The sequence below is a fragment of the Rhodospirillales bacterium genome (assembly GCA_023898805.1).
Lineage (GTDB): Bacteria > Pseudomonadota > Alphaproteobacteria > Micavibrionales > UBA1664 > UBA6145.
This window is the reverse complement of the sequence record CP060260.1, coordinates 740719-853411: the sequence shown is the minus strand read 5'-3', so window position 1 is coordinate 853411 and position 112693 is coordinate 740719. Positions and strand designations below refer to the sequence as shown.

The window sequence follows — 112693 nt, the reverse complement described above, 5'->3', positions numbered from 1 at the left end:
CGGAGTCCAGCGTCTGGTCATTCTGGCGCCAATCAACGGAGCCTACAAAGCGCTGGTTATCCCAGTTGACGGCCTGACGGCCTACTTTAGCTTCAACGCCTGGGAGGCCAGACCATGCGAGCCAGAGCTGGTTGATTTCGGCGTTCTGCGGGTCGGATACCGTGGGGTATGTGGCTTTGCCGTTGACGCCGTCGTTAAAGTTGTCCTGAGAGAGGTGTTGAATAGCCTGTAGCTCAACCAGACCCTGAAAGTCATGGATCTTATCGGTTTTGAGGCCTGCGTTGATGCGGGCTGTCAGGGCGTCCGCGTCTTTGGTCAGTCCGTCCTGATCGACGTTCTCATAGCGAAGGCGTACTTGCCCGAAAGGGGTGATGCCTGTTTTTGCATCTTCGGCGTGCAGTGTGGACGGTATGGCTAAGAAAGCTGCGGTTAGAAGAAGAATTTTATTTTTCATGAAATATGCCTTTGCTCTGAATTAACCTGGGGGGAGTTTCCTCGGTAAAGGCATCCCTCAAATTGATTCAGATCAATAGAGCTGAAAAAGTTATCGTGATAAGGCTTGCCTTATGTTCTTAAAAAAGATGTTCCGATGATTTCCTATCTTGAAGCCCTTGAAATACTTAAAAAATCAGCCAAACCATTGTCGAGCTGTGACGTGCCCATTATCGGGGCTTGCGGTCGTGTCCTGGCCGAAGATGTGAGAGCGGGTGTCGATATCCAGCCTTTTGACAACAGTGCGATGGATGGTTTTGCCGTACGAATGGCAGATTTTGAGGGGCTGCCGGTTACTTTAGATGTAGCGCAAACCATCGCGGCCGGGGATGCGTCGCAAAAGCAGCTTCTTCAGAGTAAGACATGTATGGCCATCATGACGGGAGCGATGCTCCCTGATTGGGCGGAGGCGGTTGTTCCTGTCGAACAGGCGGCAAGAAACGGCAATAACGTCACGTTCCAGCAAGCACCGAAGGTGGGAGATCATATCCGTCGCCGAGGGCAGGATTTCAAGGCGGGTGATGTCGTTGTCCGAAAAGGTACGAAGCTTACGCCAGAGCATGTGATGGCATTGGCGGCTGTGGGTTGCGGCAAGGTTTTGGTAAATGAAAAGCCAAAGGTTTGTTTCATAGCCACGGGGCGGGAGTTGCAAGAAGCTGGTTCCGGTGCGCTGGAGGCAGGAAAAATCTATAACTCCAATTTGCCTTATGCGCTTTGCAAGCTTGCGGATATGGGGCTTGATTGCGTTTCCTTCCATGCCATTGGGGACGATCCCGCGCTGTATTCGCGCACGGTATCCAGTGCGCTGGATGCGGGTTGTGAAATCATCATTTCAAGCGGAGCTGTTTCGGCAGGTGATTTTGATTTTGTGAAAAAGGCACTGGAAGACATGGGCGCAAAAATCCTTTTTCACAAGGTGGCTATCAAGCCTGGCAAGCCTGTATTGTTCGCGCAATTTCCAAACGGCACTCTTTATTTTGGATTGCCCGGGAATCCGACATCAGCGGCTGTGGGGTTACGGTTTTTCGTGCAGCCATTTTTAGATGCATGTCTTGGTGTTGTTGATGAAGGTAAGGCTTGTGCCGTGCTTGATGCGTCGTTTCGGAAGAAAAATGATTTACGTCATTTTTTGAAGGCGCATGTTTCTGCCGATGTTAATGGGCAACAACGCGTGACGTTACTTGATGGTCAGGAATCTTTCAAGGTCAGTCCGTTTCTGAAAATGAATGCATGGGCCGTTATTCCCGAAGAGCTCAAAAGCCTTGAAGCTGGTTCCGTGATCGAAACCTACGCCTTGTGACGGTTTGTGTGTAGCGGGCACACGGGGCATTCGGCTGTTTCGTGTCTCGGGCAAAGATGCGCCATGTCGGCATCGCAGAACTGGCAGAGTACGAAGGCGTCGCTGAGATGGATTTTTTCACCATCGATATCAACGCCGATGTCGCGGATTTTGTTGAGCGCGCGAGAGAACGTTTCCGGCGTCATGCCGAGGTAATTGGCGATGATGGTTTTTTTGAATGGCAGGGTCAGGCCATCCGGTTTTCCTGCCTCAAGAAACTTCTCTAAAAAGAAATAGCCGATGCGCTGGAGGGGTGATTTGATCTGCATAGCGTCAATCTGATGCATCGCGTTTTTATAGTGATGTGTCACGATTTGCAGAAGGTTCGTGGCAAACTGCCCGTCGCGCAGCGCGTGGCTTTTTATAAAGCTTGCGGGGACAAGCAGCACTTTTGAATCCTCTATCGCTTGCACGGATATGGGCGATGGCCCCCCCATGAAGATGACGGCCTCCATGCATGTTTCGCCCGGGCGCAGCATGCGGATGGTTGCTTCGTCACCGTCCTCGCCGTTGCGTAGTGTGCGCAATGTACCCTCGATCACGACATAGACATGCGTTGGCATATCGCCCTGCTGGAAGATGGTACACCCGCTTTCGTATGTTTGCAGGACGGAATTTCCAAGCACCATCTGGAGGCTCGTTTCGTTGAGGCCATCGAACAACCCGGAATGGCCACCTGTTTTTGGCATTCTGAGCGTCGCGGCAATGTTCGGTGACTTGAGAGGCATTTTTACAAAATTTCCAACATCTTGATTTGAATCAAACTGTATCGATTTAACAGGTGTCAGGAAAGAGGGGCATTTAGCGAATCATTTTTTCGGAGAATTTTTATGCAGCAAAACAGTCAATCGCTTAGAGCGCTTGTGTTCAGTGCCTTTTCTTTTACCGTCTGTTTTGCTGTTTGGACCATCTTTTCCATCATTGGCCTCAAGATCAAAGAAAATCTTGGATTGTCCGATGCGCAGTTCGGGCTTTTGGCGGGGACCCCGATTTTAACGGGTTCTCTTATCCGCATCTTTCTTGGCATATGGACGGATCAATATGGTGGCCGGATCATTTTTGTCGCTGTCATGTTGGCTGCGGCAGTCGCCACGTGGCTTCTGACATTTGCAGGCACTTATCCGGAATTCCTGCTGGCCGCCCTTGGCGTTGGTATTGCCGGCGGCTCTTTTGCTGTCGGTATCGCCTATGTCTCGAAGTTCTATGAAACAAAAAAACAAGGCACGGCACTTGGAATTTTTGGGGCAGGAAACGTGGGTGCGGCAGTTACAAAGTTTATTGCGCCCTTCGTCATGGTGGCTTACGGGTGGGAAATGGTTGCCAATGTCTGGGCAGCGGCGCTGGTTGTGACGGCAATCGTTTTTTGGTTTGGCACCAGTGATGATCCTGCACTGATTGAGCGCAGGAGGAACAATATAAAAGCCAAAGGCGCATGGCTTCAAATGGAGCCGCTTAAAAATCTCCAAGTCTGGCGTTTTTCACTGTACTACTTTTTTGTATTTGGTGCCTTTGTCGCGCTAGCACTCTGGTTGCCGCGCTATCTTGTTGGTGCGTATGGTCTTGATATCAAAACAGCAGGCATGATCGCGGCTGCGTACTCCATTCCGGCAAGTCTGTTCCGTGTGGTCGGCGGCTGGCTGTCCGACAAGTATGGCGCGCGTTCGGTCATGTACCTGACATTTGCCGTGTCAGTTCTGTGTACGTTCCTGCTTTCCTATCCTTCTACGCATTATATTGTTGAGGGAATACGCGGCCCTGTCGAGTTCTCGTTACGCATGACGTTGCCGGCTTTTATTGCCCTTATTTTTGTGCTCGGCTTTTTTATGTCTCTTGGCAAGGCAGCGGTTTACAAGCACATCCCTGTCTATTATCCGCAACATGTCGGCTCGGTCGGTGGATTGGTCGGCATGATCGGCGGTTTAGGGGGGTTTGTTCTTCCTATAGTGTTCGGATTTCTTAATGACATAACTGGAATCTGGACCAGTTGTTTTATGGTTCTATTTGTTCTGGTTTCCATCGCTTTTGTATGGATGCACGTTTCCATCCTTGCGCTTGAAAGTAAGAGAAACCCTACCTTAAGCGAACCGAAATATTTCCCTGAACTTGACAAAGCAAAAGCCCATTAAGGAGGCATATCATGGCTCAAGATATCCATAACTGGGACCCCGAAAACGAAGCGGCATGGAATACGGGCGCAAGCTCGGTTGCTTATCGCAACCTCTGGATCTCCATCCCGTGCCTTTTGTGCGGTTTTGCCGTGTGGGTGTACTGGAGCGTCATTACGGTCCAGATGCTCAATCTGGGTTTTACCTTCAGTAAGGCCGAATTATTTACGCTCAATTCGATCGCGGGGCTTTCCGGTGCCACGTTGCGTATCCCTAGCTCTTTCTTCATCCGTATGGCGGGCGGGCGCAATACCATCTTCTTCACCACGATGCTTCTGATGATCCCTGCCTTTTTAACAGGCGTGGCGCTGCAGGATGTCAATACGCCACTTTGGGTGTTTCAGGCCCTTGCGCTGCTGTGCGGATTTGGCGGTGGTAACTTTGCGGCGTCTATGTCCAACATCAACTTCTTCTTCCCGAAAAAAATGCAGGGGCTTGCCTTGGGGCTAAACGCTGGTTTGGGTAACTTCGGCGTGACGTCTACACAAATTCTGATTCCGCTTGTCATGACATCGGCTGTGTTTGGCGGTAATTCGATGATCCTGAAGGCCGATTCCGGCACGCTGATCGGCAAAATTCCGGCTGGGGCCGAGACATGGATCCACAACTCCGGTTTCATCTGGTTTGCGATTCTCGTGCCGCTGGTTGTGGCTGCGTGGGTGGGGATGAACAACATCCGCACGCAGCAGGTGTCGCCGGAAATCGGCAATCCCGTTTCTTCCTTCTTCAAAATTGCCGTGATGCTGACCATCGGGTTGCTCACGACCGTTGGTGGGTTGTGGCTGATGTTGCCGGCTACTGCCAATGGCTCAGGCTACATGGTCAGCAAATGGATTGTGCTGCCGCTTGTCATTGCCGCAACGCTTGGAATTCTGGCGGTTTTTCCCGGGCTTTCGCAGCGTGTGCGCTCACAGTATAAAATCTTTGCGCATCCGCATACATGGATCATGACCGTCATTTATACGATGACCTTTGGTTCCTTTATCGGGTTTTCTGCCGCGTTGCCGTTGTCCATCAAGGTTATCTTCGGATTCCAGCATGTGCTGGGAGCGGACGGTACCTTCACGCATGACCTTGCCAACCCGAACGCACCATCGGCGCTGACTTATGCCTGGATCGGGCCCTTCATTGGCGCGGTTATACGCCCTGTTGGCGGCTGGCTTGCTGACAAACTGGGCGGCGCCCGCGTGACGCAATACTGCTCCGTTATCATGGTGGCGGCGGCCTTGGGCGCGGCACACTACATGCAGGCGGCCTATGCTTCGGCAACGCCAGAGGTCTTTTTCACGCCGTTCTTCCTGACCTTCATGGCGCTGTTTTTTGCAGCGGGGATCGGCAACGGTTCAACCTTCAGGACGGTGGCTGTGGTGTTCGATCGCCAGCAGGCTGGTCCCGTGCTGGGCTGGACATCGGCGGTGGCCGCTTATGGCGCGTTCATCATCCCCATCGTCTTTGGCGAACAGATTGAAAAAGGTTTGCCGCAGCAGGCGCTGTATGGCTTTGCGGCCTTCTATGTGCTGTGCCTTGTTTTGAACTGGTGGGCTTATCTGCGCCCGGGTTGCGCCCACAAGAATCCCTAGATCTGGAGAAAGTACCATGAGTTATCTGCTGGACCGTTTTTCCTTCTTCAAAAAAAATGACGACGAGACTTTTTCGGAAGGCCACGGCGTTACGACATCCGAAAATCGAGGATGGGAAGAAGCGTATCGTGATCGTTGGGCGCATGATAAAATCGTGCGCTCGACACACGGGGTCAACTGCACTGGCTCCTGCTCATGGAAAATCTATGTCAAAAACGGCCTGATTACGTGGGAAACACAGCAGACGGATTATCCGCGTACGCGGCCCGATCTGCCGAACCACGAGCCACGCGGCTGTGCGCGTGGTGCCAGTTATTCGTGGTACATCTATAGCGCCAATCGACTCAAATACCCAATGGTGCGAAAACGCCTGTTAAAATTATGGCGCGAAGTCAAACGCAAGGTTTGTAACCCTGTTGATGCGTGGGCGCATATTCAGGCCGATCCCGCTTTGCGCAAATCATATCAGGAAGTGCGTGGACGCGGCGGCTTTGTGCGTGCCGAGTGGGATGAAGTCAACGAGATTATCGCCGCTGCCAACATCCATACCATCAAAAAACATGGACCTGACCGCGTGATCGGTTTCTCGCCCATTCCTGCGATGTCGATGGTATCTTATGCGGCGGGATCGCGTTATCTATCGCTTATCGGCGGCGTGTGCATGAGCTTTTACGACTGGTATTGCGACTTGCCTCCTTCCAGTCCGCAAACATGGGGCGAGCAGACGGACGTGCCGGAAAGTGCCGATTGGTATAATGCCGGTTTTATCATGATGTGGGGTTCCAACGTGCCGCAAACGCGCACGCCGGACGCCCATTTTATGACCGAAGCGCGGTATAAAGGTACACAGATTGTCACCGTAACGCCTGATTATTCCGAGGCTTCAAAATTTGCCGATATCTGGCTTAACCCGAAGCAGGGCACGGATGCCGCGATGGGGATGGCCATGGGGCATGTGATTTTGAAGGAATTCCATCTTGATCGCGTTGATCCGTATTTTGACGAATATACACGTACCTATACCGATATGCCTTTTCTTGTACGCCTCGATAAACGCGATGGCCGCTATGTGCCAGGGCGTTTCCTGCGTGCTTCCGACTTTGCGGATGGTATGGGGGAAGCCAATAACCCGGAGTGGAAGACGCTGTGCTTTGATGAAAAAACAGGCGATGTGGTGGTGCCGAAGGGGTCCATCGGCTTCCGTTGGGGCGAGGAAGGCAAGTGGAACATCGTGCCGGCTGAATCCAGAACCGGACGTGCGTTTGTTATGCGCAAAACACTGAAGGGCGCGCAGGATGATATCGTTCCTGTTGGCTTCCCGTATTTTGCGGGGCAGGAACATGAGCATGGCTATTTTGAGCCAAACGCGCATGACGAGATTTTGGATCGCAACCTTCCTGTTAAATATTTGCAGTTAAAAGAAGGTCGTGTGCCTGTAGTTACGGTATTTGATTTGCTCTGTGCCCAGTATGGCATTGATCGTGGGTTTGGTGGCGGCAATGTAGCTTCCGGTTACGATCAAAACATCCCGTACACACCGGCCTGGCAAGAAAAAATTACGGGCGTGGATGCCGGGAAAGTCATTCGTGTTGCCCGCGCCTTTGCGGACAACGCATCCACGACCAAGGGTAAGTCGATGATCATCATCGGTGCGGCCATGAACCACTGGTACCACATGGACATGAACTACCGCGCCTGCATCAACATGCTGACCTTCTGCGGGTGTGTCGGGCAATCGGGTGGAGGCTGGTCACATTACGTGGGGCAGGAAAAACTGCGCCCGCAAACCGGCTGGGCACCCTTGGCCTTTGCACTTGATTGGGCGCGTCCGCCCCGCCAGCAGAACAGCACATCGTTTTTCTATGCGCATACCGACCAATGGCGCTATGAAACACTGGGCTTGCAGGAGATTTTATCACCTACGGCTGATAAAAAGGCATGGAAAGGGACGTTGATTGATTGCAACGTGCGCGCCGAGCGCATGGGATGGTTGCCATCAGCGCCGCAGCTTCAGGAAAACCCGATTGCGTTGGTTCGTGAAGCAGAAAAAGCAGGTAAAGACCCCATCGCGCATGTTGTCGAGCGTCTTAAATCCGGCAATTTGCGCATGTCGTGTGAAGATCCGGATGCGCCGGATAATTGGCCTCGCAACCTGTTTGTGTGGCGTTCAAACCTTTTGGGGTCGAGCGGCAAGGGGCACGAATATTTCCTGAAGCACCTGCTTGGTACGCAGCATGGTGTCCAGGGTAAGGATTTAGGCGCTGAAGGGCGTGGTTCTGTCAGCGATGTGACGTGGCATGATGCGGCGCCGGAGGGCAAGCTAGACTTGCTGGTGACACTCGATTTCCGCATGTCCACGACCTGTATGTATTCCGATATCGTTTTGCCGACGGCCAGTTGGTACGAGAAAAACGATCTCAATACATCTGATATGCATCCGTTCATCCACCCGCTTTCAGCGGCGATTGACCCTGTGTGGCAAAGCAAGTCGGACTGGGAGATTTATAAAGGAATTGCCAAAAAATTCTCGGAATTAACGGTAGGGCATTTAGGTGTTGAAAAAGACCTTGTGCTCAATCCGTTGATGCATGACAGCCCGTCCGAGCTCGCCCAGCCTGATGTGCGTGAATGGCGCCATAGCCAGTGTGATGCAATCCCCGGTAAAACTATGCCGACCATGAAAGTAGTGGAACGTGATTATCCAAACACTTATGCGCGGTTTACTTCTTTGGGGCCGCTCATGGAAAAGGCGGGCAACGGCGGAAAAGGGATTGCGTGGAACACCGAGCATGAAGTCGACTTCCTCAAAAAGCTTAACGGTACAAAGGAAGGCCGCGCGAAAATCGAAAGTGATATTGATGCGTGCGAAGTTATTCTGAGTCTTGCGCCGGAAACCAACGGCGAGGTGGCGGTCAAATCATGGGCCGCGCTTTCAAAAATAACGGGGCGTGACCATACGCACTTGGCTTTGCCGAAAGAGGAAGAAAAAATCCGCTTCCGCGATATTCAGGCGCAACCGCGCAAGATTATCTCGTCACCCACATGGAGCGGTATTGAATCCGAGCATGTCTGCTACAACGCAGGGTACACCAACGTGCATGAATTCATCCCGTGGCGTACGCTGACAGGACGCCAGCAGCTGTATCAGGATCATCCCTGGATGCTGGATTTCGGCGAAGGGTTGGTATCTTATCGCCCGCCCATTAATACCGGCACGGTTCAAAATATGCTCGATAAACACGGTAAAGAATCGCCGACGGTGCTGCTCAACTGGATTACACCGCACCAAAAATGGGGCATTCATTCCACGTATTCGGACAATCTGCATATGCTGACACTTTCGCGCGGCGGGCCGATTGTGTGGATGAGCGAGACCGATGCGCAGAAAATCGGCGCCAAGGATAACGATTGGCTGGAGGTGTTCAACACCAACGGTGCGATCGTCGCCCGTGCGGTTGTCAGCCAGCGTGTGAACGAAGGCATGATGATGATGTACCACGCGCAGGAGAAAATCGTGAACATGCCAGGGAGCCAGATAACAGGTGCACGCGGTGGCATCCATAACTCTGTAACCCGTGCAACGGTCAAGCCGACACACATGATTGGTGGTTATGCCCAGCAAAGTTACGGGTTTAACTATTACGGAACAGTCGGTTCCAACCGTGACGAATTCGTGATTGTACGCAAAATGGACAGGGTGGACTGGATGGATGGTTCCGTTCCGCAGGAGGCTGCACAATGAAGATACGCGCTCAAGTTGCCATGGTGTTGAATCTCGATAAATGTATCGGATGCCATACCTGTTCCGTGACCTGCAAGAACGTCTGGACGTCACGCGAAGGTGTTGAATACGCATGGTTCAACAACGTCGAAACCAAGCCTGGTGTTGGTTATCCCAAGGAATGGGAGAACCAAGATAAGTGGAATGGCGGCTGGAAACGACGTAAAGACGGCAAAATAGAGCCCAAGCAGGGCGGTCGCTGGCGCATTTTGGCGAATATTTTTGCCAATCCGAATTTGCCTGAAATTGATGATTATTACGAGCCGTTTACCTTCGATTACGACCATTTGCAAAAATCGCCTGAAAGTAAGGCGATGCCGACAGCGCGCCCACGCTCGCTTGTATCAGGGCAGCGTATGGAGAAAATCAAATGGGGGCCCAACTGGGAAGAGATTCTGGGTACGGAATTTGAACATCGTCGTAAAGATTATAACTTCAAAGACATTGAGGAAGAAATCTACGGCCAGTTTGAAAATACATTCATGATGTATTTGCCGCGTTTGTGCGAGCATTGCCTGAACCCTACTTGTGTTGCTTCTTGTCCGTCAGGGTCGATTTACAAACGCGAAGAAGACGGCATTGTTCTTGTTGATCAGGACAAATGCCGCGGCTGGCGTATGTGCATCTCCGGTTGCCCGTACAAGAAAATCTATTACAACTGGAAGTCCGGCAAGGCCGAGAAATGCACGTTCTGCTACCCGCGTATTGAAAACGGCGAACCGACCGTTTGTTCGGAAACCTGTGTTGGGCGTATCCGTTACCTTGGCGTGATGCTCTATGATGCCGACCGTATCGAGGGTGCGGCGTCGGTTGAAAGTACGGAAGACCTGTATAACTCGCAGTGCGGTATCTTCCTGAACCCCCATGATCCGAAGGTTATTGAGCAGGCCAAGCGTGATGGCATTCCCGATAACTGGATGGAAGCCGCGCGCAAATCGCCCGTCTATAAGATGGCAATGGAATGGAAAGTGGCCTTCCCGCTGCATCCTGAATACCGCACCTTGCCGATGGTCTGGTATATCCCACCACTCTCGCCCGTACAGGCGGCCGCCGAGGCGGGAAAAATCCCTCAAACGGGGATCATGCCGGATGTCGATCAACTGCGTATTCCTGTCAAATATCTGGCAAACCTTCTCACCGGCGGCAAGGAAGAGCCGGTGACATTGGCCTTAAAACGCATGATGGCCATGCGCCACTTCATGCGCGGCAAGCTGGTGGAAGGCAAGGATAATAGTGCCGTGTTGGGCAGTGTGGGGTTGACGCCTGATATGGTCGAGGACATGTATAAAATCATGGCGCTCGCCAATTACGAAGACCGCTATGTTATCCCGACCGGCCACCGCGAGGAAACTCTGGATGCCTACGGTGAAAGCGGTGGCTGCGGTTTTAGCTTCGGTAATGGATGCTCCGGCCATAGCAACAGCGAAACCGATTTGTTCGAAAACCCGAAACAATGGCGTGGGCGCAGTGCCTCAGGCAAGGATAACCGTGTGAATACCATTTTCAAACGCGATCACGGAGAACCGGAGATGCCACCGTCAAAGCCCGGCAGCAGTTGCTGTGGCAGTTGCGGCAGTTAGGGAGACAGGTCATGAAAACACCGAAAATCCTTGGGCTTTTAGTGTCTTATCCGAATGCAGCATTGGTTGAAGCCTTGCCGGAATGTGTGTCCGTTTTGAAAACGGAGGGATGGGTATCTGTCTCATGCATGAAGGCCGTTGAATCCTTTGTGCGGAGTTTACAAGCACAAGACCTGCTGGATGCGCAGGAAGAGTATGTGGGGTTGTTTGACCGTACACCGTCGCTATCTCTGCATCTGTTCGAGCATGTACACGGTGATTCCCGCGATCGTGGGCAGGCTTTGGTTGATCTTGGGAATTTATATACCGAAAAGGGGCTAAAAATCGCCTCCGATGAGATGCCGGATTATCTGCCGATTTTCATGGAGTATCTCTCGATCCTGCCGCCGGATGAAGCCAAGGAAGGCCTTGATGGCATCAGCCATATTTTGGCGGCGATGACAGAGCGCCTGAAGCAGCGCGAAAGTGCTTATGCTGGCGTTATGGATGCTGTCTTGTCCATCCTTACCTGCAAACCTGATGCCAAGGCTGTGCAAACGACACTGGCAAAAGGCAATGGTGCCGCGCCTGATTTTGAAGAGATGGATAAGGCGTGGGAGGAACAGTTTGCGTTAAAGACGCCTGACCCTACGGCTGCGCAGGATTGCCCAAAGGCATCTGCCATGTTGGCGCGTATGAATCAAATCGCCGGGAGGGCGTCATGAACTTCTTTCTATTCCAGATACTTCCCTATCTTTCCTTGGGTGTGTGCATTCTTGGATGCATGTTGCGCTTTGATCGTGACCCTTATAGCTGGCGCAGCAAATCGAGCCAACTTTTGCGTCGCAAGCAGTTGATGATGGGCAGCGTATTTTTTCATGTGGGCATCTTGATTGTGCTTGCCGGTCATGCCGTCGGACTTTTGACGCCTGTAGTCGTGTTCGATGCGCTGGGTATTGCCCACGGTACAAAGCAACTGCTGGCCATGGTTGTAGGCGGGGCAGCCGGCATGTTGTGCCTTATCGGGCTTTTGATGCTGTTGCACCGCAGGCTTTATGATCAGCGTATTCGCGCAACATCTTCGGTTGCAGATATTGCCGTCTTATTCCTGTTGCTCGCACAGCTTTTATTGGGGCTGTGCACCATCCCTGTTTCCATGGGGCATCTGGATGGGCACGAGATGGTCAAGTTCATGGAATGGGCGCAGCATATCGTGACTTTCCGTGCAGGGGCTTCTGATTTTATTGCGGATGTTCATCCTGTCTTCAAATTGCATCTCACGCTCGGGATGTTGCTGTTCATTGCCTTCCCATTCACACGGCTTGTGCATGCTCTGAGCGCACCGCTCGGGTTTGTTTTCAGGCCGTGGCAAATTGTACGTCGCCGCGAGGTGTAAGCCATGCATGCGTTGGCCCCTGGCATCACCGTCAATGGCGTATCCATTACGCCCGACCAGATCAGTGCCGAGGTGCAATATCATCCGGCCGAGTCTTTGCTTCAGGCCAAGTATGAGGCTATGCAGGCGCTCGTGATCCGTGAGCTATTGGTGCAGGAAGCTGTTGCAAAGGGTATTGCCAAGCGCGAGGAGATAAATATTTCACATGATGCCGCGATCGAAAAGCTTTTGAAACAGGAGATATCCCTGCCAGTGCCAACGGACGAGGAGTGCAGGCGCTATTACGAGAACAATCCTGTCAAATTTCATACATCGCCGCTTTTTGAAGTCTCGCATATTCTTTATCTTGCGCCTCCCGATAACAAAAAGGCGAGAGCCGAAGCGTTGAAGCGTGCTGAAAAAACGCTTGAGCGGATTTCAAAAAAAGCATCTTTGTTTAAATCGATAGCCAGGGAAGAATCCGGTTGCCCGTCTGCCAAAGATGGCGGGCGGCTGGGGCAGATCGGGAAAGGGCAGACCATGCCGGCCTTTGAGGCCGCTCTCATGAAGATGCAAGCCGGTGATATCAGTCTTGAACCCGTGGCCAGCGAAGTTGGGTATCATATCATCAAGGTGCATGAGCGGGCGGAGGGCAACCGGTTGCCATTCGAGGCCGTGGCTGAGTGGATCTCCAAAACCATCACCGAACAAAGCTGGCGCCGTGCATTTGGCCAGTATGTCCAAATATTGGCTGGTAAAGCCAAAATCAGCGGGTTTAAGCTAAAGGCATCCGATTCACCTTTGGTTCAGTGATATGCGCAAATTCTTGGATGCTCCTTTCTTGGGGCGTGGTTTCAGACCTTTTTTCTTTTTCGGTGCCCTTTATGCCGCTTTTGTGATGCCGCTTTGGGTATTAACTTTCTGCGGTGTTGCCATACCGCCTCCAAACGCATTGTTTTGGCATGCGCATGAAATGCTTTTCGGGTTTACGGTTTCTATTGTTGCAGGCTTTTTATTAACGGCTGTTGCCAACTGGACGGGCGGTGCGCCTGCACGGCAAATTCATCTGGCGGGTCTTGTTATTCTCTGGGTATTGGGGCGGGGTGTTGTGTTTTCACCTAATGTACCCCAATGGCTTGCGATAGGTGTTGAGGGGCTTTTTTTACCTGCACTGGCTTTGAGCCTTGCAATCCCCTTATGGCGCAGCCGCAATTTCAGGAACATGCTGTTTATTGGTCTCTTAACTGCGTTGTGGCTGTGCGACATGGCTTCCCTGGCAACAGGTGATGTGGGATATATCCATACGGCGGTTTTGATTGTGATGGTCAAAATCTCGACGATTGGCGGGCGCGTCATTCCTGCCTTTACTGTTGCATCCCTAAGGCGGCGCGGTATCAATGCTTTCCAACCAAATATGCCAAAGGCGGATATATTTGCGTTGGCTTGCGGCATAACATGCATTGTATTCCATGCTCTGTTGGGCGTAGACGTGTTCGCCACTGGCATGGCGTTTGTTTTGATGGCGCTTATCAACGGGTACAGGCTTTTTAAATTTAACCCGGCCAAGGCTTTTGCAGATCCGATGGTTTGGGTACTTCATGTTGGCTTTTTGTGGATGATCACCGGTTTTGCGCTGCTTGGAGCCGCATCGTTTGGCGTTTTGCCAATATCGACCGCACTTCACGCTATGACAGCGGGGGCCATTGGCACTATGTGCATTGGCATGATGTGCCGTGTGGCCCTTGGTCATACGGGGAGAGATATTTCGGCGGACACGCTGACAATCGTAATGTTTAGCTTGATACAGGTCGCAGCCATCATCAGGGTGTTTGGAAGTATGCTGATGCCTGATCATTATGACCGTATCATTGAGGCATCGGGCGGGTTGTGGGCGGTCGTCTTTTTGATATATGCGTTCCGGTATGCGCCAATATTGTTTAGCTCAAGACCGGATGGACAGACAGCCTAGCAAGGTTTATCACGGCCATCGAAATCACAAAATTCCGCCAGTTTCCGGGGTGTGGTTATATTCACGCGTCGCCCCTGCACTTCAACCCCGTAGGGGCGCAACTGCTGAAAGCACCGTGAAAACGTTTCAGGCTTGATGTTGAGGCGTTTGGCGATGATCGATTTATCGTAAGGAAGATCAAGGATGTGTGATCCGTCTTTTCGTTCTTCCAGTTTTTTGCAAAACCGCAATAAAAAAGCGCCGACACGCTGCGGAGCCGAGCGCGAGCTAACCTGTTCCAACTGCTGCACAAGATAATGCTGGCGCGAGGCAATGGCGGCTAGCATATGCAGGGCAAAACGGCTGTTTTCCTCGATTTTTCTATAGAAAAACAGGCGCGGGATTTCCAGCATCGTGCCGTCATCAACGGCCTGCGCGCTGACAGGGTATATATGACGTTCGTTAAATACGGCAGCCTCGGCGAATGTTTCGCCCGGGCCAAAGACATGGATAATGGTTTCAATACCCTCGCGTGAGATACGATACAGTTTGATCCAGCCGCTCAGGATTACAAAAAATCCTTTGGCATCATCCCCCATACTGAAAAGCTCGTTCCCCTTTTCAAAGTTATGCGGAATGGCATTTCGCGCTACATCCGTGAGATCGCTTTCCGAGAGAGCTTGGAAAATCGGGGTTTTGTGCAAGACAGCCAGAGTGTTCATGCTCCATAGTTAGCTGACGTATTTTTTGCTTTGCTTGATTCAAATCAAACCCTGTTTTTCTGGGGTGCGCAGACTATCAGTTGTGTCTCCGAAGTCGCGGATACCTAAGTCCTTTGCCGGATATGGTTTCGTGACCGGGGTTGTGGTGGAAACGCCACAGTCTCCACGATTTTTGGAAAGGAGCGTCATGGAACAGGCACACCCCCTACAGGATGCGTTTGGGCGCAGGTTTTCGTACCTAAGGCTGTCGCTTACGGATATCTGTAATTTTAAATGCTCATACTGCCTTCCGAACGGATACCAGAAATGTGGCGATGCTGCGCCGATGACGCGGGATGAGATTCTACGGCTTGTGCGTGCCTTTGCCGGTTTGGGTATCTGGAAGGTCAGGATCACGGGTGGTGAGCCGACTTTGCGTCCGGATTTTATCGAGATAGCCGAGAGTATTTCAAGAATTGAAGGCATCCGTAAGCTGGCACTGACGACAAACGGCTACAAACTGCCCGAACGGGCGTTAGGCTACAGGCTTGCCGGTATCAATGCCATCAATCTCAGCATTGATTCACTGGATAACAAAAGGTTTGCGCAAATTACAGGGCATGACCGTCTTGCGGAAGTCATGCACGGCCTTGATGTGTGTGAACATGCGGGTTTTTCCAGCATCAAAATCAATGCGGTTTTGCTGAAGGGATTGAATGACAAAGAGCTTTCCGGATTTCTGGAGCTTGTTAAGCATCGCCCTGTATCCGTGCGGTTTATCGAGTTGATGCGTACCAATGACAACGCTGATTATTTCAAAGAACATCATCTGAGCGCTGCGCTCATCGCGGAGAATTTGGAAGGGCTTGGCTGGAAGCGCAAAGACAGGGAACTTGGCGCAGGCCCCGCGCAGGAATTCTGGCATCCAGAGCATGCAGGCTGCATTGGTCTCATTGCGCCCTATTCCAAAGACTTTTGTAAGAGCTGCAACCGTCTTCGTGTCTCCAGCCGTGCCGAGATGCATCTTTGCTTGTTTGGCGAGGGTGGGTATCCGTTGCGGGATTTATTACAGCACGATGACCAACGGCAGGAGTTGCAGGAAAAAATAATGAGTCTTTTGGGATATAAGCGCGAGGCGCATGCGCTGCATCAAGGATGCTCGGGCGCCACGCAACATCTGGCATCGATCGGAGGGTGACATGACATTCAAAATGCCTGAAAAAGGCGTATCCCGTTTTGGCATGATAGACGTAGGTAAAAAACGGCCAACGCGCCGTGTGGCCGTGGCAACTGGCCGTATTGTGGTTGGTTGTGCTGCTTTCGAGGCTATAGAACGTGGCGCGCTACCAAAGGGCGATGTGTTGGCACTTGCCGAAGCGGCAGCCATTGCGGGTGCAAAAAACACACCGCAAAGCATTCCCATGTGCCATGCGGTGCCGCTTGATATGGCGGGTGCACATTTTGTGCTGGATGTGGCTGCCAATGCCGTAGACGTGATTGTCCAGTGCGTGGCGATTGCCAAAACCGGTGTCGAGATGGAGGCACTTGCGGGGGTTAATGCCGCGCTTTTGACCATCTGGGATTTGACCAAGGGTACAAACCCAGCCCTGCAAATTGAAGGTGTGCGGCTACTGGCCAAAACGGGCGGCAAAAGCGGTGCCTGGAAAAACCCTGAAGGCGTCCCGGCTTGGCTTGAGGTGCAGCTTTTAGACACAGAACTTAAAGGCATTAAAGCTGCAGTACTTGTTATGAGCGACCGTGCCTCGGCAGGTGTTTATGACGATAAATCAGGAAAATTTTTACTCGAAGCACTGAAGGCTGACGGGGCTGATGTTGTGGCCTATCAAGTCATCCCCGATGAGAAAGTGCTTATTGCAAAAACTATCAAAGATATCTGTGTCAAACATTCCCCGCAGGTTTTATTGGCGTCGGGCGGTACAGGGCCATCACCGAGGGATGTGACGCCCGAAGTGCTAAAGGATATATGCGCGCCGATGCTGGACGGCATAGGCGAATGGCTGCGACAAGAAAGCGGATTTTTTACCGAAACCGCGTGGCTCTCCCGCATGTGCGCCGGCATTGTGGATGAGACCCTTGTGATTGCACTGCCCGGTAGCCCGAAGGCGGTTGCAGAATGCTGGCAGATGCTCCAGCCCGTTCTATCAAAGGCCGTCGAGCGCATCGCAAAACAAATGCCTGCACGTGACAGGAAATCAGCATGAATGAAGAACTGAAAATCGAGCTTCGTTTTTTTGGTGCGTTTCGAAAGCATGGCCAAAGTCTTCAGTTTGCAGTGCCGATGGGCTGTGATATCGCGGGCGTTAAAGCCGCTTTGTTGGGTGCGCTTCATGGCCAGGATGAGGCGCTGATCGGCGATTCCGTGTTGGCTGATGATGTAAGTATTCTACCTTCAGACCATGTGTTTACAGTGGGTGGCGCGCTTTCCATCCTGCCGCCGGTGTGTGGGGGATAGCATGGCTCAAAAAATTCATATCGCTATCAGGGAGGGGGCGTTGGATGCAACGCCAGCCTTTGCATTTGTATCTGATGCTTCGCATGGAGCTATTGCCAGCTTTGTAGGCGTTGTACGCAATCATCACGAAGGCCGTGCCGTTAGCGGCATGATTTATGATTGCCATGATGGATTGGCTGAAAAAGCCTTACTGGAAATCTGCCACGAGGCAATCAATCTTTGGGATGATGTTCATATTTTTGTAGAACACGCCAAGGGCACGTTGAAGGTGGGTGATGCCAGTGTTGTGATTGCTGTTGGCTCGCCGCACCGTGCCAATGCCTTTGATGCCTGTCGTTTTATCATTGAGGAAATCAAAAAACGCGTGCCTGTCTGGAAGCAGGAATTATATATCGATGGGACACAGGCATGGCTGGGCGGTTCCAAACTTGATATACCTCAGACCAAGACAGGCTGCGGGTGTGGTGGGTGTGGCTGTGGCGGCAGGTAATGGCCTATTGGGCGTTGTGCTTGTGGGCGGACGGTCATCCCGTATGGGGCAAAATAAGGCGCTCTTGAAGCTGGGTGGACGCCCTCTTGTAGAGCATGCGCAAGACTCTTTAAGGATGCCTGAGATCTCTCAAATCATCTTAAGCGGCACGCTTGAGGGGTATAAGACGGTGCCGGATGCAACATCCTATGAAGGGCCTGCCAAGGCGATGATGGATATCATCGAAGGTTATCCCGCTTACGAGGGCTATTTATTTGTGCCTGTCGACATGCCGCTTTTGGGAGGTGACATACTTCGTCCGCTCCTTCACCAAGACAGCGCCGCCTGTTATCAGGGGTGGCCACTTCCTGCCTATATCCCTAAAAGCGTATTTGTGCGCCATGAATGCAAAAGCGTCCGTTCTTTGCTGGAGGCTTTGGGGGCAAAGGCTATTGAACCGGATACTGCCCATCAAGACCAATTTATTAACGTCAATACACCCGATGAATGGCAAAAACTGGGGGCTCTATGAACGTTAAACTGGCTGGTCATGAAGTTATATTCAAAATTTCTGAAACCGAGCTTTATGAGCTTGAGCGTGCCGGGCACCTAGAACTAAAGATAATGCTCGGTGGCATGGTCATGGCGATTGAAATAACTGTTTCGGAAACTATTCAAAAGCCTGTTTTGCATCTCAGTACGGATCGATCAGAGGCATGCCTTGGTCTTTCAGTGACTTTGTCTGATATCACCAATCTTAAGGACAAAGGAAAAGATCGCGATGGTTTGATGTGGTTTACGGATGGTACAAAGACCCTGCTGCAAGTTGATCTGAAAACCGATACGCGCCCTCGTAAGGCCAGTTGATGTTTATCCTTGCTGTTCCGTTTTTTTTGACCGCTCTTGTGTACGCCTCTGTCGGGTTTGCGGGCGGCTCGACATACACGGCCATACTGAGTATGGCGGGTATTGATTACCGTATCATTCCTGTTGTTTCTTTGTGTTGCAATATCATCGTGTCCGCAGGCGGGTGCTGGCGTTTTAGCCTATGCGGTTTGATCGACTGGCGGCGCACCGTCTCGTGGGCTTCTTTATCGGTTCCTATGGCTTTTTTGGGCGGGCTGTTGCCTGTGGGAAAAGTCGTTTTCTTTGGCGTACTGGGCGCAGCTTTGCTTTTGGCCGGTATCCGGCTTTTGTTTTTGAAACAACACGTTTGTTCCGTGATTCCAACACAGAAATTTGTATGGCCTGTCGTGTTGCCATGTAGTGCCGGGCTTGGTTTATTGGCTGGCATTACAGGTATCGGTGGCGGGATATATTTGGCGCCGCTTCTGCATTTTCTAAAGTGGGATAATGCGCGTCAAATAGCGGCTACATGTAGCTTTTTTATATTCATCAATTCGCTCGCAGGCATTTTGGGGCAGATGCTGAAGCTCAGTGATGCCGGCCTGATGCGAAGCGCTATTGAATACTGGCCATTGGCGCTGTTGGTTTTTGTCGGTGGATCCGCCGGTTCATGGCTAGGGGCCACGCGCTTGTCTTTAGGATGGATTACAAGGGCGACGGGTATTCTTACGTGCTATGCTGGTGCGCAGTTAATTAGCAAGTTTCTTTCTTTGCTTTGGTAAGCCACGCTTCATATCCACCGCGCAAGCTTCTTATATTTACAAAACCGTTTGTTGCTATGATTTGTGCAGCCTTAAGGCTGCGAACGCCTTTTTGGCAATAGAGTACCAAGTCGGTGTCTACGGGAAGATCCGGCAATTTGCCTGCTTCGATATCTGATAGAGGGCAAAGGATAGCGCTTTTTATGTGCCCATTGTCCCATTCCGTTTTTTCGCGCACGTCTATCAGCGTGTAAGATCCGTTGGCAGGAAGTTCATCCAATTGAGATATTTGTACGGTCGAGCATTCTGGATTGTTATAGGTGAGTTTGATGTCTGCTTTGTCTTGTGCACACACAAGGCAGTCGTGTTTTTTAGTGATAGACAGTGACTGCGTATCCATCGTTTTCATGTCGATGATCCACAGCTTGCCGATGAGCGGGGCGAAGCTTGCATGATCTACAATCAGGGTGATGCATTGCATGGCCTGTGTTGTTCCGATGACTCCGGCAACAGCGCCGATTACGCCTGCTTCCGCACAGTTACGGATGGCGGCCTTGGGTGGCGTGGGGTAAAGGCAGCGATAGCATGGGCCGTGTTCCGTGCTCCATACAGAAACCTGCCCTTCAAATCCCTGTATGGCACCGTAAACGACCGGTTTCGAGGTTTTGATGGCAGCATCGTTAATTAAATATTTTGTCTCGAAGTTGTCGGTGCCGTCGATAATGATATCGTGCCTTAAGAATAGGTCTTTCGCGTTTTTATCGGTCAGCCAGTCCGCGATAGCTTCAACCTCAATGTCAGGATTGAGCTGTTGCAGGCGCTTTTGGGCGGCAATGGCTTTGGATTGACCGCAATCTTCAACGGTGAAAAGCACCTGCCTTTGCAGGTTGGTAAGATCGACGGTATCAGGATCTATGATTGTAATATGGCCAACTCCGGCTGCAGCCAAATACATTAACGCCGGACAACCCAAGCCGCCCGCCCCTACACAAAGGATGCGTGCTGCGGCAAGTTTGGATTGTCCTTCAGGCCCTATTTCAGACAATACGACCTGCCGTTGGTAGCGATGCGAAGCGAGCGTGTTCATGCCTTGAGAGTTTATTGCAAGCCTAGAGGTTAGAGGGTGTTTTATGAATGTGTTATAGATTACTTTTTTCCCTGTTCGTTGTCATAGGGAAAGCTTTAACTTGGGTGCCAAAAACCAAGCTTTAGGCGGTGATTTTCAGAAAAAATCACCAGCTTTCTTCCTTTTTTCCGTTTATTTTCCCTTAAAAACAGGGAAAATGGCCTGAGAATAGTGCGAGCGTGACTGCGCACACAGCCATTAGTCTGAAGCTAATTTGTCTCTTGCTTTGGATTTTAAAATATAGGAATATATTCAGTATCAGACACCACAGCTCCGCCTGCGGTGTTTTTTTGTACCTAAAATCAGGGAGCCGCGCATGTTTGATGTAATTGGAAGGACTGTAGCAGCCTATTCAAGGCTCGGGCTTGGGCCATGGGTGGCACTTGGTGATGTCTTGCTGGTTGGCGAAGGTAATTTGAGTTTTGCAGTTGCATTGTTGAAGAGGCCGGAAACTGGCGTCATGAGCATGTCGGCAACGGTCTTTGAAAGCGAAAGAGGCCAACCGGAAGACGCTATCAGGAACGCAGGGATTATCAGACAGGCAGGTGGCCGTGTGCTGTACGATGTTGATGCCACGCATTTGGACAAGAGTCTGACAGGGCAGAAATTTGATACAATCATTTTTCAATTTCCGAATGTTGGCAGTCGGGATAGCAAGTGCGGCCACACATCAAATCACGTCATGATCCGTCTTTTTCTGCGTAGTGCCGCATCATATCTGGAGAAAGACGGGCAGGTGTTGATAACGGCCGTGGACAGCCCATACTACGATGGTGTGTTCAAATTCGATGAAGCGGCTTTATTTGCAGGCTTTAGTGTGTCCCTGCCTTGCCGCTTTGACCAAGGTATGTTTCCCGGCTACGCTCATGTCAATACGAACGATGATGGCAGTGCACTGGACAATCATGATCGTTTTGCGACATGGGTATTCAAACTGAAATGACAAATTTGCTGTTCAAACTGGAAAAGGAGCCTATCCCTGCAATAGACGGGCTGCATTATTTTCCTGATTTTTTAGCAGCTGAAGAGCAAATCCGTTTTATAGAGAATATCGATCAAAACAGCTGGCTGAATGATCTGAAGCGGCGCGTACAGCATTACGGCTACAAGTACGATTACAAGGCGCGTGGTGTAAGCAGGGACGCTTACATAGGTCCGTTGCCAGGGTGGCTAAAACCAATTGCGCAGAGATTATACGAGCAAGGTCATTTCAGTGCGGTACCTGACCAGATCATAGTGAATGAATATGAACCCGGGCAGGGCATATCCGCCCATGTCGATTGTATTCCATGTTTTGGGAAAACAATCGCATCGTTGTCGCTTGGGTCTGGGGCCATGATGCAGTTTCAAAATATTCAGACAGGGCAAAAGGCGGAGCTTTATCTGGAAGAAGGTAGTCTGGTGGTCTTGTCGGGCCCGGCCCGATATGAATGGATGCATGCCATCCCCGCCCGTAAATCCGATACTGTTGGTGGTTTCAAGGTTGAGCGGGGCCGTCGGCTGTCGCTGACTTTCCGTACCATGATTACGGTTTGAGAACGGTTATCAGCAGACTGCGCGCACAGCCATCTACATACCCTCCCGCCATATTTTGAGAGTTGCACGCCCGTAGGGACGGTTTGACGGAAATCAAATACATCGGCGGCGCGGCTGTGAAAGCATGGCACGATGGCGGCCCGTATTTTCAAGGGTAATGACGATCTTGATGCGCTGTTTGCGCAGTATGTCAATGTGTGCAATGCGGCACTGGCACAGAACCGGACGAGGTTCCCGTATAAATCAATCTGGGATGCAGCAGGCCTGCACATGGCGCGCCTAAAAATTCACGCGATCGTGGTCGATCACGGTCGGGAAATCACGCTGATAATGCTTTTACGCGAAGGGCGGCTGGATTTCGTGCCGGGCGCGGGCTGCGGTTGTACATGCTGTCAGGGCGAAGAACGATACTGGCGCGTGGGCCGCGAGGCGCTGGAGCTAGCCGTCGATCATCCGCAACTGTTCATCAGCCAGCCGGCGCGGCTGGACTGGTCGTGGCTGGTGCCGGCTGAAGGTCATTTATCGGCGCACGGGAAGCCGGAGCTGCAGGCCGCGCAGGCATATTCGGATAATTGCACAAACGAGCGTGCCTGAACCGTCGAGCCCCTGATTTCCAGGCCCGTTTCCTTTTTCAGGCGGGCAAGCGCGCGGGAAAATGTTTCCGGCTGCATGCCAAGGCGCGCCGCCAGCAGTGTTTTGTCGTATGGCAAATGAACGGTAACCGGGCCGGAATCATGCTGGTTCATCAAGCGCAGCAGGAAACAGCCGATGCGTTGCGGCGCGCTTTGCAAGGTACGGTGTTCGATTTCCATTTCCTGTTCGTGACGATAGCGGCTCATGGATTTGAGCATCGCCAGCGCAAGGGCATGATTGCGGTCGATTTCATCTTGTAGCGTGCGCAGCGGCAGGCGTGCGACCTCGCCTTCCTCGACCATTTCGGCGCTGTAGGCATAGATGCCGTTTTCAAAAATGGCGGTTTCGCCGAACAGGTGCCCGGCAGGCAGGATGTCGACGATCGCCTGATCGCCGTCGAGCGTTTCACGAAAGAGTTTTATCCAGCCGGAGCGGATATAGAAGTAACTATTGGCGGGTTCGCCGTTTAAAAACAGTACCCGGCCTTTGGCGCATTGTTCGATCCCGGCGCCCTGAAGCAGGCGTGCAAGCACCGCCGCCGGGCAATCATGAAACATCGGCAGGGATTTCAGGGTTGCGGGTGTGATCGTGTTCACGCCCCGTATCATCCGTGTTTTCGGGAATTGATCAAGATCAAATTTGCGTGATTACAGGCGTTTACGTGCTGCAACAAGGGGCTAGACGGCCCTGGAATGGCGCGGCTTCAGGGATTCGGCGGAGGGAGCAGCATAGGCGTCGAAGGCTTGGGCTGCGATGCGTGCAATCTGTGGCGCGGCGGGATTGATGCGCAGGCCGCGGCCGTCAAAATCGACCAGATGATCGGCGATCAGCGGCGCAAGTTTCGCGACGTTATCGTCGAAATGACGAGTGGGTAGATCATTGCGCTGGGCCATGGCGTGCAGATCGACGAAAAAGTCGCACATCAAGCGCATGATGATTTCGCCGCGCACGACATCGTCCGGAGTTTTGGCCAGTCCCCGCGCGACCGGTAGAAGGCCGGATTCCACCGCATCGGCGTAGGCGCGCTGGTCGGTCAGATTCTGGGCGTATCCCTGCGGGAAGGCGGAAATCGCCGAAGCGCCGAGGCCGAGCAACGCTTGGGCGCTGTCGGTCGTATAACCCTGAAAATTGCGGTTGAGGCGGCCTTCCTTCCATGCCGCGTGCATGGCATCGCCGGGGCGTACGAAATGATCGATCCCGATCGCGCGGTAGCCCGCCTGCACCAGTATGGATTTTCCGGCTTCGAACAGGTCGTAGCGTAAACCGGCATCGGGAAGGTTCTGTTCGCCGATTACGCCCATGTGTTTTTTCATCCATGGCACGTGGGCATAGCCGAAAAAGGCAACGCGTTCGGGCGAAAGAGCGGCCACGCGTTCGAGCGTGCGGGTGATGCTGGCGACGGTCTGGAAGGGCAGGCCGTACATGATGTCCATGTTGACGCTTTTGATGCCGGCCTCACGCGCCCATTTAATCGCGTTTTCGGTCAGTTCGTAAGGCTGCTCGCGGTTGACGGCCGCCAGAACCTCGGGTTCAAAATCCTGCGTGCCAAGGCTCAGCCGTGTGACGCCCGCGCGGACATAGGTGTCGATGCGTCCGCGGGTCAGTTGGCGCGGGTCGGCCTCGATCGCGATCTCGGCGTCCGGCGCGAGCGTGAAGGCCGTGCGCAGCCGGTCCATCAAGGCGGTGAAATCGGCATCGGCCATCATCGTGGGCGATCCGCCGCCAAAATGGATCTGGGTGACGATGACGCCCTTGTCGACCAGCGCGGCGGCGGTATCGATTTCGCGCCTTAGAATTTGAAGATAGGCCGACACGCGGTCGTAATCGTTGGCGATGCTGGTATTGCAGCCGCAGTAATAGCACAGCTTGGCGCAGAACGGGATGTGGAGGTAAAGCGACAGGTTTTGCCCGGGCGCAAGGGCGCGCAACCAGTCAGAAACCGTTTCGCGCGGGAATTCCGCCTTGAATATGGGCGCGGGCGGATAGCTGGTATAGCGGGGTGCCATACCGTCATATTTCAGCACCCGTGCCTTCCAGGAACCACTCATGCCTTTTTATCTAACCGTACGTGCCGATTGCGGCCTTGATTTCGGTCAACCTATCGGACAAGCCTGCGGGCAAGTCAATATGTGATAGGCGTGCCGCGCGGGTTGTAGATAAATCCGTACGCGGCGTACTGGAACCCGAAGACGCTTTTTTCGTCGTTCCAGAAACGCACGCTGGTCCAGTCATTGGCGGGGGATACGTCCTGTGCTCGCATTGCCGTATAGACAATGCGGCGGTTAAATGGGTTGTCGCCCCAATTGGTATGTGTGACCAGAATGTCGCGCGGCGAAAGAACGCCGGTAACCACTGCCAGATGTCCGTGGGTAAGGCGCTGGGTTTTGGCAAGGACCAGCACCGCGCCGGATGCTGGGTGGTTGCCGCGCGCGTAGCGGCCCGCCGCCTGACCCCACCATGTCCATGCGTCGCCGCGGATCGGGATGCCCGAAACGTCACGCGCATAGGGCACGCATTGCTGGTGCTGCAATTGGGTGTAGCCGCTTGCATTGGTGTGGGAAAAGCCGGTGAGGGTCGAGCAGGCGCCGAGGGCAAGCGTGAAACCCAGAGCGAGCAGCAGCCGGAAGGGGGCGGATGCAATCATGTCGAAAATTATACCGTATTTGTGCGCGGCGCGCGCCGGGAAAATCAGCGGATTTTGATGTGCGTCGGTGGTGTTTCGTCGCCTGCCGCAGGGGCGATCACACCAAGGCGGCGATAAATATCGTCGTCGTTGCGCGCCAGATTTTCGGCCTGCCGTTCCGTGCGATAGTGGACATAGGTATCGCGCAGCGTCGATACGGCAAAGTGCGCGACAATGACGACGCAGAAAAACAAGGAGGTTCTTAAAAAGCGGCGCAACTGGCGGTCACTGTCAAACATGGGTCGTCACGTCAGGTATGGAGGACATTTACCCTTCCGTTCTAACCCCGTCGCCGTAAAAAAACGGTTAAGTAAATTTTTATGGAATATAATTTGCGCGTATCAGCCGCGCACCATGATGCGCCGCCCGTTCGCATCGCGCGCGAATTTCGTATGGACGTAGAAATAACGGTGCAGGCCCGCATCCATGCAGCGGCCGCAGAACCCGTTGCCGTCGCGCGTGCGCAGGATTTCGTCGAAAGGCATGTCAAGGTAGCTGTTCGCAACCACCGGCTCCATCATGTTCGAGCAATGCGCGACCGAGGTATCCCAGCGCACCGTCGGGAAGGCGCGGATCACGGGGCAGTATTTGTCGCGGTTGCTGTAGGCGTGGGCCAACTGGTCCTCGATCGAATAGCAAAGGTTTTTGCTGGCTTCCAGCATGACATCGGGGATCGGCTCGTCATGCAGGACCTTGCGCAGCACGCGTTCGGGAAAAATCTGGGCAAGGATGGGATAAATCTGGAAGTCCAGTTCGCGGGCGATGGATTCGACCACGTCGTAATCCTCATCCATGTTGTTCTTATAGCCGTGATAGGTGATGCGCACCTGTGTTTCGTGGCCGTAGCGGTCAAGCAGTTCGCGCAGGCGGTACAGATTATCGCGGTAGACGTCCCATGTGCCGCCGGTGCGGCCAAGCGCGAAATTCTCGCCAATGCCGGCGCAGGGCGTGACGATCACATCGGGCGCGGCGGCGATCGTATCCTCAAGCCGGGTGACGTTGATCAGGTTGGTCGAAATTTCTGACGCCACGCCATAGCGTGCGGTAATGCGCAGGATTTCCGGCAGGTCGGGGTTGAGCAGCGGTTCTCCCCATAAATACAAATAGATGGAATTCATGAACGGAATTTCCGTCGAAAGTTTGGCCATCACCTTTGCAAAGGTTTCGGCGGACATCAGGCCGCCCTTCTGGTTCGCGCCGGGCAGGCCCATGTTGCAGGTGCGGCAGCGCAGGTTGCATAGACCCGCGATTTCCACCGTCGGCATGTAATCGCACAGATCGGTGAACATCATAAAGCCCGCGCCGCGTTCCAGACCGAAGGCCTTGCAGCGGTCCATCGCCTCTTTACGGATGCCGACATGCTTGGTCGCGATCAGGATAAAAACGTTTTTGTCGCCGCGCGCGAAAAATTCATCCGGGTGGATCACCGGCAGACCGTGTTTGTGGCCAAAAGGACGGGAATCGATGAAGCCGCCGACATCCAACCCCAGATGGCGCAGGCGGCGCATGAACCCGATGCCCTCCAGATTGACGGCATAGACGAAGGCCGTGCGGCCTTGGGTCAGGTTTAAAAATTCCTCGCGCTCCATCGCGTGTCCTTATAAATCGATGTCGTGCCGCATGCGCAGCACGTCAAGATCAAGGCGATGTAGCCCCTGATCCTGACAGCGTGCGCAGTGGCTTGCTTCATGACGATTTTGCAAGATTCGTGCCCATGGTGTTTCCAGATAATTTTCGGCTACCACCGGGCCGTCATACAGGTGACAGAGCACCACCGCCCCGTCGGTGCGGATGACCGGAAATACGCGCTGGGACAGGCAGGGCAGGCGGTGATCCGATCGCGCCAGTTGCAGGGCTTTTTCGACATTCCATGGCAGGTTTTGCAGCGCCGCGCGTACGGGGGCGGCGATGGTTTCGCCTTGCGCGTATTCCAGCATGTAATCGTATGGCATCAGGTAAGGCTCTTGCCCCGGCGGTTCGGCGAGAGGCGCGATACGTTCGGCGATGGATTTGATCGCGGCGTAATCGGGGTGGGTTTCCGGATCGCCGAACAGGGACAGGCCGATGCGCGTCAGCAGCGGGATTTCCGCCGCCAGTTTTTCGACGATGCGCGTGAAGGTCGCAACGTCCATGAAAGCAGGGGCGTGGTCGCGCGCGATCGGGTGAAACGGGGCGGGCGTGTTCCGCGCGGCGATTTCGACAATCGCGTGCGGACGCGCGATATCCAGATGTGTAAGCACGTCGCGTCCACGTTCAAGGTCATATCGGGCAGAAATATCAAGCGCCGCGCGGCGATAGGACGCGGCCGCAACGATCACGAACGGTTTTTCCGGTAATGCCTGCGCCGGGGCGCATAGTGGCAAATCCAGAAACGTGCCGCAGGCGCGGTCATGCAGGAAGGTAGAAACAGGGATGCCGGATTTCGTCAGGCTGGTGTGTACATCCCGGGCCAACGGACCTGTGCCCCAGATCGCAACGCGCCGTCCATCGATACGGCGGCGCAGGGTTTCCGGCGCGAGCCCCTGCAACGTGACCAAGGGAAGAGTCATCGCGGCATGAAATACATCACGGTTTCGTTCCAGCCTTGCGTGTAATGGCGCAAGGTCAGGTCGTAATCGTCACGGATCGCCAGCACGCGGGCGGGTACGTCCCATAGATCGCCCGCAGCGTGATAGACGCACACGGCAAGGGCCGGGTGATGGTCGCGGATCAGGCGGGCCGCGCCCGCCAGCGCATCCGGTTCGGCCCCCTCAAGGTCGAGTTTGATGAAATCGACGCGGGTCGGGATTTCGTCGTCCATACGCGCTACGCGCACCGCGATGTCGCCGTCTGCGGTCAGTTTCGACGACAGGCCGGCGGTCGATTCAAACGCCATGGTATCTGCGCGCGCGCCCAGCGCGCAGGGATGGAAATGCGTATCGCGCATGCCGGCCAATGTCGCGCGTGCCGTATCCATCGACGCGGGGCCTGGCTCAAAAAGATGTACTGCGCCGTAATGCGGGTAGTCGGTACAGAAGGTCCGGGTGTTTTCGCCGTGATAAGCGCCGCCGTCGACGAAAACCGGCGCGTCGGAAAGTCGCAGGTCGACGTCGAAATATTGTTCAGCCTCGCGCATCGTGTGCGTGGCCATGAATTTTTTGTCGCCGGTCAGGCGAAAACGCATGACGTCGTAAAGCACCTTTTTCCCCGCGTCGTCCAGACGCTCGTAAACGGGGTCCAGCGGGCGCGCGGCCACGGCCGCGCGGACAGCCGCCACGGGCGGCAAAGGCGGCAGGCGCAGCGCCGCGTAATCGACCACGCTGGGCAATTGCGCCAGGCGATCAAGCGTCACGGGATAGCGGTGCAACGCGGTATTGATAACGATAGCGTCACGCGGCAGGGCATCGCCGTGAAATACGGGCAGGCCGTTCCAGTGCGTGCCGGGGGCGGCGAAATCATCGATGACGCCGACGCAGGACAGGTGCGCGCGCGCGGCATCGCTGTTGGGCGTGCGGCCGAACAGATACACAGGCCTATCTTTTTCGAATTCGGCAGGCGCTTCGGCCAGCCAGTCGTTAAAGTCGCGGGCGATGTCCTGCGGGGTCATGTCACGTCCATCCATTCGCCCCTGCTTGCTGCCTGTGTCATCGCTTCGAGAAAGCGCATGCCCTCGTCGGCGGGGCCTATGCCGACGACATAGGGCGCGGGCGCAGGATTGCCAGCTTTATGCGCGTGGATCGCGTCAGCCAGATCGGCGTAGCAATTGGCAAAAGCCTCGATAAATCCGGCCGGATGTCCGGTCTTGAAGCGGGTATAGCGCGGCTGGCTTGCGATTTGCGAATCCGGGTGGCCGCGATCAAGCGTCCATCGGCGGCCGTGCCGGTCGGCGAATCCCAGCGTTTCCGGCTCGAGCTGGAACCATTCCGCCGTGCCCTCGCTGCCGCATACGCGCAGGCGCAGGCCGTTGCGTTGGCCCAGCGCTGCCTTGGTCAGCCACATGTTCACATGCAGGCCGCCTTCATATTTCGCGATCGCGCTGAGCGTGTCGACAATGCCGGGAAAATTGCCGAAGGTCGCGGCCGTGGCGGCGACGGATTCAGGCGCGCGCCCGGTCAGGAAGTTCACGAACATATGCAGATGCGCGCCGAGGTCGAGCGTGACCGTGGAAATCGTATAATCGCGGCGGCGCCAGTCCTGCGGCGTCATCGGCGTATCGTCGGGGCGCAGGCGCAAAAAGCCTTCCTGCGGCATTTCGGCCATGATCTGGCGAATTTCACCCAGTTGCCCGCTTTCGATCACCGATTTGAGTTCGCGGATCATCGGATAGGCAAGGTAGTTGTAGGTAACGCCCAAAAACCCGCCGGTGCGTTCAAGCGCCGCGCGCACGCGTGCGGATTCGGCCGCCGATGTGGCCAGCGGTTTTTCGCAGATCACGGGCAAGCCCGCATCAAGCGCGGCGATAATCTGGTCGGCGTGCTGGTCGGGCGGAGTCAGGATGGCGAGCGCATCCAGATTGCCGGCCTCGGCCTTCAGCAGCGCGTCAAGGTCCGAATAAAGACGGGCGGGGTCGATCGCATAGGCGTCGGCGGTGTGGCGGTTGACGTCCGCATGGCGGCTGAAGCAGCCGGCCACAAGGTCGAAGCGCAAATCCATGCGGCAGGCGATTTCATGCACATGGCCGATTGCGGAATTGACGCCGCCGCCAAGAAAGCCGAGTTTGAGGCCGGGTGTCATCGGGTCAGTCCTTCCGGGTTTTCAAGCGTCACATGATCGGCGAATTTTGGCGCGAATTCCAGCATCCTTGTTCGGTCCGGAAATTCCACGAAAAACAGGCCAAGCTTGCCGTGCGGCGCTGGGTCGATGCGCGCGCCGCTTACGGCCAGCGGCACATAGCGCAGGTTATGCGTGCCGGGCAGATCCAGCCTGATTTCGCACGCAGTGACGGGTTTCGCGAAGGTGATCGTGTGGCGCCCGATGCAGCGTTCGGGCGCGGGCGCGGCTTGGGGCTGGCGCGCGCCGATAAAGGGGGCGATGTAACGCGCAGCGTAATCGCAACCCGTGGATTGGGCGATCATCTCGCCATACAGATCGCCGGGGCAGCGGCGCATGGATTCGATGATCCGCATTTCGTGCCCGTTCCACATAAATTGCGTGTGCAGCAGCCCGTTGGCGAGTTTTAGCGCGGCGGCAAGGCGCGTCATTTCGCGGCGCATGGTTTCACGCGGCGCATCGGGCAGCCCGGACGGGCAGTTGGAGCAATTCACCGCATAGGGATAAACCGTGCAATACTCGTCGGCGAAGACGTCCCACAGAATCGTGCCGTTTTCAAGAAACGCGGAATGGCTGTGCAGCGAGCCGGTAAAAAATTCCTCGATCAGCGCGTTACCCGTGCGCGACGCGGCACGCGCGATTTCAAGCGCGACAGGCAGGCAGGCGGGGTCGTCGATGCGCGTCATGCCGCGCCCGGTCGAGGAATCGACCGGCTTGACCAGATAAGGCGGGCTTAATCCCGCCGGGTCGTCGCCCGCAACGGCACGCGGCACCGGAAATCCGTGGGCGAGCATCAAGGCGCGGTAGCGGCTTTTTTCATGGATGGTGCGCGCAATTTCGGGTGTATCGAGTCCGGAAATGTTCAGAATGGCGGCGACGTCGGCGGCGGCAAGATAGGATTCGTCGTTGCAGCCGGGCACCAGCGCGTCGGCGGCGTGTTCGCGCGCGGTGGCCAGAAGCGCATCGGGGTCGGCGTAATCAATATGCGCCGAAGCATCGGCGTATAGATGGCACGGGTCGTCCGGACGGTTGCCCGCGACCACGACGCGCCAGCCCGCACGGCGCAGCGCGGCCAGAATGGGCAGGGCGCTGAATCCGCTTCCGGCCAGAAGGGCGGTTTTGGTCATCGCGCACCGTCCAGGAAATCCTTGACCGTTTGCGCCACGCGGCGGATTTCTTCGGGGGTGTGCCACGGCGTAAGCGGCAGGGAAACAAGCCGCGCGGCCGTATCCTCGGCAATCGGGAAATTTTGCCCCGCGCATAAGGCGGCATAGGCCTTTTGTTTGTGTATCGGCACCGGGTAATGAATCAAGGCGGTGATCCCATGTGCGGCCAGATGCGCGATCAGCGCATCGCGTTTTGCGGCGGCAACCAGTACCGGCATCAGGTGCCAGACGCTTTCGACCCCGTCGGGCAACGCGGGCAGAACGATGTCGTCGCGTCCGGCCAGCAGTTCGCTGTAAACGGCGGCGTGTTGCGCGCGGATTGCATTCTGCGCGTCCAGATTTTTCAAGCGCGCGGCCAGTACGGCGGCGTGAACCGGGTCAAGGCGCGAATTGCGGCCCGCGACGTCGTGGATGTATTTGCGTGCAGACCCGTAATTGCCAAGCGCGCGAACCCGTGCGGCGAGCGCGGAATCGTTGGTCGCCACTGCGCCGGCGTCGCCCAGCGCGCCCAGATTTTTGGTGGGGTAAAAGCTGAAACCCGCGGCGTCGCCCAGTGTCCCGGTGCGACGGCCGCCATAGCGCGCGCCCTGCGCCTGGGCCGCGTCCTCGATCACCTTGATATCGCGCGGTTTCGCGATTTGCACGATCGCGTCCATGTCACAGGGAATGCCGTACAGATGCACCGGAATGACCGCGCGGGTGCGCGGGGTGATCGCGCGGGCGAAGGCATCGGGGTCAAGGCCGTATGTGCCGGGTCGCGCATCGGCCAGAACGGGTGTCGCGCCGACCATGGTCGCGGCCAGCGCCGAGGCGATGAAGGAATTGGCGGGGACGATCACCTCGTCCCCCGGACCGATGCCGTATGCCGCAAGAATCAAGGCCAGCGCGTCAAGACCGTTGCCGCAGCCGATTACGTGGTCGGCACCGCAATAAGTGGCGAAGGCGGATTCAAATTCGGTCAGCACATCGCCGCCGATCAGCACACCGGAATCGAGCACCCGCGCGAAGGTGGATTGCAGCATCACGCGTTCGGCCTCAAGCGCGCGGCGCATCGGATAGAATTCGATTTCCCCGGTCGCGCGCTCTTTCAGCCATGCGGCGAATTCGGCGCGTTCGCGCATGTAATCGGATTCGTCGTAAGGGTCGGAACAAAACACCATCACCCGCGCATCCGGCGTGAAATCGTGCAGCACGGCCCACCAGCCGGGCGGGACCAGAAGGCCGGAACCGGACGCTTCCAGACGATGGGTCCGTGGTTCGTCCATGCGATCGAGCGTGACGCTGAACGCGCCTTCAAGGCAGACCATGAACTGGGTCAACGCCCTGTGCGCGTGGTGACCACGGGTCAGGGCCGGGTCGCCATTGCCGGAAAACCAGAAAACGCGCCGGATGTCGAAACCCGCAACGTCCTGCGCCTCCAGCACGCGCATGTCACCACGTTCGTCGCCGCGCGAAAGGATAGCGATGCGTTCAGGCTGTTGCATTGAGCGCCTCCGCCAGCAGGGATTCGATGACGCGGCGGGTCTTACGCGTGTCGGTCAGGTCGGCGTACAGGGCGCGACCCGCGCCGCCCACGGTTTTGCGCCAGCGCGCGTCCGCGATCAGGCGGTCGAGGGTCGCGGCGTATTCATTTTTATCGCGGCAAGCCAGAAGCGCGCGTTCGCCGCCCGGCAGGTCGAAAGCGGCATCGAGCGCGGGATCGTCGAGATGGCAGCCATCGTCGCGTTCGGAAAGGATGTGGAAGAAAAAACTCAATCGCACGGTGTCGTCATTGGTATGGTCGCCCATGTAAAACAGCATCGGGGTTTCAGCCTCCAGCGCGTTGAACAGGGTCACGCCCGAACGACCGGGCCAGCAATCTAGGTAAATGTCGAAGACGCGGGCGTAAAGCGCGGTATCGACCCAGCCAATGAAATGAGCGCGTGCGTCGTGTCCGCGCGCGCGGAACGTGCCACGGATAGCGGGCAGATCCTCGCGCCCCGTATACAGATAATGCGCGGTCGGATTGCGGTCGAGCGCATCGCACACGGTGTTTAAAAAATCGGGCTGGTTGAGTTTGTCCTCGCGCGCGAGCGTGCCCATCAGCACCGCATCGGGGCCAAAGCGTGCGCGGATATCGGCGATTGTCTTTTCGTCCGGCGCGGGTGCGGGGTCGAAGGTCACGGGCACGAGTTTCCAGGGCTTGCCCTGAAATTCAAAAACGTCACCGGGGCCGTTAAACGACATCCAGTAGTCATCCGCAGCGGTCAGGGCCCTGTTCATCGTTTTCATCGACCAATAGACCTGTTTTGGTGCAAGCCCCATGCCAAAGGCGTAGCTCATGCCCATCGGCTGGCACAGCCAGATCGCCGTGTCGACGCCGTCGGCGATCATGCGTTCGCGCAGTTGCGTGTAGCGCGCGAGCATCGACCAGTCCTCGCCGCGATAGGTGTCGGCCATGAATACGCAATCGACGCCGATTTCAGCCATGCGCGCGGTCATGGTTTCGTCGCGGCGGGTCAAGGCGTAAACGCATATATCATAAGCGCGCGGTATAGGAAGGACAGAAAGCGTCCGATGCAGCAAGGCGATATGCGCAAGCCACGAGGCGGCATGGATAAAAATGCCGATGCGTTTGCGGGGATGCGGTACGGATGCATGGATAGGGGCGGGTTCGCCCAATGCGATGGGGGCGGGTTCGCCCAATGCGGCGCGGCGGCGCTTTCCGGCCGCCAGCATTTGCGGTTCCCAGCTTGCGAGGGTGGAAACGAAATGTTCGACCAGTTCGCTGCGCCGCAGCCAGCCGCCATACAGATCGTTTTCGACGACGAGCGCGAGGTCGTCATAGCCGCGTTCCAGCCCTTGCAGCATCCATGGTATGGATACGGCATCAAGCACGATGCGCAGCCAGACCATATCGGCGCTGGTACCCATGCCGAGCGCCCACTGGATGCGCGCGATTTTCCAGACGGCGATATTTTCCGCCGTTTGCAGGCGCGGCGCGTGGGCGCGCACGATCTGTGCGAGGGTCGCAGCATCAAGACCCGCGAACCAGTCATGCCGCGCGAGGCGATGATAGATGTCAACGGGGACGAGTTTTTGCAGGTCGGGGTCGCACAGCGCATCAATCAGGTATGTCAGCGCGGCATTGCGTCCGCCGTTTGCGCCTTCAAGCGCCGCGGCCAGCAGCATCAGGCGCGTGGCAAGGGCGCGGTCGCCGATCGCGCGCACGACGCCATCAAGATCGGCGCGCCATTTCACGATCAGGGCGTCGTTCGCCAGATGCGTGCCGTCGAACACCAGCGCGCGGGCATGGGTATGGATCGCGTCCTCCCGCGACAGCAGAGCCGCAAGATCGCCGGCGCTTTCGCGCAAACAGGCACGCAGGGATTCGGCGTCAGACCCAGCCATTGAGCCGCGCCACTTCGTTCGGATCGCAGACGCGCAGGCCTTGCCGATCCTCGATCGTGCGGACGTAGTCGGAAGCGGCCAGCAGATTTTCCGGCGTGCCCATGTCCATCCAGCAATAACCGCGTGTCAGGCGTTCGAGGTTCAGTTTTCCTGCGTCGAGATAGGCGCGGTTGAGGTCGGTTATCTCCAGTTCGCCGCGTGGGGAAGGGCGCAGTGCGCGCGCGCGTTCGATTGCGTCCGGTTCATAAACGTACAGGCCGGTCAACGCCCAGTGGGATTGCGGATTTTTTGGTTTTTCCTCGATCGAAAGGGGCTTGCCCGCCGCGTCGAAGGCGACGACGCCATAGGCTTCCGGGTTGCGGACGTGATGCGCGAAGACGGTCGCGCCGCGGTTGTTTTCGCAGGCGTGGCGCAGCCTTTCGCCAAGGCCGGCGCCGAAAAAGATGTTGTCGCCCAGTATCAGGACGAAACGTTCGCCGTCGATGAAATCGGCGCCGATGGTCACGGCTTCGGCAATGCCTTTCGGTTCGCTTTGCGCGGCATAGGCGATGCGCAGGCCCCATTCCGCGCCGGTGGCAAGCAGGCGCTCAAAGGCAGGCCGGTCCTCCGGCTTGGTGATGATCAGGATGTCGCGGATACCCGCGAGCATCAGCGTCGCCAGCGGGTAATAAATCATCGGCTTGTTATAGACGGGCAGCAGGTGTTTCGAGACCGCGCGGGTAACAGGGTGAAGGCGTGTGCCGTGCCCGCCCGCCAGAATAATGCCTTTCATGCCGCGAACCCCCTTTTCAGCCGCCGGCGCGTTGGCCGATGCGCGCGGAATGATACCCTTTTTCCCGCGCTTCTTCCACCCAGGCGGGGTTGTTTATGTACCATGCGACGGTATCGCGCAGCGCTGGTCCGAACTCATGGCGCGGACGCCAGCCGGTCGCATACAGGCGCGCGGGATCAAGGGCATAGCGGCGGTCGTGGCCCGGGCGGTCCTCGACATGGCGGATCAAATCCGCATACGGCCCGGTGGTACGCGGGGCCAGCGCGTCGAGATGCGCGCAGATGGCGGTCACCACGTCGATGTTGCGCATTGGTGCCTGCGCGCCGATCAGCACGGTCTGGTCCGGGTCCATGCCCAGTACGTGCAAAAGCGCGTCGGCATGATCGGCGGCGTGGATCCAGTCGCGGATCTGGTCGCCCGCGCCATAGATTGGCAGGGTTTCGCCCGCAAGGGCGCGCAGGATCATGTGCGGAATCAGTTTCTCCGGATATTGGCAGGAGCCGAAATTATTGCCGCACTGGGTGACGATCACCGGCAATCCCCATGTTCGCGCCCAGGCGCGGGCCAGATGGTCCGATGCGGCCTTGGACGCGGCATAGGGCGAGGAGGGGTTGTATGCCGCGCCCTCGCGCACCGGCGGGGCGGAATCGGCAAGCGGGCCGTAGACTTCGTCTGTCGAGACGTGGATCAGGCGAAAATGCGCGGGCGCGCCCGCCTGTTTCCAATACGCCAGCGTGGCCTCAAGCACGCAAAGCGTGCCCGCGACGTTCGTATGAATGAAGGGCGCGGGCGCGTCGATCGAACGATCGACATGGGTTTCGGCGGCGACGTGGATCACCGCGTCGGGCCGGAACGCGGTTAGGGTTTCGGTCAGTTTTTCAGCGTCGGTAACGTCGGCGCGGATCAGACGGTAGGCAGAGGTATTGATATCCGCAAGGGTCAGCGGGTTTGCGGCGTAGGTCAGCGCATCGTAATTGAGTACGCTATGGCCGCACGAAAGTGCCGCGCGGACCAGATGCGATCCGATGAAACCCGCGCCGCCGGTGATCAGGATGTTCATGCCTGTTTGTTCTAGCATTTGGGGGGTTTGCCAACAAGCCTTGGAAATCCACGCTTTGCGGTGCATTGTGCGCCTGTATAATGCGTTTTTTTAAGGATTATGCGCGCCATGACCGAAATGCCATTTGCGGAAATTACCCCCGCGCTGGAATACCCTCATTACCGCGAGGGGTTGATCGCGCCGGGCGCGAGCGCGCTGTGGGCCGATTATTATGCGTTGACCATGGCGCAGGCGCTGTTCGCCGATGGGCGGCATATGGCGCAGGCGGTGTTCCACGGCTATGTCCGTTCGGCGCCGTTCGGCGGCAGTTACGTCGTCACCGGCGGGCAGGAAGTGGTGTTCGCATGGCTGGAAGACCATTGGCGATTCCTGCCAGAGGATATCGCGCTTTTGCGTTCCGAAACCGCCGGCGGCGCGCGCGTGTTCAGCGATGCGTTTGTCGATTTTCTAGCTGCGGCGAAGCTGGAGCTGAGCATCGACGCGATGCCAGAGGGAGAAATCGCGTTCGCGGAAGAACCGATCATCCGGGTCAGCGGACCTTTATGGCAGTGTTTGATGGTGGAGGCCGCGATTTTGAACCTGATCGGGTCGCAATCGCTGTTCGCCACGCTGGCCTCGCATCTTGTGCATCTGGCGGGGGATGCGCCGGTTCTGGATTTCGGCCTCAGGCGCGGGCAGGCGGCGGGCGGGCTTGAAGCCGCGCGCGGCGCGTGGCTGGGCGGGGTCGCGGGCACGTCTAACGTGCTGGCGCGCAAGATGTACGGCATTCCCGCGGTGGGGACGATGGGCCACGCCTTTGTTATGGCGTATGAAAGCGAGATCGCGGCGTTCGCCGCCTATGCGCGGGCGATGCCGCAGGGCAGCGTGTTTCTGGTCGATACCTATAACACGCCCGAAGGGGTAAGGCGCGCGGTTGCGGCCGCGCGTGAAAGCGGAATCGACCTTAAGGGCGTGCGGCTCGATTCCGGCGATACGCAATATCTGGCGCGGGTGACGCGCGGCATTCTGGATGCGGCGGGATACCGGGACGCAAAAATCATTGCTTCGGACGGGTTGAATTACAAAACCATCACGGCGCTGCGCGCGGGCAAGGCGCCGGTCGACGTGTATGCGATCGGCGCATATCTTAATACCGCGCCGGACCAGCCAACCTTGAACGCGGTCTATAAAATGGCGGAGATCGACGGGCGTCCCGTCATCAAGTTGTCGGAAGTGCCGGGCAAGATCACGATACCCGGCGCGCTTGACGTCATCCGATATCTTGCGCCCGACGGCGCGCGGATGCGTTTTGACGGCGACACCATCGTGCCGCTTAGCGGCGGGTTCGATATTTCCGGCGGCGCGCTGGCGGCCACGCTGTCGTCGATCGACCGCGCGGACGAAACGAATGCCCGCGTCTTTGCGGCGGGAACGCCCGCCTATCGCCCGGTGGCGCCGGTGTTCGATCAAGGACGGCGCGTGGCGGCAGCCGAGTGCGTGCATCACGGCCGTGCGCGGGCGGCGGCGCGGCTGGATATGCTGGAGGACAGCCACAAGGGCATGCCCGCGCGTTATTCGTACCGTGTGGGGGTAGAGGAAGGGCTGCACGATCTGCGCCACCGGATGATCCGCGATGCGCGGCGGCAGGCGCGCGGTTCGTAACTCTGGTCTTTGGTCAGTGGCGGTGCGTCCCCGCGCAGGCGGTGCGCATAAATGTGTCTTATCCGCTCGGTCGCAGGAATTTTCGGATACCGGTCTTATTCATCGGCTATTTCCGGGGCGATGCTGGTATTGTTCGCACGGGCGGCGGCATCGGCCTGTTGTTTTTCGTCGGCTTCCCGCATCGTCGCGACCATTTTGGTCACGTTATAACGCATCATGCGCAGATAATCCGGCGCGGGGCCGTCGGGTGGCGAAAGCGCATCGGCATAGAGCGGTTTGCCGACCTGCGCGTCTGTATCCCTTGCAATACGTTCGATCAGCCGCGGGTCGGACATGTTTTCAAGAAACACGGTGGTGACGTGATTATCGCGGACCTGCCGGTCGAGTTTCGCGAGGTCGGCGGCCGAAGGTTCGGTTTCCGTGCTCAATCCCTGTGGCGCCAGCATTTGCACGCCATAGGCGCGCGAGAAATAACCGAAAGCGTCGTGGCTGGTGATGACCAGACGGCGGGCGGGCGGGATGTCGTCGATCTGGCTACGAATCCATTTATCGGTATCGTCGATTTTTTTATCGTAATCTTCGGCGCGCTTTCTGATCGCATCCGCTTCGTCCGGGAGCGCCGCGGCCAACGCATCGGCGATGTTGCGCACATACACATGCGCGTTGGTCATATCCTGCCACGCATGCGGATCGATGGCGGTCTTTTTGCCGTCTTTCATCAAGCGCGGCGCGATGCCAGCGCTGGCGGTGACGATGTGGTTATGGGTTTCGCCCTGTGATTTCAGGCGGGTAAGCCAGCCTTCCAGTCCCAGACCGTTAATGAACACCAGCCGGGCCGCTGCGATCGTGCGCATATCGTCCGGCGTGGGGTCGAAGGCATGGGGGTCGGCATCCGGACCGATCAGGTTTGTGACCGAAACGTCGTTACCACCAATGTTTTTGAGCATGTCGGCCAGAATTGAAAAGCTGGCAACGACGCGGACTGGTCCCGCCGCGCGGGCGGAACCGGGTGCGAAAACGGCAACGCAGAGGGCGAAACAAAACAGGGCGAAAGTCGCAAAAGGGCGCAATAGCATGGTGCTGGCCTTTTCTTCGTGTCCGGATCGGGTGACGCTATGTTTATAACCTAGGGTCAGATCCATTAATGTCATGATATTGCGTGACATGACAAGGATGGATGCGACGGAAAGGACCAAAGCTGTGGGCGGCCCTACGGCCAAGGTTTTTTTAAGCCGCCGGGACGCGGTTTGGCTTCGCGCGCAATCCATAAGATTAATGGGTCCTGACCCTAACACTTGTCAACCGCGCGTGGGTGCGCATAGTGTCGCGGTCATGTTTTACCTGAACCGAATGCAACGCTTTGGCATCGCCGTCCTGATCTCGGCGCTGGTATGGGCTTTGGCCGCGTGGGCGATCTTCGCATGAGCGCGGCGATCACGCTTGAGGACGTTGGCGTCCGGTACGGATCGCAGGTCGCGATCCATGATGTGCACGCGATTTTCGAGACGGGGTCGTTGACCGCGTTGGCCGGGCCGAACGGGTCGGGGAAAAGCACGCTGCTTAAGGTCATCGCCGGAATCGTGCGGCCGCAAAGGGGGCGCATGGTCGTTGACCCGGCGCTACGCGGGCAGATCGCCTATCTGCCGCAAGGCGCGGGTCTTGCGCGCGATTTTCCGATCACGGTGCTTGAGGCGGTGTGTGCCGGGTTCTGGCGACAGACCGGCGAGGGCGGCGCGCTTACGCTTGCGATGCGCGCGCAGGCGCAGGAAGCGCTTGAACGCGTGGGACTTGGCGGGTTCGGGGGGCGGCAGATCGGTGCGCTGTCGGGCGGTCAGTTCCAGCGCGTATTGTTTGCGCGCACCATCGTGGAGGATGCGCGCGTCATCCTGCTGGATGAGCCGTTCGCCGCCGTCGATCAGGATACGACCGCGCGGCTGATCGCCATCATCATGGACTGGCACGCGCAGGGGCGCACGGTGATCTGCGTGTTGCACGACCTGATGCTGATCCGCAAATATTTTCCCGATTCCGTCGTGCTGGCCGGACGCTGCATCGGGCGCGGGCATACGCATGACCTGTTCCGGCAGAAGCTTTTGTCCTTCGACCTCGATATGGCCGAACTGCATACCGCGGGTGAGGAGATTCCGGTGTCCGAACACGCGGACGGCGCGGAATGTCCGTGCGGGCACGATCACGGGGAAGCGGATAAAGGGGGGCGGAATGGGCATTAACGACATTTTGATCGCGCCATTCGCCGATTACGCCTTCATGCGCCGGGCGCTGGTGGCATGCTTGATCCTTTCGATCAGCGGCGCGCCGGTGGGGATGTTCCTTAACCTGCGGCGCATGACGCTGGCAGGCGACGCGATGAGCCACGCGATTTTGCCAGGCGTCGCCGTCGCGTTCGCGCTTTGGGGAATTGCCGTCTGGCCGATGACGGCGGCGGCGCTGGCGGTGGGCATATTCGTCGCGGCACTGGCCGGTGTTTTGACGCGGGTCACGCAATTGCGCGAAGATTCGAGCGTCGCGCTTGTCTATCTTTTATCTTTGGCCGCCGGGATGGCGATCATCTCGCGGGCGGGCAGCGGAGTGGACCTTCTGCATATCCTGTTCGGCAATATTCTGGCGATCGACGAATCCGCGCTGGTGCTAGTGGCCGGAACGGCAACGCTGACCTGGGTGGCGCTGGGGCAGATTTATCGCGGGCTGGTCATCGAATGCATGGACCCGGAATTCTTGCAGGCCGCGGCAGGCGGTCGGCGCGGCTGGACCGGCCCGGTGTTTTTCATGCTGATCGTCGGCAATCTGGTCGCCGCGTTTCAGGCGTTGGGCACGCTGATGGCGTTGGGGCTTATCCTTTTACCCGCTATCGCCGCGCCTTTCTGGGTGCGCTCGCTGGGCCGGATGATGGCCGTGGCCTGCGGCATCGCGGCGGCCGGGTCGTATCTGGGCTTGCTGGCGTCGTACCATCTGGGGCTTCCGGCCGGCCCGGGGGTTGTGCTGGCGACCGGCATTTTGTGCGTCGCATCGGTCGTCTTCGGCGCGCATGGCAGTCTTTTGCGGGCCTATGCCGAAGGGCGCCGAGCCGTGCTTTAGGCCGATTTGGCCTTTGTGGTTTTAGAAGCGGTTTTGGGTTTGGAAGTTTTGGCCTTGGCCGGGGTTTTCTTCGCCGCGGCTTTCACCTTTTTGGCCTTGCCCTTGGATGTGGCGCCCGCCTTTTTGTCGATCAGGGCGATCGCGGCGTCGAGCGTCAGGTCCTTTGGATCGGTGTCGCGCGTCAGGGTGGCGTTGACCTTGCCCATTCTGACATAGGGTCCGTAGCGTCCGGCGTAGAGTTCGATCATTTCCTTGGTCGCCGGGTGTTCGCCGACATCGCGCAGTTTGCCCGCTCCCGCGCCGCGTTTGCCGCGCTGGGGCGCCTGTGCCAGCAATTCGACCGCGCGGTTGATGCCGACGCTTAAGACGTCGTCGTCCTTGGGCAGGGATTTGAATGTGTCGCCGTGCTTGAGGTACGGGCCGAAGCGGCCGATACCGGCAAGGATCTTTTCGCCGGATTCCGGATGCGTGCCGACAAGTCGCGGCAGGGAGAGCAGGCTCATCGCGACGTCGAGGGTTACGTCGTCGGGTGCGAGGTTTTTGGGCAGGCCCTGACGTTTCGGTTTTTCCTTGCCTTCGGCTTCACCCAGTTGGACGTAAACGCCGTAAGGGCCGCGGCGCAGCGTGACTTGCTTGCCGGTGGTGACGTCGACGCCCAGTTCCTTCGGACCGGCTTCCAGCCCGGTCAGGCCTTCGCCGTCGGTGACGACCAGCGGGGTGGTGTAACTGCATTTGGGTTCGGACTGGTAATTCGAGCAGCCGATGAACGCGCCCGATTTGCCAAGGCGCAGGCCAAGGCGACCGTTGCCGCAGGCCGGGCACAGGCGCGGGTTTTTGCCATCGTGGCGGTCGGGGAAGAAGTGCGGCCCCAGTTCCTCGTCCAGCGCGTCGATTACCTGCGTGATCGTCAGGTCCTTCGTGTCGTCAACCGCTTTCGAGAAATCGGTCCAGAAATCGCGCAGGGCGTGTTTCCATGCAACATGGCCATCGGAGATGGCGTCGAGCTCCTCCTCCAGCGCGGCGGTGAATTTGTAATCGACGTAGCGCGCGAAATATTTGGTCAGGAAGGTGGTGACGATGCGCCCGCGGTCTTCCGGGATAAAGCGTTTTTGTTCAAGGCGGACATAGTTGCGGTCCTGCAGCACCTGAAGGATGGACGCATAAGTCGACGGGCGGCCGATGCCTTCTTCTTCCAGTTTTTTGACCAGGCTGGCTTCGGTATAACGCGGCGGTGCTTGGGTGAAATGCTGTTCCGGCTTGACGTCGAGGGTGGACAGGCGTTCGTCCGGCCGCAGTGCGGGCAGGCGGCGGTTTTCGTCATCCTCCTCGGCGCCGTCGTCGCGCGATTCCTCGTAAAGTTTCAAAAATCCGTCGAAGGCGACGACCGATCCGGTCGCGCGCAGCACCACGTCGTCCGTGCCGTCGGAGATATCGACCGAGGTCTGGTCGAGCAGCGCGCTTTCCATCTGGCAGGCCATCGCGCGCTTCCAGATCAGGTCGTAAAGTTTCGCCTCGGCCGCGCCCAGATGCTTCGCGACCTGTTCGGGGGTGCGGCGGGCGTTGGTGGGGCGGATCGCCTCGTGCGCTTCCTGTGCGTTCTTGGCCTTTGATTTATAGACGCGCGGGGCCTCGGGCACGTAGCGGTCGCCATAGGTATCGCGCACGACCGCGCGCAATTGGGAAATCGCCTCGCCCGACAGGGTGGTGCCGTCGGTCCGCATATAGGTGATCAGGCCCACGGTTTCGCCGCCGATCTCGATGCCTTCGTACAGGCGCTGGGCGGTGCGCATGGTTTCGGAGGCAGACATGCCGAGCTTGCGGCTGGCTTCCTGCTGCAGGGTCGAGGTGATGAACGGCGGGTAGGGATGGCGTTTGACCTGCTTCGCCTCGATCGCCGCGACCTTAAGGGATTTTCCGGCGATGCGGGTGGTCGCGGCGCGCGCGTCGTGTTCGTTCGCAAGGTCGAATTTGCCCAGCTTGTTGCCCGCAAGATGCGTCAGGCGGGCGGTGAACGGCACGCCTTCGCCGGTCTTGAGGCGGGCTAGGATGGTCCAGTATTCCTGCGCGGTGAATTTTTCGATTTCGGACTCGCGTTCGCACACAAGGCGCAGGGCGACCGACTGGACGCGGCCTGCGGAGCGCGAACCCGGCAGTTTGCGCCAGAGCACGGGGGAAATCGTGAAGCCGACCAGATAATCGAGCGCGCGGCGGGCCAAATACGCCTCGACCAGGTTGCGGTCGACATCGCGCGGGCGGGCGAAGGCGTCGACGATCGCGGTCTTGGTGATTTCGTTGAAGGCAACGCGCTTGACGTCGATGCCCTTGAGGGTCTTGCCGTCGTTGAGCAGTTCCTCAAGATGCCATGAAATCGCCTCCCCCTCGCGGTCGGGGTCGGTCGCCAGATACAGGCGGCTTGCGCCCTTGAGCGCCTTTTTGATTTCTCCGACCGGCTTGCCCGCGCGTTCACCCAGTTCCCAGCGCATGGTAAAATCGTCATCCGGCAGAACCGAGCCGTCCTTGGCCGGCAGGTCGCGGACATGGCCATAGGACGCAAGGACCGTATAGTCCTTGCCCAGGTATTTGTTGATCGTCTTTGCCTTGGCGGGCGATTCGACGACGACGACGGAATGTCCACTCATGGTCATGGGGATTTATAGCAGCGTGCCCGATTTGTCCACCGCATACTCTATATACGGCATGGATACGCGGTTTTGAGGGTGCCGGGTCAGCCGACCCGCGAGTTCGAGTTCCAGCAATACGGTCTGCACCACCGAAGCCGGGATCGCGGTTTCGCGGATCAGGTCGTCGACCGGCACCGGCAGGGTGCCGAGCAGGGATAAAACATGTTCGCGCGCGGATTCAAGGATCGCGGCATCCGGTTCGCCCGCGCCGAAGTCCGCGAGTGCGGAGGCCGGTTCGCGCACGATGCGCGTTTCCCGCAACCGGGCGAGAGAGTCGAGAATATCGGCCGCGCCGGTCACCAGCATCGCACCGTCGCGGATCAACGAATTCGGCCCGCCCGCGCGCGGATCAAGCGGATGGCCGGGTACGGCATAAACCTCGCGCCCCTGATCGGCGGCGCAATGCGCGGTGATCAGCGAGCCGGATTTGATCGTCGCCTCGACGACGCAGACGCCGCGGGCAAGGCCGGAAATAATGCGGTTGCGGCGCGGGAAATGCTGGGCCATCGGCTGTGTGCCCAGAGCGTTTTCCGCGACGAGTGCGCCCTGATCACAGATGCGTTCGTACAGCGTCTGATTTTCCGTGGGATAGACCACGTCGACGCCGCCCGCGACCACCGCGATGGTGCCGGTAGACAGGCTTGCGGCATGCGCCGCCGTGTCGATGCCGCGCGCGAGGCCGGAGATCACGGCAAGCCCGGCGCGGCCCAGTTCGGCGGCCAGCGTTTCGGTGAAGCGCCGACCCTGCAGCGAGGCGTTGCGCGCGCCGACAATGCCGATGCCGGTCTTTTTCACCAGATCCGTGCGGCCGAGCATGGTCAGGACGGGGGGCGCGTCCTCGATCGCGGCCAGCGGCGCGGGGTAGTCCGGATCGCCCCAGACGATCAGCGCGCCGCGGCGTTTTTCAATCGCGGCGATTTCATCCTCGGCCTTCGATGCCGGGCACAGGGAAAGCGGCTTGCCGCGCCCGCCGCGCTTTGCCAGTTCGGGCACGGCCTGTACCGCGCGGGAGCCGCTGCCGTAACGTTCAAGCAGGCGGCGGAAGGTTATGGGGCCGATCCCCTCGCTGCGCGCAAGGCGCAGGCGCGCGGTGCGTTCAGCTTGCGGGAGCATTTTTCTTCCGGCCGATTTTCGGTTCCTCGCCACGGATCAGGCGGGCGATGTTGGCGCGGTGTTTCCACCATACCAGAAGCGCGATGGTGCCTGTCAGCCAAGACCATTTCGGCGTATAAAAATACGCGGTGAAAAACGGCGCGAGCGCCATGGCCACCAGCGCGGAAAGGGACGAGATACGTGTGACCAGCGCGCTCGCAAGCCATGCGATGCAGGAAGCGAGCCCGGCAAGCGGCGCGAAGGCGAGCAGCACGCCCAGCGTGGTCGCAACGCCTTTGCCGCCCTTGAATTTCAGCCAGACCGGGTATAAATGCCCCAGCACCGCACCCAGCGCCGCGCCCATCGGCCCTTGTAAATTTCCGGGCCAAATCAGGTAGGCGGCGATCAGCACCGCCGCCGCACCCTTGCCGGAATCGAGGATCAGCGTGGCGAGTGCAAGGTCCTTCCTGCCCGTGCGTAGCACGTTGGTCGCACCGATATTGCCCGACCCGATCGCGCGCACATCGCCAAGGCCCGCAAGACGGGTCAGCAAAAGCCCATAAGGCACCGATCCCATCAAGTAACCGAAGGCGATCGCCGCCAGCGCGGTAAGGGTGAAATGCTGGGCAAGGATGTCGTGCAATGTCATCGGGGGCCAGGGTCAGGACTCATTAATGTCATGAGATTGCGTGACATGGAAAAGGGACGGATGCAAGGAAAAGGGACGAAGGCGGGGTGGTTCCCCCGGTAAGGCCCTTTGACGCGGCAGACGCCTTTTCCCCATGTCACCCGCAAGGATGTCACCCGCAAGGGCGCGGTCAAGGCTTGGCCCCGCAGGCGCGGTAAAACGCGTCCTTGGTTAAAGCGCGCCTTCAAACAAGATGCGACGCAATATGCCGGGGGTGAGGACCGAAAGCGGGTTGATGCTGACATTAGGGTCCGCGATCGGCCCCTTCATCGCATAGGTCGCGGCAAAAATGCCGCCGCCCTTGGCGCCGCCGGTCAGGATGTCGCCGACCAGCGGGATTGCGGAGAGCAGCGAGTTGACCTCGGACATCGGAACCACCGTGCCGTGAATGTCGGTGGTGCCCGCGCCGATGTCGACCGTTCCTTCGAAGGTCAGGCCGAGGCTCGCGCCGGAGGTGCGGCCATCCTTGAAGGAGACCGCGAAGCCGTCCGCGCCGTTGCGCAGGGTGATGTCGGCCTCGGCGCGCTGGAATTTCAGGCCGGTGTCCTGTTCAAGAATATTGAGCAGGCCGGGCAAGGAAAGCAGGTTGATCAGCTTGGCCAGAACCGGGGCGCGGGTGACGCTGAAATTCTTGAGCACCAGCTTGCCCACGACGTTGCCGCCTTTGCCCGGCATGCCTTCGGCGTGCAGCGTGCCACCGCGCACGCGCTGGCTGATGCCTAGGGCGGAAAGGCCCGCGCCCGCGTCGGCCAGATCGAAAAGCAGCCCACCGGAATCGTAACGCAGGGTCACCGGTGTGCCGGCGGCCGCGCCCGTCAGATTGATCATGCGCAGCATGCCGCCGGTATTGCCCTTGAGCGCGGCGGTGACAGAATCGAGCGATTGGTCGGCAAGATAAAGATGCGCAAGTTTCAGGTTTATATCGTAATCCATCGCGGTTTTGGCCTTTGCCGTCTTGTCGCCGCCCAAAACGCCGCCCGCGTCGAAGGCGGTGCCGCTCACCATGGCTTTGAGCGCGCCAGCGGAGGACCAGCTTGCATCGATGTCGCAATCGTTGCGGCCAAGGCGCAGGCCGTTAAGTTTGGCGCCGGCCAGCGTTGCATCGCCGTTCGCGTCGCGCCTGAATCCGATACTGCCCGATGCGATCGCCATGCCCGCGCCGTTGACGCCAAGTGTATCGATGCTTTGGATCAAGCCGTTTTGCAGCGTGCCGGTCAGTTTCAGTTTCGCGGGCTGCCCTTTTGCCTTGGTCGCGCCCAACGGATCGGTGAAGTTCAGTACGGCATCCGTCAAATCGGCACTTACGTTTAGCGCGCCCTTGCCGTCATTGGCGGTTTTCAGCGTCACGTCGGCGGGGATGATGCCTTCGATCCGGTCCTCCAGCGATCCGATGAATTTGCGGCGGATCCCACTATCGGTGTCGATTGACGCGCTGAGGTTCGAGGCGAACGAGGTGGTCGCCTTTTTGGTGAAATATTCCTGCCAGTCGATGGTGGCCGGCTGGCCGTCGAGCGTGCCCTTGCCGCTGATGTGGAAATCGCCTTGGGTCGCGTCAAGATCAAAGGACGGTCCAGCCAACGTCATGCCCTTGACCGCGCCGGGGATGACGAGATTTGTCAGTTTCGCCTTCGCTTTGACATGGACATCGTCGACGCCCATGTCGTGCAGGGTCGGAAAATCGATATCAACCGCGACCTGCGCCTGACCCTTGGCCTGAGAGGCGTCGAGCGCGACCTTTTTCTGATAGGCGATAGGTTCCTTTGAAAGATATTGAAACACAGCGCCGACGCCGCCCTTCATATCGAAATGCAGATAGGCGTGACCCTTGCCGGGGGTGACCAGATCGTCGAATTCCAGTGTGCCGCTGTTGACATGCAGGCCGCCGATATCAGCGGTGGTGATGTTCAGTTTCAGGCCCAGGCCTTCGTATATTCCAGTGCCGGTGGTGTTGCGCGCTGGCAAAAGCGGCGCGCGGTAATCGACGGTGATGCCGGTGAAATCGAAACTGCCCTTGATCGATCCGGGCATGATATGCCAGCCGGTTTCGGGTTCCAGAGGCGCTTCGGCCTGCTGGAGCGCGATCTGAAAATCGATATCGTCGGGCGGGGTGACGACGCGCGTTACGGTCAGCGGTACGCCGACGTCGATATGGGCGAAGCGGCCCTTGTTCATTCGGTCGACCAGCCACTGCCGTGCCCCGGATTCCCATATTTTCGGCCAGACCGCGGGAAGCGCATCGACCGCGAGCACGGGGATGGAGGCATTGATATTGCCTTGAAGCGTGTCCCATGCGGCATCGGCGGAAAGCGCACCTTTGAGCGCCAGCGTAATGCCCTTGATCGTGATTTCGGCGTTGTTCAGTTCCAGCGTGCGAGTTTCTGGCGCGAAGTCAGCCTGAAGGTCGAAACGTGTGAGTTTCTGGTTCTCCAATCCCTCGCCGTAGCTGTGCGGCCAGTACAGCGTGCCGTCGTCGCCGCTTAGGTGCAGGTCGAGGGAGAGCAGGTGGAAATCGTTGTCGAGGCGGATTTGGGCGTGGCCCTGCACCGGCATGTCGATCAGCGGCAAATTGGCCGCGCGCAAGATGTTGCCGATCACTGCCGCGGTCGATATCCGGTCGATGGTCGCGTTCGCGTCCAGCGTTTTGTCGCGGGCCTTGTAATTAAAATCCAGGGCAACCTTGGACCCATCGTCTGCGACGGACCCGGCGCCCGCCATGGTGGCCGCGATATGGCCGGACAGCGAGCGCCCGGCGAAGCCGTGAGTCTGATTGATCTGCATGTTCACATCGTCGAACCGGCGGACCAGGGCGTCTTTCCGATCCTCGAAAACGATGCGCATGTCGTCGAGCGTAAGGTCGTCGATGCCCGGCAGGTCGCGCACGATATTGTCGAGTTCAAGCGGTTGTGAATTATCGGGCTGGCTTTGTTCGCCGGTCAGGGTGATCGTGCCGTCAGGCAGGCGGGTGACGCGCAGCGAAAGGTCGTCGATGCGGGCATAGCCAAAGTGCAGATTGGCAAGCAGCAGGCGCCATATACTCACGCCAAGATCGGCATGGCCGATGGTCAGGTATTCGCCGTTCTGGCCGATGACATGCACGTTCTCCATCGTTACGCCCAGTGGCCGGTCGTGCCCGTGCCAGACCAGTTGCATGTCGCCGATTCGGAATTGCAGCCGGTCGGAGTGCGAGATCAGTTTTTGAACAACGGGAATGACCGGCGTGGCGTCGAGCGGGCCCTGCCGCAGCTTTAAAAACAGAATGCCCGCGCCCGCGCCGACCAGCGCGTAAAGCCCAAGCACCACGATTACGATCGTGCCCAAAATCCGCTTGCCGTGCGGTGTATGGCGAAAGGCGGCTTTTGCGGGTGTTTCCGCAGGTGTTTCCACTGCTGGCGGGGGCGGCTGGTTGACTTGGTCGATCATCGGTTCAAATAATAGTGCAAAGCAAAGGTGTTTGACCATGACAGAGATCGGAGTCAATGACAAAGCCCCGGATTTCCGGATGGAAGCGACGGGTGGCACGGGCAAGGGCGCGCACACGCTGTCGTTGAAGGATTTTACCGGGAAGGCGCTGGTCCTTTATTTCTATCCCAAGGACGACACGCCGGGTTGCACGTCCGAGGCCTGCGGATTCCGCGACGACATCGCGCGGTTTGGCGCGTTGGATGCCGCCATCGTGGGGGTTTCGCGCGACGACATCAAATTGCATGAAAAATTCGCGAAAAAATACGATCTGAATTTTCCGCTGGCATCGGATGCCGACGGCAAGGCGTGCGCGGCGTACGGCGTGTGGAAGGAAAAAAGCATGTATGGCCGGAAATACATGGGGATCGAGCGTTCGACCTTCCTGATCGACGGGCAAGGGAAAATCGCGGGCGTGTGGCGCAACGTCAAGGTGCCCGGCCATGTCGAGGACGTGGCGGCGGCGATTGTCGCGCTGAACGCCCGGCCTTGAACGCTAGCGTTTTTCCTTAAAAAAATCCTGAAGCAGTTTCGCGGCATCCGCCTCGTCGATGCCGCCGTAAACCTCCGGGCGGTGATTGGTCGTCGTCTGGGTGAAGATACGCGGGCCGTGTTCGACCCCGCCGCCTTTCGGGTCGTAGGCCGCGAAATAAACACGGCGGATACGCGCCGCCGCAATCGCCGCCGCGCACATCGCACAAGGTTCCAGCGTCACGTATAAATCATGGTCGGGCAGGCGCGGGGAACCCGCGCGGACGCAGGCGGCGCGGAGCGCCAGAATTTCCGCGTGGGCGGTGGGGTCGGAATCCGCTTCGGTCCGGTTATGCGCCGATGCCGCCAGTTCGCCCGCGGCGTCAAGCAGCACCGCGCCGACCGGGACCTCGCCCTGCCGCGCGGCCAGACGCGCCTGTTCCAGCGCAAGCTGCATCGGGGATTGTTTCATTGCTCCTTTCTATGCGGCAGGGGCGGGCAAAGCGCAACAAATCTTCGACATTCATGCCATTCACGCTATTTACACGGTGGCGGTTTCGGGTAGTTTTGCCCGATGCGCGTGACCGGCGGCGAAGCCCGCGGACGCACGCTCAAGGTTCCGGCCATGGGCGTGGTGCGTCCGACCACAGACAAGATGCGTCAGCAGTTGTTCAACATGCTGATGCATAGCCCGTGGGCAGTGGGCGCGGGGTTCGCGCTTGAGGGCGCGTGCGTGTTCGACGGGTTTTGCGGCAGCGGTGCGCTGGGTATCGAGGCGTTGTCGCGCGGGGCGGCGCATTGCGCGTTCGTCGATTACGACGGTCGGGTGCTTGGCGTCGCGCGGGAGAACGTTAAGGTCTGCGGTTATGCGGATGCGGCGGTTTTTTTGATGAAAGGCTGCCAAAAGCTTGGCCCACGGCCTGAGAATATTTTGCCGCGCGATCTTGCGCTGTTGGATCCGCCGTATCGCAAGGGGTTCGTTGCGCCGACGCTGGCGGCGCTGGTCGCGGGCGACTGGCTTGCGCCGGGGGCGCTGGTCATCGCGGAAAGCGAAAAGGGCTGGAGCGTCGGCGCGGATGACATTCCAAGCTGTCTTGTCCCGCTGCATATGCGGGTGGACGGCGATTCACAACTTAACGTCTGGCAGATGGAGCAGGCATGACTTTCGTCGAATTCTATCAATCGGTGATCATGGGGCTGGTCGAGGCCGCGACCGAATTTTTGCCCGTGTCCTCGACCGGGCATCTTATCCTTGCCGACGCGCTGCTCAAGTTTCAGGGACCGCCGGGCCATGTGTTCGAGGTAGCGATACAACTGGGCGCCGTTTTGTCGGTGTGCGTATTGTATTTCACGCGGCTGACGAAGGTGGTGATCGACCTGCCGCGCGATGCGGGGGCGCGGCATTTCGCGATCGCCAGCATTGTCGCCTGTGTCCCGGCGGCGCTTGCGGGCGCATTGTTCCACGATACGATCAAAACTGTTTTGTTCTCTCCTGTCGTGGTCTGCGTCGCGCTGGTCATCGGAGGTATCGCGATTTTGTTGATCGAAAAATGGCGACCGGCGCCGCGCGTTACCTCAATCGAGGGGATGCCGTACCGGACCGCGCTTGCGATCGGGCTTGCACAATGCCTTGCCCTTATTCCCGGCGTGTCGCGTTCGGGTGCGACCATCATGGGGGCGCTGGCCGCCGGGGTCGATCGGCGCACCGCGGCTGAATTTTCGTTCTTTCAGGCGATTCCGCTGATCGCCGGGGCAACGGTGTTCGATTTGTGGAAGGCGCGCGATGCGCTTGACGTATCGGGCATGGGCATGATCGCGGTCGGGTTCGTGACCTCTTTCGTCGGGGCGCTGGCGGTCATACGTTGGATGTTGGGCTATGTGACAAGGCACGGTTTCGGCGTGTTCGCCTGGTACCGCATCGCCGCCGGTTGCGCGGGGCTCGCGATCCTGCTGCTCAGTCGCTGACGGGCAGACCACCGCGCTTGTCGCGCACGATCACCGAAAGCGCGCCCGACGTCTTGTCCATCGGCTCGATCAGGCGTTCGGCGCCGCGGATGATGCGGTCGACCTGTTCGCGCGCCTTTTCGATCGGCAATTCGGGTTCCAGCGTCTTGTAATCGGGGTTGGGCGTGACCATGGCGTAAAGCGATGCAAGGTCGGAAGCCAGTTGCGGCCCGAGCAGGTCGAGTTTATCGACATGCGCGTCGTATACGGTGCGGGTCAGCGCCGGTTTTTCGTGGATGATGTCGCCCGCGCGCTGGTATTTCGGGGTGCGGCCCGGATCGCGCAGGGATTTGAGCAACTCCTCGTAAATCACCAGAAACGCGTCGAGCTTGGCGCGGTTGGAATGGACCTCTTGTTCAAGAGCGGCGGCGATCACGTATTTTTCGCGTTCCTTCAACTGTTTCTCGCGTTTCTGGGTGCCCGCGATTTGATATTTCTGGAGTTTGATCAATTGTTTGAAATTGACGTGCAGGATCATCGCGACCATGAAAAAACCCAGCAAGGGCACGCCCAGCAGCACGGAGAGGAGTAGCCAGCCGGGTATGGCGGCCAGAATGTCCGCCGCAGCGCCGGACGAGGTGCCGGCAGTGGAGGCGGCGTCGGCGCGCGAAGGCAGCGGCGCGGTGTTGTCGCCCCAGATGCCGAGTTTGCGTGCCTGCGCCAGATGTTCGGCGCCCATATAGGTCTGGGCCAGTTCGCTGGTGGACACGTCCTTGCGGTCGACCACGGCCAGACCGGCGCTGATCAGGGCCAGACCGATGTCCTTTTCCCCCGCGTTCAGGCAGCGGGCGCGGACCTGTCCCGATGCGGGATCCCCCGCCATGGTTAGGCAGCGGACCTGCTGGCCCGCGATTAGATCGTCAAGATAGACGCGCGCGCGCATCGCGTCGGCACCCTGCTGGCCCGGATTGTCGATGCCCCACAGGCCTACCGTGATGCCGTTCGATGCCAGCGTCGCGACATCGCGGGCGAAGGGGGTGAGCGAAAACGCCTTGCCCTGTTGCTGCGCCATGGCGGGCGATCCCGGAACCATGATGGCCAGAAGGAATGAAAGAGCCAGAAAAGCGCGGGGGCGGAAAGACATACGGAAAAAACCCCATTTTGACTTGAAACGACAGTAGGGTTAAGGTTATGGGCACATTCTCGAACCGTCAAAGGGATTTATGAAGCTATCCTTACGCGAGCTGGTGGACCGTCTTGGCGTCGGACGCGAGCTTCATGCCTATGAAACGCAGCCGTGGATTTATGTCGATAGCAAGGACGGCATTACCGCGTCGGCCGAGGTGCGGATGAGCGGCGACGGCGACACGCTGGAGGCCGAGTTGCAGTTCATGTACGACACGCCGCCCGAAGGCAAGTCGCCGGTCGAGCAGGTGATGTGGCTCAAGGCCCGGCCGTTGATGCGGCTTGAGGGCATGTGGGCGACCACGGATCTGTGGCTGCGGCGCGAGAATTACGCCAACAAGGTTTATAACTGGGAAGAAAAGGGCTGTAATTTCTTCCGCGCCTGTGTACGCGAGATCAAGGCCGAGCGTCTGCCCGACATCGATCTTCTGATCAGCCGCGAGCTGGCCTCGCGCGAGGTGTTCGGCGGCGGCGCTGGCGAAGGGTCGAACAAGTCGCCGCAGATCAAGACGACGCAGCTTTTGTACGACATGAAAAATCCGCACAGCCGCGGTTTTTGATCCAAAATCCTGAATATTTTGCGTTTTTGGCGGCGGTGGGATAGGTTCCGCGCCATGAGCCGTAAATCATGAGCAGCAGATCGCACGATCGCGCCTTTGCCGCGCCGAAACGGGACGCGTCGGGGCGGATTCCATTGATCGGCCTCGACCTTGCCGGGATGCAGGCGGCGCTGGCCGAACACGGGTTGCCCGCCTTCCGGGCCAAACAGGTCTGGCATTGGGTGTACCAGCGCGGGGCGCGGGAATTTTCCGCGATGGCCAATATCCCGCGCGAGGCGCGCGCGCTTTTGGAGGAACATTATTCCATCGACCGACCCGGTGTGGTGGCCGAACAGCGTTCGGCGGACGGAACGATCAAATGGCTTTTGGGCATGTCGGACGGACAGCAGGTCGAAACCGTGTTCATCCCGGATGAAAAGCGCGGCACGCTGTGCATTTCCAGTCAGGTCGGCTGCACCCTGACTTGCAAATTCTGCCATACCGGGACGCAGCCGCTGGTGCGCAATCTGGGCGTACACGAAATTTTGCAGCAGGTCATGCATGCGCGCGACGTGCTTGAGGAATGGCCGTCTTCAGGCGCCAAAAAAAGCGCCAGCGGCGAGGACGGGCGGGATCTGACCAACATCGTCCTGATGGGCATGGGCGAGCCGCTGTACAATTACGAAAACGTCGCCGGGGCGATGCGGATCTGCATGGACCCGGAGGGGCTGGCGATCGGCAAGCGGCGGATCACCCTTTCGACTTCGGGCGTGGTGCCGATGATCGAGCGCTGCGGGCGGGAGCTTAACGTCAACCTTGCGATCTCGCTGCACGGAACCACCGACGAACAGCGTTCGGCGATCATGCCGATCAACAACAAATACCCGCTGGAACAGTTGATGCAGGCATGCCGCACCTATCCCGGCGTGTCGAACGTGCGGCGGATCACGTTCGAGTATGTAATGCTTAAGGGGGTCAACGATACCGATGCCGACGCGCAGCGTCTGATCGGGCTTTTGCGGGATATCCCTTCCAAGGTGAATCTCATCCCCTTTAACCCTTGGCCGGGTACGGTTTTCGAGTGTTCGAGCAATACCCGCATCGACCGGTTTTCAAAGATATTGACCGATGCGGGGCTGACCGCGCCGGTGCGCCGTCCGCGCGGGCGCGACATTCTGGCCGCGTGCGGCCAGCTACGCTCGGAAAGCCGCCGGGCGCGCAAGGAAGCCGAGGTTGGACATGACCATTGAAGGGCGGTACCATAGCGGTGGACCGATTCTCTTTTTGGGGTTTCCTTCCCCTGTCCGGCTTGCTAATAATCCCGGTCCTTTGGTTGGATTAACTGGATTAACGACAAAAAGAGTATCTATCGCTTGGGCGGGTTGCTGACCAGTTTGGTAAAAGAGATTCTATTGCGGCTTGCGGTCGAGGGGCGGCATGCCCTGTCTTGCGCGCCCGCGACCGTTTTTCATGCCCTGCGTTCCGGCAGTCTGCCGGTCAAGGACCGCCATGTGTTTACCCGTGCCGGTCGTTTGCGTCTGCGTTATGTCGCATTGATCGCGGCGGCGTTTCTGGGGCTTGCTTCCACCAATCTGTCGTGGACGGGGCATCAGGGCCTGTCGATCCCGCAGGCCCAGGCCAGCATGGGCGACATCGCGATGGGCATCGACGCGGGTATCGCTCGGCAAGCAGACGTTACCGACCCTGTCACCAAGGTGCCTGCCAGTGCAGTTTCAATCACGCCCATAGCAAAACCCGCGATGGCACTGCCCGCTGTCTATACCCGCGTGGTCAAGGTGAAGTCGGGTGATACGCTTTCCGACCTGATGCAGAATGCCGCGCTTGATACCGAAGCGGCCAGCGAGGCGATCGACGCGCTGCGCGACCATCTCGACCCGCGGACGCTTAAAACCGGGCAGGCCGTAACCCTGCATTACAAGCGCGAGGGCGGTGCCAATGCCCATCTGACCTCGATGGAATTCGCGCCGACGCCGCTGACTCGCATCATCCTGCGTCAGGGCGCGGGCGGGGCGTTCAAGGTGGAAAAGGCGGAATTGCCGCTCAGCCATGAAATCCGTGCCGCGCGTACCACCATCCATACCTCTTTATACGGCGATCTGCACCGCGCGGGCGTGCCGGATTCCATTATTGCCGACCTGATCAAGACCTATTCCTATAACGTCGATTTCGGGCGCGACATCTGGGCGGGCGACCGGGTCGAGCTTTTGTACGATGTCAACCGGACCGAGGACGGCGGCTTTGTCCGCGGCCAGAACCTGATCTATGCCGCCCTGTATCTGCGCGGCAAGGCCAATATCATCTATCGTTTCGACCATGACGGCACGGCCGAATATTTCGACGCCAAGGGCAACCCGATCAAAAAGGCGCTGATGCGCACGCCGATCGACGGGGCGCGGGTTACCTCCGGCTTCGGGGTGCGGCACCATCCGATCCTCGGCTATACAAGGATGCACAAGGGCGTGGATTTCGGCGCGCCGACGGGGACGCCGATCTTCGCCGCAGGCGACGGGGTGATCGAACGCGCGGGCTGGGTCAACGGTTTCGGCAAATTCGTGCTGATCCGCCATAACGGCACGTATGAAACCGGCTATGGCCATATGAGCGCGATCAACGTCAAGGCCGGCCAGCGCGTCAAGCAAGGCCAGGTCATCGGACGGGTCGGCATGACCGGCTATGCCACCGGTCCGCATCTGCATTTCGAGGTCCGGGTCAACGGCACGCAGGTCAACCCGATCAAGGTCGCCAATCTGTCGATCGGCAACAAGCTGGGCGGCAAGCAGCTTGCGCGCTTTCAGGCCGTCGCGGCTTCGGCCCGGGACAGCTTTACCAAGCTTTTGGCCAACGCGCGTCCGCAACTGGCCAGCGCGCAGCGTTAAGCTTTCCGATCCACCTGAATTTTAATTTGCCTGTCTGCTTAGGCCTATTGTATGACATAAAACCTCACAGACGGAGGTTTTCATGGCGGGTGTTGGGGTTATTTCAGTGGCTCTTAAATTCAAGAGCGTGGCGGGCGATGGTGCGACCATGGGCGCGGCGGATGCGATTATCGCGCAATTCACCGTTGATGGAATGCGTGCCTGGCAATTGCCCGGTGTCAGTTTCAAGATCAGGGCCGGTTCTTTTGAGCCTCTTTCCGAGGTTGTCGAGGATCATAACAAGCGGGCGGGGGTCGTCCCCTTTACGCTTGTAAGGCTTTAAACGGTTACGGCCCCTTTACGGGGCCGTTTTTCATTTTATCCGAAATAGTTTTTCAAAGATCAGGAATTGATCGCGTCGTCGAGGGCTTCGAGTGCGTCCTCGGCCGCCTTGTTGTCGATGTCGTCCTGAATCGTGAATTTGCGGGTATTGTTTTGATAGGCGGCGGTGGCGTGATGCCCGCAATAGGGCAGACCGGGCACCGGGCGCGCGCCGCAGAAATGGAACCCCGATTTTTTCGGATCGCCCAAAGGCCAGCGGCAGGTGCGTTCGCTGAGTTCGAGCATCGAAATCGCGGTCGCCGATTTTTCGTAGACAGGCTCCGAAAGCAGTGCGGCGGCGGCGGGCGGAATATGGTGCGATTTTTCGATCTTTCTGGTGCTGATCGGTGAAATGCGGCCAGACAGGCCAAGGCGGTGCGCCTTGCCGATCACGGCGTTGCGGGTAATGCCGCCGCCCAGTTGATGCGCGATTTCGGCGGCGGTCTTGCCCGCGCCCCACATCGATTTGAGCAGGTTCACGCGCTCGTCAGTCCAGGTTTGTTTGGTCATACTGTGCGCCTTTTCCCCCGCGACATGCGCGCCTGACGGGCGCGACGTCGAAATGTATTTCATTGTGTGGAGCGAGAGTATCAAAGTCGGATTCACGCGCAAACCGTTTCGTGAATCACGTCTTCATTTATCCACACAAATGGAATTCACGCGCGTGGGTCGAGGCCCATTCCGGAAATGACGTCGGATTTTTCATCCCATCCCGTGCGCACCGCGACATCAAGGAAAAGATGCACGCGCGCGGAGAAAATCTCCTCCATCTCGGCGCGTGCCATCTGGCCGACCAGCCCCAGCATCGTGCCTTCCTTACCGATGACCATGCCTTTGTGGCGCGGTTCGGAAACCAGAATGCGCTGTTCGATGCGCAGGCTGCCGTCGCGCTGTTCGTCAAAGGAAACGGTTTCGACATGCAGGCCGTAGGGCAGTTCCTGATGCAAGCGCAGGAACAGTTTTTCACGCGTGATTTCGGCGGCGAGGATCGCGTCCGGCTGGTCGCTGGTCTGGTCCGGGTCGTATTGGAACGGGCCTTCGGGCAAGTGGTCGAACAGGTATCTCTTCAAATCCGCGATGCCGTCGTCGCGTGTCGCTGCGACCAGAAACACCGCGTCAAAGCCCAGTGTGTTCAGCTGTGCGATCAATGGCAAAAGTTTCTGGCGCGGCACCAGATCGATCTTGTTGAGAACCAATATCACGCGTCGCGCCGCGTCGCGGGTCAGGCGTCCGGCCAGTTTATTCACGGTTCCGGCCACGTCCTTTTTCGCGGCGTCGGCGACGATGGCCACGATGTCGGCACCGTCGCGCGCGTCATGCGCGGCCGCAACCATCGCGCGATCAAGGCGGCGGCGCGGGCGAAAGATGCCGGGCGTGTCGATGAACACGGCCTGCCGGTCACCTTCGGTCACGATCGCGGTGATGCGGGTGCGCGTCGTCTGGACCTTGGGGCTGACGATGGAAATTTTGTGTCCCGCCAGCGCGTTGAGCAGACAGGATTTGCCCGCGTTGGGTGCGCCAATCAATGCGATGAAGCCACAGCGTGTCATGTGCGGTCCTCGACCAGTTCAAGCAGCGATTGCGCCGCTTGTTTTTCCGCCGCGCGCTTGGACGGGCCCGTGCCCTGCGCCGTGCGCCCGTCAGCAAGTTTGACAGCAAGCGTAAAGGACGGGGCATGGTCCGGCCCGGCGCGTTCGACCAATATATATTCAGGCAGGCCCAGCCCATGCGCCTGCGCCCATTCCTGCAAAGCGGTCTTGGCGTCGCGCGGCGGGGCGGGCATCGCGGCGATGTCGGCGTCGAGCAGGGGGTTGAGCGCGGCGCGCGCGGCGTCGAGGCCGCCGTCGAGGAATATGGCGCCGATCACCGCCTCAAGCATGTCGGAAAGAATGTTTTCGTTGTGCGCGCCGCCCGCGGCCTTTTCCGCGTCGGACAGGCGCATCGCCGCGCCGATGTCGATGCGCCGGGCTATCGCAGCCAAGGTTTCCGCGCGTACCAACGCGGTATGGCGTTTGGAAAGATCGCCTTCGGGTTCGTGTGGATACAGGGCGTAGAGGCGCTCGGCGACGATCAGGCCAAGGACGCGGTCGCCAAGAAATTCCAGCCGCTCGTAATCCGGACCGTCGACAGCGCTTGGCGCGCTGGCATGGGTAAGGGCGAGGTCAAGCAGGGACGGATCGCGGAAGGCGTAACCCAGGCGAGTTTGCAGCGTGGCCCCGGCGCCGGTCATTGCACGGCCTTGAACAGGCGGGAGTAGCGGACGGTCACCGGCCACTTCCAGAATTCCCAGAAATGCGCGCTGCCGTTGGTGGAAAAGAAAATGCGTTCGGCGCGGCCGACGAAGTTTTGCAAGGGCACGTAGCCCACCATGTCCAGAACGCGGCTGTCCTGACTGTTGTCGCGGTTGTCGCCCATCATGAAATAATGGCCGGGTGGCACGTCGTATATGGCGGTGTTGTCCAGCGGACCGTCGTCGCCTTCCTCCCAGATCGTGTGTTTGACGCCGTCGGGCAGTGTTTCCTCGTACACCGTCATGCGGATGTCGTCGCCGTCGGGGCGGTGATCCATGGTAAAGCCAAGCGGACGGCGCGGCACGATCGTACCGTTGACGTACAGACGTCCCGCGCGCATCTGGATCGTGTCACCGGGGCGGCCGATCACGCGCTTGATGTAATCGATGCCGGTGTCGGTGGGAAGTTTGAAGACCGCGACGTCGCCCTGTTTCGGGTCGTGGCCGAGCCAGCGTTCCGGTCCCGCTATGACCGGCAGACCGAAAGGAAAGGAATAGCGCGAGTAGCCGTAACTGAATTTCGAAACGAAAATGTAATCGCCGATCAGCAGGTTCGGCTTCATCGAACCGGATGGGATGTTGAACGGCTCGAACAGGAAAGTGCGGATGACCAGCGCGACCGCGATCGCCCAGAAGGCGGTGGTCAGCATTTCCATCCATGCACCTTCGGCGTCTTTTCTCAGACGGTCTTCGCCGGGCATGGCGGGGCCGGGCATGGCGGGGTCGGGCATGGGCGGGGTGGAACCGGGTTGTGGTTCTGGCGTGGTTTCCGGGCTTGTCTCGGTCATGGTGCGCTTTCGTTCTTTGCCGTCCGTATCCTTGGGTGCGGGCCGGTCAGGCGTCAAGGGGGTCGCTTGCCGGAATCGCCTCGATAATGACGAGGGCGCGGGCATAGGGGTATTCGTCGCCCAGCGTGACGTGGATGCGCGGGGTCATGCCGGATGGCGTCATTTTACGCATACGCATGGCCGCCGCGCCGGTCAGTTCCAGCGTCGGCGCGCCTGTGGCCGCGTTGACCACGCCGATCGCACGAAAGGACACGCCCTCGCGCCCAAGGCCGGTGCCCAGCGCCTTGGCGCAGGCCTCCTTGGCGGCAAAGCGCTTGGCCAGCGTCGATGCGGGTTCGTTGCGGCCCTTGCGGCGGGCGGATTTTTCACGTTCGGCGGGTGTAAAACAGCGTTCGAGAAAGCGCGCGGGGTGCCGCGCCAGCACTTCGGCCAGGCGGCGTATGTCGCAGGTGTCCTCGCCGATGCCGATGATCATGACGCCGCGTCTTTCCGGTCCGCCGCTTTTTTGGCTTTTTTCGCACGACGGCGGGCCTTGTGCTGATGATGGCGGTGGACCAGAACCGCGATCAGCTTGTGCGCGGCCATGTAAACCGCGGGCCAGACCAGAATCATGAACAGGCCGGAGCCGATCAGGGCGGGCAGGAACAGGTCGTTGAAATGTTCGTGGAAATAACCTTCGGCGGCGTTGGTGCGGCTGAAACTGGCTTCGGTGCCCTGACCGAACAGGCCGAAATAGCGCAGGATCCGGCGGCCGACCAGAAAGTCGAGCGAAAAGACCAGCGGCAGGATGACCGGCGGGACCAGCAGGGTCGACAGCGCCGCCGCCACCATGTTGGCGCGCATCAGAAAAGCCAGCCCGGCGCCCATCAGCGCGTGGATGCCGAAAACCGGAAAAAACGATACCGCGATGCCGCAGGCAATGGCGCGAGCCAAGGGTTCCGGCTGGTGCGAAAGGCGGACGATGCGCAGCGAGAAATAGCGCATGACGCGTTTCAGGCCCATTTTGGGCCATAATAAATGTTTGATGCGTAAGGCTAATTTCGGCCTGTGCCGGGATTTGAACATGGGCCGCACTATGGTGCGATTTGGCGGCAAGGTCAAACCTGTTGATGCGGTAGCCGGTATAGGCGTAAACGGCTGTGAGGTATGCATTATGCGCATAGCTTGTTAACCGATTATTAGATGGCTGCGCGCTATCCTGAAATCCTGAGATACCTAAAACCAACGAGGCTTGTGATGAAACAACAGATCAAACGCAAAGAAGACCGTAACTTCAAATTGCTGCAAATTCATGTCCTGCGCAATCTGGACCGCCGTTCGATGGCGCTGGTGAAACTGGGCGCGCGCCACTAATCTTTACAGACAGATAAACAAAAGGGCGCCCCTTTACGGGGCGCTTTTTATTCCGGTGCGAAATTTGACCGGGCGGCGTGCTTTCCAGTACATAAACAATATGAAAACAAGAGCGTCATGTTTGCGTCGTGCCGGGGATGCGCTTTTGGCCAGCCGTTTCGGCAGTGCCGTCATGCGCCGCAGCGGCACGGTTTCGTCGATTGGATATACAGCAGGCAACGCGGTCATCCTGCTTAAGGATGCATTTACTTACAATGCGGCCAAACCATTGTGGTCCGCGTTTGCACTGAAAAACGATCTGGCCATGACTTACGATATGGCAGCGGGCGGGTTTTTTCTGGCGTGTTCGGCGGCGCTTGCGCTTGCGGATTCCGAACGTTGGCGCGATGCCGGGTTTCGTATCGTCGGCGGGACACTGATCGCGGGCAGTGCGATCATGGCTTATGGCGCGCTTAATCCCGGTCAGGGCATGGATGCCAACTGGAGCAAGTTTTCGGGCACGCTGGTGCAAATCGCGATCGGCGGCACGATGCTGTTTCAAAAGGAAATCGCAAATCTGGCCGAGGCGGGCACAAAGCGGGCGAAATCCGTCTTCAACCGCGCGGCGGGGATGATGGCGCAATATCCGGTGATCATCGCGGCCGCCATGGACGCCGCGGCAAGCACGGGACTTTTGATCGGCGCGTTTCAGGACAACGATGCCGGTATGAAGCTGGCCATGAGTGCGTGGGGGGTGGGCGTCACGTTTATGTGCCTGACGGACCCGCGGCTTAAGGACCATCACAAGGCGTTGGTCAGCGCCCGCGCGTGCGTTCGACCGACATGACGCAGGACGTCGCGCGCAGCGCGGCGATGACGTCGTTGAGGTGACGCGTGTCGGCGACGCTGACGTCGACGAACATATCCCAGAAATCGAGCGAACGATTGGTGATCTTGAGGTTGGTGATGTTGCCGCCGTTTTTCGAGATGACGGTCGAAAGCGTGGCCAGCGATCCTTGCGTATTTGTAATGGTGATGTTCAGGCGGCCGACGTGGTTTTCCGGCTTGTCGCTTTCGTCGGTCCATTGCACGTCGAGCCAGCGCTCCGGCGTGTCGGCAAAGGTTTCCAGCGTTTCGCAATCGATGGTGTGGACGGTCACGCCCTTGCCGGTGGTGACGATGCCGACGATGCGGTCGCCCGGCAGCGGGTGGCAGCAGCGCGCGTAATGCACCGCCATACCGGGGATCAGACCCTTGATCGGCAGGGCGGAATCGCCCTTGCGCGCGCGGTCGAACGTACCGGACGGACCTGGGATCTTCGCCTTGGCTTGCGCGGGTTCGCTGCGGTGGCTGGGGAACAGGATCTTGAAAATATCGCGGGCGACGATATTGCCCTGACCGATGCCGGCGAAAATGTCGTCGACGTTTTCAGATTTGTACTGGCCGACCGCTGGCTGCACCGCCTTGTCCGTGTAATCGTAGCCTTCCTGCTTGAACACCTTTTGCAGCATCGCGCGGCCAAGCTGGACGTACTGGTCGCGCTGTTGCTGGCGGATAAAGCGGCGGATATGCGATTTGGCCTTGCCGGTGACGGCGAAGCGTTCCCATGTCGGCGACGGCGTCTGGTTCTTCTGGGTCTGGATGTCGACCTGATCGCCGTTGGTCAGCTTGGTGTTCAGCGGCACGATGCGGCCGTTGATCTTGGCCGATACGGTGCGGTCGCCGACATTCGAGTGGATGGCATAGGCGAAGTCAATCGGCGTCGCGCCGTTGGGCAGCTCGATCAGGTCGCCCTTGGGCGTGAAGCAATAGACCATGTCCTGAAACAGGGCGAGCTTCGTGTTTTCAAGGAATTCCTCCGGCTTCTTGTCGGCGTCGATGATGTCGAGCAGGTCGCGCAGCCAGCGGAATTTTTTAAGGTCTTCCGGCGTCGGCGGCCTGCCGTTCTTGTAGGCCCAGTGCGCGGCGACGCCCAGATCGGCCTCGGAATGCATGTCGCGGGTTCTGATCTGGATTTCGATTCTCTGGTTGTGCGGCCCCAGCACCGTAGTGTGAATCGATTTGTAGCCGTTGGGTTTGGGCGTCGAGATGTAATCCTTGAACCGGCCCGGCACGGTGGGGAAGGCTGAATGAATGACGCCCAGCACGTGGTAGCATTCGGCAAGGGAGTCGACGACGACGCGGAAGGCCATGATGTCGGACAGCTGCTCGAAGGCGACGTTTTTGCGCTGCATCTTCTTCCAGATGGAATAGCGCGTCTTTTCGCGGCCAGTGATCTCGGCGGCGATGCCGGCTTCCTTCAGGATTTTGTCCAGGCCGGTGATGATATCGTTGACGACGTCCGATCCTTCCGAACGCAGGAAGGACAGGCGGGCGGTGATCGATTCCCGCGCTTCGGGCTTGAGGTGGCCGAAGGACAGATCCTCCAACTCCTCCTTGATCGCGTGGACGCCGATGCGCTCGGCCAGAGGGGCATAAATTTCCAGTGTTTCGGCGGCGATACGCTGGCGTTTGTCTATTTTCGGGACATGGTGCAGCGTGCGCATGTTGTGCAGCCGGTCGGCCAGTTTGACCAACAGGACGCGAATGTCCTCCGACATCGCCAGCACCAGTTTGCGGAAATTTTCCGCCTGTTTGCCTTCGACCGTCTTGCTTTCGATCTTGGTCAGTTTCGAGACGCCGTCGACCAATTGTGCGACCTCGGGCCCGAAGTCGCGTTTAAGGTCGTCGAGTGTCGCGTCCGTGTCCTCGACCGTATCGTGCAGGATGGCGGTCAGGATGGTCGCAGTATCCAGGCGCATGTCGGCCAGAATGATCGCGACCTCGACCGGGTGGGTATAATACGGTTCGCCGGAAGACCGCGTCTGGCCCTCGTGCTTTTCGCGGGCAAAGTCGATCGCGCGCGCGATCCTGTCCACGTCTTCCGCCGGCAGATAGGCGCGCGCGCGTTCCAACAGCGCCGGACCCGGATCATGGGCGGCGGGCTGTTTCGTGGCGGCGGGGCCGGTCGGGGGCGTAACCTGAAGCATGGCGCAAGTATAGCAAAAGAAAAGGGCCGGGGGGAAATCCCGCCAGCCCTTTTAAAGACAATCGGTTAAAACAGGGTTTATTCCTCGTCCGCGTCGATGCCGGCAAGGGTTTCAAGGTCGTCGTCCTCGTCCTCATCCTCGTCGGAATCCATGGCGGATTCCATGCCCAGATGGGCGTTGTCGGCAAGGGCCTTTTCCTCGGCGTCCATCAGTTCGGCCAGATTGGGTTCGTCGTCCTCGTTCATGTGGACTTTCTGGTAGGAGCTGGTGAGGTCTTCCTTGAGTTCGTCGGTGACCACGGTCTTTTCCGCGATTTCGCGCAGGGCCACGACCGGGTTCTTGTCGTTGTCGCGGTCAAGGGTAAGCACCGCGCCGGTGCCGATCTTGCGGGCGCGCTGGGCGGCCAGCATCACCAGTTCAAAACGGTTCGGAATCTCCAGAATGCAGTCTTCAACGGTTACGCGGGCCATGCTCGTCCTTATGGGGGTCGTGGTTGTTATATGGGGGTTTTTAGGGGGTTTGGGCTGCCGTGGCAAGCGTTTTCGTATCTAAGCTAGACTTTTCAATGGCTTGCGTCCATAACGCGGGGTATGACATCGATGCCATCCGCCCCCGATTCCGATTGCGCGCTTTGCCCGCGTCTGGCCGCGTACCGGTCGCAAAACCGGGCGCAGTTCCCGGATAAGTTCAACGCGCCCGTGCCGTCCTTCGGGCCGGTGGATGCAAGGTTGTTGATCGTGGGGCTTGCGCCCGGGCTTAAAGGGGCCAATTTCACCGGGCGGCCCTTTACCGGCGATTATGCGGGATACCTGCTGTATCCCATGCTTGCGGCGTTCGGTTTCACGCGCGGGGTGTTCGACGCGCGGGCCGATGACGGGCTGGAGCTGGTGAATTGCAGGATTACCAACGCGGTGCGCTGCGTGCCGCCGCAGAACAAGCCTTTACCGGAAGAAGAACGCGCCTGCCGCCCGTTTCTGGAAGGCGAATTCGCACGGCTTGCGCATGTGCGCGTTGTGCTGGCGCAGGGGCTGGTCGCGCATAACGCGGTCCTGAAGGCGCTGGGGGTGAAGTTGTCCGCGTGTAAATTCGTACACGGGGCGGTGCATCAACTGCCGGGCGGGCGGGTGCTGGTCGACACCTATCATACATCGCGTTACAACACGAATACGGGCAGGCTGACCGAGGCGATGTTTCGCGCGGTCATCGCGCAATGCCGCGATCTGGTCGATCGGATTTGACGGTTATTGATAGGACGTGCCGCCTGCGTAATCGGCCAGAGGTGCCAGCGCGGCGCCGGTATCCATCAAATGCGCGTTGGCGGAGGCCAGCGCGGCGGAGTCGGACATATCGACATCGAGGATCTGGCCTGCGGCCTTGTAAACCGCGTCGACCTGCAGGGCGGAAGCCTGAATTTTGTGAAACGCCGACGTTGCGCCGTGGGTCAGAACGGTCGCGGTCATGACGGTGAAAATGGCGCCCTTGATCATTTGAATTCCCTGTCCTGCGTTTTTTTATTTTTCTTTGTTCTTAGGTCCAGAATAGCCGCGGGCGCGTAAAGGCGGCCTAAAGTTTGGATGCAATTTGGGAACAATTTGTATTGAATTTTAGGAATTAAAATGGCTGATTTTCGCCGTTTTTTCTTGATTCCGGCTTATTGCGCGCGTGGCGCGCGGTCATGGGCGCGAAAATTTTTTAACGGCCATGCCGTTTTTATGCGCCGGTGTAACTTTTATAGCCCCCGGTGCGTAAGTTCAGGGGCAAGGATTAAAAGGAGGATTTTCATGCGCATTGCGATGATATTGGGGCTGGCGGGCATGTTCGGGGTTGGGACGGCGCAGGCGGCGGAGGTTAAGACCGTGCTGGCCGCAGGATGCTTCTGGAGCATGCAAAAGGCGCTCGACCATGCGCCCGGCGTTACCCATACGGTGGTGGGGTATAGCGGCGGAGATAGCCGGAACCCGACCTATGATGATTATCACGACGGGCCGTATCCGCATGTCGAGGCGGTGGAGGTAACATACGACACCGGCAAGACCAGTTACGCGCAATTGCTGGATTATTATTTCCATGCCATCGACCCGACCGACGGGCGCGGCCAGTTTTGCGATTTCGGGCCGGGTTACAAGCCGGTGATTTTTGTCAAGGATGCGGCGGAGCGCGAAACGGCGCAGACCGAAAAAACACGTATCGCGCAGGTGTTGGGCAAGCCGGTGGCGGTCGAAATCCGCGATGCCGCGACGTTCTGGCCCGCCGAGGATTACCACCAGGATTATTATAAAAAGAATCCGGCGGCCTATGCCGCCTATCGTGTCGGGTGCGGCCGCGACATCAAACATGCCGCCATATGGGCCGGACACGAATGATCCGCGTCAAATAAAAATGAACCGGCTTTTGAGGGCCGGTTCGAGTCGGACAGGGAGGGTACTTGGGAACCAAATGAAAAAATTCTTCGTGCGCCGCGTCTAATGCGCGGTGCGAATGTCGATGCGGTCGAATGGGCCTACGCGCGCCTCGGCCTGTGCCTGCAAGCTGGGCAGGTCGTTCAGCAAATCGGCAAGGCAGGTGTTGAAGCTTTTGGGGTCGCTTTCATCGACCGGGAAGCCGGTTTCAATGACCAGCACGTCCTCGTTACGGCGCGAGAAGGGCGCCCCGAAATCCTTTTTCAAATACATCTGCGTGATCAGCGGGTGGGAAACGGCTTCGAGTTTGTTCTGGGTCTGGATCAACATGACGGTGTGCTCCTTTATAAGGCCGCGGCGCGGCGCTTCGTTCATGAATAAAAGGATGCGCGCGGGCGGTAACATCCGTATGTCGCGATTGTGTCGTTTGTGAAAAATTTTGTATCAATTCGGAAACAAAGCCGTGTTTCTTTCCGGAATACCGGATCAAAAGCGGTATCCGATGCTGATCGCGCCAAACGATTCCGGTTTGTCCTGCGTCTTGAACTGTTTCGTGCGGTAGACGGTGGTGAACGAGATTCGTATCGCGCCGTAGGTCAGGGCCAGACCCGCGTTGGCGTCGCCCACGAAATTGTTTTTTTCGACGCTGTGGGATCTGGCGAATGTGTTGCCGTCCAGGAATATATCGCGCGCGACCGCGCGGCCGCCGATACCGGCAAACAGATACCAGCTCCATTCGTTTTTCGGAATTTCAAAAAACCCGGTGCCGGGCATGGCCGGGCGGACGCGCAGCGGCGTGTCCTGCCATTTCTCGCTGTCGGGGCCGAGGCGGAAATTGATGCCGACATCCGCATAGGTATAGATGTTGCCCAGCGTCGCGCCGATATAGGGCGCGATACTTCCAAACAGCGGGCCGATATCGGCCTTGATGAATTGCGGCCATGTGCGCTGCCAGGCCAGCATTAGGCCGGGTTCGTTTTTAAGCTGGTTGTGCCAGCCGCGCGGGGCGGGGCTGTGGGAAATGTGTTTGTGCACGAATTTCTGGGCCGGGCCGCCCAAGGCGGCGGGGCCGACGACGCCAAGGCTGAGTTCGATTTCGTCCGCGTGGTTGGCGCTTAACGTCGCCATGCCCATCGAGCCGTAAAGATACGCGGCCCACGGGCGGTCGCGCGGGTTCTGAACCGGGCTTTGAATATCCTTTGGCGTGAAGATGTTCTGCCCGAGCGAATAATAAAGGCTGGTCGTATTGTTGATCGAAATGCCCGGCAGGGCGTGCGCAAGATCGCGTACGAAAGCCGGGAAATGCACGTTTACGTCCATGTAAGACAGGCGCACGCCGCTGGTGTAGTTCGAATCCGAATTCATGAACAGGTCGTTTTCAACGACCAGCGTGAAGATATTACGCCTTGTATCGAGGACACTTGCAGGGATTCGTTCCTCAATTGTGGATTTTTCCGCATCCTGCGCGGTCGCCGCAACGGGCGTCAGGCAGGCGGTCAGGATGGCTGCGAAACAAAGACGTTTCATACGCCTTGATAGCGCGCGCGGCTTTAAAAGCGAAACGAATTTGCGTTCCGGGGCAAAGCTTAATGGCGTATCCGGTCGCCCACGACATAGCCGGTCAGGCTGGCGAGCAGGAGGGCGGTCAGCGGATTTTCGCGCACTTTTTCGCCCAGTTCGTCGTCGATCATGGAAACCGCCAACTGTACCGTATCGATCATGTCATTGCCCATCGCGCCAAGGCCGGGAACAGGCGCACGCGCGTTCGCGCGGCGGTGAAGCACCGCCAGCGCCCCGCCCGCCGTGCACAGCGCCAGAGCAAGGATCAAGCCGCCTGTCGTCAACGCCGCCGAGGCTGGGGGCACTTGCGTACCCACCCATATACAAAAGGCAGTGATCAGAAAACCGGCTGCCGTCGCGCCCAGCGCGGCAGCGGCGACCAACAGGATCGCCCCGGTCTTGCTTTTTTGCGAAACCGGGAAATTTCCTGTCAGGAGTTTTTCCAAAAACAGCGATTCCGCAAGTCCAAGCAGCCTGTTCATCGTGATCCCCCGTGATTTTTGACATCAATGACGGCGGTTCAGAACGGCGCTGGCTAGAATGCCGGCGGCAAAGGCGATGGCGATGCTTTGACCGGGTTTTTCCTTCACGCGGGTTTCCGCACGGTGATATTCGTTGGCTGCGCTCTTGCGCAGTTCGGCGATGCGGTCGATGGCAAGATCGGACAGACGGGAGGCTTGAACCCGCCCTTCTGATTTGAGATGTCGGCTGAGTTCGACGACGTTGTTTTTGAGTGAATCAAGGTCGTTGCGGATTTCCTCGATTTCGGGAAAATCGCTGCGGATGGATTTTTGCATGGCATATCTCCTTGAATTTGGAAATTTTCGGTTGTTGCGTATTCCGTTGTCGCCAACGTTGCATCAAAGAAATGGTTCCAGCAGGGAGAAAATATAAAGGGGGGTGTTAACCCTTCAACGGTTCGTCGCACAGCATGTAACCCACGCCGCGTACCGTCTTGATCAAATCGGGGGATTTCGGATCGTCGTCCAGTTTCTTGCGGATGCGGGCGATCTGGATGTCGATGGCGCGGTCATAGGCGTCGAATTTACCGTCCCGCGTCAAATCAAAAAGATGTTCGCGCGAGAGCGCGCGGTTTGCTGAAACGGCCAAGGCTTCGAGCAGACGAAATTCGCCGGTCGTCAGGTTCAGCGAATGGCCCGCGGAATCGTAAGCTTGATACTGGGTACGATCGAGTTTCCATTTTGCAAAACGGATCACGTCGTCGCCCTTGACGTTGTTCGCGCCGGCGGCGGCCGGGGCGGGCGTTTCGTGGCTGCGGCGCAGGACCGCGCGGATGCGGGCGGAAAGCTCGCGCATCTCGAATGGTTTGGTGATGTAGTCGTCAGCGCCCATTTCCAGGCCGACGATTTTTTCGGTGGTGTCGCTTTTGCCCGATACGATGATGATGGGCGCCTGGCTTACGGCGCGAATACGGCCAATCAGGCCCAGCCCTTGCGAATCCGGAAGCATCAGGTCAAGTAGCACGACGTCGAACGGGTCACCCTTTAGTCTTTCCTCAAGCTCTCGCCCCGATCCGGCGCCAAGGACGCGATAACCATCCCCTTCCAGATATTCGCGCAGGACGAACTGGAGGTTCTTGTCGTCATCGACGCTCAGAACGACGGCTTTCTGGGGGCTCATCAGCTGAATTTTCCTAGTTTCCCGCAGCCTATAGCAGTTTGTTACAAAAACGAAACGAAGTTTTTCCGTTCCGATACGAAAGCGACAAACAGGTGTTACAGCGCATACCTAGCTTAGCTTTCATTAACAACGAACCACATCGATACGGAGACAACCATGCTGAACCAAGCTGCCCTCGTGCAAGAAATGGGTCATCTACGTAAGTTCGCCTCGCGTCTTTGCATCGGTCGAGCCGAGGCCGAGGATCTTTTGCAATCTACGCTTTTGCGGGCGATCGAGAAAAAGCATCTGTTTGAAAACGGGACCGACGTTTTCAAATGGACATCGAAAATCATGTTCAATTTGTTCGTTTCTAACTACCGCCGCCGAACAAAGTTTGAATCGCTTTACGATCCCGCTGCGATCATCGAGCGTGAAGGCGTCGAGGCGTCGAGCGAAACCAAGGTGCAACTGGTGGAGGTCGAAGAGGCGATGCAAAAGCTTTCCGGCGACCACCGGGACATTCTGATCATGGTTTGCATCAAAGGCATGCAATATCAAGAAGTCGCGGAAATTCTCGATGTCCCTCTTGGCACAGTGCGATCGCGCCTGAGCCGTGCGCGCGAACACTTGCAGGCGCTTATGGATACGCCGCGTGTTGGGTTCGTCCCGCCGCATCAGAGTGGCTATTACAAGGATATGCGTTCCGTTGCGGCCGCCTGATCCCTGCTGGCTGTGACGCAAAACCGGCTGCCCTCCCCTCGGGTGGCCGGTTTTATTTTGCCTTCGTAAAATCAGGCGGCCTTATCGCCGCGATTAAGGTAATCGAGAATCAGGTTGCGTAAATCCGTCTCGACGATCGGCTTGGAGAGGTAGGCATCCATGCCCGCTTCGATGCATTTGTCCCGATCACCGACCAGCGCGTGCGCGGTCATGCCGATGATCGGCGTACGCGGTAAGTTGTCGCGCGCCTCGGCTTCCCGGATTTTGCGGGTGGCTGTAAAGCCGTCCATTTCCGGCATCTGGATATCCATCAGGATCAAATCGTAATGACGTCGTTCCCATTGATCGAGTGCTTGCTGGCCCGAACGTGCGATATCAAAGGGCAGGTTCATATCTTCAAGAAAATAACCGACGACCACAATATTGCCCTCGTAATCCTCGGCTACCAATATGCGTTTTTTTCCATCAATAGCACCTGACCGGTCAACAGGCGGTGTCTTTGCGATGGGCGCTAGCGCGGTGATTTTGTCCTCGCCTGTCTTGAGGCTCATGACTTCAAGCGGCAGGACAAGGGTAAAGCATGACCCCTTTCCCGGTTCGCTTTGGGCCGTGATTTCGCCACCCATCAGACGTGCGAGGTTGCGCGAAATGGGCAGGCCCAGACCTGTGCCGCCGTATTTGCGCGAAACCGAGGAATCGCCCTGCTTAAAGCGTTCAAAGATCAGGCCCATCGCGGCCGGGCTTACGCCGATGCCGGTGTCGCGCACCTCGACGCGGATCTGATCGACGCTTGGGGCCGGGCCGGTTTCGCGTTTGACCACAACGTCGACGCGGCCCGTGTCGGTGAATTTGATCGCGTTGCCGATCAGGTTGATCAGGATCTGGCGGATACGCAAAGGGTCGCCGCGGTAGGTCATGCCGTTGACCGCGTCGTAATCGACCATGAATTTCAGGCCCTTTTCACAGGCGTTGAGCGCGGTGATGCTGATCACCTGCTGGAACAGGTGGCTGATCTCAAACTCCTTGGATTCCAGCGTGATTTCGCCGCTTTCGATTTTTGAGAAGTCGAGAACGTCGTTGACCAGATCCTTAAGCGAGGAAGTCGATGTCAGCAGGGTGGCGACAAGCTGGCGCTGCTTTTCATCAAGCCGCTCTTTCTGGCGGTCCATGATTTCCGCGATACCGCTGATTGCGGTCAGCGGCGTGCGGATTTCGTGCGACATATGGGCCAAGAATTCGGTCTTGGCGCGCGAGGCGTTTTCAGCCTGATGTTTGGCGTCTTCCAGGCGGTGCTGCTGTTCCTTGAGGTAAGTGATGTCGGTATGCGCGCCGACCATGCGGTGCGGTCGGCCAGCATCGTCATAGACTGCCTTGGCGCGGGCGTTGATCCAAACCCAGCGCCCGGTCACGTGCCGCATCCGGAAAATAGCGGAATATTCCGACACCATGCCGCGCAGGTAGCGGTCAATATAGGACCAGACGTTTTCGGCGTCTTCGGGGTGAATGAGGTTGCGGAAATCGTCTATGTGCCCGACATGCGAAGGGCGATCGTATCCCAGCATTGCAAAGAACGGTCTGGAATAAAACACCGATCCGGTATCAAGATTCCAGTCAAAAATTCCGTCATTCGCGCCGTTCGCGGCCATTGCAAATCGGTCTTCGGATTCCTTCAAGAAGCGTTCGGCATTCGCGCGCTTGTCCTGTGCGTGCAGCAGAAAGGCGTTGAGCATCATCATCATCACGCAGCAAAACAAGCCGCCGAGCCAGAGCGTCGCGTAATAGCGGCCGTGAAGTGTGCCGGTCAGGATCTGGTTGCGGTCGCGCGCTGCGTATTCCTCCGCCATGATATCGCGGTGCAGGCGGATGATGTCCTGACGCAGGTCGTCGATGGAGCGCACGTCTTCAAGGGCTTCGGGGGTTCTGGCTTGATTTGGCTTCGATTCCTGTGCCCGCTCCTCCAGCTTGAAGGCAAGGCCGGAATAATAGCCCCGCAGTTCGTCCAGACGGCTTTGTTGCGAAGGACTGTTTCTTACCAGTTCGGACAGGTGGGCGATTTGTTCCGACATGGCGCCCTTGTCGTCTTCGTAGCGTTTGAGAAAATCCGCGTCGGCGGTCAATAGATAACCGCGCTGGGCGTCGATCATGCCTTCGACAAGCCAGCGGATCTCGCTGGTCGCGATCAGAGTTTCGTTGGACGTGGCCAACGCCGCGCGCGCGTCACGAAGGCGGGCGCCCGTATGCATCAAAATGAAGGCCAGTCCGCCAAAGCAAAACAGCGTCAATATCGTAAAGGTCAAAAAATTGCGTATCAGTGAACGGTTGAGGTTCATTTTGACCATCTGTTACGTGGGGACTCTGAGATATTAGGCGGAGCCTGGCGGGTTGTCACATAAAAAAGCGATCGGTCCGGCGAGTCCAGCATCAGGGAACTTTCGTGCATGAAATGTCGTTGGCTGGTTGTGGCAGCGCGTTAATCGTGGGCGAGCGTTTCATCATGATCGGCATATATGACGGTTCTTTGAACGATTTCGAGATCCAGGCTCTGGTTGACAACGAACTGGGGTGGGAGGACGAAAAGCGCGTGCGCGCCCTGCTTTCCGCCGATCGCGGCGCCAAGGCGCGATACGAGATGCTGCGCCAGCAAAAGCGCCTTCTGCAGGATTGGTGGAAAAACAAAAAAGGTAATTAACGGCCTGTTTGTTTTGTTAATTTTCCTCGCACAGGGAAATCGTAACGCGGTGCAGGCCCGTGTCGCCCCAGCCCAGCGCGTGGCTGGCCGCGTGCGTGACGTCGAGAATGCGGCCTTTGACGAAAGGGCCGCGATCGTTGATCGTGACATAGGTGCTGCGCCCGGTGCGGCGGTCGGTGACCTTGATTTTCGCGCCATGCGGCAAGGTGCGGTGCGCCGCAGTATTTTTGTTCATGTCCAGCAGCGCGCCGCTGGCGGTTTTTCGGCCCTGAAACTTCCACGCATAGACTGATGCAATGCCCTTTTGCAGGATGTGGCATTCGCTCGCCCGTGCATCCGTTATGCACACACCAACAAGCGCCAGCGCAAGGCAGACGCGTATCAGCGCCGTTGCCCATGTTTGCTTTAGAAATGTGGTTGTTCGCATCAGTGACGGTTTGTTGTTTCAGTTTTTCCTTAACGCATCGGGGGCCTGGCCGCAATACGCAGGTATGCAATTCATGATTGTTTTTCGTATTTTTTGATCAATGGCATTACGCTTAACCTATCTTTAAATCTGCCGGATAATTATATCATAGGTTGTGTTATCTGGAGGATGCCATGATTGAAAACAAGGTTTATGACGCGGTTCATGCCATGGTCGTCGAGGACCAGCAGGACATACGCTCGGTGGTGCGCGAGATCCTCAAGGATATCGGCGTAGGCCGCGTGACCGAGGTGCAGGACGGGCGTTCGGCCCTCAATATCATGGAGGCGGAGGAGCTTTCGCCCATCAATTTCATCGTGTGCGACTGGAACATGCCGCGGATGAACGGCATCGATTTTCTCAAGCAGGTGCGCTCCATCTTTCCGCGCCTGCCGTTTTTGATGATCACCGGGCGCAGCGACGTCGATTCTGTGGTCGAGGCACGGGACGCGGGCGTCACCGCCTATATCCGCAAGCCGTTCACCCCGGCGCAGCTTTCGGCCAAGATCGGCGGGCTTTTGCGTCAGGCCAACGCCAAGGTCGCGGTGTAGGAGGGCGAGATGCGGATATTGATCGTGGACGCCGATGTCACTGAAGCCGCGCATTTACGCGGCCTTTTGGCAAATGAAGATGTAATCGTGGATATCGCCGCCGATATCGCCGAGGCGGATGCGATGCAAGGCGCGGCCCCTTATGATGCGGCGTTTTTGGCAACGCAACTGCCGGATGGGGATCTGGCCGCGTCGATACGGCCGTTTTACAAGGGACGGTGCGGCATCACCGCATGTCCGGTCGTGATGCTGGCGGGGCGGGGCGAGGAAGCCGCCATGGTCGACGCGCTGCGGCTGGGTGCGCAGGATTACGTGATGCGCGGCGAAACGAATGGCGAGGGGTTGGCCCTGACGCTGCACAAGGTGCGCGAGACACATCAACTGCGCTGCGCCCACGCGGCGGCGGAGGTCGAGTTGATGCAGCACCGCAAGATGGAGGCGATCGGGCAACTGACCTCCGGCATCGCGCACGACTTCAACAATCTTTTGACCGTGGTCATCGGCAACGCGCATCTTTTGCGCCGCCGGTTCGAGGCGGGGGTGGAGAAATACGGGCCGGAGGACATCGCCGAGAAATTCGACGCCATTTCCGATGTCTGCGAATCCGGCAGCGAGATGGTGCGCCGGTTGATGGTGTTCACGCGCCAGCGCGCGCTGGAAAAGACCGTTGCCGACGTCAACGCGGTGATCCGCGACACGATGGCGCTTTTGGAACGCGCGCTGGGCGGCGGGATCGAGATCGAAACCCCGCTGGGCGCGGATATCTGGCCGGTGGCGGTCGACGTGGTGGAATTCCAGAATACGTTGATCAATTTCGCGGTCAATGCGCGCGACGCGATGGAGGGAACCGGGCGGCTGACCATCGAAACCGAAAACGTCACACTGGGCGATTCCTATGTCATGCGGCATGGCGCGGCACAGCCGGGGCGGTATGTGATGATCGCGATTTCCGACACGGGGTGCGGCATGGTGCCGGAGGTTACGGCCAGGATTTTCGAGCCGTTTTTCACCACCAAGCCGTCGGGCGAGGGTACGGGGCTTGGGCTGGCCATGGCTTACGGTTTCGTCCGGCAATCGGGCGGGCATATCACGGTCTACAGCGAAAAGGGGCATGGCACGGTGTTTCGCCTGTACCTGCCCGCCGCGAGTGCCGAGGCAGCGCAGGATGTGGGGGATGACGACATGATGATGGTGTCGCAGTCTGGGCGCGAGCGGATTCTGGTGGTGGAGGACGACACCGAACTGCGCGGCTTTGTCGTGCACCTGCTTGAACGTATGGGGTATCGCACCTTACAGGCGCCAAACGGACGGGTCGCGCTTGAAATCCTGCGGCGCGAACATGAACGCATCGATCTTGTGTTCAGCGACGTGGTGATGCCGGGGCCGATGAACGGCGTCGAACTGGCGGAACAGGTGCGCCGGCATTTTCCACAAGTGAAAATCCTGCTTACCTCTGGTTACAGCGAAAAGGCATTGCCGCTTGACCTTGTCAGGGAACCGGTGATCAGCAAGCCCTATCGCCGCGAGGCGCTGGCGGCGCGGCTGCGCGCCATATTCGACAAGGTGCCGGAACATGCCTGAACGCAAACGGATTTTGATCATCGACGATACGGCGGCTGTATGCGCGGTGATGCGGGATACACTTACCGAGCTTGGTTATGCCGTGTCCTGCGCGGCCAACGGGGTGGCGGGGCTTGACCGGATCACGCTGGAAGGGCCGCCGGATCTGGTTATCACCGACATCATCATGCCGCGCAAGACAGGGCTTGAAACCATCCGCGACATTCGCGCGGTCTATCCGCGCGTTCCGATCATCGCGATTTCAGGCGGCGGGCGCGAACGCGCGGGCGACCTGTTGGAGGAAGCCGCGCTTTGCGGATGCAACGCGGCGCTGGCCAAGCCGATCAACATGACCCAGTTCGAGGATACGGTCCGGCGTCTTGCTGGATAGAAGTGGGGCCGGACAGGCGGGATTTGTATCGCCCATGCGGGCGGGTTGAGGTAGACTGATTCCCGTCATGTGGTTTTTCGGCAAGGACAAAGACAAAAGCAAAAAGGGCAAGACGCCGGGGGATGCGGGGAAAGTCCCGTCCGTTCCGGGCGCGCCGATGACGTCCAAACAGGAAAAAACCCAGGCCTTGATGGCGCAGATGCGCAGCCTGCGCGCCGAAATTGGCGAAGAAAACCTGCAAGAGCTGGTCAAAAAGCTGAAGCTTGAAGACCTGAAAAAGCAAGTCCGGCATGATATCGACCACGATCCGCGCAAGCGCGACCGGCTGATCGACGAAATCCGCCTGTCCGTGCGCGAGGACGATTAGCCCGTCCGCGTTTTTATGATAAAATGGTAATCTGTGATTCCGTTTGATTCCGTAAAAAGGCTTTCCCGACCATGCCCAGCTATGCCGCGCCGCTTGAAAATATCCGTTTCGTGCTGAACGACGTTTTGAAGGTTCAGGATACGCTTTCACAGTTACCGGGATTCGATACGGCGGACGCGGATACCGTTGACGCGATCCTTGAGGGCGCGGCCACGATCTGTCAGGAAGTTTTGTTCCCGGTCAACCAGTCCGGCGACAAGGATGGGTGCCGGTTCAACGCGGGCGAAGTCACCACCCCCGCCGGATTTAAGGAGGCATACCGGACCTTCATCGAAGGCGGGTGGACGGGCCTTGCCTGCGACCCCGATTACGGCGGCATGGGTATGCCGCATGTGCTCAACTGCGTGATGCAGGAGATGATCTGTTCTGCCAACATGTCGTTCGGCATGTATCCCGGCCTTTCGCAGGGCGCGTACGAGGCGCTGCACCAGTTCGGCACGCCGGAACAAAAAGCCATGTATCTGCCGCGACTTGTTTCCGGCGAATGGTCGGGGACGATGAATCTGACCGAGCCGCATTGCGGCACCGATCTGGGCCTGATCAAGACCAAGGCCGCCGACAACGGCGACGGGTCGTATGCGATCACGGGGCAGAAGATCTTTATTTCGGCCGGGGAACACGATTTGACCGAAAACATCATCCATCTGGTGCTGGCGCGGTTGCCCGACGCGCCAGAAGGGGTGAAAGGCATTTCGCTGTTCGTGGTGCCCAAGTTCCTGGTCAACGAGGACGGGTCTTTGGGCGCGCGCAACGGCGTGCAGTGCGCGAGCATCGAACACAAGATGGGCATCAAGGCCTCGGCGACCTGCGTCATGGCCTATGAGGGTGCGCGCGGCTGGCTGGTGGGCGAGGCGCACAAGGGTCTGCGCGCGATGTTCGCGATGATGAACGCGGCGCGGCTGGGCGTGGCGATGCAGGGGCTTGGCATCGCCGAGGTCGCGCAGCAGAACGCCGTGCAATACGCCAAGGACAGGTTGCAGATGCGGGCGCTGGACGGCGCGAAAAACCCGGATCTGCCTGCCGACCCGATCATCGTGCATCCGGACATTCGGCGCATGCTTTTGACCGGCAAGGCGTTTTGCGAGGGGGCACGGATGCTGTCCTATCTTGTCGGCCTGTCGCTTGATATCGCGCGGCACCACCCGGACGCGGCGGAGCGGCAGGAGGCGGATGATTTCGTCGCGCTGATGACTCCGATCGTCAAGGCGTACCAGACCGACATGGGCAGCACGGTCGCCAATCTGTCCGTGCAGGTGCATGGCGGCATGGGGTATATCTGGGACACGGGGGTGGAGCAATATGCGCGCGACGCCCGGATCGCCGAGATTTACGAAGGCACCAACGGCATTCAGGCGCTCGATCTCGTGGGCCGCAAGATGGGCGTCGGATACGGGCGGTTGTTGCGCCGGTTCTTCCACCCGGTCACGCAATTCATCGAGGCCGAGATGGAAAACGACGCGATGGGCGAATTCGTGATGCCGCTTGCCAAGGCGGTGGCCAAGCTGCAACAGGCGACGGCGACCATCGCCCTTAAAGGCTTGAAAGACCCGGTGGAGGCCGGCGCCGCGAGCGTGGATTACCTGCGCATGTTCGCGTTAAGCGCCATCGGTTTTTGCTGGGCGCGGATGGCGAAGGTGGCGCTTGCGAAAAAGGGCAGCGGCGACGGGCGGGACGAATTTTACGATTCCAAGCTGCAAACCGCACGGTTTTACATGACCCGCATGTTACCTGAATACGAAGCGCGGTTCCGCATGGTCATGGCAGGCAAGGCGGCGTTGATGGAATTGCAGGCGGCGAATTTCTAAATTTGCAATTATTTTCATAATTATATAACTTGCCCGGCATGTGGGATGCCTATCGCAAGCATAGTTTCCGCTGCTGGGAAGGACTGTGCAACCCGGTCGAAACCCTCGTGCCCGACGCGATGCTTGAGCCGCTGTTCGCCGGTCTGCGCAGTGCGGGGTTTAAATTCAATCATCAGGCACTGTCTTCTATGCAAGCCGGGCTTGAGGCGGCGGGTGGCTGGCCGTGGGAGAAAACGCTGGAATTCGTCACCCAGGTTTGGGATGACGTCGGCGGGCAAGCGTATCGCGCGTTGTTTGAAACGCGTCTTGCCGAAAAACCCATGCGCGCGTATCCGGCCGATCAATCGCCGCATATGAAAAGCGGCGGCGATTGCGACGAAAACGGCATAAGGTTTCGTGCCAATAAAAGTATTCTGGATCCGGTTTATATGGCGCATGAAAGTGGGCATCTGGTTGCCGTCCGCGATGGAATTTGTGACGCAAACGTCAATGAATTGCAGGCGTTTTTTGTGCAGGAAGCGGCTTACAACCGCTTGCAGGGTGTGTGCGCGTACAGCAAGGCCGCGTGGGTGCAGCGGCTTTACGACTTGTTCACCATAGCGTGCAAAATCGATATGAATGTCTGGCTTTTAAAAGCGGACGTCATGCGCATGAGGTCGGTGGACGGTAAGCAGCGCAGGGGTGTCATTTATTTGCACCGACACGGCTTTGCGGGCGTGCTGGCAAGCGCGATGTACCGTAATTTTTGGGGCATGTCCGCACAGGCGCGGGAAGACGCGCTGGGTGTGCTGTTTGGCGGCGCGACGCGCGCGAAGCTGCCCATAATAATGCAGACGTTCGGCTTTTCGCGGCCTGATGATTTTTATGCCGCAGGGCGTTATACGGGCAATCTGATGCGGCGCGCGGTGCAGGAATGCGGGCTTGTTACCCCGTTTCAGGCCGGCGCGCCCAAGCCGGGCATGGCGTAAGCCCATGGATGCGGGTAATGACGAAGGACACGAAGGGGTTTTTCCTTCGTGTCCTTCGTGCGCTTCGTGGACTTTTTCTTATCAGGCCGCGCGGATTTCCTGAAGGAAGTTCGTGACCTCCCGTTGCAGCATTTCCGCCTGATCCTTGAGGTCGGACGCGGCCGAGAACACCATGTTGGCCGACTGGCCGGTTTCGGCGGCGTTCTGCTGGACCTGCACGATCGAGCTGGATACCTGCTGCGTGCCGGTCGAGGCTTCGGTCACGTTGCGGCCGATTTCGGCCGTGGCGGCGTTCTGCTCCTCCACCGCGCCCGCGACCGAGGTCGTGGCCGAGTCTATCTGGCTGACATTGTCGATGATCTTTTGCATCGCGCCGACCGCATTGCGGATCGCGTCCTGAATGCGGGTAACGCGCTGGTCGATTTCCTCGGTCTTTTGGCCGGTTTCGTTGGCCAGTTTTTTGACCTCGTCCGCGACGACCGCGAAGCCCTTGCCCGCTTCGCCGGCACGCGCGGCCTCGATGGTCGCGTTGAGGGCCAGCAGGTTGGTCTGGTCAGCAATATCCTTGATGGTGCCGATGACCTCGCCGATGCTTTCGGCCAGAGTCACCAGTTCCTGTACCGAGGCCGATGTCGCCTGCGCGTCGCTGGCGGCCATGTTGGCCTTTTTCGCGACCGAGTCGATCTGACGCGCGATTTCGGACGAGCTCGCGGCCAGTTCCTCTGCCGCGGCGGCCACGGTCTGGACGTTGGAATCCGCCTGGGTCGCGCCGCTGGCAACCATGGAACTGACATGCGCCGTCTGGTCGGAAGCGTGCTTCATCTGTTGCGCGGTCGTGGTCATGCTTTCCGCCGCGGAGGACAGGGTGCGGATGACCCCGCCGACGCGATTGTCGAAATCGTTGGCCATTTTGTGCATGGTTTCTTTCTTTTCGATTTCAGCGCGTTTTTTCTGTTCCTCGGCGGATGCGTTCATGCGGTCGAGTTCCAGCGCGTTTTCCTTGAACACACCCACGGTTTTGGCCATGTCGCCGATTTCGTCGCCGCGTTCAAGCCCCGGAATCGCGATCGATTTGTTGCCGCCGGCCAGATCGGCCATCGCCTTTTGCAGGCCGGCGATAGGACGTGTGAGGGAGCGGGCGAACAGAGCCGAGATCAGGGCCACGGCCAACAGGACGACGATGGAGATATAGATGACGTTCATCGTATCTTTTACGATTACGCTCATGACCTCGTCATAATCCTGATTGAGCAGCAAGACCCATTTGACGCGGGGGTATGCCACGGGTTCATAGGCCGTGACCAGTTTGACGCCCTTGTCGTTGTGATCGAGCGCAACACCGGCCTGGTCGTCATTGACTGCGCTGTCTACTGCGGGAAGATCGATTTTATCGCGCAGAATCGGATCGGCGCTGGCGCCGTCGGGGTCGTTGCGCAGCAGGCGATCGCCGGCGGTAAGGTAGAATTTGGCGGTGTCGCCCAGATTTTTATTCGGTTTCAGAAGATGGATGAAATTGTCGATCGGCAACTGGAATACCAGAACGCCGAGCAGCGCGCCCGACGGCGTATAGACCGCGCGACCGATGAAACCGGCGGGGACGTCATGGCTGGGCGCGTAGGGTTTAAAGTCTTCGAAGACGATGGTGTCGTCGCTTTTTGCCTTGGCCTTGGCCATCACCTCGCGGAAAATATTGCCGATATCGGCGTTTTTCCACTGTCCGTTCTGAACATTGGTGGCGAAATCCAGTTCCTTGAACACGGTGTACAGGATGTTGCCCTCGGGCGAGATCAGGAAAATGTCGTAATAGCCGTTGGCGCGCAGAAACTGACGGAACCACAAATGGTGTTTGGCGTGGGCGAGGCTGTAGGCCGAGCCGTCGCGCGCGTAATCAAGGTCTTCCTTATGGCCGGTCGGGTTGGGGTTGTCCTCGATATAAAGTTTTTGCAGTTTTTCGGTCTGGTTGGCCGTAAGCTCGTCCCATGCGGTGCCGTAATCGGCGAAGGCGGTTTGGGTATTTTCGCTGGTCGCGACGACGTTAAGGTCGTCGTCGAGCGTCTTGAGATAGGCATTCAGTTCATGCTCTTTTTCATCAAGCACGGTGGACAGGCTGGCCTCGGCGCGTTTGAGCGCGGATTGCGTGGAGAGATAGGCGCTGATGCCGGTCGAAACCCCCACGCCCAGAAGGGCCATCAGGACCATGATTACCGGCAATTTCTTGGAAATCTTGACGTTGGACAGCGAAACCATTGACGGGTTCTCCGAAAAAAAGGGCTAAAAGGCAGCAAAACGCTGTGTGAATGTTAACTTAAGTAAACAAAAAGTGAATGAAGAATTCGTTAACCGCGACAAAAAAGCGCATTGTTTTCAATATGTTAAAGTGAATTATGAATAATGAGTGCGCCCGCATGTCGTGGCGCGGGCGCAGCAAGTGCTTTGCGAAGTTTTGACGACTTTTTCAGATCGACGCGATGCGATTTTTGGTCGTGACCTGATCTTCCGGCCTTTGCCGGGCGCGCTTGACCATCAATTTGTTAAGGGCGTGGACATAGGCGCGGGCGGCAGCGACCAGCGTATCGGTATCGGCGCCCTGACCGTTGACGGTTTTGCCGTCTTCCTCCAGCCGCACGGTGACTTCGGCCTGCGCGTCGGTGCCGCCGGTGACAGCGCTGATGTTGAACAGGGAAAGTTTCGCTTTTTCGTGCGGAACGATTGCCGCAATCGCCTTGAAGATGGCGTCGACCGCGCCGTTGCCTTCGAGTTCGGCGGTTTTTTGCGCGCCGTCGACCGACAGGGTCAGTTTTGCGCGCTGGGGCGCATCGGTCGATGAAAAGACCTCCATCGCCACAAGCCGGATGCGGTCGGCGGCGTGGGCGAGTTCGGTGTCGACCAATGCCACCAGATCCTCGTCAAACACGTCCTTCTTGCGGTCGGCCAACGTCTTGAAGCGCGCGAAGGCGTCGTCGAGATCCTTGTCCGAGAGGGCGTAGCCGAGGCCTTCCAGTTTTTTCTTGAAGGCGTGCCGTCCAGAATGTTTGCCCAGCACCAGATTGGAATGGCTCATGCCCACGGATTCCGGGGTCATGATTTCATAGGTCTGGGCGTTCTTGAGCATGCCGTCTTGATGGATGCCGGATTCGTGCGCGAAGGCGTTGGCGCCCACGATCGCCTTGTTGTGCTGTACCGGCATGCCGGTGATCGCCGAAAGTGTGCGCGAGGCGTTGGTGATGTGCGCGGTTTCGATTTTGTTGGTGAAGGGCATGCGGTCGGCGCGCGTGCGCAGGGCCATCACCACTTCCTCAAGCGCGGCGTTGCCCGCGCGTTCGCCGATTCCGTTGATCGTGCATTCGATCTGCCGCGCGCCCGCTTCGACCCCGGCCAGCGAATTGGCGACCGCAAGGCCCAGATCGTTGTGACAGTGCACCGAGATGATGGCGCGGTTGATGTTGGGCACGCGATCGAACAGCATTTTTATGAGCGCGCCGTATTCGCTGGGCACGGCATATCCCACCGTGTCCGGAATGTTGATGGTGGTCGCGCCCGCAGCGATCGCGGTTTCGACCGCGCGGCACAGGAAATCGGGTTCGGTGCGCGATCCGTCCTCGGCCGACCATTCGATGTCGTCGCAATGTTTGCGCGCGTATGCGACCGACCATTCGATGGCTTCCAGCACCTCGTGCGGTTCTTTCTGCAGCTTGTATTTCATGTGCAGCGGAGAGGTGGAAATGAAGGTGTGGATGCGCGAGCGGGCGGCGGGTTTCGTCGCCTCGATCGCGGCGTCGATGTCCTTTTGCACGGCGCGGCACAGGCCGGCGATGACGCTGTTTTTGGATCTGCGGGCGATTTCGCTTACCGCTTCGAAATCGCCGGGGCTTGCCACGGGGAAACCCGCCTCGATCACATCCACGCCCATCGATTCCAGGATCGCCGCCATTTTGAGTTTTTCGTCCAGATTCATCGAGCAGCCGGGCGATTGTTCGCCATCGCGCAGGGTGGTGTCGAAAATCACGACACGGGCGTTGTCCTTTTTGATTTCATCGATCAGGGATGACATGGGTCACTGTCCTTATAAAAAGTCTTCGTTTGTCTTTTGATGGCTGGATTGGTTGCGCGTGGCGCGCGATGACCCCTAAAACGTCGTCGTTTCAGGGGTGCATAAGTCGAAGGATCAGGGCAGGGTGCCTGTGCATATGTTCACAAAAGCACGGTTTTACCGGGCAGGGCAAGGCGGAAATTGACGGACCCGATCCTTCAGAATTCGTCGGGCGAGGTGGGTCTGCGAGCCCGTTTCGTCACGGTGTACGGTGTGCCATAGGCCGGGCGGGTCTGGCCGGTGACGATCCTGAGCGCGGTTTCAAGCCGCATGGGTTCGCGTTGCGCCAGATCGGAAGCGGTGCGCAGCATGTCGCCGGAAACGGCACGGCCGCCGCATACGGATTCGTAAAAGTGTCGTGTTAAACAGGTGTCCGCGGAATTTCCCATGCGGGTGTTGTAGCCCATCCGAACGATGAGGCGCAAATTTCCTAGGCCGCGCGGGTGAGCTGGAGGAATACGTCCTCGAGGTCTGAATTGCGTGTCGTCACGTCCTCGACTCCGAAGCCCGCGCCGCGCACGAGGTCGAACAGGGCGCCGACACTGATATCCCTGGGCGAATAGGTCATCGCGATGGTGCGCCGCCCTTCGGCCCGGGCGTTATATTGCGCAAGGCTTTGCGGAATTTCGGCGACGTCGCGGTCGACGCGGAAGGCGATGTCCTTGCCTTCGATGCGGCCCAGCAGGTTTTCCTTGAAATCGTTGGCGACGATTTTTCCCTTGTTGATGATCGCGACGCGGTCGCAAAGCTCCTCGGCCTCCTCCAGATAATGCGTGGTCAGGATCACGGTCGTACCCGCGCGGTTAAGCGCGCGGACATTGGACCAGAGTTGCTGGCGCAGTTCGATATCGACGCCCGCGGTGGGTTCGTCGAGAATCAGGATTGGCGGGTTGTGGACCATTGCCTTGGCGACCATCAGGCGGCGGCGCATCCCGCCCGATAGCTGGCGGGTATAGGCATCGGCCTTGTCGGCAAGTCCGACGAGGTCGAGCAATTCCATGGTGCGGCGTCTGGGTGTCGGCACGCCGTAAAGCCCCGCTTGAATGTCGAGGATTTGAGCCGGGGTGAAGAACGGATCGAAGTTGAGTTCCTGCGGCACTACGCCGATGGCCGAGCGCACCGCACGCGCATCGGTATCGAGATCGTAACCCCATGCCCAGGCCTTGCCCGCGGTTTTGGTGACAAGGCCCGCGAGAATGTTGATCAGCGTCGATTTGCCCGCGCCGTTGGGGCCGAGCAGCGCGAAAAGCGATCCGCGCGGAATGTCGAGGTCGACGGCATCAAGCGCACGTTTTTCGGGTGTGGCGCGCACGCCTTTGTAAACTTTCGTGAGGCCGTCGAATTGCAGTGCGTTGGCGGGGTCGAATGTGCGCGGGGCGGTAATTTCAGTCATGCGCAATGAGATGGAAATTTTGGCAAAAATTCAAGGGATGAAAATATTATGCGCGATAAAAGAAAAACCGCCGTCCGTTCGCACGGACAGCGGTTGTATTCAAGCCTTGAAGCCCTGTGATTACTGGGCTTTGAAGGTGCGGCCGGATTTATCGGCAGCCATCGGGGCAGCGCTGGTGTTCATGCTGCTTTTTTCGGCCGAGGTCATGTGGCCTTCATAAGCGGTGGACTGGATCGGTTTGCCCGGCTGGCAAGCAGCGAGCAGACCGGCGGTGGCGACGACGGCCATCAGCGCGACGAACTTTTTCATGTGAACTACCTCTTGTCTAAAGTGTCAAACGTTTGAACTGTCAGGCTTTTTATAATCCGGACAACGGCCTACAACCTAACCGCACTCTTAAAGCTTGTAAAGGCCCCGCCCGAAGTCGGCTTAAATAAATGGGGACAAGTGATGCAAAAAAGCAACAAAACCGGGGGTGGGGCCGGGGCTGGCCTGTCTGCCGGGGTATGGACGGGGGCTATGGACGGGGGGTGGCGCTTCCCACGTCCTGTTGCCCCCCCTGTCCGGCAAACCCCTGTCCGGTAAACCATGCGTCGATTCCTCCCGCGATCGCGCCGGCCAGTTTTTCCCGCCATGCGGGGTCGGCCAGTTTGTGCGCCTCGTCGGGGTTGGAAAGGAAGCCAAGCTCGATCAGGGCCGAGGGGATGTCGGGCGCCTTGAGGACGACAAACCCCGCGTGCCGGTCCGGGGAAAACAGCAACGGCATTTCGTCGTGTCCGAAACTTTTGACCAGATCGCCGGAAAAACGGCGGGATGCGCCCGCGGTTTCGCGGAAGGTCAGGTCGATCAGGATCTGCGCCACGTCGCGGTCGTCCGAGGGGATATCGACCCCGCCCAGAATATCGACGTTGTTTTCGCGCGTGGCCAGCGCGGCGGTCTGGGCGTCCGACGCCTTTTGGGAGAGGGTATAAAACGAGGTGCCGGAGATCTTATCCCCGTTTTCCGGTACGGAATCGGCGTGCAGCGATATGAACAGCGCCGCACCCGCGTTGCGCGCGATTTTCACCCGTTGCGCCAGTGGAATGAAAAGATCCCGTTCGCGGGTGAGTTCGACCCGGTATTTGCCGGTTTTTTCAAGCCGGGTGCGCAGGGCCTTGGCCGTTGCCAGCGTCACGTCCTTTTCGCGCACGCCCGCACCGGATGCGCCGGGGTCCGCGCCGCCATGGCCCGCGTCGATCATGACCAGCGGGCGGTTTTTCGGATCGGGTGGCGGCGTTACACCGGCGATTTCGGGGACGGCGATTTCGGGGACGGCGATTTCGGGGGCGGCAATCTTGGGCGTATCGGGCTTGCCGATTGGTTCTAGCCTTGCGCCGCCGGGGGCAGCAAAGGGCAGCGCGCCTGCCGGAACGGATGCCGGGGCGGCGAGAGCCAAGGTGTCGGCGGATGTATCCGGCTTGATCCGCAAGGTGCCGTAGGGGCGGTCCTTCGCGGCGGCAAAGGCGGCTTGCGTGGCCGCGCCCAGATCGACGACCAGCCGCGCGGCCTGTTTGCCCGCCGCCGGGATCAGGAAGGCGCTGCGGATCGTGGCGGGGGCGCTCAGGATCAGTGTGATGCGGCTGTAGCCGTCGGGCAGCGGGGCGATACGGATGTCGCGCAGCAATTTGGGCAGGACGGTGCGGCCGATGGTCGGGGTCACGCCCAGAAGCGGCAGATCGATCGTGATGGCGGGCCTGTCTTCGGGGGGGGCGGTTATGACGGTGGCACGGAAATCCGCCTCGCGGTTAAGCTCCATCACCACCCTTGTCGCATTGGCGCCATGGGCGCCGAAACGCATGGCCGTCATGTCCAGCGTATCGGCGGCCGGCGCCGAACGCAGGCACAACGCGAAAAACCCTGTAAAAACAGCGATAAATAAAGAATTCAGGAATTTTCGATTGTACATTCCGCAAACTGGTTCTATGGTCATGCTCAAGCGATACGCCGCCGGCCCCCTTTATCCAACGACCCAAAGGGAAAGACAATATTTAACGGGTCCGGACGGCGGGAAAAAAGGTTTTAAAGGATTGGTTCGCCACGCCCCGGCTTCAAGGGCGGACGGACCGGATCGCCGGGGATCGACCCAATGCGTGCTGGCGCCGATAGGCGCTGCTTCCACGCAAAGCGGTAATCCCACTGGAAAGAACGATCAACGACTTACAGCCGGGCGCGGAGCAGCGTCCCCTTGTAATTCCCCGTGTTGGTCGCTTGCGCCGTGAATTGCAATCGGATGCCTGATCCGTAGCCTCGCTATGGAGATTTATACATATGCCTAAAATCATGCTCATCGACGCCGCGCAGAGCGAAGAAACCCGCGTGGCCGTCATGGACGGGAAACGTCTGGAAAATTTCGATATCGAAAGCGTTTCCAAAAAACAGCTTAAAGGGAACATCTATCTGGCCAAGGTGACGCGCGTCGAGCCGTCGCTGCAGGCGGCGTTCGTCAATTACGGCGGCAACCGCCACGGGTTTTTGCCCTTTGCCGAAATCCATCCCGATTATTACCGCATTCCGGTCGAGGATCGCGAACGCCTGTTGGCCGAACAGGAAGAACTGCGCCGCGCCATGCAGGCGGAGGCCGAGGCGCGCGAAGCCGCCGAAGCCGCCGCTGCCGAGGCGCGTGCGCGCGCGCCCGAAGCCGAGGAGGACGAGGAAGACCTGAGCGACGAGGCGCTGGCCGCGATCGAGGCCGAGGTGCTTGAACAAGTCGAAAAAGTCGTGGCAGAGGACGATGCCGCGGAAGACGCCGGTGAAGATTTGGCGCAAGACGCCGAGGACGAAGACGATTTCGCAGGCGAGGACGACGAAACGCATTCGGTCGATGCGGGCGCGGTCGGTTCGGTCAACGACGATGCGCCGCAAGCGGATGGCGTCGATGTCGACGCTACCGCCGAGGGCGAAACCATCGCCGAACCGGGCGAGGCCGCCCAGGCACAGGAAGATGGCGAGGAGCGTGACGGACGCCGCGGACGCCGCGGACGCCGTGGGCGTCGCGGACGCAGCCGCGGGCTGGAGCGTCGGCCGGAAAAACTGGTCGAGCGGGAAAACGGCGGCGAAGAGGACGAGGGTGGCATGACCCCGCTGTGGAAGCGGATGCGCCGGTCGTACAAGATTCAGGAAGTCATCAAGCGCGGCCAGATCATGCTGATCCAGGTGGTCAAGGAGGAGCGTGGCAACAAGGGCGCCGCGGTCACCACCTATATCACCATGCCGGGCCGGTACTGCGTCCTGATGCCCAACTCGCCGCAATCGGGCGGGGTGTCGCGCAAAGTGGCCAGCCATGCCGACCGCAAGAAAATGCGTGAAATGCTCGACGATCTGCAGGTGCCGGATGGCATGTCGGTTATTCTGCGTACCGCGGGCGTCGATCGTCCGCGTGAAGAAGTCCGGCGCGATCTCGATTACCTGATGCGTCTGTGGGACAAGGTGCGCGAAACGACCATGCAGTCGACCGCGCCGGCGCTGATCCACGAGGAAGGCTCGCTGGTCAAGCGCGCGATCCGCGACCTGTACAGTCAGGATATCTCGGAAATCGTGGTCGAAGGCGCGCAGGGCGCCGAAACCGCGCGCGAGATGATGGACATGATGATGCCCGATCATGCCGGGCGCATCCGTACTTACGAAGACAGCGTGCCGCTGTTCATCAAGTACGGGGCGGAACCGCAGATCGACGCGATCCATTCCAATGTCGTGACGCTCAAATCCGGCGGTTATATCGTCATCAATCCGACCGAGGCGCTGGTGTCCATCGACATCAACTCGGGCCGCGCGACGCGTGAACGGCATATCGAGGAAACCGCGCTCAAGACCAATCTTGAAGCGGCCGAGGAGGTGGCGCGGCAATTGCGGTTGCGCGACCTTGGCGGGCTTGTGGTCATCGATTTCATCGACATGGAATCGCGGCGCAACAACGCGCTGGTCGAAAAACGGATGCGCGATGCGCTCTCCGGCGACCGTGCGCGGGTCCAGGTCGGGCGGATTTCCACCTTCGGGCTTTTGGAGCTCAGCCGTCAGCGGCTCAGGCCCTCGCTTACCGAAACGCATTTCCAGACCTGCCCGCATTGCCGGGGTTCCGGGCTGGTCCGCACCACCGAGGCGCTGGCGCTTGCCGTTCTTCGCGCTGTTGAAACAGCCGGCATGGAAGGCCGCGCGGGCGAGGTCGAGGTCAGCGTGCCCGAAACCGTGGCGCTGTTCCTGTTTAACGCCAAGCGCGCCAGCCTTGCGATGCTGGAACAACGGTACGATATCGCGGTCACGATCCGCATCGTGCCGGTGATCGAAGACGATCAGGGATTTGTCATCGACATCGCGCGCTCGCGCCGGGCGGAACGCATGGCGGCGATCGATGCCACGGTCGATCCGGACCTGAACGACGAAGACGACACGGCGGATGCGGACGACGCGATTGTCGCCGACGCGCCTCCGGCACGTGGACGCCGTGATCGCGGCGAGGGCGAAAACAGCGAACGCGGTGAAAACGGCCGCCGTCGCCGCGGGCGTCGCGGCGGACGCAACCGGAATCGTGACCGGGACGGGAGCGAAAGCGCCGCGCCGGGCAATGATGCCGGTGAAGGCGCCGAAATGCAGAATGCCGGGGCGCAGGACGCAGGCGCGGAAAGCGACGACAATATCGGCAACCGCCTGACCGACGAACACGGAAGAGAGTTCGACGGCAACGTCATGGGGGCCGAGGCGCAGGTCCGTGCCGAAGGCGGGCGCCGCCGCACGCGCGGCGGGCGCGGGCGCAGCCGCGGTGGAAACGGCGGCGACAAATCCAGTGCGCGGGGTAACGGTCGCAAGGGCGATTCAAGGCCGGTCGACGATAATATCGGCAACCGGGTCGATACGCCGAAAGCCACGGAAACACGTGTTTCCTATGATTCGCGCGGGGCGTCTTCGGCCGCGCCGGTTGCGGAAGAAGCATCGCGTCCGCGCGATTACGAGACCGTGAACGCGGTCAGCGGCGACAAGAAAAAAGGCTGGTGGAAAAAACTGACGGGCTGATCCCGCTCTCAACCCAGCCTTGACCAACTCTGAATAAAAAAGGCCCCCGTGCGGGGGCCTTTTTATCGTGTTCAATTCATATGTTTATGAATGACGCAGGGTCGGGCGGTGGCCGCCCATGCGCATCACGTCGTGAATCGCGGCTTTCTGCGCGGCGGTCAGGTGGCCTTCGTGCTTGAAGGCGCTGGCCCAGGCCTTGACGCTGTCAAGCGCGCTTTGATTACCTTTACCCGCCTGATCGAGCATCGCGTTGAGCGAGGCGCGGTTCCAGCCGCCGGCGTGAACGATGCGTTCGCCAAAGGCTGCGTTGAACTTGCCCAGCGGCGTGTGCGCAGACGGTGTCACCACCGTGTCTGCATGGTGGCCGATATGGGCGGCGCCATCGAACAGTTTGCGCAGCGGATTGCCGATCTTGTCCGAGAAGAAACCATCGGCAGCCTTGAAAGCATCGCCGATACCGTTGCCGACGCCTTTCACCGCGCGTTCCAGCGGATTGCCGGATGCTGTGTGCTGACTGTACGGGCCCAGATCCATTGGCGCACCGACGGGACGTGCCGGGGCGGCATGCGTGCCCGTATGCGCGCGCGTGCCGGCATGGGCATGTCTTGCCCCGTGCGCGGTGCTGTGCGCGGCGGGTTTGCCGTGTGCGTGCGCCGCGCCATGCGCCCTGCCGCCGCCGTTATGTGCCACATGACTTTTTGTCGGGGCGTGCGGCTGTTTGAAGGTCACGTCGCGCAACCTGTCGCCGCCGCCGTCGTTCCAGACAAGGGTGTCGCCGTGCTGCATCTGGGCGATATACGAGTGGCCATCGATAAAGAGCGGTTGGTGTTGGCCCATGATCGCGGCCGCACCTGTGGACGGCAATACCTGATCCAATCCGCCGGCGGGGTTGTTGTTATGCGCGGCGGCATCGACCGGTGCCGCGCTGCCCGGAATTTGACCCTGCGGCGTCTGATCGGCGGGTATTATCGTCGTCGGTGTGCGCAGGGTGGTGTCTGGCGCCCTGACAGGGGCGGCAGTCGGTGTTTGTGTATCGAGATAATGGTGATACGCGGAGCTTCCCGCCATGCCGACGGCTGCACCAAACATGGCCGCCATTGTTCCAAACATCAGTTCGGTGCTGACAGCGTCGCGCGCCTTCATGGCCGCGACCATCGTGCCCAGACGTTCGGACATACGCAGATTCAGGCCTTTTTCGGCGGCCTGTGCGCGGGCTGCGCGCTGTGCACGGTAGCCATGCGCCAGAAGCGGCGCGGCCTTGGCCAGCATGATCCCGGCCTGCACGAAATTGTCGTCAAAAATCGCTTCGCGCAGACGGTTGTCTCGATGTTGCCGTGCGTGAATGCGCTCGGATTTATTGCGTCCGCTCAGGCGCAACATGTCGCCAGCTTCGGCAACGCCGTTCCAAAGGATACGTCCTGCAGCATGCAAGCCCGTATTCAAGATGGTTTCGCCAATCGCAAGACCAGTCGCGCCGATCTTCAGGCCCTGTTCCTTCAGCCATGACGGAGCGGCTTCCTGATTTTGCGTCCATTCAGCGCGCAGGTTGGTATAGCGACGCTGAATCTGCGCGGTCGTCAGCGCGGCCAGCGCACCCGCCGCGATAATCGGCGCGGCGGTGGTTAGGACGGGCGTGACAACCGGTATGGCGGTGCCGGCGAACATTGCGGCGGCGGCGGCCTTGATCGGGGCTGCGGCATAAATGCCGAAGCCGATACCCAGAATAATGCTGGGCCAGCGGTCATAGGCAGCTTTCGTGGCGGCAAGGCTCCATCGCGTGCCGGTTTTGGCGATCAATGCCACACCGCGCGCGGTGCTTGCGGCGAGTTGTGTTGCGCCTTTACCCAGGCCTTCGATACCAACGGCGTTGAATCTCTGGCCTTTGACCGGCGCCTGATAGGGCGCGTCATAGGCGGGCAGAAATTCCGGCGATCCGCCGGCGAGGGCCGGTTGTGCCGCCTGCGCCATCGTCAGTGCGCTGGCGGTTTGTCCAAGCCATTCTTTCCAGCCATTGAAACGCGCGGACCATGCGGCCTTGCGTTGCGCGCGCAGCGCGGCGCTTTTTTCGCGTTTTGCTTCCTTGGCATTTTGTTTGTTGACCGCATCGATTCCGGATTCGATGACTTTTTGGGCGCGGGCCATTTTCCATGCTTCGCGTTTTTGCGCGATTTTTTCTTTGCGTGCGGCTTCCTTCAACGCCGCGTTGGTTTGTATGAGTATGGTCTTGTTTGCAAGTTTTTCGGCATAGTCAGCCCAGCGCGCCCGGCTTTCGTGCGCCTGTTGTTCAACCGAAGGCCGGGTTGTCGGCTCTTTCCCGGGCTGCTTGGCCGCAGGTTTGTGGGCATAGCCACGTTCGCGGGCAGAGAGTTTTTCCCGTTGTTCGGCTTCCGAAATAGCCGCAAGCATTTCGCGCCCGATTGCACGTGCGGCGCGGCGCGGGGCCTTGGGCCTGCGGCGCGGTCCCGGCGTCGGTGCCTGCGTACCTTGACGCAACAGGAAGGCTGGTACAGGCCCGGCTGGAGCTGCCACAGGAGCGTCAACAGGCGTTGGTGCCGTGGCGATACGTTCCGGGGCCGTGTCGGCCTTCGCCGCGCTGGCTTTGGATGCGCGTTGCGAATGCGCCTTTTTAAGCTGCGCTTGCATGATTTTACCGCCCTTTTCGGCCAAACGGTCGAGAACGGGCAGAAGTTTTTCGGTAAACAGCGCGTCGGCCGCCCCGTTCAGTTCAGCGCGTTTTACGCTGCTGTTCTCCGGTGCGTTTGCCTTATCCTCCAGTTTCTGGATCTCAAGCGAGTTTTTGATCATTGCGCGCAGTGATCTGCGGCTGCTGAAGATGCCGCCGGCAAGCTCGGCTTCGATGCCGGTCATGATTTCATAGGCGTCGGCCCTTTTGAATGTTTCGTTCAGAAGGTCGCGGGCGACGTTCGGCCCGGTGCCGGCGGGCATGCCCGCCTTGATCGATACGTTGCTGAAACGGGTTTCCAGCGCAGTGAAAATCTGGCTGCGTTTGGTCGTCAATGCCACGTTATTTTGCGCGTGCGCGAGCATGACGGTTTCAAGATCGCGGAAAATCTTGCGCAGGGCATTGGATTGCCCGCCCAGTTCGGCGATGCGGTCTATCGACCGTTTTTGATCTGTTGCGTCCGCGCCGGTCTTCCGCGCCGCATCCAGTTCCGCTTCGGCCTTGCTGTATGCCTGTTCGCGGTCGTAATAGACCGGCGCGAATTTCTGGCCGATTGCGTCGCTTAATTCGCGGCGCAGGACGGCGGTTTCATACGGATCCAGCGCGGTGGTATCTTCCGAAAGGCTGATGCCGATGTCATGGATGAAATCGCGCAGACCTTGTTTGTCGAGCAGGGTTTCGATCGCGGCTTGCGATGTCATGCCGCCCGCGCGCAGATCGTCTTCGGATTGCTGGGCGGTGGTCTTTGCAAACTTGATCATGCTGTTGACCAGATTGGCACCCGCCAGTCGCAGGTCACGCGGTTTGTCGGCGCGGTTGAGGAAGGACGGGAGGTCGGTGGCATCCTGCGCGGCTTTCGGATTGAAATGCTCCTCATCCACCAGGCGGGCCACGCCCTGTTCAAGGAAAGCAGCCATGCCGGTATCGTCCGTCGTGTTGCCGAAGGTCAGCATGTCGTGCAGGGTCATGCTCTGGGCGTTGGCTTCCAGCCATGCGCGGTCGCCGTTTTCGACGATTTTTTTAATAACGCCATCGTTTTCTTTGGGCGTCATAGTTCTGCGCCCATCCGCTAAAATGTCGCGCGCCAGCGCAGAGAGTATATCCATGCGGACATACCCTTTGGTCCAGTCGTTGTTTTCACCGGCTTGCCTCGCGTCATCGCCGATTGCATTCACACGGTCGATCGCCCGGGACAATGAGGCATAAGCTGCCGCGTTTAGCAGGTTTTCGGCAGCGGTGATCAACGTATCCGGGTTTTGTTTGATCAAGGCGGCAGCGCTTTCCAGCGTGGCGTTGACCTTGGCTTTCAGGCGACGCAGTTGGTTTTCGGCAGCCGGTTTTTCCGCGAAATCCGTCGGGATATCCGTTTTGGCTTCGCTTGCTTCGGCCAAAACAGGCGCGGCGGGCGCGGCGGTTTCCGCGACCGAAGCCGCCGGGGCGGCATCCAAAATACGTGGGCGCGATTTCAGGGTTTCGGCGCCAAGTTTCGTCAATTGATCCAAGGCTTCCTGTTCCGGACCAGCGTATTCTTCTCTGATCAGACCCAAAGAGGCAGCCAGGTCGAGTTTGTCGGTAAGCGTGTATCCCGCATCGCTTGTGCCTGATGAATCCTTGCGTTCATCTACCCTTGCATTCACCCTTGCCTTGTTTCTATTCCACTTTACTTGCATTTCAATGTGGGTCGAAATCAGGGACTGAAGGGCAGCGTGCGCCATGCGCGGCGCGCCCCATTCCCACGGGCGTAACACGCTGTAATTCAGCCCGGTCTGGATGCTGGTCAGGATTTCTGCGGCCCCGGGTTCGAGCGCGGTGCGCGACAATATTTCGGAGGCGGCCATGTTCGATGAGTCGCGGTCGAGGGGTGTGCCCTGTTTTTTCGCGGTGCCGGCAACGGCCTTTTCAAGCGGTGCCAAAAGCGATTCTCGTGCCTTGTTCAATGCCGCGTTGTTTTCCGCCTGGACCTTCAGAAACTCGCTGAAGGCGGTGACGGCGTTTTGGAATACTGATGCAAAACCGGTCAGATCAAGATGCTTGTTCAGGAGCGCGTCTGCTTCTTTTTTATCTTTCCCCTTCTGCTCAAGTACTTTTTCGTCAGCGGCGTTAATGGCTTCAAGCGGATTGCGGACGATACTCTGGATCACATTGCGCATGACATCGCGATTTTTCCCGATATCGACAAGCGTGCTGTCGCTGTGATCTTCCAGTGCCGCGTCCTTCAGGCGGGACAGGGCTTCGTTAAAATCTCTGGGTGACAAAAGCGAAAAGAAAGCGCCGGCGTCGACACCCAGTTCAACAAGCTGGCCGATTCTTTTATGATGCGGGTCGTTCACCAGTCCGCTCTGAATGGTATCAAGGCGTTCAAAAAGCTCGTTACGCGCAATGTCCAGTCTTTCGGTCTGGTACGATGCGGACACGTAAGAGAAGTCTTCGGGTTCAACGGCAGGGGTTTGCTCGGCGGGTGTTTGTTCGGCCTGCAGGCGTGCGGACCTTTCTGCATTCAGCATGTACACGGCCTGACCATAGGCCAGCAGGTCCTTCAGTGTCATAGACGCGTCAGCGTTGTTTTTCAGCCATGTGGTTTTTCCGACCTCGTCGATTTTGCCTTTGACACCGTCGAGATAGGTGGAGTCGAGAAGCGGGCTGTATGCGTTTGAATTCGAATCGGCCTCGTCAATTATGAGGGCCGGGATGCGATCATAGAGCGCCCGGTGCAGCTCCGGGTCCAGCTCGGCCAGTTCGCCCACCGCATCAAAAGCACGGGCCATGGAGACATAAAGTTCCGGCTGGCGATTTGCGATAAATTCAAAGGCGTCGCGGACGTTGTCGCCAAAAGATTGAAGTTCGTCGAGGACGTACTGGCGCACACCTTCCGCGCCGAAACTGTCGATCGGTTCGGGTTGGGGTTCGGCTTGCGGCTCAGCTTGCAGTTCGGGTTGCACGGGTTCGGCGGCGATAGCGGGCTCGGGCTCGGCTGTTTTTCCGGCGATCAAGGCAGCCAGTTCTGCTAACGCATCGCCTTTCGCCGCCGGTTGCGCGGCGGGTTGTGTGGGGTTGGGTGCGTACAGAGCTTCTTTAAGCACTGCCAGCAGATCAGGTTCACCTTGCGGTGCGGATACTTCAGATGCCGCAGGTTTGATATTTTCTTCGGCAATCAGGCGTACTATGCCCATAAGCCTGCTTATGTCGTCGGGCTTGTTCTGCCTTTGGGATATGCCGAACGCCGTGTAGGCGTTTTCGACCATCGATTTAAGCGTGCCGGCAGCAATTGAATCGAGGCCGGATAATTGATGGTCGATCACGGCCAGAACGGTACGGGCGTCGGACTTGATCTGAACGGTGGCACGATCGAGGTCCTGGTCGGTGTTCGTGTTCGGGTTCGCGTCGATCATTTTGCGCAGGCAGGATTCGAGCGCATCCATGGCGGTGCGAAGATCGTGGCCGGTGGGGAGCATGTCTTTGCGGCGTTCGACATCGCCCAGAAGCGCGGCCAGTTCAAAATTCGCGGGGTTGGTCAGCTCGTTCATTTTATCCTCTATTCCTTTGGCCGTTTGTCCGGCGTGTCCTTAGTTATTTCGCTTTTGTCGTTATTGGGTGCGGGTATCGGTTACGGTCGCGACATACTGGATTTCGTCGGGCATTTGTTCGTCCGGCGTTTCGCCCCGAAAGGTGGCGAGGCCGAGTTCATCCTGCAGACCGAGCAGCGCGAGGGATGTGTCGTGCATTTCGCGCACCGCGCCATAAACCTTGTTGCCCACGCCGATGTCGATGCCGCCCTCGACGATGTTCACGAAGGTGTTTCCTTCGGGTAATTCCTGGGGAATGATCAGAACGGGCCGTGCCTGTTCGTCGATGACAAGAAGCGCGCTATCAAACATCTGTTAAACCTTTTATGGCCATATAATGGGACAAGCTACGGCGCCCATCCTAGCGACAGGATATTAATATTTTCATAACGCTAATGCAAGAATTTATTAAGCTTTTTTTCAGTTTCTTACGCCTGACGGGCCAGGATTTCAAACAATCCCTGCCATTGGCTTAAAATCTTTTCTTTATCAAAGGCTTGGTTGTAAGTCGCGCGGCCTGCGCCGGCCAGTTTTTCGCGCAAATTCCGGTCTTCATATAGATGTGTGAGCGCCGCTGCCAGTGCCGGGACGTCGTCGATGGGCACGACAAGCGCGTTTTCACCGTCGCGGGCGTAATATGCGGGACCGGCGGTCGCGGTGGTAACCAGCGGGCGCGCGGCAGCCCATGCCTGCATGAAGGCGTTGCCGAAAGGTTCGTGGCGCGAAGGCAAGACGAAGGCGTCGCAGGCGGCCAGCAGGTTCCAGCGGTCCTCGCGCCAGCCAAGGAAGCGGACGCGCTCCGCCACGCCGAGGTCGCGGGAAAGGGTTTCCAGCTTTGCGCGCTCCGGCCCCTCGCCCGCGATCCACAGTACGGCGCGGGACGGCGTTCCGGCAAAGGCGCGCAGCAATGTGTCGATCGCCTTGTTCGGGTGCAGCCGCGCGAGGGTCAGGACGACAAAGGCGTCATCCGGCGTTTGCAAATCAACGCGCGGGACGGGTTCGGCCCGCGCCGGAATTTCCGCGAAATTCGGGATAAAGGCGATTTTTTCCGCCGGGATGCCCTGATCGGTCATCCAGCGGCCGATGTCGGGCGCGTTGACCACGAAACGGTCGACGCCGCGATAATATTTCAAGTCGTAATAACCGCCCAGCCGCGCGACCCAAGCTGTGCCCGTATTCCTGGGCAGTTTTTTCGCGGCGCGGTTCATCCAGCTTACAAGCACGGCGGGCCGGGTTTCGCGGATCAGTGCGCGCAGGGCCGGGGTGGTGCGGAAATCGAAGACACCACCAAAGGGCAGTTCGGTCAGCGTCACGCCAGCATCGCGCAAAAGCGCGTTGCGCGGATTGGGGCGGCATGCGGCGCGGACGTCGAACCCGGCGGCTTTTTGCGCGGCGACCAGTTCGACGAAGGCGTTTTCCGCGCCACCCGCGGCCGACCCGGCCATGATATGAAGAATCTTCATGATTGCCGATAAAAGCCGTAAACCCCTTGCGTGGCAACGCCTTTATGTGCTGTGCTTGTCGCATGTACAGGGGTTACATCCTTCAAAACAGCGCGGCCGTCTTCGCCGCATCCCTTCTTGACGCGCGAGCCGTCAGGCTACGCCGCGCCTGATCTCTCCCCTTCTTTCCGATTCCTGAAATCGTCACCGGCCCCACGCGCCGTCACGATTTTCCCAAACCCTTAACGCCACGGTTTTCATCATGTCCATCAAGCTGTCTTCCCGTTCCGACATTCCTGTTTTTCGCGTTCTCGATATCCTGCGCGCCGTTAACGAGCGTGTGGCGGCGGGCGAGGACATCGTGCATCTGGAGGCGGGGCAACCCTCGGTCGGCGCGCCGCAGGCCGCGCTTGATGCCGCCGCCGAAATTCTGCGCTCCGGCAATCTCGGCTATACCGAGGCCACGGGCATCCCCGCGCTCAAGCTGCGCATCGCCCAGCATTACGCCGACCGTTACGGCGTGCAGGTCGATCCCAAAAACGTGGTCATCACCGTCGGCGGATCGGGCGGGCTGATGCTTTCTTTCCTCGCCACGCTGGATGCGGGCGATCATGTGGCGATGGCGGCGCCGGCCTATCCCGCCTATCGCAACATCCTGACCGCGCTGGGGTGCAAGGCGCTCGAAATTCCCGCGACGCTGGAGGAAAATTATCAACCCACCATCGCCCGGCTGGAGGCGTTGCCGCATAAGCCGCAGGGCTTGATCATCGGCAACCCGTCCAACCCCACCGGCACGATGATCGGACGCGAGGATCTGGCGGCGCTGACGCATTGGTGCCAGTCGCACGGGGTACGCCTGTTCGCGGACGAGCTTTATCACGGCATTACCTATGGCGAACCGGCGGATACTGTTTTGCGTACCAGTCACGAGGCGATCAGCGTCAACAGCTTTTCCAAATATTTCGCGATGACCGGGTGGCGTATCGGGTGGCTGGTGCTGCCCGAAGACGTGGTCGACCGGGTCAAGCGCCTGTGCGAAAGCCTGTTCGTCGCGCCGCCGACTTTGGCGCAGCATGTCGCGCTTAAATGCTTCGACCATCTGGACGTGCTTGACGGCTATGTCGCGCGGTACAAGCGCAATCTGGAGATATTGAAACGCGAACTGCCCAAGGCGGGGATCACGCGCCTGTCGCATGTCGAGGGGGCGTTTTATCTGTATGCCGACATCTCGGATCTGACCGACGATTCCGAGGCGTTCTGCCGCGGGTTGCTCGATCAGGCGGGGGTTGCGGCCACGCCGGGGACGGATTTCGATCTTAAGCGCGGGCACCAGACGTTGCGCATCAGTTTCGCCGGATCGACCGAGGACATTGAAAAAGCCTGCGCGCGGATCCATGATTTCATGCGTGGATGGAACAGAAAGAGCGCGTGATGCAGTTTCTTGTCATTGCCCGGGACGGTGGGGACGCAGATGCGTTGAAGCGGCGGTTGGCCGTACGCGAACAGCATATTGCCTTGAGTAACGAAGCGATCAAACGCGGCGAACAACTGCTTGGCGCAGCTATGTTGAACGAGGATGGGGCAATGAAGGGTTCGGTCATGATCGTCGATTTTCCCGACCGGGCGACTTTGGATGCGTGGCTGCGTGTCGAGCCGTATGTAACCGGAAAAGTATGGCAGGACATCGAAATCATCCCGTGCAGAATCGGGCCGAGTTTCGAGTCTTTATTTGCAAAAAACTGAATTGCGGCGAAGGATAAAAAAGGCGCCCATGGGCGCCTTTGTTTTTGTGCCGGTTCCTGTGGATCAGGCCTTTTCGGTTTTGCGCGCGGGTTGCTGCACGGGCTGGCCAAGTGCCGGGTCGGCGGCGGTCATCGCCGGGCTTGCGAAATTTGTGATATCGACGGCGTCGCGCGGGCCCAGAAAATTGTCGTTGCCGAAAACAGGTTTATAGAATTTCGGCGTGGCGTTCGTGGTCATACGGCGGACTTTCGTTGATAGGTGATGAAATCGAAGGCGGGGTCGGAATCATTGTTGGTGCGCGCGGTTTCCGTCCATTCGTCCGGGGACAAAAGGGGAAACAACGCATCACCATTATAAACCCTGTGTATCAGGGTCAAGTAAACCCGTGTTGCAAACTGTAACGCCGCCGCATAGACCTGCGCGCCGCCGATGATCATGATTTCGGGCGGGTTTTCGGCCTGTGCCGTTTCGATGGCCTGTTCCAGCGTCGTGGCGGTTTTTACACCTTCCGCCGTCCATGCGGCATTGCGGGTGATGACGATATTGGTGCGACCGGGCAGGGGTTTGCCGATGGAATCATAGGTTTTGCGGCCCATGATCACCGGCTTGCCCATGGTTGTGGCCTTGAAATGCCTGAAATCTGCCGGAATATGCCAAAGCAGTTTATTGTCCGCGCCGATTACGCGGTTTTCGGCCATGGCCGCGATCAGGGCGATGGGCACCGGCATCAGACCGCGACCGCCGCCTTGATGTGGGGGTGCGATTCGTAACCCACCAGTTCAAAATCCTCGAATTTGAAGTCGAACAGGTTGGTGACGTGCGGGTTCAGGTGCATTTCGGGCAGGGGTTTGGGATCGCGCGAAAGCTGTTCCTTCGTCTGTTCGAGATGGTTGCTGTACAAATGCGCGTCGCCGAAGGTGTGCACGAAATCGCCGGGTTTGAGGCCGCAGACCTGCGCGATCATCATGGTCAGCAAGGCGTAGGAGGCGATGTTGAACGGCACGCCCAGGAAAATATCGGCGGAACGCTGGTATAGCTGGCAGGAGAGTTTGCCGTCCGCGACATAGAACTGGAACAGGCAGTGGCAGGGCGGCAGGGCCATCTGCTCGATCAGGGCCGGGTTCCAGGCGGAAACAATCAGGCGGCGGGAATCCGGGTTTTTTTTGATCATGTTCACCAGATTGGCGATCTGGTCGATATGCGCTCCGTCCGGCGCGGGCCACGAGCGCCATTGATAGCCGTAGACGGGTCCAAGGTCGCCGTTTTCATCGGCCCATTCGTCCCAGATGCGCACGCCGTTGTCCTTCAGGTATTTGATGTTCGTATCGCCAGCCAAAAACCACAGCAATTCGTGAATGATGGATTTGAGGTGCAGTTTCTTGGTCGTGACCAGCGGGAAGCCTTTCGAGAGGTCAAAGCGCATCTGATAGCCGAAAACCGAAAGTGTGCCGGTGCCGGTGCGGTCCTCTTTCTTCGCGCCGTTTTCCAGCACGTGGCGCATCAGGTCGAGATATTGTTTCATGGCGGGCGGCTCCGGATTGTTTCAGCGTGAACATTATTATAGGCAACCGCCGGCGGTGGCGTGACGAAACCTTCGCGCTCATCCCCATCTATATATTTGACATAATTATAAAGATGGGGTTTAATGGCGCCATGGCGCAACTGACCGACCAGTTTTTAAAACAGGCTTTCCCCGATATCGGGATGGGCGATGTGCTGCCCGAAAACGGCGCGGAGCAGACCATTCTGGTCGATATCAACGGCACGCTGATCGACGCCAACCACCGCCGCGGGCTTAATCTGGAGTTGTTTGAGTTCCTGACCGAAGCTGAAAAACGCGGATACAGGGTTTTGCTCCATTCCTCCAAGCCGGAGGAAAACATGTCCCTGGTGTTGCCGCTGGTGATGATGCGCAATACGCAATTCAAGGCGTTCGTGGAAACTCGCGATCCGGAATTCGAGCCCATCCTGCACAAGCAGGACACCAACAGCGCGGCCGCGTTCATGACCATCGACGACGAGCATGGCGGCGGGTATCTTTCCAGCGCGCCGCGCCAGTGGGGAGCCAACGACCGGCGCATGTATGCGACCATGGCGGCGTGGGGTGTACCCTTCGCCTATGATCCGCCGCCCGCCCCCCGGCCAGTCATGTAAAACCGGTCATGTAAAACCTCCTGTGTTTTCTTGAAAATCAGCGCATTTGTGGTATATTGAACATGCCGGGTTTCGATCCGGCTATGACGCTACACGCGGATGCGGAATAGGCCTAATGGACCCGGGGGCAGAGCCCGGCGGCTCCACCACAAGTCCCCCATATGTGGGGATTTTTGTGGGGCCGATTTAGGATCGACATGGGTAATAAAGGCGTTTTGCGGTGTCAGGAATGGTGTCCGCCTTTAAACGGGCCATACAAGTAGTTGCCAACGACAACTATGCTCCGGTTGCTCTCGCCGCCTAAGCGGTGCGAAAGACCACTCAGTAGAATCCCTTTGGCTTAGCCGCCTGAGGTGGGGTGCGGGCCGACCTAGCAACAGAACCGGCCCATTTTCTTTTTTGCGTCTTTTGTGCTGTTCCCCCTCCGTCAGCCGTTTCATTTTTCATACAAGAGTCAGGCGCTTCCAGACTCTTGCGCACAGCGATGTCCACACACGGGTATAGACGGGGGGGCGATTTATGATAACCTTTTAACGAATACCTTGCGTGATTCGTTTTACTCGCGCAGGGGTCACACACCATCCAGTCGGCCCGACCAAACACTTATGTCCAATACAGTCTCTCACAGCGTACTCGTCGTCGAGGATAATGATTTTGTCCGGATGCAGATCGTTCGATTTCTTACCGATGCGGGGCATCGATGCCTTGAGGCGTCGGGCGCCGATCAGGGCATCGAGCAGATGACGGAATCTGTCGACGTGATCATCGCCGACGTGCGCATGGAACCGGCGGACGGGTTTGAGTTCATTTCGGCCCTGCGCGCGCGCAATTTCCAGCAGCCGGTGATTCTGGTGACCGGCGACCAGAACCCGGACATCCTTGAAAAATCGTCGCGTTTCAAGGTCGCGACCATTTTGATGAAACCGGTGCAGAAAGACCGGCTTCTCGCGATGGTCGCGCGCGCGATCCAGATGCGACAACGATCGACGTGACGCGCATGGGAAAAGGCACAGGGATCAACGCACAAACGCATCTCCTTCGTACCGCCCTGATGGCGGCCGCGGCGGCATGCGGGCTTGTGCTTGCGTCCTGCGCGCCGATGCAGGCGCCCGATCCACGCGGCGTGTCGATTCCCGCGCCGACGCCGCCGGAAGAACGCCGCCACGCGCTCAACGAAACGCCGGACGGGGTGATGATCGTGCCGCTGGGCAAGGATGTGCTGGTGCCCGCGATGGACGAGGGCGACCCGCTGCCGAGCAAGGAGGTCGGGCCGTTCGAGCTGCGTTCGGAAAACCTGGCGGGCGCGCTGCAACTGATTTTGTCGGATTACGACATCCCGCTTGCGTTTGAAAGCGACAAGGGGATGAAGACCGGGATTACTGTGTCGAACCTTAAGGGTCCGCTCGACAAGGTGGTCGATAAGGTTTGTTCGCTGGCCAATATGTACTGCCTGTATGACGATGGCGTGCTGACCGTGAAGGAAAACCAGACCTTCACCGTTTCGTTGCCGCCACTGCCTGCCGATACAACCTATGATTCCATCGTTACGGGGCTCAAGGCGTTCACCGGGGCCGAAGGCACGGTCGATACCACCACGCGCACGATGATCTATACCGCGACCGAGCGGACCGCGAAAAAGGCCGAGCAGTATTTCGAGCGTCTGCGCAAATCGACCGCGATGATCGTGTATGAAACCTATATCTGGGAGGTCGGTCTGGACGGCGGCAATTCGGCGGGCATCCGCTGGAGCCAGCTGGGCGAGAAACTCGGCGCCTATAATATCGGTTTTTCGCTCGACCAGAACACGACGCTTTCGGATCTCGGTACGCCAATTTCGATCGGTCTGCCGACGCGCGGCGTGCTCAACCTCGCCACCGGGGACGTGTTGCGCTTCATTTCGACGCAAGGTTCGGTCAAGACGATTTCGCAGCCGCAACTGACCGTGCTTTCGGGGTCTGAGGCGGAATTGCGCGTCGCGGAGACCGAGGCCTATGTCGCCTCGCTGACCCGGACCGAAAACACCACCAACAATTCCGAAACCGTGTCGACGACCACGGGGCAGGTCGATACCGGCTTTACGCTCAAGATCGGATCGTCGTGGGATAACGGCACCGTTTACGGCGATATCGACATCGACTTGCAGCAATTGCTTGAATTCCAGGATTTCCCGGCGGGCACCGGCACACTGCGTTTGCCGAAAACCGCGGAACGTCAGCTTAAGACGCAGGTGCGCGTGCGTCCCGGGGACAGCGTGCTGATCGCGGGTCTGGTGCGCGAACGTCAGCAGTACGACAAATCGGGCCTCGGCATGAACAAGCCGATCCTGCCATTTTCACGCACCGGCACCACGTCGAATACCGAATTGGTGTTCCTGTTGCGGCCGCGCGTCATCGTCTATCAGCCGATCGAGGAAATCGAAAAAGACGCGAAGGAGCGCGCACTGCTTACGCTGGCCAACGCGCCGCTACCCAACGCGGTCCAGTATGAAGGGCCGGACGGCGTGCCGAGTTCCGTTCTTGCGCGCAAGGTCGTGGTGCCAAAGCCGTATAATCCCGATCCGTCGATCAAGGATGATGGCACGGTCGCCATCGACAACAAGGGCAAGGCGCTCGACACCGGTGCCAAGCCCGTGATCGCACCGGTATCGCCCGAACCCGTCGTGGTCGGCAAGGCGCCCAAACCATCGGGGCAGGCGAGCGACCTGCCGATGGGGACGTTGCCGAGCAATATGCTCGACCCCTCGCTGGGGGGCACGCCATGATCCGGATTCGCGCTTCATACATTCTGCTGCTGGCGGCGTTGCTGTGCGGGGCTTTCGCTCCGACTTCCGCGCGCGCGCAAAACGCATTCAGCGATCCGGGCATGGATGCCCAGCAAGGCACGGCGGGCGGGTTGGTCGCGGTCGATCCCAAGGTCGACGCGGGCACCATCGAGCCGGGCACCAATACCAGCATGATCGTGCAATTCCGCAACGATTCCGGGCAGGAAGTCGAATTCCGCGACGTCAAACTGTTCCCGTCGTCGAACGTGACCGCGCAGATGTTTTCCGATCAATGCTCGGCCGAGCCGCTGGCGACCGGCGCGCAGTGCGCGGTGGTGATGCAGGTCAAGGGGTTGCAATCCGGCCCGTTCCGGGTCGAGGTCCTGGCGCGGCATACCGGGCGTTCGCGTCTTGTCACCGCCTCGGTCAATGGCACGGTGCAGCAGGGCGCCGACAATCAGGTCAAGGCCAGCGACATCGAGATTACGCCATCCACCGTCGATTTCGGCCAGCTGCAGGACAGCCGCCCGATCATCCGTTCAGTCACGCTGCGCAACATCACGTCCGATGAAATCGCGGTCAACGATCTGTTCATCGACGCGCCTGAAGGGTCGGGCTTCTCGCTCAAGACCGATTGCAAAAGGCTTGAGGCCGGGGCGTCGTGCATCGCCTCGATCGTGTGGTCGCCGCTGACCCGCGGGCCGACATCCGGCGCGCTGGTGGTCCAGCATACGGGCGCGACCGGCGTCGCCACCGCCAACATCACCGGCACGTTCAGCCCGGCGACGACCGAGGCTGCGAAGAAATTCCCTGAACCCGTGCCGGGCAAGGGGTTGCTGGTCGCGTCGGAGGAGGAGATCAATTTCGGCGCGGACATCGCTTCGCAATCCTCGATCGCGGTCAGTTTGGTCAATATCGGCGATGCGCCGCTGACGCTGAGCAAGATCGAGCTTTCGGGTTCGGAGCAGGGTCTCAAAATTTTGCATGACGGCTGCATCGAGGGCATGACGCTGGAGCCGACCGAGGCCTGCCCCCTGACCATCAGCTGGCTTCCGACCAAAAGCGGTACGGTCATCGACGACGTCAAGATCTCCCATTCCGGCGCGCGCGGGGTTCTGGTGCTGCCGATCCGCGGCACGTCGACCGCCACCGTCAATGTCGACAGCAAGCCGATCGTGAGCGTGGTCGAAACCGTGGAAACACCGCAAGGCACCAAGGAAACAGTGGTGAAGCAGACCACGGTCGACAATTCGCCGCCGGTGCTGGACGGATATTCCATCACCTCGCTGGCGACGCGCGGCGCGATCATTTCCGGTCCCGGCGGATCGCGCATGGTGCGCGACGGCCAGACCATCCGGCTGGCGGGACGTGAATGGGTGGTTACTGTGACGCGTGACGGCGTTTCGATGACCAGCGGCAAGAACAAGGTACTTCTGGTGTTCGACCGGTCGCTCGCGGCGCCGGTCACGAGCTCGGGCAGCGACAGCGGCGCGGCCTCGACGGGGACGACGACAACCACGACCACGACGCAGTAACGGACGTACGACGCCATGGGCGAAAGCGAAGGCAGGCAGGCCGAAAAGGCCAGCGAAAAAACCATCCGGCAGCGCCGCACCGGCGAGGGGCGCGAGCGTTATCTGGACATGGTGACGCGCGAGCGGCAGATGCTGATGCAGCAGGGCATCAGCCGGTCCACCGAACAATTGCTGGACGCCGCCGGCGCGCTGAACCTGACGCAGGAAGAAACGCAGGCGCGGGCCAAGGACACGGCGACGGGCGACCAGTTGCGTTCGATTTTGCCGGTGCAGGCATGGCTGCCCTTGTCGATCCACCTGATCGGGCTTGATCGCGGCATGCTCAAGGTCGCGCCTCTGCACGACATGAACGAACGGCAGAAGGAAACGCTGGTTTCGGTCGTGCGCCGCACAGGGTTCCGGGTCGAAAGCCTTGAGACGGAAATCTGGGACCGGGCGGAGTTGATCGAAACGCTGCGCACGGTGCACGATCTTTCGGCCGACCGCTGCGAAAAGACGTTGGCGGAATGGCTTTCCGACATCGACAACGGGTTGATGCTCAACCAGTTTCTGCGCGACATGCTGGCCGAGGCGTTGCAGATGCGCGCATCGGATATCCATCTGGTGCAGGACAACAACCCCGATGCGCCGAACTGGATCAAATACCGTATCGACGGCGATCTTATGCCGATGCATCTTTTGCCCGCCGATGCGATGGCGCGTCTGACCACGCTGCTCAAGCGCGACGCGGGGCTCAATTTCGGCGACCGGACGACGCCCAAGGACGGGCGTTTCGGGTTTGTGTGGCAGGCGCGCCAGATCGACGTCCGTGTCGCGGCGGGGCCGCAGGGGCAGGACGGCGAGAAGCTGACCTTGCGTTTGCTTGACCGCGCCGGGCTTAAAGGATTCGAGGAACTGTTCCGTCGCCACGGCGAAGTTTCGGATTATCTGGAAAAACTGCTTTCGCCGGAAATCAAGGGTGGCGGCGGGTTGATCCTTTTGTCCGGTCCCACCGGGTCGGGCAAGACCACGACCCTTTACGCCTGCGTCCAGCAGATCGACCGGCGGCGGCGCCACGTGCTGACCATCGAGGATCCGATCGAATACGAGCTGCGCTATGCCACACAATGGCAGGTGCGCCCCGGCATGCGGGGCGGGGAATTCGCCGACCTGATCCGCGCATCGATGCGTCACGACCCGGATTACATCATCATCGGCGAGATGCGGGACGGCGAAACGGTCGAAACCGCCTTGCGTGCGACCGAATCCGGCCACACCGTGATTTCGACCATTCACGCCGACACGGCGTTGCAGACTTTCGAGCGTCTGCGCTCCCTGATGCCGCACGAGCGCGAACGGGCATCGACCTATACGTTGGCGCAGCAGGTCAAGGCTGTCCTGAACCAGCGTCTGGTCAAAACCCTGTGTCAGGGATGCGCCCACAAGACGCGCGCGGACGAATTGCTGAGCGAGGTCGAGCTTGCTCGTTTGGGTCTTGCCGGCAATACCGGGGTGGCCAAGCACAATCAGGCGGGGTGCGATCTGTGCAACCGCACAGGCATCCTTGGCCGGACGTTGCTTTTGGATGCGCTTTTGATTACCGCGCCGGTCAGCGAACGCAACGGTGTTTACAAATCGTTAAGACAAAACGTGAATGATGTGCTGGACGAACCGGGCGTGATTTTCCGCTCGCGCCGCGAAGGCGTGATCGAATTGATGACCAGCGGTCTGGTCGATCCGCGCGCGGGCATCCTGTATATCGACGAATAATCCGCGCGCGATTGAAAAACCGGGCCGGGGTTTTGAAGGAAACAGGACATGCAGCAATGGCTGGCTGAAGTCGCGTACGAGACACGTTCGGGCACCAAGCGTGTCACCGAAGCCTATTTCCTGCCCACTTTGGCCGATGTGCGGCGCGAGATCACCAAAAAGGGCGCGTTCCCGCTTTCCATCCGTCCTTACCAGCGCAGCCCGATGGAGCGGATGCTGGCGCGGTCGAGCTGGTGGCAGGTGCAGCTTTTGCGCGGCATCCAGTTCCGCGCGGGCATGACCAGCCCCGGCGTCGCGCTGTGGAAGATGATCAGCGCCGAAACCAATCCGCGCCGCCAGAACATCCTTGCCCCCGCGCGCGAGGCGCTTTCGCAAGGTCTGGGCGTGATGGACGCGCTTAAATCGCTGAACATCTTCGAGCACAACACGCTGGCCATCCTTGCCGCGTCGGAAAAGGCGAACAAGCTTTCGGAAGGGATACCCTACGCGATCGAGTCGATCACGCAAAAACGGCGTAATTCGGCCAAGATCAAGGGGACCATGGCGTGGCTTGGCTTCGACGTGTTTTCGATCCTGCAGGGTATGATCTGGGGCAAAGACATGGTGTTGGGCTATTTCCATGGCCATGCGCCCAAGGACCCGTCCAAACTAGAGGAATTCAACCGCGTCGTTCACAATCTGGAATTGACCTGGAACGCGCTGATCGTCATCGCCATCGGCATGGCCGCGTTCATGATCTGGTGCTTGCTGTCTTTTTGGTACAACCGCGGCAAAACCGACTTTCCGACCGCGCGCATCGTGCGCAAAATCCCGCTGATCGGGGCTTACATGCGTGATCTGGGCTTCGCCGATTCGATGTCGGCGGGCGCAAGGATGATTCGCGGCAACGTGCCGATCGGTGAAACCTTCAAGCAGGCATCGCAGGCGACGTCGATGCCTGATGTCACGCAGTACTGGCTGACCTGTTACGAGGAATTGCAGCGCGGCGTCAGTCTGGGCATCGCCCTTGACCGCGAACCGCTTTCAAGAGGCGAGCGTCTGGAACTCGCCACCTTGTCCGACCTGGCTCAAGTGGCTACAATCATGGAGTCCATCGCGGAAATGCGGACGGAGGCGGCCAAAACCAAGCACAGCTTGATCGTCTGGCTGGCTTTCGGCCTGACCGCGCTTTACCTGTTGCTGGCATTCGGTTCGGCGATTTTCGCGCTGACCGTCATGAACATGTCGATGGACAGCATGGTCAGTGACCTGATGGGGACGTGATGAGCGATAGCGTTGCAGCTGTTGATGCCGGTGCGCCGGCCCAAAGGCCGAACAAGCCTTCCATGCTTGACCGGGCGGCGGGCGATACCGCTCGTGTACCTGCAACGTTGACGCCGGTGTTGCCGCACGAGCTGGTCGCCGGGTCGGTGCCCGCCGTGATCGGGCTTGAAGAAAGCGCGGTGTGGAATGCCGCCGTGCAGGCCTGCGGGACCGAGCGCGTGCATTATGTGTTCACGGTCGAATCCGGGCGGTGCTGGTATCTGGCGGTGCCGTCCGCGGCGTTGGCGTCGGATCCGGATTCGTGGTGCCCTTTGGCCGCGGCCCTGCCGGGCAATTCGGAATACTGGGATAAGGAAACCGTCTATCTTTACGAGCATGAGGGGCAGGCGGGCGCCCTGCGCTGGGACCCGGAAACGGGGCGGATGCAGCTGTTTTTAGGCCCATCGCGGACGATCCTGCCGCGGGTCCAATCGCTGGACGCCAATTTCGTGACCATCAATCCGCTGATGGCCCAGCTGGTGCCGTGGCGCAACAAGGATCTGCGCACCGACCAGCTGTCGCGCGCGGCCGGCCGGATCCTTTTATACAGCGGGTTGAGCGTGACGCTGATCGCGTTGGCACTGATGATCGTGACCTATCTGGCGGCGGCTTTGTTGCAACCGCAGCTTGAAAACGCGCGTTCGAAGGTCGATACCGCCACCAACAACCTGATGACCAACGCCTCGACCGCGCTGGAATCCGATGTTTTCAAGCATTTCAACCGGATACAGGAGCTTCTGGACGCGCTGTACGGCCTTAAGGGCACGCTGGTGCGGTATGAAGTCAAGCAAGACGGTTCCGTGGAATGGGAGGCGCTGGTGCCCCCCGCCTATACGGCCGGATCGTCGGAAGCGCTGCGTGGGTCTGCCCCCGTTGGCGGGGTCGAAAAAGACGGGCGTGTTCGCATCCGCGGCACGCAATAAGGCGGTTTTAATCTTCACAAGATTATGATTATAGGGGACAATATGCGCTGACTCCCCCGGTGCCCGGAGGCCCGATTCGCTTGAAATTCGATAAAGATACCATCAAACGCTATCTCTCGCCCAATGCGTACAAGGATCTTGACGTATTCCTTGAGCAATTGCCGATGCGCGCGGGACAGGGCATCATCATCGCCGGAGTCGCGGCGTGGCTGGCGGCCGGGTGTTGCGTCGTCTACGTCACCATGCAGGCCAGCAACATCCTGCATCTGCGTGCCGATATCCTGAAGGCCGAAAGCCTGACTCCCACCGTGCCCGTGATCACCAAGGTGCCGGTTCCGGGCACGGAGGTGGAGGATTTCACCAAAAAACTTTCCGACCTGTATCCGCAAATCAATTTCGTCGGTCAGGCCAACCGGATCGAGATGCGCAGCGCCGATACCGCGAAATATGGCGCGTTCCGCGAGGCAGTCGGCCATGCGTTCAACGGCGGGCGCGGCTGGCGTCTGCAGGTCGAGTCCTTATGCGTCGGACGCGAGTGCAAAAACAATCTGGGGCTTTTCGGGGCGTTTAGCGTTAACCGTTTGCGGGTGGACAAACCCGCCGGGTAAGGGCCTAATGGAAGTAATGGATTCAGTGGGTGCGGTTTTTCCGCCCCGGACAACACAAAGGAGCGTTAAACAATGGTAAAACACAGACAACAAAGCGGGAACGTGCTGTTCCTGATCCTGATCGCGGTGGCGCTGTTCGCGGCGCTGTCCTATGCGGTCACGCAATCTTCGCGATCGGGTTCTGATGCTTCCAAGGAAACCAACGTGATCAACACCGCGTCGCTTACTCAGTATCCGAATTCGGTGCGGACGGCGGTATTGCGCCTGATCATTTCGGGCATCGATCCGCTGGACATCTATTTCAACCGGCCGGACGAATTCTCTGGCGTCGGTAATACTTTCTTCGTCGGCAAAGAATCGCGCGGCGTCTTCCACCCGCAGGGCGGGGGCGCGGCGTATCAGCAGATTCCGGCCAACCTGACATCGGGTGGTACACCGATCGACTGGAAGTTCAACGCGGATTTCGAAATTCCGCTTCTGGGTCTGTCCCAGACCGGATCGGGCAGCGGCAACGAGCTGATCGCCTTCGGCGACGGCATCACGCAAAGCATCTGCGCGCGCGTGAACAAGGAGCTTCACTCGGACGAGACGATCCCGGTCATCAATACCGCGCTGACCATCAGCAACAACCGGACGGCCACGACCGCCGCGCCGACAAACCCGACGACCGAGACCGCGGTTCTGACCTCGGATACGCCGGCGTCGCCCAACTGGTTCTCGAACAAGGCGTTCGGCTGCTTCCAGAACGGGTCGAGCGGCAGTTACGTGTTCTATTACGTGATGGCCGAGCGGTAAGGTTATCCGCCATCTTTTCCTTTTCGACAGGCCCGGCTTCGGGCCTGTCTTTTTTTCGCCGGGTTTGTCTGTCATGATCATATGGGCATTAGCGGGGAGATTCGCATGAACAGGCACGGTTCGCAGCGCGGCAGCGCGCTGATCTACATTCTGATCGCGATCGCGCTGATCGCGGCGCTGACGGCGGTGTTCATGCAGCCCGCCTCGCAGCAGGCGCAAACCCAGAACAGTTTCAAGCTGGCGGCGGAGCTGAACGGGCAGGTGCAGTTGATCCGCGCCGCAATTCAGGATTGCATCTTGCAATACCCGGAAGGCGACAATCACATCAACGTCGTCGGGTATCACGCCAATTATCCGCTTGAGCCGGATTCATCCTATTTGCCCAGCGGTTACGCCGCGTCCGACAAATCGGTGGCAGGGCTGCGCTGTCCCGGCAACAATCCGGGCGGCGCCAACACCGATCAGCACCAACCGATGTTCGGCGGCGATACAGGCCGGTTCATGCCTGCGACGCCTGCGCTATTCACGCCATGGATTTATCGCAACGGCACCAACATGACCATCGACGGCCAGAACGTGACGGGCGTGTTCTTCCAGATTTCGACCACCGCGACCGACCCCTATCTGGCCGAGGCAATGCAGAAGGTCGACGAGCAATTCACCCAGTGCGAGTCGGATTATATCGAAGGCGATGGCACGAATGGCTGTACCAACGGGTCGAAATGCCTGCGTATCTGGATCAAACGCGTGGCGCCGTCCTGTCCATAAAATTCAATTATTTTAACAGGTTGTGAAATGTTTTCCCCGCAGATGCGGGGCTTAACCATTTTTTTGTGTCATGGTCCCTGTCCTGGGCGTAGCGTGAACCCGTTCTGGTAATTGATAACCAGTCATGGGAGGGGCAAATGGCCATTGGCGCTATCACTTCCATCCTGCCGGGCGCTTCCGCTTCGCTGCAGAATGTTTCGACCACATCGTCGACGGGGAATTCGACTGTCGCGTCGACCACGATTGTCAGTCAGACTTCGACCACCAGTGTCACTGGTCAGGTGACGACCGTCACGGTCTATGCCGATGGCAGAATCAAGACCACGGTATCGGAGGGCGATAGCGTCGTCCTGTCTTCGACCAAGCATCCGTACGCGGCTTAGCGGAATTTCTTATCAGGCGTATTGCTTGAGAAGCCTTGCGGCTTCCTCGCGCACGCGGGCGAATTCCTGTTCGATCGCGGGGACCAGTGGCGCGCTTTTCGCCAGATCCTTGGCGTCGTCCTGAAGCTTGGCGGCGATATCGCCCAAAACCATGCAACAAGCCGAACGTGCCGCGCCTTTCAGGCTGTGCGCCGCTTCCTCAAGGTCGTGGGCATTGCCGGAATCATAGGCGGCACGGATGCGGGCGACCACGGGTTCGGTCATGTCGCAGAACATACCCACCATTTCCAGCGTACCGGCATCGACGCTGCCCATCTGCGCGGCCATGGCCTCAAGGTCGATAGCCGGGCCCGTGTCGGCGTTGGCGGCGGGCGCGGACGGTTCCGCCGCTGCGGGTTCTGGATCCGGGGTTTTCATCGCTTCGGACGCGGCGATGCCCTGATTTTCCGAGATCAGGCCCCAGCGCACCAGCAGGTGGCGTAATTGGCCCAGACTTACGGGTT

107 protein-coding genes, 1 other RNA gene and 1 riboswitch (2 of these 109 running past the window's edge) are annotated in these 112693 nt (G+C 58.8%); of the genes, 55 read left to right on the top strand and 53 right to left on the bottom strand.

Annotated elements, in window-relative coordinates; all coding sequences use genetic code 11:
- Positions 1–454: the start of an alginate export family protein gene (locus H6866_04275; protein USO08434.1), read on the bottom strand. The gene continues 767 nt to the left of window position 1, outside the view; the window shows 454 of its 1221 coding nt (coding positions 1–454); the start codon lies at positions 452–454; its stop codon lies beyond the left edge, outside the window.
- A 105-nt stretch (positions 455–559) separates the two neighbouring features.
- On the opposite strand from H6866_04275, the gene H6866_04270 reads away from it, so the two are divergent.
- The gene (locus H6866_04270) at positions 560–1792 is read left to right on the top strand and encodes a molybdopterin molybdotransferase MoeA (protein USO08433.1); all 1233 of its coding nucleotides are present in this window, start codon (positions 560–562) and stop codon (positions 1790–1792) included.
- On the opposite strand, the gene H6866_04265 is transcribed toward H6866_04270, so the two are convergent.
- Positions 1780–2520, bottom strand: a complete 741-nt coding sequence (locus H6866_04265; protein ID USO08586.1) for a Crp/Fnr family transcriptional regulator — start codon at positions 2518–2520, stop codon at positions 1780–1782. The genes H6866_04270 and H6866_04265 overlap by 13 nt on opposite strands.
- A gap of 141 nt (positions 2521–2661) precedes the next feature.
- On the opposite strand from H6866_04265, the gene H6866_04260 reads away from it, so the two are divergent.
- The 8 genes from H6866_04260 to H6866_04225 are packed head-to-tail and all read left to right on the top strand — an operon-like array spanning position 2662 to position 14260.
- The gene (locus H6866_04260) at positions 2662–3957 is read left to right on the top strand and encodes a NarK/NasA family nitrate transporter (GenBank protein USO08432.1); all 1296 of its coding nucleotides are present in this window, start codon (positions 2662–2664) and stop codon (positions 3955–3957) included.
- Positions 3958–3968: 11 nt separating this feature from the next.
- A complete protein-coding gene (locus H6866_04255) occupies positions 3969–5576 on the top strand; it encodes an antiporter (GenBank protein USO08431.1) in 1608 nt (535 codons plus the stop codon).
- A 16-nt stretch (positions 5577–5592) separates the two neighbouring features.
- Entirely contained in the window at positions 5593–9318 is a 3726-nt protein-coding gene (locus H6866_04250) for a nitrate reductase subunit alpha (protein ID USO08430.1), read from the top strand.
- Positions 9315–10937 carry a nitrate reductase subunit beta gene (narH, locus tag H6866_04245; protein USO08429.1) on the top strand — a complete coding sequence of 541 codons (1623 nt, stop codon included), beginning with the start codon at positions 9315–9317 and terminating at the stop codon, positions 10935–10937. The genes H6866_04250 and narH overlap by 4 nt, the downstream gene beginning before the upstream one ends.
- 11 nt (positions 10938–10948) lie before the next feature.
- Positions 10949–11641: a nitrate reductase molybdenum cofactor assembly chaperone gene (gene narJ, locus H6866_04240; protein ID USO08428.1), complete on the top strand. Its 693-nt coding sequence runs from the start codon at positions 10949–10951 to the stop codon at positions 11639–11641.
- Positions 11638–12312 carry a respiratory nitrate reductase subunit gamma gene (narI, locus tag H6866_04235; protein ID USO08427.1) on the top strand — a complete coding sequence of 225 codons (675 nt, stop codon included), beginning with the start codon at positions 11638–11640 and terminating at the stop codon, positions 12310–12312. The genes narJ and narI overlap by 4 nt, the downstream gene beginning before the upstream one ends.
- A 3-nt stretch (positions 12313–12315) precedes the next feature.
- Positions 12316–13104: a peptidylprolyl isomerase gene (locus H6866_04230; GenBank protein USO08426.1), complete on the top strand. Its 789-nt coding sequence runs from the start codon at positions 12316–12318 to the stop codon at positions 13102–13104.
- A gap of 1 nt (position 13105) precedes the next feature.
- Positions 13106–14260, top strand: coding sequence for an NnrS family protein (locus tag H6866_04225; GenBank protein ID USO08425.1), 1155 nt, complete (start codon positions 13106–13108; stop codon positions 14258–14260).
- On the opposite strand, the gene H6866_04220 is transcribed toward H6866_04225, so the two are convergent.
- Positions 14257–14961 (bottom strand): Crp/Fnr family transcriptional regulator, encoded by a 705-nt coding sequence (locus tag H6866_04220; GenBank protein ID USO08424.1) that lies wholly within the window; start codon positions 14959–14961, stop codon positions 14257–14259. The two genes, H6866_04225 and H6866_04220, sit on opposite strands and share 4 nt — an antisense overlap.
- A 74-nt stretch (positions 14962–15035) precedes the next feature.
- A riboswitch (molybdenum cofactor riboswitch) is annotated at positions 15036–15160 on the top strand.
- Between H6866_04220 and moaA the strand changes: the two genes are divergently transcribed.
- From moaA to H6866_04185, 7 genes are all read left to right on the top strand, one after another.
- Positions 15149–16138 carry a GTP 3',8-cyclase MoaA gene (gene moaA, locus H6866_04215; GenBank protein ID USO08423.1) on the top strand — a complete coding sequence of 330 codons (990 nt, stop codon included), beginning with the start codon at positions 15149–15151 and terminating at the stop codon, positions 16136–16138. Its footprint overlaps the riboswitch before it by 12 nt.
- Position 16139: 1 nt before the next feature.
- Positions 16140–17162: a bifunctional molybdenum cofactor biosynthesis protein MoaC/MoaB gene (locus H6866_04210; GenBank protein USO08422.1), complete on the top strand. Its 1023-nt coding sequence runs from the start codon at positions 16140–16142 to the stop codon at positions 17160–17162.
- Positions 17159–17413: a hypothetical protein gene (locus H6866_04205; GenBank protein USO08421.1), complete on the top strand. Its 255-nt coding sequence runs from the start codon at positions 17159–17161 to the stop codon at positions 17411–17413. The genes H6866_04210 and H6866_04205 overlap by 4 nt, the downstream gene beginning before the upstream one ends.
- Position 17414: 1 nt before the next feature.
- The gene (locus tag H6866_04200; protein ID USO08420.1) at positions 17415–17903 is read left to right on the top strand and encodes a molybdenum cofactor biosynthesis protein MoaE; all 489 of its coding nucleotides are present in this window, start codon (positions 17415–17417) and stop codon (positions 17901–17903) included.
- A 43-nt stretch (positions 17904–17946) separates the two neighbouring features.
- Positions 17947–18414 carry a molybdenum cofactor guanylyltransferase gene (locus H6866_04195; GenBank protein USO08419.1) on the top strand — a complete coding sequence of 156 codons (468 nt, stop codon included), beginning with the start codon at positions 17947–17949 and terminating at the stop codon, positions 18412–18414.
- Entirely contained in the window at positions 18411–18749 is a 339-nt protein-coding gene (locus tag H6866_04190; protein ID USO08418.1) for a hypothetical protein, read from the top strand. The genes H6866_04195 and H6866_04190 overlap by 4 nt, the downstream gene beginning before the upstream one ends.
- A complete protein-coding gene (locus tag H6866_04185; protein ID USO08417.1) occupies positions 18749–19510 on the top strand; it encodes a sulfite exporter TauE/SafE family protein in 762 nt (253 codons plus the stop codon). Before H6866_04190 ends, H6866_04185 begins: the two co-directional genes overlap by 1 nt.
- On the opposite strand, the gene H6866_04180 is transcribed toward H6866_04185, so the two are convergent.
- Positions 19482–20576: a HesA/MoeB/ThiF family protein gene (locus tag H6866_04180; GenBank protein USO08416.1), complete on the bottom strand. Its 1095-nt coding sequence runs from the start codon at positions 20574–20576 to the stop codon at positions 19482–19484. The two genes, H6866_04185 and H6866_04180, sit on opposite strands and share 29 nt — an antisense overlap.
- Positions 20577–20931: 355 nt before the next feature.
- Here H6866_04180 and H6866_04175 point away from each other — a divergent pair, with 355 nt between their 5' ends.
- From H6866_04175 to H6866_04165, 3 genes are all read left to right on the top strand, one after another.
- Positions 20932–21558 (top strand): DUF2431 domain-containing protein, encoded by a 627-nt coding sequence (locus H6866_04175; GenBank protein ID USO08415.1) that lies wholly within the window; start codon positions 20932–20934, stop codon positions 21556–21558.
- On the top strand, positions 21555–22151 hold the full coding sequence (locus tag H6866_04170; GenBank protein ID USO08585.1) for an alpha-ketoglutarate-dependent dioxygenase AlkB: 597 nt from the start codon (positions 21555–21557) through the stop codon (positions 22149–22151). The genes H6866_04175 and H6866_04170 overlap by 4 nt, the downstream gene beginning before the upstream one ends.
- 132 nt (positions 22152–22283) lie before the next feature.
- Complete coding sequence (locus tag H6866_04165; GenBank protein USO08414.1) at positions 22284–22745, top strand: hypothetical protein; 462 nt, start codon at positions 22284–22286, stop codon at positions 22743–22745.
- Here H6866_04165 and H6866_04160 read toward each other — a convergent pair.
- The 13 genes from H6866_04160 to rfbB form a co-directional block, all read right to left on the bottom strand.
- Entirely contained in the window at positions 22667–23380 is a 714-nt protein-coding gene (locus tag H6866_04160) for a Crp/Fnr family transcriptional regulator (GenBank protein USO08413.1), read from the bottom strand. The two genes, H6866_04165 and H6866_04160, sit on opposite strands and share 79 nt — an antisense overlap.
- Positions 23381–23461: 81 nt before the next feature.
- On the bottom strand, positions 23462–24832 hold the full coding sequence (gene hemN / locus H6866_04155) for an oxygen-independent coproporphyrinogen III oxidase (protein USO08412.1): 1371 nt from the start codon (positions 24830–24832) through the stop codon (positions 23462–23464).
- A gap of 74 nt (positions 24833–24906) precedes the next feature.
- The gene (locus tag H6866_04150) at positions 24907–25428 is read right to left on the bottom strand and encodes a CHAP domain-containing protein (GenBank protein USO08411.1); all 522 of its coding nucleotides are present in this window, start codon (positions 25426–25428) and stop codon (positions 24907–24909) included.
- Between the two features lie 44 nt (positions 25429–25472).
- On the bottom strand, positions 25473–25706 hold the full coding sequence (locus H6866_04145) for a hypothetical protein (GenBank protein USO08410.1): 234 nt from the start codon (positions 25704–25706) through the stop codon (positions 25473–25475).
- A 102-nt stretch (positions 25707–25808) separates the two neighbouring features.
- Complete coding sequence (locus H6866_04140) at positions 25809–27056, bottom strand: hypothetical protein (GenBank protein USO08409.1); 1248 nt, start codon at positions 27054–27056, stop codon at positions 25809–25811.
- A gap of 9 nt (positions 27057–27065) precedes the next feature.
- Positions 27066–28016, bottom strand: a complete 951-nt coding sequence (locus H6866_04135; GenBank protein USO08408.1) for a hypothetical protein — start codon at positions 28014–28016, stop codon at positions 27066–27068.
- Positions 28013–29068 (bottom strand): FkbM family methyltransferase, encoded by a 1056-nt coding sequence (locus H6866_04130; GenBank protein ID USO08407.1) that lies wholly within the window; start codon positions 29066–29068, stop codon positions 28013–28015. Before H6866_04130 ends, H6866_04135 begins: the two co-directional genes overlap by 4 nt.
- On the bottom strand, positions 29050–30180 hold the full coding sequence (locus H6866_04125) for a Gfo/Idh/MocA family oxidoreductase (GenBank protein USO08406.1): 1131 nt from the start codon (positions 30178–30180) through the stop codon (positions 29050–29052). Before H6866_04125 ends, H6866_04130 begins: the two co-directional genes overlap by 19 nt.
- Positions 30177–31343: a carbamoyl-phosphate synthase small subunit gene (locus H6866_04120; GenBank protein USO08405.1), complete on the bottom strand. Its 1167-nt coding sequence runs from the start codon at positions 31341–31343 to the stop codon at positions 30177–30179. The genes H6866_04125 and H6866_04120 overlap by 4 nt, the downstream gene beginning before the upstream one ends.
- The gene (locus H6866_04115; protein ID USO08404.1) at positions 31340–32866 is read right to left on the bottom strand and encodes a DegT/DnrJ/EryC1/StrS family aminotransferase; all 1527 of its coding nucleotides are present in this window, start codon (positions 32864–32866) and stop codon (positions 31340–31342) included. The genes H6866_04120 and H6866_04115 overlap by 4 nt, the downstream gene beginning before the upstream one ends.
- Positions 32853–34772 carry a hypothetical protein gene (locus tag H6866_04110; GenBank protein ID USO08403.1) on the bottom strand — a complete coding sequence of 640 codons (1920 nt, stop codon included), beginning with the start codon at positions 34770–34772 and terminating at the stop codon, positions 32853–32855. Before H6866_04110 ends, H6866_04115 begins: the two co-directional genes overlap by 14 nt.
- Positions 34759–35544, bottom strand: a complete 786-nt coding sequence (gene rfbA, locus H6866_04105) for a glucose-1-phosphate thymidylyltransferase RfbA (protein ID USO08402.1) — start codon at positions 35542–35544, stop codon at positions 34759–34761. The genes H6866_04110 and rfbA overlap by 14 nt, the downstream gene beginning before the upstream one ends.
- Positions 35545–35560: 16 nt before the next feature.
- Positions 35561–36604, bottom strand: coding sequence for a dTDP-glucose 4,6-dehydratase (rfbB, locus tag H6866_04100; GenBank protein USO08401.1), 1044 nt, complete (start codon positions 36602–36604; stop codon positions 35561–35563).
- Between the two features lie 117 nt (positions 36605–36721).
- On the opposite strand from rfbB, the gene pncB reads away from it, so the two are divergent.
- The gene (pncB, locus tag H6866_04095; GenBank protein USO08584.1) at positions 36722–38245 is read left to right on the top strand and encodes a nicotinate phosphoribosyltransferase; all 1524 of its coding nucleotides are present in this window, start codon (positions 36722–36724) and stop codon (positions 38243–38245) included.
- A 95-nt stretch (positions 38246–38340) separates the two neighbouring features.
- Here pncB and H6866_04090 read toward each other — a convergent pair whose 3' ends face one another.
- The gene (locus H6866_04090; GenBank protein ID USO08400.1) at positions 38341–39321 is read right to left on the bottom strand and encodes a zinc ABC transporter substrate-binding protein; all 981 of its coding nucleotides are present in this window, start codon (positions 39319–39321) and stop codon (positions 38341–38343) included.
- Positions 39322–39666: 345 nt separating this feature from the next.
- On the opposite strand from H6866_04090, the gene H6866_04085 reads away from it, so the two are divergent.
- A complete protein-coding gene (locus tag H6866_04085; GenBank protein ID USO08399.1) occupies positions 39667–40476 on the top strand; it encodes an ABC transporter ATP-binding protein in 810 nt (269 codons plus the stop codon).
- Positions 40466–41341, top strand: coding sequence for a metal ABC transporter permease (locus H6866_04080; GenBank protein ID USO08398.1), 876 nt, complete (start codon positions 40466–40468; stop codon positions 41339–41341). Before H6866_04085 ends, H6866_04080 begins: the two co-directional genes overlap by 11 nt.
- Here H6866_04080 and topA read toward each other — a convergent pair.
- The 4 genes from topA to H6866_04060 form a co-directional block, all read right to left on the bottom strand.
- Positions 41338–43980 (bottom strand): type I DNA topoisomerase, encoded by a 2643-nt coding sequence (gene topA / locus H6866_04075; protein USO08397.1) that lies wholly within the window; start codon positions 43978–43980, stop codon positions 41338–41340. The genes H6866_04080 and topA overlap by 4 nt on opposite strands.
- Positions 43981–43992: 12 nt before the next feature.
- Positions 43993–45135, bottom strand: coding sequence for a DNA-protecting protein DprA (gene dprA / locus H6866_04070; protein ID USO08396.1), 1143 nt, complete (start codon positions 45133–45135; stop codon positions 43993–43995).
- Positions 45119–45763, bottom strand: a complete 645-nt coding sequence (gene plsY / locus H6866_04065; protein ID USO08395.1) for a glycerol-3-phosphate 1-O-acyltransferase PlsY — start codon at positions 45761–45763, stop codon at positions 45119–45121. The genes dprA and plsY overlap by 17 nt, the downstream gene beginning before the upstream one ends.
- Positions 45764–45973: 210 nt before the next feature.
- Positions 45974–49222 (bottom strand): hypothetical protein, encoded by a 3249-nt coding sequence (locus H6866_04060; protein ID USO08394.1) that lies wholly within the window; start codon positions 49220–49222, stop codon positions 45974–45976.
- Positions 49223–49259: 37 nt separating this feature from the next.
- Here H6866_04060 and H6866_04055 point away from each other — a divergent pair, with 37 nt between their 5' ends.
- On the top strand, positions 49260–49754 hold the full coding sequence (locus tag H6866_04055; GenBank protein USO08393.1) for a peroxiredoxin: 495 nt from the start codon (positions 49260–49262) through the stop codon (positions 49752–49754).
- A 3-nt stretch (positions 49755–49757) separates the two neighbouring features.
- Here H6866_04055 and H6866_04050 read toward each other — a convergent pair whose 3' ends face one another.
- A complete protein-coding gene (locus tag H6866_04050) occupies positions 49758–50189 on the bottom strand; it encodes a nucleoside deaminase (GenBank protein USO08583.1) in 432 nt (143 codons plus the stop codon).
- A gap of 117 nt (positions 50190–50306) precedes the next feature.
- On the opposite strand from H6866_04050, the gene H6866_04045 reads away from it, so the two are divergent.
- On the top strand, positions 50307–50894 hold the full coding sequence (locus tag H6866_04045) for an RsmD family RNA methyltransferase (protein USO08392.1): 588 nt from the start codon (positions 50307–50309) through the stop codon (positions 50892–50894).
- Positions 50891–51697 (top strand): undecaprenyl-diphosphate phosphatase, encoded by an 807-nt coding sequence (locus tag H6866_04040; GenBank protein ID USO08391.1) that lies wholly within the window; start codon positions 50891–50893, stop codon positions 51695–51697. The genes H6866_04045 and H6866_04040 overlap by 4 nt, the downstream gene beginning before the upstream one ends.
- On the opposite strand, the gene H6866_04035 is transcribed toward H6866_04040, so the two are convergent.
- Entirely contained in the window at positions 51687–52820 is a 1134-nt protein-coding gene (locus H6866_04035) for a thermonuclease family protein (GenBank protein ID USO08390.1), read from the bottom strand. The genes H6866_04040 and H6866_04035 overlap by 11 nt on opposite strands.
- Positions 52821–52899: 79 nt before the next feature.
- On the opposite strand from H6866_04035, the gene H6866_04030 reads away from it, so the two are divergent.
- The 4 genes from H6866_04030 to H6866_04015 all read left to right on the top strand — a co-directional run bounded on the left by H6866_04030 (position 52900) and on the right by H6866_04015 (position 56619).
- Positions 52900–53421 carry a hypothetical protein gene (locus H6866_04030; GenBank protein ID USO08389.1) on the top strand — a complete coding sequence of 174 codons (522 nt, stop codon included), beginning with the start codon at positions 52900–52902 and terminating at the stop codon, positions 53419–53421.
- 68 nt (positions 53422–53489) lie between these two features.
- Positions 53490–54650, top strand: a complete 1161-nt coding sequence (gene rlmN, locus H6866_04025; protein ID USO08388.1) for a 23S rRNA (adenine(2503)-C(2))-methyltransferase RlmN — start codon at positions 53490–53492, stop codon at positions 54648–54650.
- A gap of 144 nt (positions 54651–54794) precedes the next feature.
- Positions 54795–56297, top strand: coding sequence for a M23 family metallopeptidase (locus H6866_04020; protein USO08387.1), 1503 nt, complete (start codon positions 54795–54797; stop codon positions 56295–56297).
- An 82-nt stretch (positions 56298–56379) separates the two neighbouring features.
- Complete coding sequence (locus H6866_04015) at positions 56380–56619, top strand: hypothetical protein (GenBank protein USO08386.1); 240 nt, start codon at positions 56380–56382, stop codon at positions 56617–56619.
- A 59-nt stretch (positions 56620–56678) separates the two neighbouring features.
- On the opposite strand, the gene H6866_04010 is transcribed toward H6866_04015, so the two are convergent.
- The 6 genes from H6866_04010 to H6866_03985 all read right to left on the bottom strand — a co-directional run bounded on the left by H6866_04010 (position 56679) and on the right by H6866_03985 (position 60737).
- A complete protein-coding gene (locus H6866_04010; GenBank protein USO08385.1) occupies positions 56679–57167 on the bottom strand; it encodes a gcrA cell cycle regulator family protein in 489 nt (162 codons plus the stop codon).
- Between the two features lie 146 nt (positions 57168–57313).
- Complete coding sequence (gene era / locus H6866_04005) at positions 57314–58207, bottom strand: GTPase Era (GenBank protein ID USO08384.1); 894 nt, start codon at positions 58205–58207, stop codon at positions 57314–57316.
- Positions 58204–58887 (bottom strand): ribonuclease III, encoded by a 684-nt coding sequence (gene rnc / locus H6866_04000; protein ID USO08383.1) that lies wholly within the window; start codon positions 58885–58887, stop codon positions 58204–58206. Before rnc ends, era begins: the two co-directional genes overlap by 4 nt.
- Complete coding sequence (gene lepB / locus H6866_03995) at positions 58884–59648, bottom strand: signal peptidase I (GenBank protein USO08582.1); 765 nt, start codon at positions 59646–59648, stop codon at positions 58884–58886. Before lepB ends, rnc begins: the two co-directional genes overlap by 4 nt.
- A 133-nt stretch (positions 59649–59781) precedes the next feature.
- On the bottom strand, positions 59782–60210 hold the full coding sequence (locus H6866_03990; protein ID USO08382.1) for a holo-ACP synthase: 429 nt from the start codon (positions 60208–60210) through the stop codon (positions 59782–59784).
- Positions 60207–60737 (bottom strand): DUF2062 domain-containing protein, encoded by a 531-nt coding sequence (locus H6866_03985; protein ID USO08381.1) that lies wholly within the window; start codon positions 60735–60737, stop codon positions 60207–60209. Before H6866_03985 ends, H6866_03990 begins: the two co-directional genes overlap by 4 nt.
- A gap of 451 nt (positions 60738–61188) precedes the next feature.
- Here H6866_03985 and H6866_03980 point away from each other — a divergent pair, with 451 nt between their 5' ends.
- Positions 61189–61914 (top strand): hypothetical protein, encoded by a 726-nt coding sequence (locus tag H6866_03980; GenBank protein USO08380.1) that lies wholly within the window; start codon positions 61189–61191, stop codon positions 61912–61914.
- On the opposite strand, the gene H6866_03975 is transcribed toward H6866_03980, so the two are convergent.
- Together H6866_03975 and H6866_03970 are read right to left on the bottom strand one after the other, a co-directional pair.
- Positions 61883–64096, bottom strand: a complete 2214-nt coding sequence (locus H6866_03975) for a bifunctional (p)ppGpp synthetase/guanosine-3',5'-bis(diphosphate) 3'-pyrophosphohydrolase (protein ID USO08379.1) — start codon at positions 64094–64096, stop codon at positions 61883–61885. The genes H6866_03980 and H6866_03975 overlap by 32 nt on opposite strands.
- Positions 64097–64173: 77 nt before the next feature.
- Positions 64174–64566, bottom strand: a complete 393-nt coding sequence (locus H6866_03970) for a DNA-directed RNA polymerase subunit omega (protein USO08378.1) — start codon at positions 64564–64566, stop codon at positions 64174–64176.
- Between the two features lie 120 nt (positions 64567–64686).
- Here H6866_03970 and H6866_03965 point away from each other — a divergent pair, with 120 nt between their 5' ends.
- Positions 64687–65334, top strand: a complete 648-nt coding sequence (locus H6866_03965; protein USO08377.1) for a uracil-DNA glycosylase — start codon at positions 64687–64689, stop codon at positions 65332–65334.
- Positions 65335–65337: 3 nt separating this feature from the next.
- Here the strand turns inward: H6866_03965 and H6866_03960 are convergent, their stop codons facing one another.
- Positions 65338–65583 (bottom strand): hypothetical protein, encoded by a 246-nt coding sequence (locus tag H6866_03960; protein ID USO08376.1) that lies wholly within the window; start codon positions 65581–65583, stop codon positions 65338–65340.
- A gap of 294 nt (positions 65584–65877) precedes the next feature.
- Here H6866_03960 and msrA point away from each other — a divergent pair, with 294 nt between their 5' ends.
- Positions 65878–66459, top strand: coding sequence for a peptide-methionine (S)-S-oxide reductase MsrA (gene msrA, locus H6866_03955; GenBank protein ID USO08375.1), 582 nt, complete (start codon positions 65878–65880; stop codon positions 66457–66459).
- Positions 66460–66558: 99 nt separating this feature from the next.
- Here msrA and H6866_03950 read toward each other — a convergent pair whose 3' ends face one another.
- From H6866_03950 to H6866_03930, 5 genes are all read right to left on the bottom strand, one after another.
- Positions 66559–66825 (bottom strand): hypothetical protein, encoded by a 267-nt coding sequence (locus H6866_03950; protein ID USO08374.1) that lies wholly within the window; start codon positions 66823–66825, stop codon positions 66559–66561.
- A 156-nt stretch (positions 66826–66981) separates the two neighbouring features.
- Positions 66982–68022 carry a lipid A deacylase LpxR family protein gene (locus H6866_03945; protein ID USO08373.1) on the bottom strand — a complete coding sequence of 347 codons (1041 nt, stop codon included), beginning with the start codon at positions 68020–68022 and terminating at the stop codon, positions 66982–66984.
- 59 nt (positions 68023–68081) lie between these two features.
- Positions 68082–68537: a hypothetical protein gene (locus H6866_03940; GenBank protein ID USO08372.1), complete on the bottom strand. Its 456-nt coding sequence runs from the start codon at positions 68535–68537 to the stop codon at positions 68082–68084.
- Between the two features lie 24 nt (positions 68538–68561).
- On the bottom strand, positions 68562–68852 hold the full coding sequence (locus tag H6866_03935) for a hypothetical protein (GenBank protein ID USO08371.1): 291 nt from the start codon (positions 68850–68852) through the stop codon (positions 68562–68564).
- 106 nt (positions 68853–68958) lie between these two features.
- A complete protein-coding gene (locus H6866_03930) occupies positions 68959–69696 on the bottom strand; it encodes a response regulator transcription factor (GenBank protein ID USO08370.1) in 738 nt (245 codons plus the stop codon).
- Positions 69697–69852: 156 nt separating this feature from the next.
- Here H6866_03930 and H6866_03925 point away from each other — a divergent pair, with 156 nt between their 5' ends.
- On the top strand, positions 69853–70398 hold the full coding sequence (locus H6866_03925; GenBank protein ID USO08369.1) for a sigma-70 family RNA polymerase sigma factor: 546 nt from the start codon (positions 69853–69855) through the stop codon (positions 70396–70398).
- Positions 70399–70469: 71 nt separating this feature from the next.
- On the opposite strand, the gene H6866_03920 is transcribed toward H6866_03925, so the two are convergent.
- Complete coding sequence (locus H6866_03920; GenBank protein ID USO08368.1) at positions 70470–72737, bottom strand: response regulator; 2268 nt, start codon at positions 72735–72737, stop codon at positions 70470–70472.
- Positions 72738–72841: 104 nt separating this feature from the next.
- Between H6866_03920 and H6866_03915 the strand changes: the two genes are divergently transcribed.
- Positions 72842–73087 (top strand): hypothetical protein, encoded by a 246-nt coding sequence (locus H6866_03915; protein ID USO08367.1) that lies wholly within the window; start codon positions 72842–72844, stop codon positions 73085–73087.
- Positions 73088–73103: 16 nt separating this feature from the next.
- Here the strand turns inward: H6866_03915 and H6866_03910 are convergent, their stop codons facing one another.
- Positions 73104–73514: a septal ring lytic transglycosylase RlpA family protein gene (locus tag H6866_03910; GenBank protein ID USO08366.1), complete on the bottom strand. Its 411-nt coding sequence runs from the start codon at positions 73512–73514 to the stop codon at positions 73104–73106.
- A gap of 173 nt (positions 73515–73687) precedes the next feature.
- Here H6866_03910 and H6866_03905 point away from each other — a divergent pair, with 173 nt between their 5' ends.
- From H6866_03905 to H6866_03880, 6 genes are all read left to right on the top strand, one after another.
- Positions 73688–74104, top strand: a complete 417-nt coding sequence (locus H6866_03905; protein ID USO08365.1) for a response regulator — start codon at positions 73688–73690, stop codon at positions 74102–74104.
- A 9-nt stretch (positions 74105–74113) separates the two neighbouring features.
- Positions 74114–75685, top strand: a complete 1572-nt coding sequence (locus H6866_03900) for a response regulator (protein USO08364.1) — start codon at positions 74114–74116, stop codon at positions 75683–75685.
- Positions 75678–76055: a response regulator gene (locus tag H6866_03895; protein USO08363.1), complete on the top strand. Its 378-nt coding sequence runs from the start codon at positions 75678–75680 to the stop codon at positions 76053–76055. Before H6866_03900 ends, H6866_03895 begins: the two co-directional genes overlap by 8 nt.
- Before the next feature lie 67 nt (positions 76056–76122).
- The gene (locus H6866_03890; GenBank protein ID USO08362.1) at positions 76123–76422 is read left to right on the top strand and encodes a hypothetical protein; all 300 of its coding nucleotides are present in this window, start codon (positions 76123–76125) and stop codon (positions 76420–76422) included.
- Between the two features lie 71 nt (positions 76423–76493).
- Entirely contained in the window at positions 76494–78287 is a 1794-nt protein-coding gene (locus tag H6866_03885; protein ID USO08361.1) for an acyl-CoA dehydrogenase C-terminal domain-containing protein, read from the top strand.
- Positions 78288–78325: 38 nt separating this feature from the next.
- Positions 78326–79255, top strand: a complete 930-nt coding sequence (locus H6866_03880) for a hypothetical protein (GenBank protein ID USO08360.1) — start codon at positions 78326–78328, stop codon at positions 79253–79255.
- A gap of 81 nt (positions 79256–79336) precedes the next feature.
- Here H6866_03880 and H6866_03875 read toward each other — a convergent pair whose 3' ends face one another.
- The 6 genes from H6866_03875 to H6866_03850 form a co-directional block, all read right to left on the bottom strand.
- On the bottom strand, positions 79337–81502 hold the full coding sequence (locus H6866_03875) for a methyl-accepting chemotaxis protein (protein USO08359.1): 2166 nt from the start codon (positions 81500–81502) through the stop codon (positions 79337–79339).
- Positions 81503–81710: 208 nt separating this feature from the next.
- The gene (locus tag H6866_03870; GenBank protein ID USO08358.1) at positions 81711–83306 is read right to left on the bottom strand and encodes a 2-isopropylmalate synthase; all 1596 of its coding nucleotides are present in this window, start codon (positions 83304–83306) and stop codon (positions 81711–81713) included.
- Between the two features lie 197 nt (positions 83307–83503).
- Positions 83504–83734, bottom strand: coding sequence for a hypothetical protein (locus H6866_03865; GenBank protein ID USO08357.1), 231 nt, complete (start codon positions 83732–83734; stop codon positions 83504–83506).
- A 41-nt stretch (positions 83735–83775) separates the two neighbouring features.
- Positions 83776–84738, bottom strand: coding sequence for an ABC transporter ATP-binding protein (locus H6866_03860; protein ID USO08356.1), 963 nt, complete (start codon positions 84736–84738; stop codon positions 83776–83778).
- Between the two features lie 120 nt (positions 84739–84858).
- Entirely contained in the window at positions 84859–85047 is a 189-nt protein-coding gene (locus H6866_03855; GenBank protein USO08355.1) for a hypothetical protein, read from the bottom strand.
- Positions 85048–85255: 208 nt separating this feature from the next.
- On the bottom strand, positions 85256–86623 hold the full coding sequence (locus tag H6866_03850) for an N-acetylmuramoyl-L-alanine amidase (GenBank protein ID USO08354.1): 1368 nt from the start codon (positions 86621–86623) through the stop codon (positions 85256–85258).
- A 422-nt stretch (positions 86624–87045) separates the two neighbouring features.
- Between H6866_03850 and H6866_03845 the strand changes: the two genes are divergently transcribed.
- Positions 87046–89781 carry an Rne/Rng family ribonuclease gene (locus tag H6866_03845; GenBank protein USO08353.1) on the top strand — a complete coding sequence of 912 codons (2736 nt, stop codon included), beginning with the start codon at positions 87046–87048 and terminating at the stop codon, positions 89779–89781.
- A gap of 84 nt (positions 89782–89865) precedes the next feature.
- On the opposite strand, the gene H6866_03840 is transcribed toward H6866_03845, so the two are convergent.
- From H6866_03840 to H6866_03830, 3 genes are all read right to left on the bottom strand, one after another.
- Entirely contained in the window at positions 89866–95988 is a 6123-nt protein-coding gene (locus H6866_03840; protein ID USO08352.1) for a hypothetical protein, read from the bottom strand.
- A 60-nt stretch (positions 95989–96048) separates the two neighbouring features.
- Positions 96049–96339 (bottom strand): hypothetical protein, encoded by a 291-nt coding sequence (locus H6866_03835; protein ID USO08351.1) that lies wholly within the window; start codon positions 96337–96339, stop codon positions 96049–96051.
- 116 nt (positions 96340–96455) lie between these two features.
- Complete coding sequence (locus tag H6866_03830; GenBank protein ID USO08350.1) at positions 96456–97490, bottom strand: glycosyltransferase; 1035 nt, start codon at positions 97488–97490, stop codon at positions 96456–96458.
- A gap of 241 nt (positions 97491–97731) precedes the next feature.
- On the opposite strand from H6866_03830, the gene H6866_03825 reads away from it, so the two are divergent.
- The gene (locus H6866_03825; protein USO08349.1) at positions 97732–98901 is read left to right on the top strand and encodes an aminotransferase class I/II-fold pyridoxal phosphate-dependent enzyme; all 1170 of its coding nucleotides are present in this window, start codon (positions 97732–97734) and stop codon (positions 98899–98901) included.
- Entirely contained in the window at positions 98901–99212 is a 312-nt protein-coding gene (locus tag H6866_03820; protein USO08581.1) for a hypothetical protein, read from the top strand. The genes H6866_03825 and H6866_03820 overlap by 1 nt, the downstream gene beginning before the upstream one ends.
- A gap of 63 nt (positions 99213–99275) precedes the next feature.
- On the opposite strand, the gene H6866_03815 is transcribed toward H6866_03820, so the two are convergent.
- Genes H6866_03815 through H6866_03805 form a run of 3 tightly spaced genes read right to left on the bottom strand, consistent with a single transcriptional unit; the run spans position 99276 to position 100734 of the window.
- Complete coding sequence (locus H6866_03815; GenBank protein USO08348.1) at positions 99276–99449, bottom strand: hypothetical protein; 174 nt, start codon at positions 99447–99449, stop codon at positions 99276–99278.
- Positions 99446–99940, bottom strand: coding sequence for a dihydrofolate reductase (locus H6866_03810; protein ID USO08347.1), 495 nt, complete (start codon positions 99938–99940; stop codon positions 99446–99448). The genes H6866_03815 and H6866_03810 overlap by 4 nt, the downstream gene beginning before the upstream one ends.
- On the bottom strand, positions 99940–100734 hold the full coding sequence (locus H6866_03805; GenBank protein ID USO08346.1) for a thymidylate synthase: 795 nt from the start codon (positions 100732–100734) through the stop codon (positions 99940–99942). Before H6866_03805 ends, H6866_03810 begins: the two co-directional genes overlap by 1 nt.
- Before the next feature lie 131 nt (positions 100735–100865).
- Between H6866_03805 and H6866_03800 the strand changes: the two genes are divergently transcribed.
- From H6866_03800 to H6866_03745, 12 genes are all read left to right on the top strand, one after another.
- Entirely contained in the window at positions 100866–101366 is a 501-nt protein-coding gene (locus H6866_03800) for a hypothetical protein (protein USO08345.1), read from the top strand.
- Positions 101367–101392: 26 nt separating this feature from the next.
- Positions 101393–101758: a transfer-messenger RNA gene (ssrA, locus tag H6866_03795) on the top strand.
- Between the two features lie 213 nt (positions 101759–101971).
- Entirely contained in the window at positions 101972–102358 is a 387-nt protein-coding gene (locus H6866_03790) for a response regulator (GenBank protein ID USO08344.1), read from the top strand.
- Positions 102359–102363: 5 nt separating this feature from the next.
- Positions 102364–104127 (top strand): type II and III secretion system family protein, encoded by a 1764-nt coding sequence (locus tag H6866_03785; GenBank protein USO08343.1) that lies wholly within the window; start codon positions 102364–102366, stop codon positions 104125–104127.
- Complete coding sequence (locus tag H6866_03780; protein USO08342.1) at positions 104124–105662, top strand: choice-of-anchor D domain-containing protein; 1539 nt, start codon at positions 104124–104126, stop codon at positions 105660–105662. Before H6866_03785 ends, H6866_03780 begins: the two co-directional genes overlap by 4 nt.
- A 15-nt stretch (positions 105663–105677) precedes the next feature.
- Entirely contained in the window at positions 105678–107411 is a 1734-nt protein-coding gene (gene tadA, locus H6866_03775) for a Flp pilus assembly complex ATPase component TadA (protein USO08341.1), read from the top strand.
- A 48-nt stretch (positions 107412–107459) separates the two neighbouring features.
- Positions 107460–108674 carry a type II secretion system F family protein gene (locus H6866_03770; protein ID USO08340.1) on the top strand — a complete coding sequence of 405 codons (1215 nt, stop codon included), beginning with the start codon at positions 107460–107462 and terminating at the stop codon, positions 108672–108674.
- Complete coding sequence (locus H6866_03765) at positions 108674–109636, top strand: hypothetical protein (GenBank protein USO08339.1); 963 nt, start codon at positions 108674–108676, stop codon at positions 109634–109636. The genes H6866_03770 and H6866_03765 overlap by 1 nt, the downstream gene beginning before the upstream one ends.
- Before the next feature lie 80 nt (positions 109637–109716).
- Complete coding sequence (locus tag H6866_03760; protein ID USO08338.1) at positions 109717–110244, top strand: hypothetical protein; 528 nt, start codon at positions 109717–109719, stop codon at positions 110242–110244.
- A 72-nt stretch (positions 110245–110316) separates the two neighbouring features.
- On the top strand, positions 110317–111039 hold the full coding sequence (locus H6866_03755) for a hypothetical protein (protein ID USO08337.1): 723 nt from the start codon (positions 110317–110319) through the stop codon (positions 111037–111039).
- A gap of 105 nt (positions 111040–111144) precedes the next feature.
- The gene (locus H6866_03750; protein ID USO08336.1) at positions 111145–111807 is read left to right on the top strand and encodes a hypothetical protein; all 663 of its coding nucleotides are present in this window, start codon (positions 111145–111147) and stop codon (positions 111805–111807) included.
- A 137-nt stretch (positions 111808–111944) separates the two neighbouring features.
- A complete protein-coding gene (locus tag H6866_03745; GenBank protein ID USO08335.1) occupies positions 111945–112190 on the top strand; it encodes a hypothetical protein in 246 nt (81 codons plus the stop codon).
- Positions 112191–112202: 12 nt separating this feature from the next.
- Here H6866_03745 and H6866_03740 read toward each other — a convergent pair whose 3' ends face one another.
- A protein-coding gene (locus H6866_03740; protein ID USO08334.1) for a response regulator crosses the window boundary here: on the bottom strand, positions 112203–112693 show its 3' end. It continues 1837 nt past the right edge of the window; only the last 491 of its 2328 coding nucleotides appear in the window; its start codon lies off the right edge, out of view; its stop codon occupies positions 112203–112205.

What these genes read in the sequence shown, in the direction of transcription:
- H6866_03880 (USO08360.1), top strand. Translation starts at nt 78,326, where the DNA reads ATGTGGGATGCCTATCGCAAGCATAGTTTCCGCTGCTGGGAAGGACTG.
- H6866_03990 (USO08382.1), bottom strand. Translation starts at nt 60,210, where the DNA reads ATGATCATCGGCATCGGCGAGGACACCTGCGACATACGCCGCCTGGCC.
- H6866_04225 (USO08425.1), top strand. Translation starts at nt 13,106, where the DNA reads ATGCGCAAATTCTTGGATGCTCCTTTCTTGGGGCGTGGTTTCAGACCT.
- H6866_03985 (USO08381.1), bottom strand. Translation starts at nt 60,737, where the DNA reads ATGGGCCTGAAACGCGTCATGCGCTATTTCTCGCTGCGCATCGTCCGC.
- H6866_03825 (USO08349.1), top strand. Translation starts at nt 97,732, where the DNA reads ATGTCCATCAAGCTGTCTTCCCGTTCCGACATTCCTGTTTTTCGCGTT.
- H6866_04220 (USO08424.1), bottom strand. Translation starts at nt 14,961, where the DNA reads ATGAACACTCTGGCTGTCTTGCACAAAACCCCGATTTTCCAAGCTCTC.
- topA (USO08397.1), bottom strand. Translation starts at nt 43,980, where the DNA reads ATGAGTGGACATTCCGTCGTCGTCGTCGAATCGCCCGCCAAGGCAAAG.
- hemN (USO08412.1), bottom strand. Translation starts at nt 24,832, where the DNA reads ATGAGTGGTTCCTGGAAGGCACGGGTGCTGAAATATGACGGTATGGCA.
- H6866_03855 (USO08355.1), bottom strand. Translation starts at nt 85,047, where the DNA reads ATGAAAAAGTTCGTCGCGCTGATGGCCGTCGTCGCCACCGCCGGTCTG.
- H6866_04230 (USO08426.1), top strand. Translation starts at nt 12,316, where the DNA reads ATGCATGCGTTGGCCCCTGGCATCACCGTCAATGGCGTATCCATTACG.
- tadA (USO08341.1), top strand. Translation starts at nt 105,678, where the DNA reads ATGGGCGAAAGCGAAGGCAGGCAGGCCGAAAAGGCCAGCGAAAAAACC.
- H6866_04205 (USO08421.1), top strand. Translation starts at nt 17,159, where the DNA reads ATGAATGAAGAACTGAAAATCGAGCTTCGTTTTTTTGGTGCGTTTCGA.
- rlmN (USO08388.1), top strand. Translation starts at nt 53,490, where the DNA reads ATGAGCAGCAGATCGCACGATCGCGCCTTTGCCGCGCCGAAACGGGAC.
- H6866_04085 (USO08399.1), top strand. Translation starts at nt 39,667, where the DNA reads ATGAGCGCGGCGATCACGCTTGAGGACGTTGGCGTCCGGTACGGATCG.
- H6866_03750 (USO08336.1), top strand. Translation starts at nt 111,145, where the DNA reads ATGAACAGGCACGGTTCGCAGCGCGGCAGCGCGCTGATCTACATTCTG.
- H6866_04140 (USO08409.1), bottom strand. Translation starts at nt 27,056, where the DNA reads ATGGAGCGCGAGGAATTTTTAAACCTGACCCAAGGCCGCACGGCCTTC.
- era (USO08384.1), bottom strand. Translation starts at nt 58,207, where the DNA reads ATGACACGCTGTGGCTTCATCGCATTGATTGGCGCACCCAACGCGGGC.
- H6866_04180 (USO08416.1), bottom strand. Translation starts at nt 20,576, where the DNA reads ATGAACACGCTCGCTTCGCATCGCTACCAACGGCAGGTCGTATTGTCT.
- H6866_03915 (USO08367.1), top strand. Translation starts at nt 72,842, where the DNA reads ATGTCGTTGGCTGGTTGTGGCAGCGCGTTAATCGTGGGCGAGCGTTTC.
- H6866_03930 (USO08370.1), bottom strand. Translation starts at nt 69,696, where the DNA reads ATGAGCCCCCAGAAAGCCGTCGTTCTGAGCGTCGATGACGACAAGAAC.
- H6866_04120 (USO08405.1), bottom strand. Translation starts at nt 31,343, where the DNA reads ATGACCAAAACCGCCCTTCTGGCCGGAAGCGGATTCAGCGCCCTGCCC.
- H6866_03900 (USO08364.1), top strand. Translation starts at nt 74,114, where the DNA reads ATGCGGATATTGATCGTGGACGCCGATGTCACTGAAGCCGCGCATTTA.
- H6866_03870 (USO08358.1), bottom strand. Translation starts at nt 83,306, where the DNA reads ATGTCATCCCTGATCGATGAAATCAAAAAGGACAACGCCCGTGTCGTG.
- H6866_04060 (USO08394.1), bottom strand. Translation starts at nt 49,222, where the DNA reads ATGATCGACCAAGTCAACCAGCCGCCCCCGCCAGCAGTGGAAACACCT.
- rfbA (USO08402.1), bottom strand. Translation starts at nt 35,544, where the DNA reads ATGAAAGGCATTATTCTGGCGGGCGGGCACGGCACACGCCTTCACCCT.
- H6866_04045 (USO08392.1), top strand. Translation starts at nt 50,307, where the DNA reads ATGCGCGTGACCGGCGGCGAAGCCCGCGGACGCACGCTCAAGGTTCCG.
- H6866_03940 (USO08372.1), bottom strand. Translation starts at nt 68,537, where the DNA reads ATGAACAGGCTGCTTGGACTTGCGGAATCGCTGTTTTTGGAAAAACTC.
- rnc (USO08383.1), bottom strand. Translation starts at nt 58,887, where the DNA reads ATGACCGGCGCCGGGGCCACGCTGCAAACTCGCCTGGGTTACGCCTTC.
- H6866_04190 (USO08418.1), top strand. Translation starts at nt 18,411, where the DNA reads ATGAACGTTAAACTGGCTGGTCATGAAGTTATATTCAAAATTTCTGAA.
- H6866_03960 (USO08376.1), bottom strand. Translation starts at nt 65,583, where the DNA reads ATGATCAAGGGCGCCATTTTCACCGTCATGACCGCGACCGTTCTGACC.
- H6866_04150 (USO08411.1), bottom strand. Translation starts at nt 25,428, where the DNA reads ATGATTGCATCCGCCCCCTTCCGGCTGCTGCTCGCTCTGGGTTTCACG.
- H6866_03920 (USO08368.1), bottom strand. Translation starts at nt 72,737, where the DNA reads ATGGTCAAAATGAACCTCAACCGTTCACTGATACGCAATTTTTTGACC.
- msrA (USO08375.1), top strand. Translation starts at nt 65,878, where the DNA reads ATGCGCATTGCGATGATATTGGGGCTGGCGGGCATGTTCGGGGTTGGG.
- H6866_03910 (USO08366.1), bottom strand. Translation starts at nt 73,514, where the DNA reads ATGCGAACAACCACATTTCTAAAGCAAACATGGGCAACGGCGCTGATA.
- narI (USO08427.1), top strand. Translation starts at nt 11,638, where the DNA reads ATGAACTTCTTTCTATTCCAGATACTTCCCTATCTTTCCTTGGGTGTG.
- H6866_03935 (USO08371.1), bottom strand. Translation starts at nt 68,852, where the DNA reads ATGCAAAAATCCATCCGCAGCGATTTTCCCGAAATCGAGGAAATCCGC.
- lepB (USO08582.1), bottom strand. Translation starts at nt 59,648, where the DNA reads ATGCCCGGCGAAGACCGTCTGAGAAAAGACGCCGAAGGTGCATGGATG.
- H6866_04255 (USO08431.1), top strand. Translation starts at nt 3,969, where the DNA reads ATGGCTCAAGATATCCATAACTGGGACCCCGAAAACGAAGCGGCATGG.
- H6866_03785 (USO08343.1), top strand. Translation starts at nt 102,364, where the DNA reads ATGGGAAAAGGCACAGGGATCAACGCACAAACGCATCTCCTTCGTACC.
- H6866_04110 (USO08403.1), bottom strand. Translation starts at nt 34,772, where the DNA reads ATGGCTGGGTCTGACGCCGAATCCCTGCGTGCCTGTTTGCGCGAAAGC.
- H6866_04195 (USO08419.1), top strand. Translation starts at nt 17,947, where the DNA reads ATGGGGCAAAATAAGGCGCTCTTGAAGCTGGGTGGACGCCCTCTTGTA.
- H6866_03875 (USO08359.1), bottom strand. Translation starts at nt 81,502, where the DNA reads ATGGTTTCGCTGTCCAACGTCAAGATTTCCAAGAAATTGCCGGTAATC.
- H6866_04050 (USO08583.1), bottom strand. Translation starts at nt 50,189, where the DNA reads ATGCAGCTTGCGCTGGAACAGGCGCGTCTGGCCGCGCGGCAGGGCGAG.
- H6866_03830 (USO08350.1), bottom strand. Translation starts at nt 97,490, where the DNA reads ATGAAGATTCTTCATATCATGGCCGGGTCGGCCGCGGGTGGCGCGGAA.
- H6866_04200 (USO08420.1), top strand. Translation starts at nt 17,415, where the DNA reads ATGGCTCAAAAAATTCATATCGCTATCAGGGAGGGGGCGTTGGATGCA.
- H6866_03815 (USO08348.1), bottom strand. Translation starts at nt 99,449, where the DNA reads ATGACCACGAACGCCACGCCGAAATTCTATAAACCTGTTTTCGGCAAC.
- H6866_03975 (USO08379.1), bottom strand. Translation starts at nt 64,096, where the DNA reads ATGCTTCAGGTTACGCCCCCGACCGGCCCCGCCGCCACGAAACAGCCC.
- H6866_03810 (USO08347.1), bottom strand. Translation starts at nt 99,940, where the DNA reads ATGCCGGTGCCCATCGCCCTGATCGCGGCCATGGCCGAAAACCGCGTA.
- H6866_03890 (USO08362.1), top strand. Translation starts at nt 76,123, where the DNA reads ATGTGGTTTTTCGGCAAGGACAAAGACAAAAGCAAAAAGGGCAAGACG.
- H6866_03745 (USO08335.1), top strand. Translation starts at nt 111,945, where the DNA reads ATGGCCATTGGCGCTATCACTTCCATCCTGCCGGGCGCTTCCGCTTCG.
- H6866_04115 (USO08404.1), bottom strand. Translation starts at nt 32,866, where the DNA reads ATGCAACAGCCTGAACGCATCGCTATCCTTTCGCGCGGCGACGAACGT.
- H6866_03925 (USO08369.1), top strand. Translation starts at nt 69,853, where the DNA reads ATGCTGAACCAAGCTGCCCTCGTGCAAGAAATGGGTCATCTACGTAAG.
- H6866_03805 (USO08346.1), bottom strand. Translation starts at nt 100,734, where the DNA reads ATGAAACAATATCTCGACCTGATGCGCCACGTGCTGGAAAACGGCGCG.
- H6866_03820 (USO08581.1), top strand. Translation starts at nt 98,901, where the DNA reads ATGCAGTTTCTTGTCATTGCCCGGGACGGTGGGGACGCAGATGCGTTG.
- H6866_04250 (USO08430.1), top strand. Translation starts at nt 5,593, where the DNA reads ATGAGTTATCTGCTGGACCGTTTTTCCTTCTTCAAAAAAAATGACGAC.
- H6866_04055 (USO08393.1), top strand. Translation starts at nt 49,260, where the DNA reads ATGACAGAGATCGGAGTCAATGACAAAGCCCCGGATTTCCGGATGGAA.
- H6866_04090 (USO08400.1), bottom strand. Translation starts at nt 39,321, where the DNA reads ATGCTATTGCGCCCTTTTGCGACTTTCGCCCTGTTTTGTTTCGCCCTC.
- H6866_03835 (USO08351.1), bottom strand. Translation starts at nt 96,339, where the DNA reads ATGTTTGATAGCGCGCTTCTTGTCATCGACGAACAGGCACGGCCCGTT.
- H6866_04175 (USO08415.1), top strand. Translation starts at nt 20,932, where the DNA reads ATGTTTGATGTAATTGGAAGGACTGTAGCAGCCTATTCAAGGCTCGGG.
- H6866_03755 (USO08337.1), top strand. Translation starts at nt 110,317, where the DNA reads ATGGTAAAACACAGACAACAAAGCGGGAACGTGCTGTTCCTGATCCTG.
- H6866_04210 (USO08422.1), top strand. Translation starts at nt 16,140, where the DNA reads ATGACATTCAAAATGCCTGAAAAAGGCGTATCCCGTTTTGGCATGATA.
- H6866_03790 (USO08344.1), top strand. Translation starts at nt 101,972, where the DNA reads ATGTCCAATACAGTCTCTCACAGCGTACTCGTCGTCGAGGATAATGAT.
- H6866_03950 (USO08374.1), bottom strand. Translation starts at nt 66,825, where the DNA reads ATGTTGATCCAGACCCAGAACAAACTCGAAGCCGTTTCCCACCCGCTG.
- H6866_04265 (USO08586.1), bottom strand. Translation starts at nt 2,520, where the DNA reads ATGCCAAAAACAGGTGGCCATTCCGGGTTGTTCGATGGCCTCAACGAA.
- H6866_04135 (USO08408.1), bottom strand. Translation starts at nt 28,016, where the DNA reads ATGACTCTTCCCTTGGTCACGTTGCAGGGGCTCGCGCCGGAAACCCTG.
- H6866_03845 (USO08353.1), top strand. Translation starts at nt 87,046, where the DNA reads ATGCCTAAAATCATGCTCATCGACGCCGCGCAGAGCGAAGAAACCCGC.
- H6866_03895 (USO08363.1), top strand. Translation starts at nt 75,678, where the DNA reads ATGCCTGAACGCAAACGGATTTTGATCATCGACGATACGGCGGCTGTA.
- H6866_03780 (USO08342.1), top strand. Translation starts at nt 104,124, where the DNA reads ATGATCCGGATTCGCGCTTCATACATTCTGCTGCTGGCGGCGTTGCTG.
- rfbB (USO08401.1), bottom strand. Translation starts at nt 36,604, where the DNA reads ATGAACATCCTGATCACCGGCGGCGCGGGTTTCATCGGATCGCATCTG.
- H6866_03865 (USO08357.1), bottom strand. Translation starts at nt 83,734, where the DNA reads ATGGGAAATTCCGCGGACACCTGTTTAACACGACACTTTTACGAATCC.
- H6866_04080 (USO08398.1), top strand. Translation starts at nt 40,466, where the DNA reads ATGGGCATTAACGACATTTTGATCGCGCCATTCGCCGATTACGCCTTC.
- H6866_04260 (USO08432.1), top strand. Translation starts at nt 2,662, where the DNA reads ATGCAGCAAAACAGTCAATCGCTTAGAGCGCTTGTGTTCAGTGCCTTT.
- H6866_03945 (USO08373.1), bottom strand. Translation starts at nt 68,022, where the DNA reads ATGAAACGTCTTTGTTTCGCAGCCATCCTGACCGCCTGCCTGACGCCC.
- H6866_04165 (USO08414.1), top strand. Translation starts at nt 22,284, where the DNA reads ATGGCGGCCCGTATTTTCAAGGGTAATGACGATCTTGATGCGCTGTTT.
- H6866_04130 (USO08407.1), bottom strand. Translation starts at nt 29,068, where the DNA reads ATGGATGGACGTGACATGACCCCGCAGGACATCGCCCGCGACTTTAAC.
- H6866_03980 (USO08380.1), top strand. Translation starts at nt 61,189, where the DNA reads ATGAAAACAAGAGCGTCATGTTTGCGTCGTGCCGGGGATGCGCTTTTG.
- H6866_03970 (USO08378.1), bottom strand. Translation starts at nt 64,566, where the DNA reads ATGGCCCGCGTAACCGTTGAAGACTGCATTCTGGAGATTCCGAACCGT.
- H6866_04030 (USO08389.1), top strand. Translation starts at nt 52,900, where the DNA reads ATGAAGCTATCCTTACGCGAGCTGGTGGACCGTCTTGGCGTCGGACGC.
- narJ (USO08428.1), top strand. Translation starts at nt 10,949, where the DNA reads ATGAAAACACCGAAAATCCTTGGGCTTTTAGTGTCTTATCCGAATGCA.
- H6866_04185 (USO08417.1), top strand. Translation starts at nt 18,749, where the DNA reads ATGTTTATCCTTGCTGTTCCGTTTTTTTTGACCGCTCTTGTGTACGCC.
- H6866_04170 (USO08585.1), top strand. Translation starts at nt 21,555, where the DNA reads ATGACAAATTTGCTGTTCAAACTGGAAAAGGAGCCTATCCCTGCAATA.
- H6866_03860 (USO08356.1), bottom strand. Translation starts at nt 84,738, where the DNA reads ATGACTGAAATTACCGCCCCGCGCACATTCGACCCCGCCAACGCACTG.
- H6866_04035 (USO08390.1), bottom strand. Translation starts at nt 52,820, where the DNA reads ATGTCTTTCCGCCCCCGCGCTTTTCTGGCTCTTTCATTCCTTCTGGCC.
- H6866_04125 (USO08406.1), bottom strand. Translation starts at nt 30,180, where the DNA reads ATGACACCCGGCCTCAAACTCGGCTTTCTTGGCGGCGGCGTCAATTCC.
- H6866_04040 (USO08391.1), top strand. Translation starts at nt 50,891, where the DNA reads ATGACTTTCGTCGAATTCTATCAATCGGTGATCATGGGGCTGGTCGAG.
- H6866_03840 (USO08352.1), bottom strand. Translation starts at nt 95,988, where the DNA reads ATGAACGAGCTGACCAACCCCGCGAATTTTGAACTGGCCGCGCTTCTG.
- H6866_04015 (USO08386.1), top strand. Translation starts at nt 56,380, where the DNA reads ATGGCGGGTGTTGGGGTTATTTCAGTGGCTCTTAAATTCAAGAGCGTG.
- dprA (USO08396.1), bottom strand. Translation starts at nt 45,135, where the DNA reads ATGCTCCCGCAAGCTGAACGCACCGCGCGCCTGCGCCTTGCGCGCAGC.
- H6866_03965 (USO08377.1), top strand. Translation starts at nt 64,687, where the DNA reads ATGACATCGATGCCATCCGCCCCCGATTCCGATTGCGCGCTTTGCCCG.
- narH (USO08429.1), top strand. Translation starts at nt 9,315, where the DNA reads ATGAAGATACGCGCTCAAGTTGCCATGGTGTTGAATCTCGATAAATGT.
- H6866_03905 (USO08365.1), top strand. Translation starts at nt 73,688, where the DNA reads ATGATTGAAAACAAGGTTTATGACGCGGTTCATGCCATGGTCGTCGAG.
- H6866_04010 (USO08385.1), bottom strand. Translation starts at nt 57,167, where the DNA reads ATGACCAAACAAACCTGGACTGACGAGCGCGTGAACCTGCTCAAATCG.
- H6866_03770 (USO08340.1), top strand. Translation starts at nt 107,460, where the DNA reads ATGCAGCAATGGCTGGCTGAAGTCGCGTACGAGACACGTTCGGGCACC.
- H6866_03800 (USO08345.1), top strand. Translation starts at nt 100,866, where the DNA reads ATGGCGCAACTGACCGACCAGTTTTTAAAACAGGCTTTCCCCGATATC.
- H6866_03765 (USO08339.1), top strand. Translation starts at nt 108,674, where the DNA reads ATGAGCGATAGCGTTGCAGCTGTTGATGCCGGTGCGCCGGCCCAAAGG.
- plsY (USO08395.1), bottom strand. Translation starts at nt 45,763, where the DNA reads ATGACATTGCACGACATCCTTGCCCAGCATTTCACCCTTACCGCGCTG.
- H6866_04145 (USO08410.1), bottom strand. Translation starts at nt 25,706, where the DNA reads ATGTTTGACAGTGACCGCCAGTTGCGCCGCTTTTTAAGAACCTCCTTG.
- pncB (USO08584.1), top strand. Translation starts at nt 36,722, where the DNA reads ATGCCATTTGCGGAAATTACCCCCGCGCTGGAATACCCTCATTACCGC.
- H6866_03885 (USO08361.1), top strand. Translation starts at nt 76,494, where the DNA reads ATGCCCAGCTATGCCGCGCCGCTTGAAAATATCCGTTTCGTGCTGAAC.
- moaA (USO08423.1), top strand. Translation starts at nt 15,149, where the DNA reads ATGGAACAGGCACACCCCCTACAGGATGCGTTTGGGCGCAGGTTTTCG.